General features: G+C 62.4%; 109 protein-coding genes and 6 pseudogenes (2 of these 115 only partly in view). 54 read left to right on the top strand and 61 right to left on the bottom strand.

Going from position 1 to position 112485, the window contains the following annotated elements; translation table 11 throughout:
- From ACVWY3_RS37865 to ACVWY3_RS37830, 8 genes are all read left to right on the top strand, one after another.
- Positions 1 to 833: the 3' end of a peptide ABC transporter substrate-binding protein gene (locus tag ACVWY3_RS37865; RefSeq protein WP_456842999.1), read on the top strand. Its footprint begins 955 nt before the window's first position; the window shows 833 of its 1788 coding nt (coding positions 956-1788); the start codon falls outside the window, past its left edge; its stop codon occupies positions 831 to 833.
- A gap of 351 nt (positions 834 to 1184) precedes the next feature.
- Complete coding sequence (locus ACVWY3_RS37860; RefSeq protein WP_456842998.1) at positions 1185 to 1742, top strand: c-type cytochrome; 558 nt, start codon at positions 1185 to 1187, stop codon at positions 1740 to 1742.
- The gene (gene coxB, locus ACVWY3_RS37855) at positions 1739 to 2746 is read left to right on the top strand and encodes a cytochrome c oxidase subunit II (protein WP_456842997.1); all 1008 of its coding nucleotides are present in this window, start codon (positions 1739 to 1741) and stop codon (positions 2744 to 2746) included. The genes ACVWY3_RS37860 and coxB (ACVWY3_RS37855) overlap by 4 nt, the downstream gene beginning before the upstream one ends.
- On the top strand, positions 2743 to 4656 hold the full coding sequence (ctaD, locus tag ACVWY3_RS37850; RefSeq protein ID WP_456842996.1) for a cytochrome c oxidase subunit I: 1914 nt from the start codon (positions 2743 to 2745) through the stop codon (positions 4654 to 4656). The genes coxB (ACVWY3_RS37855) and ctaD (ACVWY3_RS37850) overlap by 4 nt, the downstream gene beginning before the upstream one ends.
- On the top strand, positions 4653 to 5255 hold the full coding sequence (locus ACVWY3_RS37845) for a cytochrome c oxidase subunit 3 (protein WP_456842995.1): 603 nt from the start codon (positions 4653 to 4655) through the stop codon (positions 5253 to 5255). Before ctaD (ACVWY3_RS37850) ends, ACVWY3_RS37845 begins: the two co-directional genes overlap by 4 nt.
- On the top strand, positions 5237 to 5596 hold the full coding sequence (locus tag ACVWY3_RS37840) for a hypothetical protein (RefSeq protein WP_456842994.1): 360 nt from the start codon (positions 5237 to 5239) through the stop codon (positions 5594 to 5596). Before ACVWY3_RS37845 ends, ACVWY3_RS37840 begins: the two co-directional genes overlap by 19 nt.
- A gap of 20 nt (positions 5597 to 5616) precedes the next feature.
- A complete protein-coding gene (locus ACVWY3_RS37835) occupies positions 5617 to 6480 on the top strand; it encodes a cytochrome c oxidase assembly protein (protein WP_456842993.1) in 864 nt (287 codons plus the stop codon).
- The gene (locus ACVWY3_RS37830; protein ID WP_456842992.1) at positions 6470 to 6871 is read left to right on the top strand and encodes a c-type cytochrome; all 402 of its coding nucleotides are present in this window, start codon (positions 6470 to 6472) and stop codon (positions 6869 to 6871) included. Before ACVWY3_RS37835 ends, ACVWY3_RS37830 begins: the two co-directional genes overlap by 11 nt.
- A gap of 11 nt (positions 6872 to 6882) precedes the next feature.
- Here ACVWY3_RS37830 and ACVWY3_RS37825 read toward each other — a convergent pair whose 3' ends face one another.
- From ACVWY3_RS37825 to ACVWY3_RS37810, 4 genes are all read right to left on the bottom strand, one after another.
- The gene (locus ACVWY3_RS37825; protein WP_456842991.1) at positions 6883 to 7797 is read right to left on the bottom strand and encodes a c-type cytochrome; all 915 of its coding nucleotides are present in this window, start codon (positions 7795 to 7797) and stop codon (positions 6883 to 6885) included.
- A gap of 162 nt (positions 7798 to 7959) precedes the next feature.
- A complete protein-coding gene (locus tag ACVWY3_RS37820) occupies positions 7960 to 8991 on the bottom strand; it encodes a hypothetical protein (protein ID WP_456842990.1) in 1032 nt (343 codons plus the stop codon).
- A 14-nt stretch (positions 8992 to 9005) separates the two neighbouring features.
- Positions 9006 to 9299, bottom strand: a complete 294-nt coding sequence (locus tag ACVWY3_RS37815; RefSeq protein WP_456842989.1) for a hypothetical protein — start codon at positions 9297 to 9299, stop codon at positions 9006 to 9008.
- Entirely contained in the window at positions 9271 to 9456 is a 186-nt protein-coding gene (locus tag ACVWY3_RS37810; protein ID WP_456842988.1) for a hypothetical protein, read from the bottom strand. The genes ACVWY3_RS37815 and ACVWY3_RS37810 overlap by 29 nt, the downstream gene beginning before the upstream one ends.
- Before the next feature lie 176 nt (positions 9457 to 9632).
- On the opposite strand from ACVWY3_RS37810, the gene ACVWY3_RS37805 reads away from it, so the two are divergent.
- From ACVWY3_RS37805 to ACVWY3_RS37725, 17 genes are all read left to right on the top strand, one after another.
- Positions 9633 to 10727 carry an inositol-3-phosphate synthase gene (locus ACVWY3_RS37805; protein WP_456842987.1) on the top strand — a complete coding sequence of 365 codons (1095 nt, stop codon included), beginning with the start codon at positions 9633 to 9635 and terminating at the stop codon, positions 10725 to 10727.
- A 6-nt stretch (positions 10728 to 10733) separates the two neighbouring features.
- Positions 10734 to 11330: a histidine phosphatase family protein gene (locus ACVWY3_RS37800; protein ID WP_456842986.1), complete on the top strand. Its 597-nt coding sequence runs from the start codon at positions 10734 to 10736 to the stop codon at positions 11328 to 11330.
- The gene (locus tag ACVWY3_RS37795; RefSeq protein WP_456842985.1) at positions 11327 to 12430 is read left to right on the top strand and encodes a CgeB family protein; all 1104 of its coding nucleotides are present in this window, start codon (positions 11327 to 11329) and stop codon (positions 12428 to 12430) included. Before ACVWY3_RS37800 ends, ACVWY3_RS37795 begins: the two co-directional genes overlap by 4 nt.
- 1 nt (position 12431) lies before the next feature.
- Positions 12432 to 13238, top strand: a complete 807-nt coding sequence (locus ACVWY3_RS37790) for a sugar phosphate nucleotidyltransferase (RefSeq protein WP_456842984.1) — start codon at positions 12432 to 12434, stop codon at positions 13236 to 13238.
- Positions 13235 to 14002: a TIGR04290 family methyltransferase gene (locus ACVWY3_RS37785; RefSeq protein ID WP_456842983.1), complete on the top strand. Its 768-nt coding sequence runs from the start codon at positions 13235 to 13237 to the stop codon at positions 14000 to 14002. The genes ACVWY3_RS37790 and ACVWY3_RS37785 overlap by 4 nt, the downstream gene beginning before the upstream one ends.
- Positions 13999 to 14952 carry a beta-xylosidase gene (locus tag ACVWY3_RS37780; RefSeq protein ID WP_456842982.1) on the top strand — a complete coding sequence of 318 codons (954 nt, stop codon included), beginning with the start codon at positions 13999 to 14001 and terminating at the stop codon, positions 14950 to 14952. The genes ACVWY3_RS37785 and ACVWY3_RS37780 overlap by 4 nt, the downstream gene beginning before the upstream one ends.
- Positions 14940 to 16145, top strand: a complete 1206-nt coding sequence (locus ACVWY3_RS37775) for a phosphopentomutase (RefSeq protein ID WP_456842981.1) — start codon at positions 14940 to 14942, stop codon at positions 16143 to 16145. Before ACVWY3_RS37780 ends, ACVWY3_RS37775 begins: the two co-directional genes overlap by 13 nt.
- A gap of 222 nt (positions 16146 to 16367) precedes the next feature.
- Positions 16368 to 17480, top strand: coding sequence for an NAD-dependent epimerase/dehydratase family protein (locus ACVWY3_RS37770; RefSeq protein WP_456842980.1), 1113 nt, complete (start codon positions 16368 to 16370; stop codon positions 17478 to 17480).
- Positions 17477 to 18544: an NAD-dependent epimerase/dehydratase family protein gene (locus ACVWY3_RS37765; protein ID WP_456842979.1), complete on the top strand. Its 1068-nt coding sequence runs from the start codon at positions 17477 to 17479 to the stop codon at positions 18542 to 18544. Before ACVWY3_RS37770 ends, ACVWY3_RS37765 begins: the two co-directional genes overlap by 4 nt.
- The gene (locus ACVWY3_RS37760) at positions 18541 to 19827 is read left to right on the top strand and encodes a TIGR04295 family B12-binding domain-containing radical SAM protein (protein WP_456842978.1); all 1287 of its coding nucleotides are present in this window, start codon (positions 18541 to 18543) and stop codon (positions 19825 to 19827) included. Before ACVWY3_RS37765 ends, ACVWY3_RS37760 begins: the two co-directional genes overlap by 4 nt.
- Positions 19824 to 20867 carry a glycosyltransferase family 4 protein gene (locus ACVWY3_RS37755; protein ID WP_456842977.1) on the top strand — a complete coding sequence of 348 codons (1044 nt, stop codon included), beginning with the start codon at positions 19824 to 19826 and terminating at the stop codon, positions 20865 to 20867. Before ACVWY3_RS37760 ends, ACVWY3_RS37755 begins: the two co-directional genes overlap by 4 nt.
- Before the next feature lie 66 nt (positions 20868 to 20933).
- Positions 20934 to 22064: a CgeB family protein gene (locus ACVWY3_RS37750; RefSeq protein WP_456842976.1), complete on the top strand. Its 1131-nt coding sequence runs from the start codon at positions 20934 to 20936 to the stop codon at positions 22062 to 22064.
- Positions 22061 to 23149 (top strand): CgeB family protein, encoded by a 1089-nt coding sequence (locus ACVWY3_RS37745; protein ID WP_456842975.1) that lies wholly within the window; start codon positions 22061 to 22063, stop codon positions 23147 to 23149. The genes ACVWY3_RS37750 and ACVWY3_RS37745 overlap by 4 nt, the downstream gene beginning before the upstream one ends.
- The gene (locus tag ACVWY3_RS37740) at positions 23146 to 24270 is read left to right on the top strand and encodes a CgeB family protein (RefSeq protein ID WP_456842974.1); all 1125 of its coding nucleotides are present in this window, start codon (positions 23146 to 23148) and stop codon (positions 24268 to 24270) included. Before ACVWY3_RS37745 ends, ACVWY3_RS37740 begins: the two co-directional genes overlap by 4 nt.
- 11 nt (positions 24271 to 24281) lie before the next feature.
- Entirely contained in the window at positions 24282 to 25334 is a 1053-nt protein-coding gene (locus ACVWY3_RS37735; RefSeq protein ID WP_456842973.1) for a UDP-glucuronic acid decarboxylase family protein, read from the top strand.
- Between the two features lie 35 nt (positions 25335 to 25369).
- Positions 25370 to 25546: an NUDIX domain-containing protein gene (locus ACVWY3_RS37730; protein ID WP_456842972.1), complete on the top strand. Its 177-nt coding sequence runs from the start codon at positions 25370 to 25372 to the stop codon at positions 25544 to 25546.
- Positions 25547 to 25569: 23 nt separating this feature from the next.
- Positions 25570 to 26850 carry an NRAMP family divalent metal transporter gene (locus tag ACVWY3_RS37725; RefSeq protein WP_456842971.1) on the top strand — a complete coding sequence of 427 codons (1281 nt, stop codon included), beginning with the start codon at positions 25570 to 25572 and terminating at the stop codon, positions 26848 to 26850.
- A 184-nt stretch (positions 26851 to 27034) separates the two neighbouring features.
- Here the strand turns inward: ACVWY3_RS37725 and ACVWY3_RS37720 are convergent, their stop codons facing one another.
- The 12 genes from ACVWY3_RS37720 to ACVWY3_RS37665 all read right to left on the bottom strand — a co-directional run bounded on the left by ACVWY3_RS37720 (position 27035) and on the right by ACVWY3_RS37665 (position 36852).
- Positions 27035 to 28348 carry an alpha-amylase family protein gene (locus ACVWY3_RS37720; protein WP_456842970.1) on the bottom strand — a complete coding sequence of 438 codons (1314 nt, stop codon included), beginning with the start codon at positions 28346 to 28348 and terminating at the stop codon, positions 27035 to 27037.
- A gap of 222 nt (positions 28349 to 28570) precedes the next feature.
- Complete coding sequence (gene aroQ, locus ACVWY3_RS37715) at positions 28571 to 29020, bottom strand: type II 3-dehydroquinate dehydratase (protein WP_456842969.1); 450 nt, start codon at positions 29018 to 29020, stop codon at positions 28571 to 28573.
- Between the two features lie 13 nt (positions 29021 to 29033).
- A complete protein-coding gene (locus ACVWY3_RS37710) occupies positions 29034 to 29780 on the bottom strand; it encodes an amino acid ABC transporter ATP-binding protein (RefSeq protein ID WP_456842968.1) in 747 nt (248 codons plus the stop codon).
- A gap of 62 nt (positions 29781 to 29842) precedes the next feature.
- Complete coding sequence (locus ACVWY3_RS37705) at positions 29843 to 30670, bottom strand: transporter substrate-binding domain-containing protein (protein ID WP_456842967.1); 828 nt, start codon at positions 30668 to 30670, stop codon at positions 29843 to 29845.
- A 51-nt stretch (positions 30671 to 30721) separates the two neighbouring features.
- Positions 30722 to 31378 (bottom strand): amino acid ABC transporter permease, encoded by a 657-nt coding sequence (locus ACVWY3_RS37700; protein WP_456842966.1) that lies wholly within the window; start codon positions 31376 to 31378, stop codon positions 30722 to 30724.
- A 9-nt stretch (positions 31379 to 31387) separates the two neighbouring features.
- On the bottom strand, positions 31388 to 32056 hold the full coding sequence (locus ACVWY3_RS37695) for an amino acid ABC transporter permease (protein ID WP_456842965.1): 669 nt from the start codon (positions 32054 to 32056) through the stop codon (positions 31388 to 31390).
- A 51-nt stretch (positions 32057 to 32107) separates the two neighbouring features.
- Positions 32108 to 32962, bottom strand: coding sequence for a shikimate dehydrogenase (locus tag ACVWY3_RS37690; RefSeq protein ID WP_456842964.1), 855 nt, complete (start codon positions 32960 to 32962; stop codon positions 32108 to 32110).
- Between the two features lie 15 nt (positions 32963 to 32977).
- Positions 32978 to 33805, bottom strand: a complete 828-nt coding sequence (gene aroE, locus ACVWY3_RS37685) for a shikimate dehydrogenase (protein ID WP_456842963.1) — start codon at positions 33803 to 33805, stop codon at positions 32978 to 32980.
- Between the two features lie 3 nt (positions 33806 to 33808).
- Positions 33809 to 35035: a CaiB/BaiF CoA transferase family protein gene (locus ACVWY3_RS37680; protein WP_456842962.1), complete on the bottom strand. Its 1227-nt coding sequence runs from the start codon at positions 35033 to 35035 to the stop codon at positions 33809 to 33811.
- A complete protein-coding gene (locus ACVWY3_RS37675; RefSeq protein ID WP_456842961.1) occupies positions 35032 to 35502 on the bottom strand; it encodes a MaoC family dehydratase in 471 nt (156 codons plus the stop codon). The genes ACVWY3_RS37680 and ACVWY3_RS37675 overlap by 4 nt, the downstream gene beginning before the upstream one ends.
- 14 nt (positions 35503 to 35516) lie before the next feature.
- Positions 35517 to 35903 carry a VOC family protein gene (locus ACVWY3_RS37670; RefSeq protein ID WP_456843555.1) on the bottom strand — a complete coding sequence of 129 codons (387 nt, stop codon included), beginning with the start codon at positions 35901 to 35903 and terminating at the stop codon, positions 35517 to 35519.
- Between the two features lie 4 nt (positions 35904 to 35907).
- Positions 35908 to 36852 (bottom strand): ketopantoate reductase family protein, encoded by a 945-nt coding sequence (locus tag ACVWY3_RS37665; RefSeq protein WP_456842960.1) that lies wholly within the window; start codon positions 36850 to 36852, stop codon positions 35908 to 35910.
- 102 nt (positions 36853 to 36954) lie between these two features.
- On the opposite strand from ACVWY3_RS37665, the gene ACVWY3_RS37660 reads away from it, so the two are divergent.
- Positions 36955 to 37935 carry a LysR family transcriptional regulator gene (locus ACVWY3_RS37660; RefSeq protein WP_456842959.1) on the top strand — a complete coding sequence of 327 codons (981 nt, stop codon included), beginning with the start codon at positions 36955 to 36957 and terminating at the stop codon, positions 37933 to 37935.
- A 220-nt stretch (positions 37936 to 38155) separates the two neighbouring features.
- On the opposite strand, the gene ACVWY3_RS37655 is transcribed toward ACVWY3_RS37660, so the two are convergent.
- Complete coding sequence (locus ACVWY3_RS37655) at positions 38156 to 39106, bottom strand: sigma-70 family RNA polymerase sigma factor (RefSeq protein WP_456842958.1); 951 nt, start codon at positions 39104 to 39106, stop codon at positions 38156 to 38158.
- Positions 39107 to 39126: 20 nt separating this feature from the next.
- The gene (locus ACVWY3_RS37650) at positions 39127 to 39435 is read right to left on the bottom strand and encodes a hypothetical protein (protein WP_456843554.1); all 309 of its coding nucleotides are present in this window, start codon (positions 39433 to 39435) and stop codon (positions 39127 to 39129) included.
- Between the two features lie 265 nt (positions 39436 to 39700).
- Here ACVWY3_RS37650 and ACVWY3_RS37645 point away from each other — a divergent pair, with 265 nt between their 5' ends.
- Positions 39701 to 39904 carry a hypothetical protein gene (locus ACVWY3_RS37645; RefSeq protein ID WP_456842957.1) on the top strand — a complete coding sequence of 68 codons (204 nt, stop codon included), beginning with the start codon at positions 39701 to 39703 and terminating at the stop codon, positions 39902 to 39904.
- Positions 39905 to 40092: 188 nt separating this feature from the next.
- Here the strand turns inward: ACVWY3_RS37645 and ACVWY3_RS37640 are convergent, their stop codons facing one another.
- Both ACVWY3_RS37640 and ACVWY3_RS37635 read right to left on the bottom strand, forming a co-directional pair.
- On the bottom strand, positions 40093 to 40929 hold the full coding sequence (locus tag ACVWY3_RS37640) for a c-type cytochrome (protein ID WP_456842956.1): 837 nt from the start codon (positions 40927 to 40929) through the stop codon (positions 40093 to 40095).
- A gap of 508 nt (positions 40930 to 41437) precedes the next feature.
- A complete protein-coding gene (locus ACVWY3_RS37635) occupies positions 41438 to 42025 on the bottom strand; it encodes a class I SAM-dependent methyltransferase (protein ID WP_456843553.1) in 588 nt (195 codons plus the stop codon).
- Here ACVWY3_RS37635 and ACVWY3_RS37630 point away from each other — a divergent pair.
- A pseudogene (locus ACVWY3_RS37630) lies at positions 42001 to 42465 on the top strand (ATP-binding protein); the annotation flags it as partial. The gene ACVWY3_RS37635 and the pseudogene ACVWY3_RS37630 sit on opposite strands and share 25 nt — an antisense overlap.
- Here ACVWY3_RS37630 and ACVWY3_RS37625 read toward each other — a convergent pair.
- The 6 genes and pseudogenes from ACVWY3_RS37625 to ACVWY3_RS37600 form a co-directional block, all read right to left on the bottom strand.
- Positions 42431 to 43036, bottom strand: a complete 606-nt coding sequence (locus tag ACVWY3_RS37625; RefSeq protein WP_456842955.1) for a phenylacetaldoxime dehydratase family protein — start codon at positions 43034 to 43036, stop codon at positions 42431 to 42433. The pseudogene ACVWY3_RS37630 and the gene ACVWY3_RS37625 overlap by 35 nt on opposite strands.
- A 798-nt stretch (positions 43037 to 43834) precedes the next feature.
- Positions 43835 to 43999, bottom strand: a complete 165-nt coding sequence (locus tag ACVWY3_RS37620; RefSeq protein WP_456842954.1) for a hypothetical protein — start codon at positions 43997 to 43999, stop codon at positions 43835 to 43837.
- Between the two features lie 68 nt (positions 44000 to 44067).
- A complete protein-coding gene (locus ACVWY3_RS37615) occupies positions 44068 to 44898 on the bottom strand; it encodes an alpha/beta fold hydrolase (protein WP_456842953.1) in 831 nt (276 codons plus the stop codon).
- A gap of 45 nt (positions 44899 to 44943) precedes the next feature.
- A pseudogene (gene nuoB / locus ACVWY3_RS37610) lies at positions 44944 to 45339 on the bottom strand (NADH-quinone oxidoreductase subunit NuoB); the annotation flags it as partial.
- A 299-nt stretch (positions 45340 to 45638) separates the two neighbouring features.
- Positions 45639 to 45911, bottom strand: a complete 273-nt coding sequence (locus tag ACVWY3_RS37605; protein ID WP_456842952.1) for a DUF2267 domain-containing protein — start codon at positions 45909 to 45911, stop codon at positions 45639 to 45641.
- The gene (locus ACVWY3_RS37600) at positions 45912 to 46289 is read right to left on the bottom strand and encodes a hypothetical protein (protein WP_456842951.1); all 378 of its coding nucleotides are present in this window, start codon (positions 46287 to 46289) and stop codon (positions 45912 to 45914) included.
- 35 nt (positions 46290 to 46324) lie between these two features.
- Between ACVWY3_RS37600 and ACVWY3_RS37595 the strand changes: the two genes are divergently transcribed.
- Positions 46325 to 47128 (top strand): TetR/AcrR family transcriptional regulator, encoded by an 804-nt coding sequence (locus ACVWY3_RS37595; protein ID WP_456842950.1) that lies wholly within the window; start codon positions 46325 to 46327, stop codon positions 47126 to 47128.
- A 48-nt stretch (positions 47129 to 47176) separates the two neighbouring features.
- On the opposite strand, the gene ACVWY3_RS37590 is transcribed toward ACVWY3_RS37595, so the two are convergent.
- The 3 genes from ACVWY3_RS37590 to ACVWY3_RS37580 form a co-directional block, all read right to left on the bottom strand.
- Positions 47177 to 47827 (bottom strand): TetR/AcrR family transcriptional regulator, encoded by a 651-nt coding sequence (locus ACVWY3_RS37590; protein WP_456842949.1) that lies wholly within the window; start codon positions 47825 to 47827, stop codon positions 47177 to 47179.
- Between the two features lie 4 nt (positions 47828 to 47831).
- Complete coding sequence (locus ACVWY3_RS37585) at positions 47832 to 48269, bottom strand: hypothetical protein (protein WP_456842948.1); 438 nt, start codon at positions 48267 to 48269, stop codon at positions 47832 to 47834.
- A gap of 71 nt (positions 48270 to 48340) precedes the next feature.
- Complete coding sequence (locus tag ACVWY3_RS37580) at positions 48341 to 48595, bottom strand: hypothetical protein (RefSeq protein ID WP_456842947.1); 255 nt, start codon at positions 48593 to 48595, stop codon at positions 48341 to 48343.
- 171 nt (positions 48596 to 48766) lie between these two features.
- Here ACVWY3_RS37580 and ACVWY3_RS37575 point away from each other — a divergent pair, with 171 nt between their 5' ends.
- Both ACVWY3_RS37575 and ACVWY3_RS37570 read left to right on the top strand, forming a co-directional pair.
- Entirely contained in the window at positions 48767 to 49303 is a 537-nt protein-coding gene (locus tag ACVWY3_RS37575) for a hypothetical protein (protein ID WP_456842946.1), read from the top strand.
- Between the two features lie 28 nt (positions 49304 to 49331).
- Positions 49332 to 50525: a hypothetical protein gene (locus ACVWY3_RS37570; protein ID WP_456842945.1), complete on the top strand. Its 1194-nt coding sequence runs from the start codon at positions 49332 to 49334 to the stop codon at positions 50523 to 50525.
- 766 nt (positions 50526 to 51291) lie between these two features.
- On the opposite strand, the gene ACVWY3_RS37565 is transcribed toward ACVWY3_RS37570, so the two are convergent.
- On the bottom strand, positions 51292 to 51417 hold the full coding sequence (locus ACVWY3_RS37565) for a hypothetical protein (protein ID WP_456842944.1): 126 nt from the start codon (positions 51415 to 51417) through the stop codon (positions 51292 to 51294).
- 133 nt (positions 51418 to 51550) lie between these two features.
- On the opposite strand from ACVWY3_RS37565, the gene ACVWY3_RS37560 reads away from it, so the two are divergent.
- The 13 genes and pseudogenes from ACVWY3_RS37560 to ACVWY3_RS37500 all read left to right on the top strand — a co-directional run bounded on the left by ACVWY3_RS37560 (position 51551) and on the right by ACVWY3_RS37500 (position 64139).
- Positions 51551 to 51673, top strand: a complete 123-nt coding sequence (locus ACVWY3_RS37560; RefSeq protein WP_283809901.1) for a hypothetical protein — start codon at positions 51551 to 51553, stop codon at positions 51671 to 51673.
- 9 nt (positions 51674 to 51682) lie between these two features.
- Positions 51683 to 52237, top strand: a complete 555-nt coding sequence (locus ACVWY3_RS37555; RefSeq protein ID WP_456842943.1) for a DUF421 domain-containing protein — start codon at positions 51683 to 51685, stop codon at positions 52235 to 52237.
- Between the two features lie 62 nt (positions 52238 to 52299).
- Positions 52300 to 53310, top strand: a complete 1011-nt coding sequence (gene coxB, locus ACVWY3_RS37550; RefSeq protein WP_456842942.1) for a cytochrome c oxidase subunit II — start codon at positions 52300 to 52302, stop codon at positions 53308 to 53310.
- On the top strand, positions 53307 to 55220 hold the full coding sequence (ctaD, locus tag ACVWY3_RS37545) for a cytochrome c oxidase subunit I (protein ID WP_456842941.1): 1914 nt from the start codon (positions 53307 to 53309) through the stop codon (positions 55218 to 55220). The genes coxB (ACVWY3_RS37550) and ctaD (ACVWY3_RS37545) overlap by 4 nt, the downstream gene beginning before the upstream one ends.
- Complete coding sequence (locus ACVWY3_RS37540; protein ID WP_122404652.1) at positions 55217 to 55816, top strand: cytochrome c oxidase subunit 3; 600 nt, start codon at positions 55217 to 55219, stop codon at positions 55814 to 55816. The genes ctaD (ACVWY3_RS37545) and ACVWY3_RS37540 overlap by 4 nt, the downstream gene beginning before the upstream one ends.
- Positions 55813 to 56166: a hypothetical protein gene (locus ACVWY3_RS37535; RefSeq protein WP_456842940.1), complete on the top strand. Its 354-nt coding sequence runs from the start codon at positions 55813 to 55815 to the stop codon at positions 56164 to 56166. Before ACVWY3_RS37540 ends, ACVWY3_RS37535 begins: the two co-directional genes overlap by 4 nt.
- Positions 56154 to 57077, top strand: coding sequence for a cytochrome c oxidase assembly protein (locus ACVWY3_RS37530; RefSeq protein ID WP_456842939.1), 924 nt, complete (start codon positions 56154 to 56156; stop codon positions 57075 to 57077). Before ACVWY3_RS37535 ends, ACVWY3_RS37530 begins: the two co-directional genes overlap by 13 nt.
- A gap of 70 nt (positions 57078 to 57147) precedes the next feature.
- Positions 57148 to 57936, top strand: coding sequence for a heme-binding protein (locus tag ACVWY3_RS37525; RefSeq protein ID WP_456842938.1), 789 nt, complete (start codon positions 57148 to 57150; stop codon positions 57934 to 57936).
- A 104-nt stretch (positions 57937 to 58040) separates the two neighbouring features.
- A pseudogene (locus ACVWY3_RS37520) lies at positions 58041 to 59877 on the top strand (methanol/ethanol family PQQ-dependent dehydrogenase).
- A complete protein-coding gene (locus ACVWY3_RS37515) occupies positions 59846 to 60694 on the top strand; it encodes a substrate-binding domain-containing protein (RefSeq protein WP_456842937.1) in 849 nt (282 codons plus the stop codon). The pseudogene ACVWY3_RS37520 and the gene ACVWY3_RS37515 overlap by 32 nt, the downstream one beginning before the upstream one ends.
- A pseudogene (locus ACVWY3_RS37510) lies at positions 60694 to 61116 on the top strand (c-type cytochrome); the annotation flags it as partial. The gene ACVWY3_RS37515 and the pseudogene ACVWY3_RS37510, both read left to right, overlap by 1 nt.
- 226 nt (positions 61117 to 61342) lie before the next feature.
- Positions 61343 to 61723: a c-type cytochrome gene (locus ACVWY3_RS37505; protein ID WP_122404658.1), complete on the top strand. Its 381-nt coding sequence runs from the start codon at positions 61343 to 61345 to the stop codon at positions 61721 to 61723.
- Positions 61724 to 61727: 4 nt separating this feature from the next.
- A complete protein-coding gene (locus tag ACVWY3_RS37500) occupies positions 61728 to 64139 on the top strand; it encodes a glucose/quinate/shikimate family membrane-bound PQQ-dependent dehydrogenase (RefSeq protein WP_456842936.1) in 2412 nt (803 codons plus the stop codon).
- 1014 nt (positions 64140 to 65153) lie between these two features.
- On the opposite strand, the gene ACVWY3_RS37495 is transcribed toward ACVWY3_RS37500, so the two are convergent.
- The 13 genes from ACVWY3_RS37495 to ACVWY3_RS37435 all read right to left on the bottom strand — a co-directional run bounded on the left by ACVWY3_RS37495 (position 65154) and on the right by ACVWY3_RS37435 (position 81909).
- The gene (locus ACVWY3_RS37495; RefSeq protein ID WP_456842935.1) at positions 65154 to 66476 is read right to left on the bottom strand and encodes an NAD(P)/FAD-dependent oxidoreductase; all 1323 of its coding nucleotides are present in this window, start codon (positions 66474 to 66476) and stop codon (positions 65154 to 65156) included.
- 227 nt (positions 66477 to 66703) lie between these two features.
- Complete coding sequence (locus tag ACVWY3_RS37490) at positions 66704 to 68167, bottom strand: aldehyde dehydrogenase family protein (RefSeq protein ID WP_456842934.1); 1464 nt, start codon at positions 68165 to 68167, stop codon at positions 66704 to 66706.
- A gap of 18 nt (positions 68168 to 68185) precedes the next feature.
- A complete protein-coding gene (locus tag ACVWY3_RS37485) occupies positions 68186 to 69364 on the bottom strand; it encodes an alanine racemase (protein ID WP_456843552.1) in 1179 nt (392 codons plus the stop codon).
- Between the two features lie 26 nt (positions 69365 to 69390).
- A complete protein-coding gene (locus tag ACVWY3_RS37480) occupies positions 69391 to 70464 on the bottom strand; it encodes a GNAT family N-acetyltransferase (protein WP_456842933.1) in 1074 nt (357 codons plus the stop codon).
- A gap of 31 nt (positions 70465 to 70495) precedes the next feature.
- Positions 70496 to 71524, bottom strand: coding sequence for an L-threonine 3-dehydrogenase (gene tdh, locus ACVWY3_RS37475; RefSeq protein ID WP_456842932.1), 1029 nt, complete (start codon positions 71522 to 71524; stop codon positions 70496 to 70498).
- Positions 71525 to 71543: 19 nt separating this feature from the next.
- Positions 71544 to 72746 carry a glycine C-acetyltransferase gene (locus tag ACVWY3_RS37470; RefSeq protein WP_456842931.1) on the bottom strand — a complete coding sequence of 401 codons (1203 nt, stop codon included), beginning with the start codon at positions 72744 to 72746 and terminating at the stop codon, positions 71544 to 71546.
- Between the two features lie 31 nt (positions 72747 to 72777).
- Positions 72778 to 73731 (bottom strand): homoserine kinase, encoded by a 954-nt coding sequence (locus ACVWY3_RS37465; RefSeq protein ID WP_456842930.1) that lies wholly within the window; start codon positions 73729 to 73731, stop codon positions 72778 to 72780.
- Positions 73732 to 73763: 32 nt separating this feature from the next.
- On the bottom strand, positions 73764 to 75185 hold the full coding sequence (thrC, locus tag ACVWY3_RS37460; RefSeq protein ID WP_456842929.1) for a threonine synthase: 1422 nt from the start codon (positions 75183 to 75185) through the stop codon (positions 73764 to 73766).
- A gap of 56 nt (positions 75186 to 75241) precedes the next feature.
- Positions 75242 to 76552: an NAD(P)/FAD-dependent oxidoreductase gene (locus tag ACVWY3_RS37455; protein ID WP_456842928.1), complete on the bottom strand. Its 1311-nt coding sequence runs from the start codon at positions 76550 to 76552 to the stop codon at positions 75242 to 75244.
- Positions 76553 to 76606: 54 nt separating this feature from the next.
- Complete coding sequence (locus ACVWY3_RS37450; protein ID WP_456842927.1) at positions 76607 to 77485, bottom strand: ABC transporter permease; 879 nt, start codon at positions 77483 to 77485, stop codon at positions 76607 to 76609.
- A gap of 36 nt (positions 77486 to 77521) precedes the next feature.
- A complete protein-coding gene (locus ACVWY3_RS37445; protein WP_456842926.1) occupies positions 77522 to 78472 on the bottom strand; it encodes an ABC transporter permease in 951 nt (316 codons plus the stop codon).
- A 74-nt stretch (positions 78473 to 78546) separates the two neighbouring features.
- Entirely contained in the window at positions 78547 to 80211 is a 1665-nt protein-coding gene (locus ACVWY3_RS37440; protein ID WP_456842925.1) for a peptide ABC transporter substrate-binding protein, read from the bottom strand.
- Positions 80212 to 80220: 9 nt separating this feature from the next.
- Entirely contained in the window at positions 80221 to 81909 is a 1689-nt protein-coding gene (locus ACVWY3_RS37435; protein WP_456842924.1) for an ABC transporter ATP-binding protein, read from the bottom strand.
- Between the two features lie 683 nt (positions 81910 to 82592).
- Here ACVWY3_RS37435 and ACVWY3_RS37430 point away from each other — a divergent pair.
- Both ACVWY3_RS37430 and ACVWY3_RS37425 read left to right on the top strand, forming a co-directional pair.
- Positions 82593 to 83918, top strand: coding sequence for an NAD(P)/FAD-dependent oxidoreductase (locus ACVWY3_RS37430; RefSeq protein ID WP_456842923.1), 1326 nt, complete (start codon positions 82593 to 82595; stop codon positions 83916 to 83918).
- A 111-nt stretch (positions 83919 to 84029) separates the two neighbouring features.
- Positions 84030 to 84506, top strand: coding sequence for an Lrp/AsnC family transcriptional regulator (locus ACVWY3_RS37425; protein ID WP_027544593.1), 477 nt, complete (start codon positions 84030 to 84032; stop codon positions 84504 to 84506).
- A 117-nt stretch (positions 84507 to 84623) separates the two neighbouring features.
- Here ACVWY3_RS37425 and ACVWY3_RS37420 read toward each other — a convergent pair whose 3' ends face one another.
- The gene (locus tag ACVWY3_RS37420; RefSeq protein WP_456843551.1) at positions 84624 to 86000 is read right to left on the bottom strand and encodes an aminotransferase class III-fold pyridoxal phosphate-dependent enzyme; all 1377 of its coding nucleotides are present in this window, start codon (positions 85998 to 86000) and stop codon (positions 84624 to 84626) included.
- Between the two features lie 345 nt (positions 86001 to 86345).
- On the opposite strand from ACVWY3_RS37420, the gene ACVWY3_RS37415 reads away from it, so the two are divergent.
- On the top strand, positions 86346 to 87035 hold the full coding sequence (locus tag ACVWY3_RS37415; protein ID WP_456842922.1) for a haloacid dehalogenase type II: 690 nt from the start codon (positions 86346 to 86348) through the stop codon (positions 87033 to 87035).
- Positions 87036 to 87170: 135 nt separating this feature from the next.
- On the opposite strand, the gene ACVWY3_RS37410 is transcribed toward ACVWY3_RS37415, so the two are convergent.
- The 3 genes from ACVWY3_RS37410 to ACVWY3_RS37400 all read right to left on the bottom strand — a co-directional run bounded on the left by ACVWY3_RS37410 (position 87171) and on the right by ACVWY3_RS37400 (position 90130).
- Positions 87171 to 88628, bottom strand: coding sequence for an NAD-dependent succinate-semialdehyde dehydrogenase (locus tag ACVWY3_RS37410; RefSeq protein WP_456842921.1), 1458 nt, complete (start codon positions 88626 to 88628; stop codon positions 87171 to 87173).
- A gap of 208 nt (positions 88629 to 88836) precedes the next feature.
- Complete coding sequence (locus ACVWY3_RS37405; RefSeq protein ID WP_456842920.1) at positions 88837 to 89193, bottom strand: cupin domain-containing protein; 357 nt, start codon at positions 89191 to 89193, stop codon at positions 88837 to 88839.
- Positions 89194 to 89206: 13 nt separating this feature from the next.
- Positions 89207 to 90130 (bottom strand): 2-hydroxyacid dehydrogenase, encoded by a 924-nt coding sequence (locus tag ACVWY3_RS37400; protein WP_456842919.1) that lies wholly within the window; start codon positions 90128 to 90130, stop codon positions 89207 to 89209.
- A gap of 349 nt (positions 90131 to 90479) precedes the next feature.
- Here ACVWY3_RS37400 and ACVWY3_RS37395 point away from each other — a divergent pair.
- Both ACVWY3_RS37395 and ACVWY3_RS37390 read left to right on the top strand, forming a co-directional pair.
- Positions 90480 to 91360: pseudogene (locus ACVWY3_RS37395) on the top strand (GNAT family N-acetyltransferase).
- 404 nt (positions 91361 to 91764) lie between these two features.
- On the top strand, positions 91765 to 91911 hold the full coding sequence (locus ACVWY3_RS37390) for a hypothetical protein (protein WP_456842918.1): 147 nt from the start codon (positions 91765 to 91767) through the stop codon (positions 91909 to 91911).
- A gap of 45 nt (positions 91912 to 91956) precedes the next feature.
- On the opposite strand, the gene ACVWY3_RS37385 is transcribed toward ACVWY3_RS37390, so the two are convergent.
- The 5 genes from ACVWY3_RS37385 to ACVWY3_RS37365 all read right to left on the bottom strand — a co-directional run bounded on the left by ACVWY3_RS37385 (position 91957) and on the right by ACVWY3_RS37365 (position 97672).
- Positions 91957 to 93819, bottom strand: coding sequence for a TRAP transporter large permease (locus ACVWY3_RS37385; protein ID WP_456842917.1), 1863 nt, complete (start codon positions 93817 to 93819; stop codon positions 91957 to 91959).
- Positions 93820 to 93846: 27 nt separating this feature from the next.
- Positions 93847 to 94872 (bottom strand): TRAP transporter substrate-binding protein, encoded by a 1026-nt coding sequence (locus tag ACVWY3_RS37380; protein WP_456842916.1) that lies wholly within the window; start codon positions 94870 to 94872, stop codon positions 93847 to 93849.
- Between the two features lie 179 nt (positions 94873 to 95051).
- Positions 95052 to 96062, bottom strand: a complete 1011-nt coding sequence (locus ACVWY3_RS37375; RefSeq protein ID WP_456842915.1) for a transketolase family protein — start codon at positions 96060 to 96062, stop codon at positions 95052 to 95054.
- On the bottom strand, positions 96059 to 96898 hold the full coding sequence (locus ACVWY3_RS37370; RefSeq protein ID WP_456842914.1) for a transketolase: 840 nt from the start codon (positions 96896 to 96898) through the stop codon (positions 96059 to 96061). The genes ACVWY3_RS37375 and ACVWY3_RS37370 overlap by 4 nt, the downstream gene beginning before the upstream one ends.
- 24 nt (positions 96899 to 96922) lie before the next feature.
- Positions 96923 to 97672, bottom strand: a complete 750-nt coding sequence (locus ACVWY3_RS37365) for an SDR family NAD(P)-dependent oxidoreductase (RefSeq protein WP_456843550.1) — start codon at positions 97670 to 97672, stop codon at positions 96923 to 96925.
- A gap of 110 nt (positions 97673 to 97782) precedes the next feature.
- Between ACVWY3_RS37365 and ACVWY3_RS37360 the strand changes: the two genes are divergently transcribed.
- The 3 genes from ACVWY3_RS37360 to ACVWY3_RS37350 all read left to right on the top strand — a co-directional run bounded on the left by ACVWY3_RS37360 (position 97783) and on the right by ACVWY3_RS37350 (position 103035).
- A complete protein-coding gene (locus ACVWY3_RS37360) occupies positions 97783 to 98679 on the top strand; it encodes a LysR substrate-binding domain-containing protein (RefSeq protein ID WP_456842913.1) in 897 nt (298 codons plus the stop codon).
- A gap of 2472 nt (positions 98680 to 101151) precedes the next feature.
- Positions 101152 to 101637 (top strand): S1/P1 nuclease, encoded by a 486-nt coding sequence (locus tag ACVWY3_RS37355; protein ID WP_456842912.1) that lies wholly within the window; start codon positions 101152 to 101154, stop codon positions 101635 to 101637.
- A 588-nt stretch (positions 101638 to 102225) separates the two neighbouring features.
- Positions 102226 to 103035, top strand: a complete 810-nt coding sequence (locus ACVWY3_RS37350) for an effector protein NopP (RefSeq protein ID WP_456842911.1) — start codon at positions 102226 to 102228, stop codon at positions 103033 to 103035.
- 147 nt (positions 103036 to 103182) lie between these two features.
- On the opposite strand, the gene ACVWY3_RS37345 is transcribed toward ACVWY3_RS37350, so the two are convergent.
- A complete protein-coding gene (locus ACVWY3_RS37345; protein ID WP_456842910.1) occupies positions 103183 to 103611 on the bottom strand; it encodes a hypothetical protein in 429 nt (142 codons plus the stop codon).
- Positions 103612 to 103930: 319 nt separating this feature from the next.
- Here ACVWY3_RS37345 and ACVWY3_RS37340 point away from each other — a divergent pair, with 319 nt between their 5' ends.
- Both ACVWY3_RS37340 and ACVWY3_RS37335 read left to right on the top strand, forming a co-directional pair.
- Positions 103931 to 104254: an AAA family ATPase gene (locus tag ACVWY3_RS37340; protein ID WP_456842909.1), complete on the top strand. Its 324-nt coding sequence runs from the start codon at positions 103931 to 103933 to the stop codon at positions 104252 to 104254.
- Positions 104255 to 104278: 24 nt separating this feature from the next.
- A complete protein-coding gene (locus ACVWY3_RS37335) occupies positions 104279 to 104458 on the top strand; it encodes a hypothetical protein (RefSeq protein ID WP_271604433.1) in 180 nt (59 codons plus the stop codon).
- Positions 104459 to 104717: 259 nt separating this feature from the next.
- Here ACVWY3_RS37335 and ACVWY3_RS37330 read toward each other — a convergent pair.
- The 8 genes and pseudogenes from ACVWY3_RS37330 to ACVWY3_RS37295 all read right to left on the bottom strand — a co-directional run.
- Positions 104718 to 105485: pseudogene (locus ACVWY3_RS37330) on the bottom strand (integrase); the annotation flags it as partial.
- A gap of 50 nt (positions 105486 to 105535) precedes the next feature.
- Complete coding sequence (locus ACVWY3_RS37325; RefSeq protein WP_456842908.1) at positions 105536 to 106438, bottom strand: terpene synthase family protein; 903 nt, start codon at positions 106436 to 106438, stop codon at positions 105536 to 105538.
- On the bottom strand, positions 106435 to 107985 hold the full coding sequence (locus tag ACVWY3_RS37320; protein ID WP_456842907.1) for a hypothetical protein: 1551 nt from the start codon (positions 107983 to 107985) through the stop codon (positions 106435 to 106437). The genes ACVWY3_RS37325 and ACVWY3_RS37320 overlap by 4 nt, the downstream gene beginning before the upstream one ends.
- A gap of 287 nt (positions 107986 to 108272) precedes the next feature.
- Positions 108273 to 109271, bottom strand: coding sequence for a polyprenyl synthetase family protein (locus ACVWY3_RS37315; protein ID WP_456843549.1), 999 nt, complete (start codon positions 109269 to 109271; stop codon positions 108273 to 108275).
- A gap of 132 nt (positions 109272 to 109403) precedes the next feature.
- Positions 109404 to 110747: a cytochrome P450 gene (locus tag ACVWY3_RS37310; RefSeq protein ID WP_456842906.1), complete on the bottom strand. Its 1344-nt coding sequence runs from the start codon at positions 110745 to 110747 to the stop codon at positions 109404 to 109406.
- Positions 110747 to 111592 (bottom strand): SDR family oxidoreductase, encoded by an 846-nt coding sequence (locus ACVWY3_RS37305; protein WP_456842905.1) that lies wholly within the window; start codon positions 111590 to 111592, stop codon positions 110747 to 110749. Before ACVWY3_RS37305 ends, ACVWY3_RS37310 begins: the two co-directional genes overlap by 1 nt.
- Positions 111579 to 111887, bottom strand: a complete 309-nt coding sequence (locus ACVWY3_RS37300) for a ferredoxin (protein ID WP_456842904.1) — start codon at positions 111885 to 111887, stop codon at positions 111579 to 111581. The genes ACVWY3_RS37305 and ACVWY3_RS37300 overlap by 14 nt, the downstream gene beginning before the upstream one ends.
- On the bottom strand, positions 111875 to 112485 hold the 3' end of the coding sequence (locus tag ACVWY3_RS37295) for a cytochrome P450 (protein ID WP_456842903.1). 691 nt of this gene lie beyond the right edge of the window; only the last 611 of its 1302 coding nucleotides appear in the window; its start codon lies beyond the right edge, outside the window; it ends in the stop codon at positions 111875 to 111877. Before ACVWY3_RS37295 ends, ACVWY3_RS37300 begins: the two co-directional genes overlap by 13 nt.

The raw sequence follows: 112485 nt of genomic DNA, 5'->3' as shown, positions 1-112485 counted from the left end.
AGTTTATCATCCTCAACACGACGGACCCGTGGACCGAGATCGACGGCGAGCGGTCGAGCGTCAAGAGCAAGCACCCGACGCTGTCGGATCCCGCGGTCCGCCGCGCGATCAACCTCTTGATCGACCGCGAGTCGATCCAGAAGTTCATCTACGGACGCGGCGCCGTTGCAACCGCGAGCTTCGTCAACGCGCCCAAGCAGTTCAAGTCTCCCAAGCTGAAGTACGAATTCGACGTCGACAAGGCGAACAAGATCCTCGACGAGGCCGGCTGGACCAGGGGCGCGGACGGCATCCGCGAGAAGCACGGCAAGAAGCTCAAATTCGTCTTCCAGACCTCGACCAACGCGCCGCGCCAGAAGACGCAGGCCATCATCAAGCAGGCCTGCCAGAAGGCCGGCATCGACATCGAGCTCAAATCGGTCACCGCCTCGGTGTTCTTCTCCTCGGACGTCGGCAATCCCGACACCTACTCGAAATTCTATGCCGACATGGAGATGTACAACACGACGCAGCCGCAGCCCGATCCGGAGCGCTTCCTGAACCAGTGTGTGTCCTGGGAGATCGCGACCAAGGACAACAAATGGCTCGGCCGCAACATCTCGCGCTGGTCCGATCCCGAAGTCGACAAAGCCTACAAGGCTGCGCAGAAGGAGCTCGACCCGGTCAAGCGCGCCGCGCTGCTGATCAAGATCGACGAGACCTTCTGCGAGGCCAACGTGTTCCTGCCGCTGCTCTCGCGCCACATCGTCGGCGCCGGCGTCAACAGCCTGATGGCCGACATCTCCGGCTGGGACGTCACGACGTGGAATCTGGCGGCGTGGTATCGGGTCTGAGCGAGTACGCGGGGGGCCCTTCGAGGCTGCTCTGCAGCGCGTTGCGCAGCAGAGCGCACACCTTAGGGTGACGATCGTAGATCGATGCTCGCTGCCTCCACCTCGGAAACGGCCCCAGCCGGATGGGGGGACGCGGGCTGGGGCCTGGCGGAACAGCCTTGGACAGGAAAACCAAGGCTTGCGATTAAACCTGCCTTTGCAAGGACCGTTCCTGCAGCAAGCAGCGAAGCTTTCTGCTGGCACCGGACCCTTGCGCACAACGCAAGGCCGCAATCCAGCGTCAGGAACTTCGCCTCCACGAACTGATTGACGTTTGTAGTTCCCCGCCCCAAAGACGAGCAGATGAAGTGGATGGCCGGCGTTATCTTTGGTCTTGCGGCCGTTTTGATGGGATGCCAGCGTGAGGAGCGGCAGCTCCGGCTCGATCCTCCGGTCGCGGACGCGCTCGACAAGATCGCACTGATGCCCAATCGCATCAGCGGCGCGCCGCCCGACGTCTATTTCGCACTTGGCCGGCCGTACGAGGTGAATGCCTACAATCTCAGTCAGGGCAAGCGGCTGTATTCCTGGTTCGGCTGCAAGAGCTGCCATGGCGACGGCCAGGGCGGCAGCGGCCCGGGATTCCTCGATGGCTGGTGGTACTACGGGCCGGAGATGGTCTCGATCTTCGCCTCGATCCGCGACGGCCGGCCGCACGGGATGCCAGCCTTCCGCAATAAGATGACGACGGAACAGATCTGGCAGCTCGCAGGCTATGTGCAGGCCATCGGATCCTATGAGGGCAAGACAGCAGCGCCGAGCCGCAACGACGAGGTGCAGACGCGGCCTGCCGAGAATCGCGCGCCGGCAAGGCTGCTGTTCGATCAAGGACCGACGCCGGTTCATCCGGATCAGGGGCCTCCACCGTGATCCGGCGCAAATGGAGAGACTGGCTGCCGATCACGCTCGCGACGCCACTCGCGGGATGTGGTGGCTGGCAGTCCGCGCTCGATGTCCATGGCGCCTCGGCAATCAGTCTGAAGCACCTCATCATCCTGATCGTTGCCGCCTGCTCCGTGGTGTGGATGCTCGTGATGATCACCCTCATCGGAGCGCTCTGGCGCAACCGCCGTGCCACGCGGGCAATCCCCGGACCGCAGGGTGAACGCGGCATGACCCTCGCGGTCACCGGCGCGGTGGTCGCGACCGTGCTGATCATCTCCACCTTCACCGTCTTGAGCTTCTTCGCGACGCATTCGCTCAGCGTAGCGGGCCAGGACGATCTGACGATCCGGACGCGTGGCCTGCAATGGTGGTGGGGCGTGGAATATGTCGGTCCCGATCCTGCGCAGCGGTTCGAGACCGCCAACGAGATTCACATTCCCGTAGGACGCAATGTGCGTCTGAAGCTCGAAGGTCTCGACGTCATCCATTCGTTCTGGGTGCCGAGTCTCGCGGGCAAGCAGGATCTCGTTCCCGGCCGACTGAACGAATTGACCATTCGTGCCGAGCGGCCCGGTATCTACCGGGGTCAATGCGCCGAGTTCTGCGGTCTGCAGCACGCGCATATGGCGCTGCTCGTCATCGCGGAGACACCGGACGAATTCGACAAATGGGCCGCCCGGCAGCGGCAGGCTGCGATCCAGCCGGCGGAAGAAGAGATCGCTGCCGGCCTGCAGACATTCCTCGCAAAGCCCTGCGCAAGCTGCCACACCATCCGGGGCACCGCGGCAGCCGGGACCACGGGACCCGACCTGACCCATGTCGGCGGCCGGCATACGATTGCGGCCGGGCTGTTCGAGACCACGCGCGGCTCGCTCGCCGCATGGATCGCCGATCCCCAGACCATCAAGCCAGGCAACAACATGCCGATGGTGCCGTTGACGCCGGAGGAACTGCGTGCCGTCTCGGCTTATCTGGCGAGCCTGAAATGAGCAGCCCCGCCGCGGCGCCTGGTACGCGCGATATCGACGTGCAACGCACGCGCCTGACCAGCGCGCTCGCCGAGACATGGAAGACGCCTGCCGGCTTCTGGGGCATGCTCGCCACCGTCGACCACAAGATCATCGGGCGGCGCTACATCTTCACGGCGTTCGTTTTCCTCGCACTCGGCGGCGTGCTGGCAGCGCTGATCCGAATCCAGCTCGCGCAGCCCGAAGCGCGCCTGCTCGGGCCGGATCGATACAACCAGATCTTCACCATGCATGGCGCGAACATGATGTTCCTGTTCGCCGTACCCGTGATGGAAGCCGTGGCCGTCTACCTGGTGCCTTTGATGGTCGGCACACGCAACATCGCCTTTCCACGGCTCAATGCCTTCTCCTACTGGATCTATCTCGCCGGCGGAATCCTGCTGTGGACCGCTTTCGCACTCGATATGGGTCCCGACGTCGGCTGGTTCGCCTACGTGCCGTTATCGGGCCCGCAATATGGCGCCGGCAAGCGTGCCGACATCTGGGCGCAGATGATCACCTTCACCGAGCTGTCGGCGCTCGCCGTCGCCGTGGAACTGGTGGTCACGATCTTCAAGCAGCGCGCGCCGGGAATGACGCTCGACCGCATTCCGGTGTTCGTGTGGGCGATGCTGGTGACGTCGTTTCTTGTCATCATGGCTATGCCGGCCATCATGGTTGCGAGCAGCAGCCTGATCCTCGATCGCCTCGTCGGCACTCATTTCTACAATCCTGCCGAAGGTGGCGACGTGCTGCTCTGGCAACATCTGTTCTGGTTCTTCGGCCATCCGGAAGTCTACATCATCTTCCTTCCCGCCGCCGGCATGGTCTCGACCATGATCGAGCCCTTCGCGCGAAGGCCCGCCTTCGGCTATCTCGCCCTGGTGATGGCGCTGATTGCGACCGGCATTCTCGCCTTCGGTCTTTGGGTTCACCACATGTTCGTCGCCGGACTGCCGCGGCTCGGCGACAGCTTCTTCACGGCCTCCAGCATGGCGATAGCCATCCCGGCCGGCATCCAGATATTCTGCTGGCTGGCCACGCTGTGGGATGGCAGGCCGGTCTTCAAGACGCCGCTGCTCTTCATCATCGGGTTCGTCGTCACGTTCGTGATCGGCGGGCTTACCGGCGTGATGGTTGCTTCCGTGCCGTTCGACACCCAGGTGCATGACACCTACTTCGTCGTCGCTCATTTCCACTATGTGCTGATCGGCGGCGCCGTGTTCCCGCTGCTCGGCGCGATTCACTACTGGTTTCCGAAGATCACCGGGAAGATGATGAGCGAGGAGCTTGGACGGTGGTCGTTCTGGCTGATCTTCGTTGGCTTCAACCTGACCTTCTTCCCGATGCACATCCTCGGTCTCGATGGCATGCCGCGCCGGATCTATACCTATCAGCCCGATCTGCCCTGGCATGGTCTGAACCTGTTCGTCAGCCTGAGCGCGGTCATCCTGACGGCCGGATTCCTGGTGTTCTTCTTCAATGCGATCCGCGGCATAAGCGCTGGCGAAGTCGCGCTGGACAATCCCTGGGACGCGCCGACGCTCGAATGGGCTAGTACGTCGCCGCCTCCGAGTTACAACTTTGCGATGATCCCGGTCGTCAGCAGCCTGCATCCGCTCTGGGAGAACTCGGAGATGCTTCCCGTTGCCGACGGCCTGCGCACCGATCGGCGCGAGCTTGTGGTGACCTCGCTCGCAACGGCCGAGCCACAGGCGCGCGAATCCTCGCCAGAGCATTCGATCTGGCCACTCTGGTCCGCACTCGCCACCACGGTGATGCTGATTTGGTCGATCTTCTCGCCCTGGGCCGTGGTGTGGGGCTCGATCCCCATCGCCATTACTCTGATCGGCTGGTTCTGGCCAAAAGGCACGCCGGAGGACGAGGCATGAGGGAACGGATCGTGCTCGATCTTGGCCGGCTGCCGCTCCATGGCCTGGGGACAGCCAGCGTCACCTGGTGGGGCACCTTTGCCTTCATGCTGATCGAAGGCACGGGCTTCGCGCTCGTGATCGCCGTCTATCTGTATCTGATGAGTATCGCGCCGAACTGGCCGATCGATGCGTCGCCACCGGACCTGCTTCCGGGAACACTGCTGACGCTGATCCTGCTGGCCAGCCTGGTCCCCAATATCCTGATTTCGCGCTGGGCCGCGCGGCAGGATCTGCGCAAGGTGAGAATCGGCATCGTGGTGATGTCGATCTTCGGCATCGCGCCGCTGATCGTCCGCGTCTTCGAGTTTCCGGCGCTCCACATCTGGTGGGACACCAACGCCTACGGCTCGGTCGTATGGACGCTGCTCGGTCTCCATACCACGCACATCATCACCGATCTCGTCGATACCCTGGTGCTCGCCGCGCTGATGTTTACGCGGCACGGCCGCAATCCGAGACGGTTCGGCGACATCCAAGACAACGCGATGTATTGGAACTTTGTCGTCGCGACCTGGCTTCCGATCTATGGCTGCATCTATTGGCTGGCACGGCTATGAGCATATCCGGACCGCTCGCAAACCTGCTGCTCTGGGCCGGGCTTTGGCTCGCGCCGCTCATCTGGGCGGCAAACATGCAGCTGGGACAAATCCTGCCTTATGCCGATTGCCGCACGCAGGTCCCCATAGCCGCGATTTCGTCGTTTCTCGGCGCCGGCGTGACGATCCTGGCGGGCGTGGTGTCGTGGCGGAGCGCGGCGCGTCAGCCGGCAGAAGCCGGCTCCCGCGCAACTGCATCGGCTTTCGGCGGCAGGCTAAGCGCCCTCTCCGCCGCCATCTTCACCTTTGCGCTCCTGATGCAGGGAATTGCTTCGATGGTGTTGAGCGGATGCGAAAAGTAGCGCCAGCGATCATCCTGCTCATGGCGAGCCCTGCGCACGCGCATGGACCCGCGCGAGAGCTGACGGGCGCGAGCTGGACGTTCGATCCATGGATTGTCGTCCCCCTCCTCGCCTTCGGCCTGATGTACGGCGTGGGCACGTTCGTGCTGATGAGCCGGCACACACCAACCGCTGCCACGCAGATCATGCACGTTGCCTCCTGCTGGACTGGCTGGCTCTCGCTGACGGCCGCGCTGGTATCGCCGCTGCATTGGCTTGGGGAGCGGATGCTCAGCTTTCACATGATCGAACACGAGATCCTGATGGCGGTGTCCGCACCGCTGATCGTGATCGCCCGACCGGTCGGAACGCTGCTCTGGTCCCTGCCCCGCGGTGGTCGGGTGCTGATCGGACGCGGCATGCGGCATCCCGCCGTCGACGCGGTCTGGTCCTTTTGCAGCACCGGACGCAACGCCACGCTGCTGCACGGGATCGCGATCTGGGCCTGGCATGCGCCGCCGCTGTTCGACGCCGCGGTCGCCGGCGCCATCGTTCATCGGGCGCAGCATCTGAGCTTCTTCCTGATGGCAATTCTGTTCTGGTGGTCCGTGTTTCGGCGCAGTGAAACCGGCGCCGCCGCCTGGCACGTGTTCGTGACGATGCTCCACACCAGCATCCTCGGGGCCCTGATGGCGCTTTCGCCGCGCCTGCTCTACCAGGAGCAGACTGATGCTGCGGCCGCATGGGGCCTGACGCCGCTCGAGGACCAGCAACTCGCCGGCATCATCATGTGGGTGCCGGCGGGAACGATCTATGCCGGTGCCGCCCTGGCTCTGATTGCGTTCTGGATCAGGCGGACTGGCCGACAACAGCGAGAGCAGGCCGATGCGCTTCATGCTGTCTAGGCTGCACGGCTCCGCGCTTGCGGCAGTGGGGCTCCTCATCGCGGCGGCGATCGCGTCGGGGTTTGTCTGGAACTCGCGGCGGCAGACCGAAGGCGTCGCCCGCGCCATCACCGGTGGTGATCCATCACGCGCGCCGGCTTTGATGCGCCGGTATGGCTGCGCCGGCTGTCACACCATCCCCGGTCTTCCCGGCGGTGACGGTCAGGTCGGCGGCTCGCTCGCCGATCTCAGGCAGCGCGTCTATATTGCAGGCGTTGCGCCGAACTCGCCCGACAATCTCGTGCGATGGATCGTCGCGCCGCAGACCTTCTCGCCGCGAACGGCGATGCCTGCGACCGGCATCAGCGCCTCCGAGGCGCGCGACATCGCAGCCTATCTCTATGCACAATAACGCGGGCGCACTCAGGGCTTGGCCGTCGGCCGGGATGGCAGCGACTTGACGAAGTTCGCGATCGCCTGCCGATCGCTGTCCGGCAGCATGGCAAGGTTGGTAATGACATCGGACATCGAGGCGCCGACGCGACCGTGGTTCGGCGTGGCTCCGGTTTTCAGCAAGTCGGCCAGTTGCTGCTCCGACCAATCACCGAGGCGCTCGGGTGTGATGTTGGGGTAGAAGCCGGCGCCTTCCGGATCCTGCCCACCGGCATAGCGCGTGCCCGACTTGATGCCGCCGAACATGTCGCGGGATGAGTGGCACTCTGCGCAATGGGCCAGCGCTTCCGCAAGATAACGCCCGCGATTCCATCTCTCATCATGTGCGGGATCCGGAGCCATTGGACCCGGCCTGAAATAGAGAAGCTTCCAAAAACCGACAAAGCGTCGGATGCCGAACAAGAGATTGAGTTCGTGCCCGGGGGGGCGCCCGCTGACAGCGGGCAGCGTGCGCAAATAGGCCATGAGATCCTGCACATCTTCGACGCGCATTTGCGTGAAGCTCGCATATGGAAATACCGGATAATAGTGGCTTCCGACCGGAGAGACGCCGTTCAGGAGCGCGTTGGCGAGATCTCTCGCGGTCCACTTGCCGATACCATCGATCGGGTCCATCGAGATGTTTGGGGCGCGGAACGTCCCGTACCGCGAGGCGAGCGCCAATCCACCACCGAGATGCAGGCGGTCCGGCTGTCCGGGCGAGGCGTGGCAGGACGCGCAGTCGCCGGCAGCGAAGACAAGCCTGCCTCTTTCGGGGTCGCCCTGCTCCGAGATGCGGCTCAGATCAGCGGTTGCAAAGAGCGCGGGCGCGGTGATCAGCCAGCTTGCGGCAGCGACCAACACCGCCACCACGATGCCTATCATCGACCAGACCCAAACGCGCATTTGGTGGTATTTCCATCGGGAGCCACTTGGTCAGAGCCAACGGACGGCGTTCGTTGCTGTTCCTCAGGCCTACAGCTATGCTGTCAGGAACATCGGATCGGCTTGCGCGTCGAGTCGGGTCAATGCAGCGATCGGCAGACATCACTGTCCGACTATCACACATCAGAGTCGCAAACCTCCAGCACTGCCGAAGGGGGCCTCATCGTCCTGTGCACGGCAGCATCGGCTTCCTTGGGCCGGTCCCTCCTGTTGATGTTGCTCGATGACGGCGGTCTCGTGATCCTGCCGGGCCCTGGCGCGCGCCCGAAGTGCAGACCGCACATCGTCAATGACGCCAGCCCAATCGCCGCTGGTCTTTTGATGGAACAATCGAAGGCTCGGATACCAGAATGATCGGTCGCCCGTCGCCGGCCAGCGCCAGTCGCAGTCGGATGGGAGAAGCACCCAGGCCTCACAGCCAAGTGCGCCGACCAGATGCGCGACCATGGTGTCGACGCAGATGACAAGATCGAGCGCCTGGACCAGGCGCCCCAAGGCAGCAATGTCCGGCGTACTGACATCTCGCGCGCCGATCATACCACACTGCACGGAGCCCGGCCCACGCTGCAGCGAGTACAGTCCAACGCCGTCGCCGCCAAGGCACTTCAACAGATGCGCCGGAATTGCGCGGTCCCTGGCCCAATTGCCGACCTCCCACACCAGGCCGACGCATAGCCTGTCGCGCGCATCAGGCAGCTCCACAGGGCGGGAGGGCGGCAGTTCGAGATACGGCTCTCGCATCTCGACCGTCCCGCGCTCCGCCCGGATGGCGTGCGGCACCTCCATGATCTCGATATCCACGTCGAAACCCACATCCGGGGTGCCATCGTGGAGCGGCACAGCGCGGTCGACGCCCTTGATGCGTTCGGCGAGAGTGATGAGCTCCGGCTGACACCAGACCGTCACCCGGCGGGCGATCGCGCGCAGGGCGGGCATGAAACGAAGAAACTGGATAGTATCGCCGAGCCCGTGGTAGCAGCGCACCAACACATGCCTGCCGGTCAGGTCTTCCCCCCGCCAGATCCGCTGGAAGTGTCGCGGACCGGTGTGCTTGGCCGGAGCGGAGTGCTTCGCGAGATATTCATCCGTGATCGCCCATGCGCGCTGAAACTCGCCGGCGCGCATCGCCTCGGTCCATCCGTCGGCCCCGCTCATTGGCGGCGGCCCGTCTAGCGTCGGACGAACTTGTGGAACCGGCTCAGCTTCCCGTCCTTGGTGCGATCCTGGTGAAGGAAGGCGATCCCCGTCTCGTCGAACTTCTCGAAGAACTCGTCCCAGCCGATCCGATCGAGGCCCTCATCCTCGGGGCCGAAATCGATGCGCAGGATGCCGGCGTGCCCGTCCTCCTCCGTCGCCGTGACAGTCGCGGGCTTTCCGCCGCGCTCTTCCGCCCATTTGCGAATGACGTCGTGATCGGTCGTCGTTTGCGCTTCGCTATCGCTTCTCTTGGTGCTTGCAGACATTGGCTCCTCGCTTCCTGCCCGATCCTGCCCGACCAAAAACGGCAGCCGCCATCAGGTCAGGCTCCGCCATAAACACCGGCAAGCGGGATTGGTTCTTAGGAATCCTGCGCGAGGGGGCGCGCGTGAAGACAGCAAGGATCATCTTCTTCATCTTCATCCTGGAAGCTCTTTGTTCCTGGAGAACGCCGGCCGATTCTATCCTGGGATAATCTACTCTGATTTTGTCGGCCTGAATCGCTGGATGCCGCGCGCCAGGGCCTTTGACGCTGGAACGAACATACCTTCCGCACGTTCGCCGAGCTACTTACGCTGCTTCGCGGAGGATCACTTTCAATGCATTCACGTCTTCAGGACAGACGACGCGTGCGCGTCGGCTTGGTTGGAGTTGGCAACTGCGCGAGCTCGCTTGTTCAGGGCCTCACATATTACCGCGAGGCCCGCTCGAACGAGCCGGTCCCGGGTCTGATGAATGCCGACCTCGGCGGCTATCACATCAGTGACATCCAGATCGCCTCGGCCTTCGACGTCAATGCGAACAAGGTCGGCCGCGATGTTGCGGACGCAATCTGGGCCGCTCCCAACAATACGCATCGATTTTCCGACGTCGACAGGACCGGCGTCATCGTGCAGCGTGGCCCAGTCCTTGACGGCGTCGGACGCTATCTCGAACAGGACATCCCGATCGCCGACGTGCCCGAGGCCGACGTATCCGAGATCCTTGCCACGTCACGAACCGATGTCCTCGTGTCCTACCTTCCGGTCGGCTCGCAGCAGGCAAGCGAATGGTACGCCTCGCGCGCGCTCGAGGCCGGCTGCGGATACGTCAATTGCATCCCGGTCTTCATCGCGTCGAATCCCGCCTGGTGCCAGCGCTTCGAGGATGCGGGCCTTCCAATCATCGGGGACGACATCAAGAGCCAGGTCGGCGCCACCATCCTGCACCGCGTGCTCGCCAACCTGTTCCGCGACCGCGGCGTGCGGCTCGATCGCACCTACCAGCTGAACGTCGGCGGCAATACCGACTTCAAGAACATGCTGGAGCGCGAGCGGCTCACCTCCAAGAAGATTTCGAAGACGCAGGCCGTCACCAGCCAGTTCGACGTGCCGATGGAGCCCGACAACATCCACGTCGGCCCGAGCGATCACGTGCCATGGCTCACCGATCGCAAGCTCGCATTCATCCGTCTGGAAGGCACGACGTTCGGTGGAGTGCCGCTCAGTGCCGAAGTGAAGCTCGAGGTATGGGATTCCCCCAACTCGGCCGGCGTCGTCATCGACGCGGTGCGCTGCGCCAAGCTCGCGATGGATCGCGGCCTTGCCGGCGCGCTGACCGGACCGTCGAGCTATTTCATGAAATCGCCCCCCCAGCAGTTCACCGATGAGGAGGCTCGTCGCCGGACGCGCGCCTTCATTGAGGACAAGGCTTGAGGCGCGATGTCGAAAATCATTCACCTCATCCGGCACGGCCACCACGCGCTGCTCGGCCACGTCTTGTGCGGCCGGATGGCCGGCGTGGAGCTCGACGAGGTCGGGTGCATCCAGATGTCAAGCACTGCGGAGCAGCTGCGCCCCCGGCCCGCCATCATCCAGTCGAGCCCGCAGCGGCGGGCCCTGCAATCGGCGAGCATCCTGGCCGCTCATCTCGGGCAAGCCGTCGAAATCGTGCCAGCGCTGGATGAACTCGACTACGGAGCATGGACGGGTCGGACTTTTGCGGAGCTCGACGGCGACGCGCACTGGTCACTCTGGAATAGCGCGCGTGCAACGAGCCATCCGCCCGGCGGCGAATCCATGCAGGCCTTGCAGCAACGCGTGGTCGGTCATATCGAGCATCTCTTTGGCGATCCCTGCTCCGATATCGTCGCGGTCGTAAGCCATGCCGAAACGATCCGCGCCGCCCTGCTGCACTATGCCGGCATCGCACTCGACGACTTCCTCGCCATCGAGATCGATCCTGCCAGCATCAGCACACTTTCGATCAAAGGCACGAAACTGCAGATCGTGGCGATCAATCAACAGGTGCCAGCGTGAAGATCGTAATCTTTGGCCTGACAGTATCAAGCTCGTGGGGTAACGGCCACGCGACCCTGTGGCGCGGCCTCTGCAAGAACCTCGTGCGATTGGGGCATAGCATCGTGTTCTTCGAACGCGACGTGCCCTGGTATGCCGGCACGCGCGACTTGCATGAACTGCTGGGCGGCCGGCTCGAGCTGTTCTCGTCCTGGGACGACATCAGCGCCAAGGCACGCGCCGACGTATCCGAGGCCGATGTCGCGATCGTAACATCCTATTGTCCGGATGCACTGGCCGCGACCGCGCTGATTCTCGATGTGCGTCGTGCCGCTCCCGTATTTTACGACCTCGACACGCCAGTCACGCTGGCGAAGCTCCGTGCGGGTGACGCCGTGCCCTATGTCGGCCCCCGGGGGTTTGCAGACTTCGCACTGGTGCTGAGCTTTACGGGCGGCCCGCTCATCTCGGATGAATTCCGCAGCAAGCTCGCCGCTCGCCAGGTTCAGCCTCTCTATGGCCATGTCGATACCGATATCCACCGGCCCGTCCCGCCCCGACCACATTATCGCGCGGCGCTGTCCTATCTCGGCACCTATTCAGAAGACCGTCAACGCGCGCTCGAAACCCTCTTCGTCGAGCCTGCCCGCGAGCGTCAGGATCTCCGCTTTCTGATCGGCGGAGCGCAGTACCCCGCGGATTTTCCGTGGTCGCCGAACATCTACTTCGTCCGGCATCTGCCTCCTGACGAACATGCGCCATTCTTCGCCTCGTCCCGGCTCACGCTCAACGTGACGCGACGGGCGATGGCGGAGATGGGCTGGTGTCCCTCGGGCCGGCTGTTCGAGGCCGCCGCCTGCGGCACTCCACTGCTCAGCGATGACTGGCCGGGCATCGGCGAGTTCTTTGCGCCCGGCGAGGAGATCCTGCTGGCGCACGATGGCGGCGAGGTGCTGGCCGCCTTGGAGATGGCCGCTGACGAGTTGCAGCGCATTGCGAAGCGGGCGCGCGAACGGACACTGGACCAGCACACATCCGAACATCGCGCCCGCGAATTGATCGCACTGCTGGAGGACGCGGTCCACGGCGGCCTCCCCCATCAGCACGTCGAGGAGGCCTGACATGTGGGGCATCGTTCCGGCCGCTGGCCGCGGCAGCCGTATCCAGCCGTTGGCGTTTTCCAAGGAGCTCCTGCCGGTCGGCAGCCGGCGCGACAATGGCACGGAGCGTCCCTGCGCGGTCGCCGAATATCTCCTCGAGCGCCTGATCCTGGGCGGCGCCGACAAGATCTGTTTCATCATCTCTTCCGGCAAGTCCGACATTCTCGAATATTTCGGCGATCACTATGGCGGCGCCCAGCTCGCCTATGTCGTGCAGCCCGATGCATCGGGCCTGTGCGATGCCGTCTTCAGGGCGAGCACGGTCGTCGGAGAGCACGAGGATGTCATCGTCGGTTTGCCCGACACCGTCTGGTTTCCCAAACCGGCCCTTCAGGCCTTGCCCGACGCCGACCTTTCATTCCTCCTGTTCCCGGTCGAGCACCCCGAGTTTTTCGATGCCGTCGTGCTGGATGGCGAGCGCGTGAGGGAAATCCAGGTGAAGCAGCCGGAGCCGAGTTCGCGCTGGATCTGGGGCGCCTTCAAGATGTCCGCGCATGGCTTTCGCGAGCTTCAGACGCTCTGGAACCAGCGCCTGCGCCGCGACGAATACTTTGGGACCTTGGTCAACGCCTATCTCGAAACCGGAGGAATCGGGATCGGAGTCAAAGCGGGAGAATCCTATGTCGATGTCGGCACAGTCCATGGTTATCACACCGCAATGGCGCTGCTCGCCGAGGGCGGCAGCGGCGACGGCCAATCGACCCTGCGGGCCGGCGCATCCGAGAGCGTCCAGTCGGCCGCGACGATGAACGATGGAGCTAACATATGACTCGAGGCGCCCTCTCTCGTGAGGAAATCCGCCGCCGCGTCGACGCGCTGGGCCCATGGTTTCACAATCTGGACCTGAATGGCGTGCCGACCGCGCCGTCGCACTTCCTGGGCGACTATCCCAACGTGAAATGGCGACGCTTCTCAGGGGTCATCCCGGATCGGCTCGACGGCAAAACCGTACTCGATATCGGCTGCAACGCCGGATTTTACGCGATGGAAATGAAACGGCGCGGTGCCGAGCGTGTGCTCGGTCTCGACACCGACGAGGAGTATCTGGCGCAGGCGCGGTTCGCCGCCGAGGTGAACGGTCTCCGGATCGAATTCCGCAGGATGTCGACCTATGATGTCGGCCAGCTTCACGAAAAATTCGATCTCGTGATCTTCATGGGCGTGCTCTACCATCTCCGGCATCCGCTGCTCGCGCTCGACCTGATCCACGAGCACGTAGCGGGCGATCTCATGCTGTTTCAGTCGATGCTGCGCGGCGACGGCCGCGTCGATCCCATCGACAAGGACTACGACTTCTGGACCACCGACCAGTTCGGCTCTCCCGGGTACCCGAAGCTGCATTTCATCGAGAACAGCTATGCCGGCGATCCCACCAACTGGTGGGTGCCAAACCGCGCCTGCGTCGAAGCCATGCTGCGCAGTGCCGGGTTCGCCATTGCAGCTCATCCCGAGGACGAGGTGTATCTGTGCAGGCGGACGGCACGGCCGCAGGCCGAAGGCTTCGCCGGTTCGTCAAACGGGGGCGGCCGATGATCGAAGCCGCCAAGATCTGGAACGAGCCGAACAACAAGTCGCATTGGGACATCCTGATCGATCCCGACTGGGCGATGTTTGCGTCCATGGCGATCGCCGCAGGCAAGGCGATCCACAGCGCGCACCCCGCATTGCCGCGCGTGCTCGGCGGCATGTCGCCGATCGACCCGTCATTCGTGCTGAACCTGCAGGGGCGCGGCGTGCTCGACCATGTCGATGCGGTGGCCGTTCACGGCTTTCCGCTGGACTGGAACCTATGGCAGATCGGCGAATGGCCGGCCAAGGTTGAAGAGATCAAGGCGGTCACCTCGCTTCCGGTCTGGGTAACCGAGGTCGGTGTCTCGTCCTTCGGCGCAGAGGAGGTGCAGGCCTGGGGCTTGTCGCGCACCGCAGAGCTCCTGACCGGCCGCACGCCGCGCATCCACTGGTACAGCCTCTACGATCTTCCCTCCACCTGGGAGGCCACGACGCGGCACAAGGAGGCAGAAGGCTCCTCCTATTACCGGCATTTCCATATGGGCTTGTTGCGCGAGGACGGCACGCCGAAAGCCGCACTGGAGCTGTTCGGCCAATATGCGCCTGCCATGGGTCTGTGCCAGTGGTTTCACTTCGAGGATCATCGGCTCGACGACGCCGTGCGCTGGATGCGCCGCCTTGGCGTGGTGCATCTGAGGACCGGCTTGGCCTGGGCCGACAGCTTCCGTCCCGATGCGCTCAACTGGTTCGATCGCCAGATGGATGCGCTGGCAGAGTTCCAGGTCACCGTCACCTTCTGCTTCACGCCCGAGCACCGAGGCCTCGCGCCGCATCACACGAGCCCGCCCCGCGACGTGAACGAGTTCGCGGATTTCTGTGCGCAGATGATCGACCGCTACTGTACCAGGACCGGGTTGGCGCCGTCGGCGTCGCCACCTGCCACGCTTCTCGGGGAGCCGACATGCGTGCCTTGATCCTGGTGATGGATTCCGTCGGGATCGGCGCAGCCCCCGATGCCGCCAACTATGGCGACGAGGGAGCCGACACGGTCGGACACATTGCCGACGCCTGTATGCGCGGTGAAGCCGATAGCCCCAATCGCGCGGGAGCCCTCCAGCTTCCCAATCTCGTCGCGCTCGGCCTTGGACAAGCCTGCCGGCTGGCCGCTGGACGCGCGCCGCCCGGGCTCAGCGGCCGGGCTGAGACCGCGCAATTCGGGTGTGCGAGCGAAGTTTCAAGGGGCAAGGATACACCCTCAGGTCACTGGGAGATCGCCGGCGTGCCGGTGCCGTTCGACTGGGGCTATTTTCCCAGATCCGTGCCGTGCTTCCCACCCGATCTGGTGAATCGCTTTTGCGAGCAGGCCGGCCTTCCCGGCATCCTCGGCAATTGCCATGCCTCTGGGACTGAGATCATCAGCGAGCTTGGCGAACGCCACATGCGAAGCGGCGAGCCAATCTGCTATACCTCCGCCGACAGCGTGTTCCAGATAGCAGTGCACGAGGAGACCTTCGGCCTGGAACGCCTCTACGAGGTCTGTTCGATCGCCCGAAGGTTGGTTGATCCTTTCAACATCGGCCGCGTCATTGCCCGGCCCTTCGTCGGTCATTCCAGAAAGGACTTCAGACGAACCGCGCATCGGCGGGATTTTGCCGTTCCGCCGCCCGGTCAGACCGTACTCGATCTGGCCGAGGCTGACGGACGCGACGTCGTCTCGATCGGCAAGATCGACGACATTTTTGCTCATCGCGGCACAGGGCGAAACAGGCGTGGCGACGGCAACGAAGCGCTTTTCGATGCCACGCTTGAGGGGCTGAATGGCCTGGCTGACGGCGGTCTCCTGTTCGCCAACTTCATCGACTTCGACACGATCTACGGGCACCGCCGTGACGTAGCCGGCTATGCCGCGGCTCTCGAAGCATTCGACGCTCGCCTGCCGGACTTGCTGGCCCGGCTCCGAAACGACGATCTTCTGATCATCACCGCCGATCATGGCTGCGATCCGACCTGGCGCGGCACCGATCACACGCGCGAGCAGGTGCCGATCCTCTCTTGTAACGCAAAGCCGACTGCGCCGATCGGCCGCCGCGCCAGCTTCTCGGACGTCGGCGCCACCGTCGTGAAGTACCTCCAGCTCCCGCCGCTGCGCTACGGCACGGCATTCTGAAGGAGCGCCTGTCCGGGCGAGGCTTTGCGCGATTCACTCAAGTTATTGATCCAGGTTAGAGAAATAATCGTTTGTACATTTGCGAGGAACGAACATTCCTTGCATCGCTTGTGACTCCAACGTGACCGGCGCGCGGGTCATCCGACCAACCGGCAGAGCGCGTTCCCACACTCATACAGATCGATCTCAACGGGATCGGTCAACGTTGGCACGGAGCGACGAATGACGCGAGTATTGATCACTGGAGGTGCGGGCTTCATCGGCTCCCATGCCGCCGACGTTCTGCTCGCGGCGGGTTACGAGGTCAGGGTCCTCGACAATCTGTCGCCCCAGGTTCACGGCGGCAACCGTCAGCGCCCGGCTTATCTGACCGAGGACGCGGAGCTCGTGGTCGGCGACGTGACCAATCCACTTTCAGTCGAGCAGGCCCTGCGCGGAGCCGACATGGTCCTGCATCTCGCCTCCGCGGTCGGCGTCGGTCAGAGCATGTACGACATCGAGCCCTATGTCCGGACCAATGAGCTGGGCACCGCAGTGCTGCTGCAGGCGATCTCCAGCCGTCCCGTCGAGCGGCTCGTCGTGGCGTCCTCGATGAGCATCTACGGCGAAGGTCTCTATCGAACTACCGATGGGATCGATATCGCACCGAGCGAGCGGCCGCTCGAGCAGCTTCGGAACGGCGACTGGGACCTGCGCGATGCCACGGGCGACAGCCTCGAACCGGTTGCGACACCCGAGACGAAGCGGCCGTCGCTAAGCTCGATCTACGCACTGAACAAATACGCTCAGGAACGCATGTGCCTCATCGCAGGCAAGGCCTACAACATTCCGACAGTGGCCCTGCGGTTCTTCAACGCGTTCGGTCCACGCCAGGCCTTGTCCAATCCCTATACCGGCGTACTCGCAATTTTTGCGGCGCGGCTGCTGAACGGGCGACCGCCGCTCCTGTTCGAGGATGGCCGCCAGCGGCGAGACTTCGTCCATGTCCACGACGTCGCCCGCGCGTGCCGCCTCGCGTTGGAAACGGAGCAGACCCACAACGTCTTCAACGTCGGTTCGGGGCAGAGCCGTACCATCCTGTCTGTCGCGCAGGACCTCGCCGAGATCATGGGGCGCGACTCCATCGCTCCCGAAATTACCCGAAAATACCGCGCCGGCGATATCCGTCACTGCTTCGCCGATATCGGAAAATCGCGCGATCTGCTCGGCTTCGAACCACGCATCGCATTCAAGGACGGTCTCGAGGAGCTGGCCGAATATCTGGCGGACCAGATTGCCGATGACCAGGCCGAGCGGGCCACCGCGGAGTTGCAACAGCGAGGACTGGTCGCGTGAACAGTGAACGAGACAACAAACCCGTCTTGATCACCGGAGGCTGCGGCTTCATCGGCTGCAACATCGCCGCCCGGCTGGCCGAGCGCGGCGACAGCGTGCTGGTGCTCGACAACCTCGTGCGCACCGGCGTGCATGAGAACGCGCAATGGCTCAAATCCAGGCACGGCGACCGGATCACCATCAACGTTGCCGATGTTCGCGATCCTATTCCGGTGATCGATGCCGTTCGCGATGCGCGCGCAGTGCTGCATCTGGCGGCTCAGGTCGCCGTGACCGATAGCTTGAGCGATCCCGCCGCCGATTTCGAGATCAACGCACGTGGCACCCTGAACGTGCTTGAAGCTGTCCGTCTCCACAATCCGTCAGCGCCCGTTCTCTTCGCGTCCACCAACAAGGTCTATGGTCGGCTGATCGACGATACCCAGATCGAGCGCATCGGGCGCCGCTACCGCCCGGCGAGCGGACTCCTGGGCGACGGGATATCGGAGAGTGCATCGCTCGATTTCTACAGCCCTTACGGATGTTCGAAGGGGACCGCCGATCAGTATGTCCACGACTATGCGCGGGTGTACGGCTTGCAGACCGTCGTATTGCGCATGAGCTGCATCTACGGGCCGCGCCAGTTCGGGACCGAGGATCAGGGCTGGATCGCGCATTTCCTACTCAGCGCCATGCGCAGCGATCCGCTGACGATCTATGGCGACGGGTATCAGGTTCGCGATGCACTTCACGTTTCCGACGCCGCCGCAGCCTGGCTCGCCGCGCTTGATCATATCACTCTGTCACGGGGACACGTCTTCAATCTCGGCGGCGGTCCGGCCAACTCAGTCAGCCTGCTCGAACTGATTGATCTCATCGCGGAGCTGACGGACCGCAATGTCAAATACGGCTTTGCTGATTGGCGCCCGGGAGACCAGCCCTGGTATGTCACGGATACGCGCGCCTTGTCGACGGCGCTCGGCTGGGCACCGCAGGTCGCCCTGCCGGAGGGCCTACGCTCGCTCCACACCTGGCTCGACAGCCGCTTCAATCCATCCCACGGAAGCCGCGAGGCCCTGGCATGACGCGCGTCGCCCTCATCAATCCGAACTGGGACTTCAGCGGCAGCATCTATTTCGGATGCCGCTCGCCTCACCTTCCGCTTGAGCTCGGAATTTCCGAGCACTATTTGAGGGCGGCCGGGCACCAGACGTTGCTGCTCGACGCTCATATGTTCGATCTGTCGCTTGCCCAGGTAGAGGACGAGCTGCGAGCCTTCAGGCCCGACCTGATCGCCATCACAACGGCGCCGACCTACTTGTTCTGGCGTTGCGCGCCGCCCGAGCTCCGCGTGCCGCAGGAGCTTGCTTTGTCGATCCGCGAGCTGGCGCCGGTCCTCGTTGCGGTGGGTCCGCACGGCTCGACCACACCGAGGACGACGCTGAGAAAGCTCGGCGTCGACATCGTCGTGATGGGCGAATGCGAGCAATCCCTGCTGCGTCTGGCCGAGGGTGACCGCGATTTTCCCGGGCTCTGCTTCGACGACGGACAGTCGACACGCGTCAATGGTGGCCCTCAAGCCGTCGACTTCAAGGACCAGCCAGCCCTGCGGTGGCCGGCCGAGATGATCCGCCGCCATCATCATCACCACCACCGGTTCGACGCGGAACCCATCGCGCCCGGCGCGGAGATCGAGGCCTCGCGCGGATGTCCCTACAACTGCACCTTCTGCGCCAAGGACAATTTCCGCAATGCCTACCGCAAGCGACCTCCCGCGATCATTCTCGAGGAGATCGACCGCCTGCGCGGCCAGGACATCGAGTATGTCTACTTCATCGACGAGATATTCCTGCCGAACGCCGAACTGCTGGAGGGGCTCGTCACACGCGGCCTGAAATTCGGCGTCCAGACCCGTATCGATCTCTGGAAGCCCGACATGCTCGCGCTGCTGGGCCGCGCAGGCTGCGTCTCGATCGAGGCGGGTATCGAAAGCCTGACGGCCGAAGGCCGCGCGGCGCTCGCCAAGAATTGCAGGATGAGCACCGATCAGCTCGCCGACCGGCTCGTGGAAGCGAGGCGCCACGTGCCATTCGTGCAGGCCAATCTGATCGAAATGCCCGAGGATGACGATCCGACCGTGCAGCGCTGGCGCGGGCGCATGCAGGAGGCGGGCGTCTGGGCAAACGATCCGGTGCCGCTCTATCCCTATCCGGGCTCGCCGGACTACCGCAAGCTGTGGGGCGAGCCGGACGATTTCGCCTGGGAGCGCGCGCATCAGCATTATCTCGCGCTGTACGACCGATTCAGCGACGTGCAGGAGGATCGTCCCATCCCGCTCAGTGCGCTCGAAATTCAGGTGGGATCATGAGCAGCGGCACGGACATCAGGATACTGATGACCACCGATACGGTCGGCGGTGTCTGGACCTATTCCTGCGCCCTCGCCTCCGCTCTGGCTGCCTCAGGCGCTCACATATATCTCGTGACCATCGGTCCTCTCGCACGCGCTGATCAGTCTGCCATGCTGCGCAGTGACCGCATTCTGCTGATCGAGACCGATCTTGCGCTCGAATGGCAGGATCCGGAAGGGCACGACCTTGCCAATGCGGAGCGAACCTTGGCCCGCCTCGAGGCGAGGTACACACCGGACATCGTCCACCTCAATAGCTTCCGTGAAGCGACTTTCGCGTGGCGCGCACCTGTTCTGGTCGTTGCCCACTCCTGCGTGAAATCCTGGGCTGTCGCCTGCAATGACACGGTTTGGTCGAACGAGCCCCGATGGCAGCAATACGCGTCGCGCGCCGCCGCCGGCCTCGACGCCGCGCAGGCCTGGGTGTGCCCCAGCCACGCCTTCAAGGAGGTCGTCTCCGAGATGTACAGGCCCCGGTTCGCCGGCGCCGTGATCCGAAATGGCATCGCGCCTCAGCGACTCCACGGCACCAAGCAAAGCTTCATCCTTGCGGCCGGACGGCTCTGGGATCGCGCGAAGAACATCGAGGCACTGACCAAGGCTGCGTCCGGCCTGGACTGGCCCGTCCTCGTTGCCGGCCCGGGTGAACCGGATGAGTCATCGGCCGTGACGTGGCTTGGCAACCTCTCCCATGCTGCCCTGCGCAGCCGTCTGCAGCGCGCCGCGATCTTCGTGAGCCCGGCGCTGTACGAGCCGTTCGGGCTCTCCGTGCTCGAGGCCGCCATGGCGGGGTGCGCATTGGTCCTGTCGGACATTCCGACGTTTCGAGAACTCTGGAATGACGCCGCGCTGTTCGTCGATCCCGCCGACAGCAACAATCTCCGCCAGGCACTTGCCGAGCTATGTGCCGACAAAGGCAAACGGTTGCGGTTGCAACACGCCGCCCCACGCGCGAGCGCTGCATTTTTCGCTCGAGCGAATGACCAAATCCTATCTTGAGCTCTATCAGAGGCTGCTCGCCCCCGACGACTATCCCGTGCCGTCTTACGAGACCGAGGTGCACGCATGAAATGCGTCCTGTTCTACCACGCATTCACCTCCTGCTGGAACAACGGCAACGCCCACTTCCTGCGCGGCTATTCCCGCGAGCTTCGTGCGCTCGGACATGAGGTGACCGTCTTTGAACCGATCGATGGCTGGAGCCGATTGAACGCCATTCACGAAGGCGGCCTACCGGCGATGGAGGACATCCATGCGCTGTTTCCCGGCGTGAAGGTTCGTCGATACGATGCTTCTCTCGACCTGGATGAAGCGCTGGACAGTGCAGACCTCGTGATCGTGCATGAATGGAATTCGCCCGTTCTGATTGCGCGGATTGCCCGCCGGCGCGTGCAGGGAGCAGCCTTCACTCTATTGTTCCACGATACCCACCATCGGGCCGTGACCGCGCCGGACGAGCTGGCGCAGTTCGAGCTCGATGGATTCGACGGCGTGCTCGCCTTCGGCGAAGTCCTCCGCCAGATCTATTTCAAGCTCGGCTGGACCGACCGCGCTTTCACTTGGCACGAAGCGGCCGATACCGCGCTTTATCACCCGTTGCCGGACGTTGAGCCGACCGAAGATGTCGTCTGGATCGGCAATTGGGGCGACGGTGAGCGTAGCGCCGAGCTCGACGAATTCCTGGTCGAACCGGTATCCGCGCTGAAACTGCGCGCGACGATCTATGGCGTCCGCTATTCGGATGCCGCACTGCAGTCAATTCGTGCAGCGGGCCTCCGCTATGGAGGGTGGCTGCCGGCTCACTGGGCGCCAACTGCCTTCGCCAATGCACGCGCGACGGTCCACGTCCCGCGAGGTCCCTATGCACGAAACCTGCCCGGCATTCCGACAATCCGCATGTTCGAAGCGCTGGCGTGCGGGATCCCGCTGGTGTCGGCGCCGTGGGCCGACACCGAGCGCCTCCTTCCGGAAGATGCGTATCTGCGCGCCTCGGACGGAGCTCAGATGAAGCGCGCGCTTCGCACCCTGCTCGATGATGCAGAAATGTCCACCGCAACGGTTCAAGCCGGCCTTCGCACGATCAGGGAACGCCATACCTGCCGGCATCGCGTGCAACAGCTTCTCGATATCGTCGAAGATATCCGCGGCACGCCTCGAAGTCTTCGACACAACTTCACCGAAGGAGCAGTGGCATGAAGATCAGCTTCTTCGGCTCCAGCCTGGTCTCGTCCTACTGGAACGGTGCTGCCACCTACTATCGCGGCATCCTGAAGGAAATCGCGGCGCTTGGGCATCAGATCACGTTTTTCGAACCGGACGCATTCGAGCGCCAGGCACATCGCGATATAGCCGATCCCGACTGGGCGCGCGTGATCGTTTATCCGGCGACACCGGACGGCTGGCAAAGTGCTCTCGAAATGGCGGCAGGATCCGCCGATCTGCTGATCAAGGCGAGCGGCGTCGGGGTCTTCGATCTCGAACTGGAGAATGCCGTCATCGACGCGCCATCGCAGGCGATGCGCCTCTACTGGGACGTCGACGCGCCGGCAACGCTCGATGCGATGTCGAGCGATCCCGACCACCATCTGCGGCTCGCGATTCCGCGCTATGACCTGGTACTCACCTATGGCGGCGGTGACGCAGTGGTCCATGCCTACCGGGATATGGGCGCCCGAGATTGCGTCCCCATCTACAACGCGCTCGACCCCGCCGCTCATTTCCCGGCGCCGGCTACGCCCGAATTAGACTGCGATCTGAGCCTGCTGGCCAACCGCCTTCCGGATCGCGAGCAGCGCGTCGACTGCTTCTTTCTGGACGCGGCGCGCCATCTTCCCCAAAAGAGATTCCTGCTGGGCGGCTCCGGCTGGGACGACAAGGATACCCCTGCCAACGTACGCAAGTGCGGTCATGTCGGTACCTGCGACCACAACGCCTTCTTCGGCTCCGGTCTCGCGACAATGAACGTCAATCGCGACAGCATGGCTCGCTACGGTTTCTCACCGCCAACGCGCGTGTTCGAGGCGATCGGGGCCGGCGCCTGCCTGATTACCGACGAATGGAAAGGTGTGGACCACTTCCTGGAGCCGGGCCGCGAGGTGCTCGTGGCCTCGAGCGGCGCTGAAGTCGCGGAGCATCTCGGCTCGCTGACTCCCGATCGGGCACGTGCGATCGCCCGTCGCGCCCGCGCCCGCATCCTCCACCACCACACCTACAAGCACCGCGCACGGCAATTCAACGATCTTCTTGCGGGACCAAGTTCGCGAATCGAGGCAGCAGAATGAAGCTCAACATCGTCGTCATCGGCCTTTCGGTCACTTCGTCCTGGGGCAATGGTCACGCCACGACCTACCGCGCCCTGATCGAGGCCCTGGCGCAGCGAGACCATCGCGTCACCTTCCTCGAGCGCGACCTGCCCTGGTACCGCAGCCATCGTGATCTCGGCAAGCCTTCGGCCTGGAAGGTTGAACTCTATCAGGGGATCAGCGAAATCCCGCGCCGGTTCGGAACTCTCATCTGCGGCGCCGATCTGGTCCTCATTGGCTCCTTTGTACCGGACGGGATCGCGATAGCCGAGTGGGTTACAGCGCATGCGCGCGGCATCACCGCATTCTACGACATCGATACTCCGGTGACGCTCGCCGGCGTCGGCCGTGGCCTCGACTATCTCTCCGTAGCGATGATTCCGCGGTTCGATCTGTACTTGTCCTTCTCCGGCGGGCCGGTGCCTGACATGATCGAGGCGAGCTACGGCAGTCCGATGGCGCGCGTGCTGTACTGCAGCGCCGACACCCAACTGTACCGCCCGGAACGGCAGCACCCGAGATGGTCGCTCGGCTATCTTGGAACCTACAGCAAAGATCGGCAACCCACGCTCGAACAATTGCTGCTGGCGCCCGCCCGCGCACTCTCCTCCGAGCGGTTCGTCGTTGCCGGGTCGCAGTACCCGGAACACATCGACTGGCCTGACAATGTCACGCGGATCGATCACGTCGCGCCGGATCAGCACCGAACGTTCTATGCGCAGCAGCGGTTCGCGCTGAATGCCACGCGCGAGGACATGCGAGCGCTGGGATTTTCGCCGAGCGTCCGGCTGTTCGAGGCCGCTGCGTGCGCAACGCCCGTCATTTCGGATCGTTGGCCCGGCATCGAAACGATCTTCGAGCCGTCGCGGGAAATCCTGCTCGCTTCCACCACACAGGAGGTGGTCGAAATCATACGTGATATGCCGGAGGAGCGCCGCCGTGTGATTGGCGAAAACGCGCGCAAACGCGTCTTGGCCGACCATACCCCGGACCACCGCGCCCGCCAACTCGAGGCCTACCACGCCGAGGCCTTGGCGCGTCGCAGCCGCAAGCCAATACGCATATCCGCAACCCGGCCGATGCAGCTCGCCGGGCTCTGAAAGGAGGTACCATGACATTCCAGACACGCATGCAGGCCCCGAAACATACGCGCACCGTTTTGATCACCGGCGGAGCGGGCTTCATCGGATCTCATCTCTGCGATTCGCTCCTGCAGCGGGGCAACCGGGTAATCTGCCTGGACAATCTGTTCACGGGAACGGTGGAGAACATCCGACCTCTGCTGAACCATCCAAACTTTCGCTTCATCGAGCAAGATGTCCGCGAGCCCATCGACATCGAGGACCACGTCGATCGAATCTACAGCCTCGCCTGCCCGGCGTCGCCACGGCATTATCAGAGGGATCCGATCGGCACCATGAAGACCTGCATCCTCGGCAGCATCAACGTGCTCGAGTTCGCGCGGCGCAATTCAGCTCGCGTGCTGCAGGCCTCTACCAGTGAGGTATATGGCGATCCCGAGGTCCATCCGCAGCCGGAATCCTATCTCGGCAATGTCAATCCGATCGGTCCACGGGCCTGCTATGACGAGGGCAAACGAGCGGCTGAAACGCTGATGTTCGACTATCAGCGACTGCACGGAGTCGAGATCAAAGTGGCTCGCATTTTCAATACTTACGGCCCCCGCATGCTCGAGAATGACGGGCGGGTCGTTTCCAACTTCATCGTCCAGGCGCTACGGGGCCAGCCGATCACCATCTATGGCGTCGGCTCTCAAACCAGAAGCTTTTGTTTCATCGACGATCTTGTCCAGGGACTCCAACTCCTGATGGAAAGCCCGGCGTCCATCACCGGACCGTGCAACCTGGGCAATCCGGATGAAGTCACGATTGAAACGATTGCGCGCGAGGTGCTCGCTCATACGGCCTCAACCTCTCCGCTCAAGTTTGATGCATTGCCAAAGGACGATCCAAAACGCCGCAAGCCTGTGATCGATCTCGCAGAGCTCTCCCTGGGCTGGCGTCCGCGTGTCGCGCTGAGGGATGGCCTTCGCGCAACCATCGACTATTTTGCGCTTCGCATCGCTTCTGACCCGGAGCTTGCACCGGCGCCGGCATCGCGCAAGACAACGCGCGGGCGGTTGAAGATCGCCGACCCGCGGTGAGGAGCCATCGGTCGAAAGGGATAACAACGTGAGAGGTGACGGCCCAGCGACGGAGCCCACCTGGCGAGGCGCGCGGGGTGATGGTCGAGATGCCGGCTGGCAGTGTCAATTCAGGCGAGACCATCGAACAGGCAGCCCGGCAAGAATGCCTGAAAGCCTTGCAGTGGCTTGAACTCCACAAGCATATGCTCCGATCGCTCTTTGGTGAATAGCTTCTCACGGTCGAAAGCCACCGATGGCATCGGAGAGCACGTCCAGTCCGCAGAAAACGAAAGGCCTTAGCCGCGCCTTCGGGCTCGGGCTCGTCACCGGGGCGGCGGACGACGACTGTTCTGCGATCGGAACCTATGCCAGTGCGGGCGCCCAGTTCGGCTATGCGCTGCTGTGGATGGCGCCGGCTACGTTCCCGATGATGTTTGCGGTCGTCTATCTCTCCGCCAAGCTTGGCCGCGTAACGGGCAAAGGCTTGTTTGCGGCTCTGCGCGACCAATTCACGCCGTGGCTGATGTGGCCCGCGTTGATTGGCGTCCTGATCGGAAACGTCGTCGAAGCCGGCGCAAATATCGGCGCCATGGCCGCGACGATCAATCTCTTCGTGCCCGTGCCCCAAGGGATTCTCGTCCCCCTCATTGCAGGTGTGATCCTCGCGTTGCAGATTTGGGGTTCCTACACGCTGATCCGGAACATCTTCCGATGGTTGGCACTCTCACTGTTCGCCTATGTCGGATCGGCATTTCTTGCGAGCCCCGATCCATGGCAGGTGTTGCGCGGGACCTTCGTGCCACAAGTCCAGTTCACCCGGGAATTCCTGTCGATCCTGGTCGCGGTGATCGGCACGACGCTTTCGGCCTATCTCTACACCTGGCAATCCAATGTTGAAGTCGAGGAGATGATCGCGGCCGGCCGCCTCAACAGACGTTCGCGCCTGTCATCGGTCGATGCGGAGGTCACCGAGTCGCGCCGCGACATCCTGATCGGAATGGCGTTCTCGAACATCATCACCTACTTTATCATTCTTGCAGCCGGGGCCACCCTGCACCAGGCCGGCCAGACTGACGTCGACAGTGCCGCTCAGGCCGCGGAGGCCCTGCGACCGCTGGCCGGCGATGCAGCCGCGACTCTCTTCAGCGTCGGCATCATCGCGGTCGGCTTCCTCGCCGTTCCCGTCATGACCACCGGCGCCGCCTACGATCTCTGCCAGACGCTCGGCTGGAAGAGTTCGCTCAGCGTCAGGCCTGCTGAGGCCAAGCAGTTTTATGTGGCCATTGCCGGGTTCACCGCCGTGGCCGTCGCGATCAACTTTGCCGGCTTCAATCCGATGAAAGCGTTGGTCTATGCCGGCATCGTGCAGGGTTTTTCGACGCCTCCACTATTGCTGTTGATTCTGCTGATGACGAACGACCGGAGGCTGATGGGACATGAGGCCAACACCGGCTGGATGAAGGTCCTCGGGTGGGTCACAGTCGGAGCCACTTCTGCGGCGACCATCGGCCTCGTCGCAAGCTGGGCCCTCTAAAGCGCGATGAGATTGGGATGAATCATCATCGCACTTTAGGTTGTTGTTTGCGCATAATCTTTTCGGAAAACCGCTTCGCACTTTTCGGGATCATGCTTTAGTGCAAGAGCCCATCCGTCTTTCGCGAATGTTTGTTCGCGATAGCCGCCCAGCTTTGGCGCCCGCAACGCTGAGCAAATTGCCGCTAGCCCAGGACAGCCCACCCATACGGCGGCAGCGTGAGCTCTGTCTTTGCTCCTGCCCTGCGCACCATAGCGGATCCTGCAAGCGTCTCGGTGGCGACATCTAGGGTGCGCACGACCGCTGCGCCAGCGATGTTCAGGGCGACCCATAGCCGATTGCCTTCGTCGAAGGCTTCGAAGACCAGGTCGGTATTGCGAAGCTCGACGATCCGGGACTTCGCCCGGAACAGCCATGGATGTCTTCGCCGCAGTCCGATCAGTTCCTGATGTAGTCGGTAGATTGGCCAGCCAAATGGCGCCAGCTCGGCTGGCGTCGCCGGAAAGGCCGGACGGATCGCGTCATCGCCTCCGGCACGGTGCTCCTTGATCCCGCGGAACGCCTGTTCGTCCCCGGCATAGATCGAGGGCGTGCCGCCACAGGTCATGAGAATGACCAGCGCGTGCGGAATATGCCGTTCATCCACAAGCTGACTCGCGATCCGCGTGACGTCGTGGTTGCCGATGAAAGTCTGCGGCACGAACCGGTCGATCATCGCATTGTGCCGCCCGAGCGCCCATGCGAGCTCATGGAAGTTGCGATTGTTCAGGGCGCTCCAGATCGCCTTCCAAAGCTCGTACTGCGTGACGGCATCGACACCGGTCTCGTCGACGAAGCCGGCATAGTCGCCGTGGATGACCTCGCCGAAGATGTAGGCGTCGGCATGCTGCGCACGAACCGCGGGCAGGACACGCTGCCAGAATTGCCGCGGCACAGCGTAGGCCGCGTCGAGCCGCCAGCCATCGGCACCGCGGTCAAGCCAGTAACTCATCACGCGGCTGACATAGTCGACGACCGCGGGCTCGTCATGGTTGAACGTCACAAGCTGGTGGTGACCTTCGAAGGTCGCGCAATCAGGTTCTGTTCCGTCCCGCCGCCACGTCAAGCGGAACCATGCAGCATCCGGCGATTGCGGGCCGGCGGCGACGGCGCGCTGAAAGCGTGGCGATTCACGCCCCACGTGGTTGAACACGCCATCCAGAATGATGCGCAGGCCGCGGCGACGGGCTGCTGCGATGAATGCGTCGAAGTCCGCATCATCCCCAAGCCGCCTGTCGATCCGGAAGTGATCAATCGTGTCATACCCGTGGGTCGAGGAGGCAAAGATCGGGCCCAGCAGGATACCGGATACGCCGAGCTCCACGGCGTAATCGAGCCACTGAGCAAGGCGGTCGAGGCGATGCACGACGTCGGCACACGCATCGGCCTCCCGTTCGGCCCCGACGAAGCCGAGCGGATACACATGCCACCAGACGGCGTGCTCGATCCAGTTGCTCATGCGCCCACCTTCACTCCTCAAGCCGGTCGCCGCCCTGACGAAGGTCCTGCCGATCGCGCCGAGGGTCAACAGCACGGCGATCCGGGCTAGACCAACAGCGTGGAACTGAAAGCGCGCGCTCAGGACAGTGCCGTCTCCGGCCGCGCGAGAATGTGCTCGATGTGTCCCCTGCCGATGACACCCGTCCCATCACCACAAGGCGGCGGGTACACTTATCCGATGCTACCCCTTCTTCTCGTCAAGCAGCTTGGCCACACGACGCAGGCCGAGCAGATAACCCTGAGTGCCGAACCCTGCGATGACCCCATCGGCCCGTTTGGATACGAACGAGTGGTGGCGGAATTCCTCGCGCTTGTGCACGTTGGAAATATGCACCTCGATCACCGTCCCCTCGAACGTGTTCAAGGCATCCAGAATGGCGACGGACGTATGGGTGAAAGCGGCGGGATTCATCACGATACCGGCAGCAGTGTCGCGCGCCTCGTGGATCCAGTCAATCAGCTCGTATTCCCTGTTCGACTGATGAAAGCGAATCTCAAGGCCGAGCTCCCCGGCCAGCGCCCGGCAATCCCGCTCCACATCCGCGAGCGTCTCGTGTCCGTAGATGTGGGGCTGGCGCTTGCCGAGCAAGTTGAGATTTGGCCCGTTGAGAACATAGACAAGACGCTTCATCGAAGTACTCCGTTCAGTGATGGGCGAGGATCTCGCCAAGGAACTGCTTGGTTCGGGCATGTTGGGGATTGCGAAAGAAAGCATCGGGCGCGCCTTCTTCGATGATCTTGCCCTCAGCCATGAAGATGATGCGGTCGGCAACCTGGCGGGCAAAACCCATCTCATGGGTGACGCAGATCATGGTCATACCGTCGTTGGCGAGGCCTATCATGGTATCGAGCACCTCCTTGACCATCTCGGGGTCGAGCGCCGAGGTCGGTTCGTCAAACAGCATTACCTTGGGCTGCATGCAGAGCGCGCGCGCAATCGCGACGCGCTGTTGCTGGCCTCCCGAAAGCTGAGCCGGATACTTATCAGCCTGATCGCCGATGCGCACGCGCTCGAGATATTTCCGCGCAATCGCTTCCGCCTCGGTCTTGCCGATGCGGCGCGCGCGGATGGGCGCGAGCATGCAGTTCTGCAAGACCGTCATATGCGGAAAGAGATTGAAGCTCTGAAAGACCATGCCGACGTCCTGACGTACGACGTCGATAGCCTTGATACTGTCGTCGAGCCGATGACCGTTTACCGCAATACTGCCCTGCTGGATTGGCTCCAGGCGGTTGATGCAGCGGATCAGGGTCGACTTGCCTGAGCCGGACGGACCGCAGAGCACGATCTTTTCACTTTTGCGCACAGTGAGATCAACGTTGCGGAGAGCTTGGTACCCGCCGTACCACTTCTGCACGCCCTTCATTTCGATCAGGATCTGGTCCTGCATGCTGGTCTCCGCCGTTGGGCGGCGGCCAACGCAGATCGCGCCGGCCGCTCGCAGTGGCTAGGCTAGTGGACGGTGAAGGGAACGCCGGGGACGGAGTCCGGGAAGACAGGGACGGGGACCTTCATCCATTTGGCGTAGAAACTGGCCAACTTGCCGTTCGACTTGATCTCGTCGATGAACTTGTTGGCCGTCTCGTTCCACTCCTTCTCCCCCAGCCGTGTGCAAGCGCCATTGTAAAGGGCGGTGAAGTGAAGCTTGGGCTCAAACCCGAGTTCCGGCTTTGCGGCGTTGAGACGCTGCGGATAAAACAGGTTCGCGCCGACGGCCTGCACCTGACCGGAGAGCAGCGCCTGGATCGTGGCAGCGTCATCGTCGAATCTGCGGATCTCGGTCCCGGACGGGGCGTTGTTGGTCACCTGCGTATCTTGCGTGGAGGACCGCGGAACGCCAATTACGTACTTGCCCATATCGGCATTGCTGTTGATCGGCGTTGCCTGGGCGGCAACAAGCGTGATCTCATTAGCAACATACGGCTTGGAATACTGCACCGCCTTTGCGCGCTCGGGCAGCATGGCCATCGTTGCGAACAAGATATCTACCCGGCCTGTGGTCAGCGCCGGAATACGATTGGCCACCGCCAGCGGGACGAACTCGGCTTTCACGCCGAGATATTCAGCGAAGGCGCGCCCCATGTCGGCATCGATGCCATCCTGCTTTCCCGAGCTATCGACATAGCCCCATGGAGGATTGTCGCCCTGAATGCCGATGACCACGACGCCCTTCTTCTTCACGTCTTCCAGAGTGCCCGCCTGCGATTCGCCTGCAATACAGATAGCCGCCAATGCCATTAGCGCGAGCCCGAGCTGGCGGCGATGGGGTGAACACAACATGAGTATCTCCTCCTGGTGATGGCTGTTTGTGATTGAGTAGGTGCGCCGTTCCTACCTTTGACCGGCCAGGGCGAGCCTGGCTTCCATCCGGCTGCCCCACCATGACAGCGGCCAGCAGAGGATGAAATACATTGCGCCGACCACGCCGAAGACGAGCAACGGCTGAAAGGTCTGGTTCGATACGATTTGCCCGGCGCGGGCGAGTTCGATGAAGCCGACGATGGCGGCTAGCGAAGTGCCCTTGATCAGCTGCACGAGATAGCCGATGGTCGCCGGCAGCGAGATGCGGATTGCCTGTGGCAGCACGATATCGCGCATGCGGGACGAATAGTGCAGTCCAAGCGCCATCGCCGCCTCGGTCTGCCCGCGCGGCACGGCCTGTATCGCTCCGCGCCAAATCTCTCCAAGGAAGGCGGAGGCGTTCACGGTGAAACCGATCGCCACCGCGACGAATGCGTCGAGCTTCAGCCCGGTGAGCGCCAATCCGTAGTACACCACGAAAAGCTGCAGCAGCAGCGGAGTGCCCTGGAATATCCCGATGTAGATGCGGGTGATCCATTCCACGCCCTTATGACCACAGGTGCGGAGCAATGCGACGGCCAGCCCCGCCGTGCAGCCGCCCGCAAACGCGACCAGCGTCAGCAGCACGGTCCATTGCAGACCGCGCAGCAGGAAGCCGAACTCCGGAAGGCCAAAATGCGGTGCCATGATCTCCCCTCAGCGTGTCGGATATGAGAAGAAGCGGTGAGAGATGACCGCAAAGCCCAGCATCAGCAGCCAGGAAATCGCGAGATAGAGGAAGGTGACGGAGAAATAGACCTCGAAGCTGCGGAACGTGTCGCTTTCGATGCGCTGCGCAACCGACGTCAATTCGTAGGCCGATACCGCCGAACAGATCGAGGAGGTCAGCGTCAGCATGATGAACTGCCCGGTCAGCGAGGGGTAGATCGCGCGAAGCGCGGGCTTGAGCACGATGAAACGGAAGACCTGCCCCTTGTGCAGGCCGAGCGCGTAGCCGGCCTCTATTTGTCCCTTGTGAATGGACTGCACTCCGCCACGGATGATCTCGATGGCATAGGCGCCACCATTGACACCGAGCGCGATGACAGCGGTGGCTGTCGGATTGAGCTTCAAGCCGATCAGCGGCAGGGCGAAGAACAGAAAGAAGATCTGCACCAGGAAAGGCGTATTGCGGACGATCTCGACGAATCCGATCACGAGAGCACGCAACCAGGCCACCTTCGAATCGCGTGCCGCGACGCCGGCGACACCGATCATCATCGCGAGCGTCATTCCGGCAAGCGCCAGGCCCAACGTACCCACGCACCCCCACAGCAGCGCGGGCATCGCATGCCAAACCACCGAGAAATCGAGCGTGTAGCCCATCTTGCGTTTCCTCACGGGCGTTGTGCGTGCCGCTCGCCCATCGGCCGGGTGTCACCCTCCCAGGGATGCAAAGGTGGCGAAGAAGACGTCCGTATCGGGTGAGATGCCCGTGAACAGGCGGAATGCTTCGGTGCCCTGGAAGACTGCCATGCCGCCGCCATCGACCGTGCGGCAGCCCAGGGCACGCGCCGCCCGGAGCAGTGCGGTTTCGAGCGGGAAGTAGACGATCTCAGCGACCCACAGATCAGGGCGCAGCGAGGCCGTCGGCAGTGGCGTGCCCGGATATTTATCCATGCCGATTGGCGTCGCGTTGACAATTCCGTCTGCGGCGGCCACGGCCGCTGCAACATCCTTGCCGGCTCGCAAGCATCGTTCTGCAAATCGAGGGGACAAGCCGTCAACCACACTTTGCGCCTTGGCCAAGTCGATGTCGATAATTGTCAGTTCCTGCACTCCGAGCTTCATGAGTGCGAAGGCAACCGCCGCACCTGCGCCGCCCGCTCCGAATTGAACCACGCGTCCAAGTGATGCACCTTGCATGTTGCGGCGAAAATTCTCGGCGAAGCCGAACCAATCGGTGTTGTGGCCGGTCATTCGACCGTTCCTGATGACCACGGTGTTCACGGCGCCCAGCGCCTCCGCGTCAGGCGAAAGCTCGTCCAAGAGTGGAAGGATCGCTTGCTTGCAGGGATGGGTGACATTTAACCCGTCAAAGCCCATATGCCTTGCTGCCGCGAGCAGTTCCGGCAGTGCCTCCACGCCCAGCTTCAACTCGGCGAGATCGATCTTCTTGTAGAGATAGCGGATGCCCGCGGCGTCAGCGGCCGCTTCATGCATAGGCGGAATGCGTGACGCCGCGATGCCGCTGCCGATCAGGCCGACGAGAAAGCTGGAGTTCTGATGCATGCTCGGCATCGCCCGTCAGCTCAAAGGGACGGTCAGTTCGGCGATGACCTGAGCCGTGCTTGGTCGCACGCCGCGCCACCAGGAAAAAGCTTCGGCCGCCTGCTCGACCAGCATGCCGACGCCGTCGGCCAGCTTGGCTACGCCTTCGGCGTGGGCCGCTTGCAGAAAGGGAGTCAATCCCTTGCCATAGGCAAGTTCGTACGCCAACTTCGCACGGCGGAAGACATTGCCGGGAAGTGGCGGCATCTCACCACGCAGGCTGGCCGATGTCGCGTTGACCACGACGTCATAGCCCTCGGCAAGATCGGCCAGTTCAGCATAGCCGCTGACGATCAGGGGACCACAACCGGCAAACTCTTCGGCCAGTGCCACAGCCTTCGACAAGGTTCGATTGACGAGAACCAGCTCGGACGGCTCCTGGCGCAGGAACGGCAGCAGCGCGCCACGCGCTGCGCCCCCGGCACCGAGCATCAGGACGCGCTGGCCGGCCATTTTGATGCCTAGATTGACGGTGATGTCGCGCACGAGACCGATCCCGTCGAAATTCTCGCCAATGATCCGATCGCCGTCGAACTTCAGGCAGTTTACGGCGCCAGCTCGGTCGGCGCTCTCTGAAAGCTCCTTTGCGTAGCCGAACGCATCGAGCTTGAACGGGGCAGTGATGTTCAGCCCTTTCGCGCCTTCTTTCCGGAATTGATCAACCCGTTCGCTGAAGCCATTGAGGGGACCCTCGATCGCCTCATAGACAAGGTCCTGTCCCGTCATTCTGGCGAACGTGCCATGGATGAGGGGAGATTTGCTGAAACCGATCGGATTGCCGATCACCGCATATCGGTCGCTCATCGATCACTCCTGCACTGCGGCTTCGTTGTAGAGGACCCCGTCACGCACCATCGCCTCGACGAGCTCGGCCGAAAGTCCCAGCGACTCTGCAATGCGGCGATTATCCTGGCCAAGCAGCGGCGCCGGAGTTCGCACCGTGGTGTCGCAATCGGAGAACCGGAACGGCAGGTTCGGCAGCGTCACCTTGCCGAGCACAGGATGCTCCTGCTCGACCAGCATGCCACGCGCATGAATCTGCGGATCCTTCACGACCTCTTCGATGGTCTGCACGGGAGCGGACGGCACACTTGCTTCGTCGAGTGCCGCGAGGCAAGCATCGCGAGACGGCTGCGACAGTGTCCAGTTGCGCACAATCTCCATCGCTTCGCCATAATGGGCGTTGCGCGCGGCAGGCGTGGTGAAGCGTTGGTCGGATGCCAAATTGTCTCCCCCGATCAGGCTCGCCAATCGTCGCCAGGCATCATCGACTTGCGCAGCGATGACGAGATTGCCGTCCCTGGCCGGAAAGACGCCGTAGACAGTAGAATCCGGCTGTCCGCTGCCGGTCTGCTTCGGCAGGTCGGTCCCGCCGGAGAGGAAGTAGCGCTGCACCGCATAGTCGTGCATCGAGACCATGCAATCGTACAGCGCCAGATCGATATGTTGGCCGCGCCCGGACGACGCGCGGCCGACCAGCGCTGCATTGATGGCCGCCACGCCGTGAATGCCGGTGTACATGTCGGCCAATGGCATCCGCAGCAGCGGCGGCGCCTCGCCGGGATTGCCCAGTTGCGCCAGGGCGCCAGACATCGCCTCTGCGATCAGACCGAAGCCTGGACGGTCGGCATAGGGACCGGTGTGACCATAGGCGGAGACCGAACAGTAGATCAGTCCGGGATTCCGCGCCGAGAGCACCTTGTAGCCGAGCCCGAGGCGTTCGAGTGCGCCGGGGCGATAGTTCTCGATGAAGACATCGGCTGTGTCGACCAGCTTCATCATCAGGTCAAGGCCACGCCTGTCGCGGAGATCGATACACAGGCCCTGCTTGCCCATGTTCTGCTGCAGGAAGTAGCCGGATTGTCCGTCCTTGAAATAGCCATGGGCGCGGCCCGCATCGCCTGCCTTCGGACGCTCCACCTTGATGACGTCCGCGCCCATCGCGGCGAGGCAGCGGCCCATGAACGGGCCCGCCAGGAAATGGCTGTAGTCGATGACGCGAATGCCTTTGAGCGGCAGATCTTGTGCGGTCATGCCTGCCCTCCCGCGACGCCGGCCTTCGGGCGCATCGGAATCATCAGCCGGTGCTCGCCGAGCTGCACCACTTCGCCGCGCTGATTGATCAACTCCGAGGGGAGCACCACGATGCCCCACCCATCACGCTTGGTGGCGCGCATCGAGCCGACGCGGAACTTCACGTGCACGGTATCGCCGAGCTTGATCGGCAGCTTGAAATCCCAGGTCCAGCCCAGCGACATTCCCGGAAGGAAGCGGTAGTCGGCACGGGTCTTCAAACCATCGGCCAGCGACAGACCAAACAGCCCGTGCGCGACGCGCGTGCCGAATGGTGTGGTCTTGGCGTATTCCTCGTCGACATGGACCGGCGTGAAATCGCCCGTCAGTTCGGCATAGGCATTCACCATCGCTTCGGTGACCGTCACCGCAGGGGTGATGCATTCGTCGCCGACTTTGGCGTCGTCCCAGTAGCGCTCATCGGTCATGTCGCGTCTTTCCTCTAGGCACGGGGATTGATCGCCAGGGCGGCTTCCACGGCGCCTGCGCTGGCTTGCAAGATCTCGATGTTCAGGCCGCCCGGCAGCTCGAGCCAGTTCGGGCCGGCAGGCAATGCCCTGGCGCCCCAAGCGGCGGCGCGGGCGAGGACGCCTTCGTAGTCGTCGACCATGATGCCGAGATGGGCGAGACGCCCCTCCGGCCCGACAAAGTGCGGATCCTCGATGAGTTGCACGCTTCCCAGTGTCCATACCTGACGCGGCCGCGGGCCGTCGGCGGGTTGCTCGTCGCGAATGCCAAGGCCGAGCACCTCACGAAAGAAGTCGATGTGACGATCGACATCCGGCACTCGGATCGCGACGTGTTCGACATAGGCGCGAGGCAACGACATCATCTCAGGCCTTTCCCGGATAATCGCTGCGGGCGTATTCGAGCCCTTTGACCAACGCGACGAGGGTGGAGTTGACGGGCGTAGGGACGTTGAGCTTGGCGCCCCAGCGCACGACCGAGCCGTGAATGTAATCGACCTCGGTCAGATTCCCGGATTGCAAGCTCTGCAACATCGACGTCTTGAACTCGGACGGCAGTCCGGCAGACGCCATCGTCCAGGCCCGGCGCGGATCGGCAATCGAGATCTTCACGCCGGCAGCCTGCGCGACCGCGATGCCCTCCGAGATTGCGGCCAGCGCGCAGTCTTCCAAGATCGGCAGCGAATAGAGACCGCCGTAAGTCAGCCCGGTAACGGCGGTGATTCCTCCTCCGGCGACGTTGATGAACAACTTGTCCCACATCGTGCCCAGGATGTTGTCGCTGAGCAGCGTGAGAATGCCGGCACGATTGAACGTCTCTGAAATCCGCTGTGCGCGTTCCGTCAACCGTCCGTCAAGCTCGCCGATGATGGTTTCCTTGCCGACCACTCCGGAGCGAACATGACCGGGGCCGAGCAGCACGCCGCCAACATAGGTCTTGCCTGCCAGGACCCTGTCACGACCGACTTCCTCCGAAAGGATGTCCTCGTGACCAAGACCGTTTTGAAGCGACATCACGACCGTCTGCGGCCCGATGATCGGCGCTGCCGCGCGGATCGCATCGCGCGTGTGATAGGATTTGACGAGGACGATAACAAGGTCCGCCACGATGCCGACCTGGTCCGCGGAGATACAGGCAGAGACCTTTACCACGGTCTCGGCGTCACCTTCGAGCATCCGTAGACCAGCAGCATTGATCGCCTCGACATGGGCCTGAAACGGATCGATCAACCAAACCTCGGCACCACCGCGCGCCAGCGTGCCGCCGATAGTCGAGCCCAAGGCTCCCGCTCCGACAAAGCAGATCCTCATCCGAACGCTTCTCCCTCGCCCATTTTGGCGTTGGAAGCGTGCTAGCAGGCTGCTCCATATTTGGATATGATATGATCTTTATATCCATTATTGCAGATCGCAATGAAGCATCGAGACTTCTCAGAGACCAACCTGCTCGAGCCGCGCCTGCTCCGGTTGTTTGACGCATTGTTCTCCTCGGGCAGCGTCACCAAGGCGGCCGAGAAGCTCGGTCAAAGCCAGCCGACCATTTCGATCTGGCTGGCGCGCCTGCGAAAGGAGCTGGATGATCCGCTCTTCATCCGCTCTGCGGAGGGAATGCTGCCGACGCCGCGCGCGGAGGCTCTCATCGGCACGGCCCGACAGGCGTTGGAGATGCTGCGCCGTCTGGCGGAGCTTCGCCCTGAGTTTGATCCGGCGACCGCAAAGCGCCGCTTCGTCATCTGCATGACGGATGCGAGCCACATCACGCTGCTCCCGGCCATCCTCGCCTACGTTCGTCGTGTTGCTCCGGGCATCCGCATCGAGGCGGCGCAGATCGGCAGCGATACGCCACGAATGCTGCAGTCCGGCGAGGCCGACCTGGCGCTCGGCTACATCTCGGACCTCGACGCCGGGCACTTCCAACAGGCACTCTTTCCGCAGGATTGGGTCTGCCTGGCAAACGCAAAACATGCCCGGATCCACGACCGCATCACGGCAGAGGATTTCAGGCGTGAGGCGCACGTCCTCATTCGCTCCGGCACCGGACATCAATTGCTCGCGGACGCGCTACAGGAGCAGCGGATAGTCCTTGACGTTGCGCTTGAGCTACCGGGCTTTTTGGGGTTGCCCGCAATCGTCGGGACGACTGACCTGATCGCCACCCTCCCAAGGCACATCGGCGAAACGCTGGCTCACTACTACGGACTGCGCGTGCTCGACTGCCCGCTGGCGATCGCCGGCTTCACGGTGAAACAATATTGGCACGCCCGCTTCCACCACGACCCCGCAAGCCAGTGGTTGCGTGACGTGTGCGGGGAGCTTTTTCAACAGCAGGAAGTGCGCGGTCTTCACCGTTCCGGTCGACCAAGGAAACGAAAGCCACGCAATTTGACGACGTAGCGGACGCATGCTTCATGATCACGCCGGACTTTTTCTCAGCCATTCGGCGAGCCGCGAGGGCACCCAGGCGCGGTGGGCGGCGCCGCGGGGGATACGGCGTCTTGATAATCCGCCAAAAGCCGCCGTTCGTGCGCGATCCCTCTCCGGTTGAGAGTTGGCCCCGAGCGGGTTAGAATCGCGGCGGTCCCCGCGTCGCCCATAACCTCCCATTTGTCGCCGACTACGTTGCGGTGGACGACCTCGTCGATGCTCGAGAGGATGACGGCGCCTCGCTACGTACACCCATCCGGTCCACCACGCACTCGGCGCCGTCGATAACGTACGCTGCGTGACGAAAATCCCTGATGGTGGCGAGCTTGTCGTCGGACCAGTTCAACAGCATGAAATATTTCGGCCGCCCGTCCGGTTCATTCGGATCGAACACCAGGATCGCGGGACGTCCCTCCACCTGCCCCGTCACCAGGTGCCAGTCGCTGATCTTCGAATAATTGCCGAAGTAATTCGACACGTCGGCCTTGCCTTTCAGCCTGGTGCGGTTGACGAGCTCAAGCCTGACGTCATCGGCGATCATGGCGCGGATCGCGTCGAAGTCGCGCGCATTGAAATGGCCGACATAGGCGTTGAGCCGCGTGCGGTCGGCTTCCGACAGGCCCGGCTGCGGCACGTCGTCCGGCTCCTCGGCGAACTCACGCAGCTGCGTGCGCCCACGATGCAGCGCGGCCTTCACCGCCGGCAGACTGAAATCCATGATATCGCAGACCTCGGCAAGCGAGCAGCCAAGCACGTCCATGAGGATCACGCTGGACCGCTGCGCCACCGGCAGCCGCATGAAGGTGCGCAGGCTGGTCGCAGCAATCTGGCGGCTTTCCACGTCATCGAGCCGGTCGGCAATCATCTCCACCTCCTCAGCCGAATGCAGCGCCTCCTGCCGGTTGCGGCGGCGCAGGAAATCCAGCGCGGTGTTGTGCGCGATGCGGAACAGCCACCCCTCCGGATTGGCGACGGGCCCGACCGATTGCAGCGCCTCCATCCCCTTGATCAGTGCATCTTGCAGCACATCCTCACCGTCGATGACCGAGCCGACCATGCGCGCGCAGTAGCGATGCAGTTTCGGGCGCATCGCCGCCAGCAGGGTCTCGATTTCGGTGATGGCCCGTGGATCTGGCGCCATTGCTCCTCCGCCTCACTTGTTCAGGACTCGTCCAGCATACGGTAGTTGCCCACGATCCTCACATCACGAACCAGCGGCGGCTCGACGCAGCGGTCGCGGATGCCGTCCTGGAACGCCTGAAACGCCTCGAGTTTCGGGATCGGGCTCGAGCCGTCCCCAGCAGCGGCCTCGACAAAGTGGATGAAGGTGTCGTCCTCCGGCCGCAGCGTCAGATAGCGCACGCCGTCCGGCCTGGCCGCCTTCAATTCAGCAAACACCGCCGAAACCAGCTCGGCATTCCTGTCGGCCAACTCCGGCTTCGCCTTGTATCTGATCAGGGTCCTTCTCATCGCGTGCTCCTTGTTCATGTCGCGACCTCGATCGCGTTATCGCGGGCCGTCTCTCTACCGGAGCGTGATCTTCTCGGAAAACCGGTGCTCACTTTTCCAGTGCAAGCTCAAGTAAAACGGCCGCGTCAGCCCTTAGGACGTTTGCCGGCCGCCGAAGGATGCGGCCGGCGAAAAATTATTTCCGAGCGCTTCCTATGCCCCTCCGGCCTCGTCTAGCCCGCAGAACGCGCCGCGACAGGGTGGCGCGCCACACGGAGAGAGGGCGATGCAGACCCCGACCAATCGCGCCGAGCAGAACTGGGGGCTTGGCGTCACCGCGCTGGCATCTTTCACCCAATCAGCCGCTCTTCGGGCGGCGGCACGCCGGACCTTCAAGGGCCGCGACCATACCCTTGTAACCGGCAAGATCGCGGATCACGGCGCAGAGCTCAACGCGCTTGTTCGTGAAGATTTTTGCCAATTCGACTGAGTGTCATCTGATCGGACAGCGGCAATAGCCAAGGGCAGTTACTATGAGGCGCAGGCCTGGTCGCGCCGCTCCTTGCGTCGGGGCGTCGATCCACGGTCAAGCGGATTGCTGAAATTGACAAGCGTGGCGGCAGCGCAATTCTAAACACGTCCACCACTTGGGACCCAAAAAAACTCCTGGCGGAAGCCTCAGGGGCTCAGAGTGCCGAGGTAAGCGGCGACGGCAATCATGTCTTCTGTAGCCAACCTCTGCACGACAGGGGCCATCATAGCCACGGCGGGCCCGGAACGGGCGCCCGTTTTCATATCGTTGAGCTGGCGGAAGACATAGAGCAAAGGCCGTCCCGCGATGCCGGGTACGTTCCCGGAACCTCTCAGTCCAGGTCCGTGGCAACTGGCACAGGGAACTGTTCTGCCGCCGCCGGTCGTCGCGAGGACGCGCCCCCGCTCTATGCTGCCGACAGGCACATAGTCGATGAAGGTGGCGCGGGAATCCCGCAGATGCATGAGCGGCTCGTTCTCGGGCAAAGAGATGATACGGTTGCCCATCGCCTCTGTGCCGCCGACGGGATCCGCAACGCGCAGGGCGTGTCCATAGATGATGCTTCTCGGCACTGTATCGACCTCGACCACCCTGGAAACGGAGCGGGGCTTTAGAGATGCGAAATACCCGCTCGCAGCCTTTATGTCATCATCAGACATGCCATCCACGATGACCTTCATCACATTTGCAAGCGAGTGCCCGGCTCGTCGTCCAGACTTGAACTCCAGGAGTTGTTGCTGAAGATACTGGAACGGAAGGCCTGAAAGACCTGCCGATTGCGGGTGGCCGTTACCTGTCGGAGAGTGGCACCGGGCACATGCAAATGTCCTTGGTCTCACGCCTTCCGCAACGACCTTCGGCATAATGGGATGCTCATCCGGAAACCAGTCAGCAACCTCGAACAACCCATCGATCTGAGCTTGGGTATATGTCCTGCTGCTGCCTGGAACCTGCCTTTGTTCTATGTTGTCGACGTCGCTCACCGGATTCGCGGGAGGGTACGCCCAAGACACGTCGTCACCAGCTCGCGGAGAATCAATACCGCAAATGAGCAGCATCGCCGCGATTATAGCGACGGAATTTATCGAAAATACTTTCGATGGCATCTCGTTCCCGCTTTCTTAGCATGCCCAAGGAAGGTCTCGCCCACGGATACAGAGAGCTGTTCCTCTGCAACGTACTGAGGCAAAGCGTCCGCAATGCAGGAGGAGAACACTTGAGCCGAAGCTGCGCAATTCGCATTACAGAAAGCCGCGCGGTCGGCAGTTGAAGTTATTGCAGATGATGCAGTTTATCGCCTAAGACGCTCCTGCGAGCTCGCACGTCGTCGCCCGTTCGATGTGGTTGCTCGCATTTTTCGAGAGACGAATAGGTCAAGCAGCGTGTAGAGCGTCCCATCATCATGTCCCCTGCCGCTACTGTGAGGCGGGGTTGAACGGGGCAACCTGCCGTTATCTTCAGGCCCATATTGCAAGGGTTTGTTAGCTGCGGCTACGCCTTGTAGCCGACCCACCCTCTGAAAGTGAATCCTGCATAGAAGAGGGCCACATCGGCGAACCCGGCGTCGCGCAAGATGCCTTCGTCCTGTTCTGGCGACAAGAGAGGCAACCGTTCATACATAGCTTGAATGGCGCTTTCGGCGTTCGCCACTGGTACTCCGGACGCGATGGCGAACGCAGCATAGCGAGAGAGCCATTTTGTCTTCTCTCCATCATTTTGCGGAAAGCTGTGATGAGCAACGACGAAGGGGGCACCTGGCCTCAACCGCTGATGTACCTGCACGACCGTCCTTCGGCGCTCCTCCTCCGATAGAAAGTGCAAGGTCAAAAGACAGGTCGCTCCATCGAAGGGACCCGTGGGCGCGCCGTCAATGTAGCCTTCGTAGAAGTCGACTCGCGACGTGAGCGCGCCGAGCGTGCGGTCGGCCAATCTCAGCATCTCAGCAGACGGATCGACGCCGCAGAAGCGCCAAGCCGGCTGCGCCTCGGCAAAGGTCTTTAATTCCAATCCGCCCCCGGCGCCGAGAACCAGCACGTGGCCGTCGTCTCGCACCCGTTCAGCAAGGAGTATCGCGCTCATTCGTTGCAAGGCGTGGAAACCTGGAACTTGGCGCACGGGCCCCTCGACATAGCGCGCCAGACGAGAAACTTCTCGCGCTGTCGAAGCCAAAGCTGCTCATCGTCGACGAACTCGGCTACCTGCCTCTGGAACCTGACGCGGCCCATCTGTTCTTCCAACTAGTCAGCCGGCGATACGAAACCGGCGCGATGCTGATCACGTCGAACCGCAGCGTTGCCGAATGGGGTACGGTGTTCGCCGATCCCGTGGTCGCCACCGCGATCCTTGACCGGCTCCTGCATCACAGCCACGTGCTGACGATCCGCGGCGACAGCTACCGGCTCCGCGCCAAGCGCAAAAGCGGCCTTATCAAGACGCCGACCGCCGGTGACGGCCCTCCGGTCGGCTCCGCCTCCCTCCGGCCCGTCACCGGCGGAAACAACCTTCAACCGAGATCATAATCCCGATGGTGGGGGCAGTTCTTCGTGACGCAAAGGGGGCAGTTCCGGATGGCGTTTGACATCCCCAATAGGCGTGCTCCTGGATCTCTCCGCTAATCCCTCCGGCAAGGACTGCCACCCCCTCGGGCCTGTCCGTCGAAGAGGCGAGCGTTTCGTAGCCCTCAACGGAGGGTGATAGTACTTCGATGAATCGGCCAGGTGTTTGCAGAAAGTGACGCTCGGCAGTCCATTCGGCACGCGCCGGCGCGAACCATCGATCAAACCTGGCATGATCGTCCCAATAGCCTGCCGACACGATATTGGTATAGCCGGCCTCGTCGACGTAGCAGGCCCTGTCCCAGTGCATCGCTCCGTCTTCCGCGGCAAAGGCAGCGCTGATCCAATCGAGCGCGCTCTGGGTCGACGCCGGCGGATCACCCAAAAACTGAATTCCGAAATAGGCCATGATAACCCGCTTTACGGTCGGCTTGAAACGAGCGACGTATGCCGGCACAGGTGGTTGATAGTCATCCGGAATGCGGCGTGTCCTCGTACGACGGGTGCGCAGATGCTCCGGGATCGCTGATTCCATAGTCATTCTCCTTGCCGATCGATCGTCGGGTGCTTGATCAGTTGAACGATTGCGGTCCTGGTCGGGTAAGCAATTCAAGCTCCGGCGCTGTGTCCCGCCCCATCTCAATACTCAGCGCCAGACTGAACAGCTTCGCATCTCTGCTCGGACCATTTCGGCGTCTTCTAGCCAGCGAGGACGCCGTCAAGCCGATTGAACACCAGCATGATAATCATGAAGTTCAGCATGCCATGGAAGTTCGCATCGTTACGAACTCCTCCGCCGCGGTAGGATCAATGCCAACGGTGCTATCTAACGCGCTACATCAGCTGATATCTTTTTCGCGCCTGACCCTGAAAACAATTCCCACGGCTGCAACGCGACTGATACGGCAAGGCCCTGCTCAAGAGTTGATAGAGCCGGAGCTGCCGCGTAGCACCAGCCGCACAGCGGGTCAAAAATGTAGCGAAGAGCCGGCCGAGAAGCGTAGAGCATTGTCGTCACTCTTACTGGATGCACCACAGATAGCGGCTTCGCGTCTCTTCAGAAAGATCGCGATTTTATTACTCATTGTCCACCGAAAGAGGCCCAATCGACTTTTGCGCTGGCCCGCCTCCCGATCCAAAGGATCTTGCGGCCTGAAAAACGGAAGGAGCGGCTCCCCATCGGGGCCCGGTCTTGGAACGCTCAATTCCGCGCCATTCCCATCGGAAGGGTGATGCTTCCTGAACAGCGGCAACTCAGAGACCGGGACATCGGCTCCGCGGCTAACACAATGACATGCACCGTTGTGGCCGGGCTCTCGAACGTCGAAGCCCATTAGAACTTCACTGTGACGCCGGAATAGAGCGATGACTCGGCGCAGCTTCGATTGCTGGGCGCTGCAATACAGGGAGTTGGTGGCGGGGGGAAGTCGAACCACGGCAGCAGTATCGGCTTCTGGAAGACGATCCCGATGTCGTCGCGCGGCTCGGTGACGGCCATACCGAAGATTTCGAGCCCACCCGAGGTCGGCTTGCGGCCGCTGCCACGCCGAATTCAACGATTGCGGATCACGTCGCCTCCAGCCTCCGCCAAAATTCGAGAACGGCCGCGACAATCGCCTCGGGGGCATCTTCCTGGACGAGATGCTTGGCGTCCGCGATCACCGTGAACGACGCCCCCGAGATGCGGCGCGCAAGCTCCTCACCGTCCTTTAGCGGGATGAATTCGTCTTCGGCGCCCCACAGGATCGAGACGGGGCACCGGATTTCTCCATATCGCCCTTGCACCTCTTCGGAGTATTTGTCGTCCATCTGCGCGATCTGCCGCCAGAAACCCTTGCGTCCGTCTTGATCCAGCCACGGCTCGAGGTAAGGCCGCATGTCTTCTTCGCGCAGACTGTGCTTCATCGCGGCGCCAATGTAGGCGCGCAGGATCGCCTCGTGAATATAGAGGGGCAAGCCGGCCAACACTTCGGGGTGCGCCTTCGCCGCCTGGACCAACGCCGAACCTTGCGGGCTGATTGCGACTGGATCGATCAGCACGAGGCTTCGGTAATCGACTCTGTCCAAGAGGTGTGCACGCAGAGCGGCCGAACCACCGAAATCATGGGCGACGATGTCGGGCCGGTCGATGCTCCAGTGGTCCAGGAGCGCAGAGAACAACCTGTTCTGGGCACCATGCAAGACGTCGGCGTCCGGCTTGGCCGACTGGCCGTAGCCCAAGAGATCATAGTAGAACACGCGCCTGCGCATAGCGAGCCAAGGCGCGATCCGCCGCCATTCACGCGAGGAGAACGGCGAGCCATGCATCACGACGGCCGGCGGTCCTGCACCGATCGCTCCCCAGGCGATCGCGTGTCCCTCGAACGAGAACCGCTCCGGTAGAACCCATTGCGCCATCATTGCTCCTCCGGATCAATAAGTACTCATGTGGCTGCGGCCAGGGATGCGGTCGCATCCGCGAACCACCGAGTACGAGTAATGGTAGTACCCGCCGCCATTGGCGCAGGACCCCCATCGAAATGACGTATCGCGGCTCCGGCATCTGATCGTAGACTCTGCGAAATGCAGGCGCCATCTTGTTGCAGAGCGTTCCCGAAACGATCATACAATCCGACTGCCTTGGAGAGGCGCGAGGGGCGCATCCGACGCGTTCGACATTGTAACGAGGCATGGAAACCTGCATCTGCTCGATGGCACAACATGCCAGCCGAACGTGATCCACATCAGGGATCCGGAGCGCCCCCCCGTGACGAGATCGTCGAGCGGCGCGACGAAGTAGCCGCGGTCATCGAGCGTCTCGTTGACGATGTTCCAGGATGTGGCGCTTGCCTCTATCATCCGAATCTCCGATTCAAAGGACGATGCCGCTCAACAAGCGCGTGCAGGAGCGGTTGCTATTTTTCTGCCGATATTCATTGGAATCCAGCGTACGGGGCCGGGCAGCCAGAGACCTCACAGGCAAGACCTAGTGAGCCGAGACAACCAACAAAGCAGCCAAGAGAACAGCTCCAATCAGCCCGGCCAGGAAGATTGCCCGTCTTGTCCGGGTGCGCAAAATGATCTCACCACCTCTCGCCTTTTCCGCCGGATACGGTTGCTTGGGAGGAGCTGGCTCGGCTGGGCCTTCGCGAACCATATCAGGCGCGGCCGGCGGGCGCCGGATCGTCCCAAAGTGCACGCACCTCTTCAGGCAGCGCTTCTCTGACGTTGGCGGCCTGCCCGGAGGTTAGGTGCCGAGACAGGACGTGAAACACTGCCCGAAGGGCATCCCTCAAATCGACAGTCTTGGTGAACCGCATTTCGGGTTCGATCGTCTTCAGGAACTCGTCGAGTGTGCGGGCGCGCCCTGGCAGTTCCGATGGATGAAACTGGTCGGAGCTCTGGCACGATTTGCGCTGGCGCCCGTTCAACTAATGACGGGCTGGGCCCCGGAGCGCTGGTCTCGTGCGCAGCGCCGATCGCGAGCGCAATGGCGGGCTGACCGTTGTATCTGAACAGCGTTGAGGGTGAACCGCGCGGCGCATGCCACAGCCCAGGTTGCGAATGGAGGTCGCGGCATGGGTCAGCGTGTCGCCCGCGGGCATGGCCAGCGCACGATGCACGTCAGCGTAGCCATGCAGCAGCTCGACGACATCACTGAGAGCGCCCTTGGCTTCCGTCCGCTCGACCCGGATGGCCGCGGCGGAGACCAGGTTGATGGCGAAGGCGATACCGTAGGTGGCCCTGTGATGCAGTTCGCGCAGCAGCACGCCATGCAAGCCTGACGACTCTGGGTTGGAAATAGTCACAACATTCTCCTCATTCGGCTCCGACGATCGGGGTCGTGCGCGCCCGCCTTTACGCCCCGATCATTCAAGAGCACTGGCGATCTCAATTAATGTACTATACCGTATATTTTCTTTTCCTTGCCTTTCTTAGCCGACCATGTCAAGGGGGAAAGCGACGCGCACAAACTCGTGATTTCGGAGGACCAATAATGAAGAAGACGAAGCGAGGCAGACCGCCCAAGGATTTCGCCGGCGACGCGCAGGCGCGCATTCTCGATGCGGCCCAGCAGCTGTTTCTGGAGAAGGGCTTTCGCAGCGCCAGCATCGACGACATTTCCGAGCTCGCTCCCGCGAGCAAGCCGACGATCTATGCCCACTTCCCTGGCAAGGAAGCGCTGTTCGCCGCGGTGGTGGCCCGCACCATCGACGGCTTGACCGACTTCGAGGGTTTCTCGCCCGAGGGCCGCACCATCGAGGGCAAGTTGATGAGCCTCGGGACAGCCATCGTCGAGAGAGTGATCGAGGAATCGCTCGGCATGGTGCGCGCCACGATCGCGGAATCGCAGCGGTTTCCCGAATTGAGCCGCAACGTTCACGACGCTGCGCGTGATCGCTCCCTGAATGCGGTGTCGCAGCTGCTGGACGAAGCCACGCAAAAGCTGGCCCGCACCGCGAAGGGGCCTTTCAGCCCCAAACGAAGCCGCGCCACCGCGCAAATTTTCCTCGACCTGATCCTGCTACCGATGCTGTTCCGCTCGCTTGTCGGCGAGATGCCGAAGGACCTGAAGAAGGAGCTTCCCGGCTTCGTGCGCGAGCGCGTCGGCTTTTTCCTGGCGGCGTGCGAGACGGACTGGTCGTAGGCGCATGGCGACCCGTCCGCTTTGGGCTGATGGCTGGAGGCGTCAGCGTCAGCCGGCGACCTTCAAATGCAGCAGCGATGTCATCTCGACCGGCTGCCGCGATGGCATGCGGCTCAGGGCGCCCGCGCAAAATCTCAACATCTCCTCGAACCTTGGCCGAAGCGTCGCAGCACCCATTCGCGAGGGATTGAGATGGACGTCCATGGCTTCGAGCAGGCAGCAGGTCAGCGCCATCGGACTGCCGCCACGCAGTTCGCCGCGTGCTTGCCCGGCACCGATCATTGGCCGCACCAATCCCCTGATCCTGTCGCTGTAGATGAGAACGACCGGCCAGTTCTGACGGACGGCCAGGGCCACCAGATCCTGAAGCTTTCGATGCTTCGCCGGCCTCGATTCATTGCAGTCGGCTATCGCTTCGAGCACTGCAGCAAGGCGCCGCAGCGCCGGTCCATCGCCGCGCGCCGCATCGGCGGCCGCCCCGACCATTTCATCGAGCACGCGTTCGACGACGGCCTCCTCGATCGCTCGCTTTGACGGAACGAAGCGATAGATATTGGCCGAAGACATCGACAGGCGCCGCGCGACATCCGCGACGGTGGTCTTGTTGTGACCGAGTTCGCAATAAAGGTCGACCGCGGCCTGGATGATCCTGTTCCGGACATCGTGCCTGCCGAGGTGATCATCATGTTCTCGTTTCATGTGATCACCGCGCCGGAAGGTTCAGCAACTCGCTCCGGCAGGCTTCGCCGAAATCGCGCAGAGGATCCATTTCGTCGATAAAGTTGGGCAGGTCGACGAACGCCCGGTTTGGCGACACATAGGTTTCGATGATCAGGCGACTGGTCCGCTCGGCGGCGTGAACGACGTCGTCACTGGACAGGATCCGCATACGGCCGACAAGCGTATAGAGGCCGACAAGCTGGGGGATTTCCGCCCTGTCGCTGACGAGCGCGTCGGCATACAGCCGGGAAGCCTCCTCGATAAAGTTCTTGTACAACCGTTCGCGTTTTTCGAACGAGCGAGCGTGATCACGATCTCGGAGCCTTCGGCGTCGGCTGAACCATGCGCTCATGATTGTCGAGATCGCTCCGAAGGCGGAGCCGCCGAAGGCGGCGAGGGCCGGGATATACATCGTGGTCATCGATCGTTCCGTTTGGTGCGGACGCATCAAGGCGGATTCCCACAAGCGTCGCCGGCCGCGATGTCGCGCCCTTATCGGCTCCGCGCCGTTCCCGTGCTTGCCTGCTCGAACACTGCCTTGCACGCTTCGCTCAGGTTCGATTTCCTCTGCCTCAGGCAGGCTTCGACACCCGACGGGTCCGGAATGTAGGCGCTGCACAGACGAAAGGCGTCGGGCGTACAGGCCGCCCTCTGCTCCGCCGTGCCCTGGTTCTCCTGGGCCGATGCTGATGTGCCGCCAAGCGCGATCACGACCGCTGCGAGCAACACCTTCGTCAATTTCGTCACGTCAGATCCCTTCTTTACCTGGGCTTCTGGTTGGACGGAGCCTCACCCGCCTTGATCCTGCACACGCGCTTGTGAGCCACCCGGCTTGACACCAATCGCAGCGAAGATTTATATGAACTATACGGTATATTTTATTAATGAGGTGCGGAATGTCAAGTCTGCTGTTCGCCTTTGTTGCGCGAAAATCCGCTACCCGGGCTCGCCGTCGCATCGCTCAATGTCATCGTCGCCGTGTGCCTCGTGGCGCTGAGCCTGCTGCTTGGCATCACGATTGCGATGATGGGCGAAGAAGATATCCGCCAACATTTCCTGGTCCAGTTGAACGGTCAGTTCGAGGGTGCGGCTTCAGGCGAGACCTTTAACTTCACCGGCAAGACCGACATCCTCATCCGAGTTGAGGGGCGCAACATCTTCATCGCCGAATGTAAGTTTTGGAGCGGTCCGAAGGCGTTCACAGAGACGATCGACCAACTGCTTGGGTATTTGAGCTGGCGGGATACTAAGGCCGCCGTAATTATCTTCAGCCGCAATAAGGACTTTTCCAGCGTGCTGAAGAGCATTCAAGAAACAACAGACACTCATCCTCACAAGAAACGCGGGCCCACCAAAGATGGTGACATTCGCCTAAGATACATTTTCGGCAATCCCGCGGACCATAATCGCGAGGTATTTTTGACAATCTTGGCATTCAATGTCCCGAGCACCTAAAGTCAAGGAGCCGCCGCTCTGGTGGCCGATGTTCAGCCTGCCGAACGTCCAGGTCAAATTCCCGATCGAAGTTGAGGGATTTGCGCTGGTGCCCACCGATGACTTACGCATCGAGGCCATCAAGAAGAAGCACCCCCGCCTGGGCAGCTTCCTAAAGCGGTTCAAGACTGAATTCGGCGACGCCGTCGAGCCGAGCACCATCATCTGGCGCAAGGACAAACCCGACACCTACCGCTCCATTAGCGCCATATCCGGCTTTCGCGACCTCGTATCGATGTCGGTCATTCCCCTGAGCTGGGCGAATATGCATAGGTTCGGGCACAGCCAGGGCCCGATGTATTCCGACACCTTCGCTGTTTATCCTTGGATGGTGGACAACCGAGGAGAAGGTCTCGTCACGCAGACACCATCGCTTCTCGGATACCACGATGTGAAGCTGCTCCGCGGCCAGACAATGGCCGCCCTTTCCTTTCATCAGCTCGACTGTCGCGACGTCGATTTGCTGCTACTGAATGAGCTATTGAAGCGCTGGGAGCGGTGCTTCTCGACCGACAGCCCCGCTGTCGAGGATGAGCGGCTGTTTCGCTCGCTCAACATGGCAAACGCCGCCGCCAAGCTCCCGGCTGGCGCAGATACTAACCTCTACGACGTCGTCCGATCAGCTGCGTTGTGGGCGAGCGCTTTTGAAATCCTCTATCCGGCGAAGAACCAGGCCTTTAAGGGCGTCTATGCCGCGCTCGAAAGCATCACATGGAATCTCTCAGCCTGCTCGGTCAAGAAGTACCAGGTGTTCGGCGACAAGAACGGTCAGCGCCGCAGCCTACCGGTTTGGCTGTTCGGCGAAATTAACTCGCTGCGGAATGACGCCCTGCACGGAAATCCGATTCCGCCAGGCCGTTTGACCGTGGCTCCTGCGAAGCAGCCACTCCACATGTTTGCGGCGCCCCTATACCGGATGATATTGACCGCCTATCTGGATTTAAACTTGGCGCCTATGAGGCCGGGAGGAGGACGGACGCCTTACGAGAGTTTCAGGCTCGACCACTTCGAGTCCGGCGAATACCAGCGGAATATCGAGGCCGGGCTCTCTACCATCATGTACACGCCAGAGGAATACCGGGCGAGGCGCCAGGGTGATGCCAGCGATGCTTGGGCACGTAGCCAGGCAATCAAGAAGGCCATCGAGGAAGTCGAGGCCAAGGGCAAAGGCGACGCCGGATAGGTCCCTCGAAGAACATCCGGTTCATCAGCGCTTGGCCTTTCCTGGTCTCTACCGACAAGGTCGTTGACGTCGGAGAAATAGATTGTGTGCCTAGGGCTGCAGCGAGACCGCCGGGGTCTCTCGTCGAACCGCTTTGTCTCGCCGATCACATTGTCGGGAGTAAGCGTCCGAGAGGATCCAAAATACACCGTTTGAAAAACCGTTTTAGTTCGGTCGTCTCAAACGGTCTCTCTCGCTAAGGTCTTGATTTATTTGGTGGGCGCACCAGGGCTCGAACCTGGGACCCGCTGATTAAGAGGCGTATGATTTCCTAGTAAAATCAATGGCTATTCCGACAAACTCATCTCAAGACCTGCATTGAACCCTCAATAGGTTTTCCCCTTGTCGGAATGGTGCAGTAGCAGACTCTCGGCGGAGAGTGCTCATTTTGGATGAGTTTTTGGAGTTGTCGGGCGTTCGAGTCACTGGTGCGCTACCGCCTTTACCCACCAACCAAACCTACGATTTCTCATACAATCTTGCACATAGGGCATTTCGTGAGGCTTGGGCGAGCGGAGCTTTACGCTCGCACATGGGTATGTTGAAAGACTCGCGCTACAGGTCGAGCGAAAGCGACTTCTGTCGCAGAAAATTGAAAGCGAGCGCAATTATTCGGTGCCGCCGTCCCGGGTTGAGGGCCATGTCCGTGGTCAGAAGCTGCCCAACCCATGCCGTTTTGTTGCTTCGCGTCACGATTGGCGGGCTTTTCATTGCTCGGGACGCTCCTTCAGCAGGCAAGCGAGACCTCGTCCCCGACATCCACGTCTTCGATATCCTCAGGCAATTCAGCGCCTCCTTCGTCGGCAAAGGTCCTGGAATACACCAGATCGAAATGATAGCGCGGCACGTCCATTCCTCAAGTTTCTGCTTGGGAACGCGCGGTTGAGAAGCTTCGTTCCGTTGCGCGGAGGTCGCTCGGCCCGCCATGCAGGAACATCCCGTTGGCGGAAACATTGCAGGCATAAGTGTTCATCTCGGAGCCAGACATGCACGAAGACCTGCGTGCGATTGCCCAGCCCGGAGCGATCGTGGCCGTCCTCATCGTCCTGCTGCTGATGGCTGCCGGGGATGTCGCGATCCTGATCGCCACCAAGGGCTGGCCGTTCTAGTCGCCGTCCATGGTCGACGTCGGACATATCATCTTCCAGGGTTGGGCGCCGCTGCTCCGCACCGCCATCGGCACCACCATCAACTATCTCGCGCTGGTCGTCCTGCTCCGCCTCGCAGGTCCTCGAACCCTCGCAAAGTGGTACGCCTTCGACCTGATCGTCACCGTCGCCCTCGGCTCGACCTTCGCCAACAGCGTCCTGTCGGGCGACATCAGCGTGGCACAGTCCCTGGTGGGCTTCGTGATCCTGATCGGGCTACAATTCATCATCGCCTTTGCCGTGGCGCACTGGAGCCCGCTCCGCGTCATCGTCAATCCGCAGCCGACGCTGTTGGTTCATCAGGGCAAACTCGTTCGCGACGCGATGCGCAGCCAGAGGGTCGCCGAGGCGGATGTCCGCGCCGCCGTGCGCCAGCACGGTATCGATCATCTGGAGGATGTCGGCGCCGTGGTCCTCGAGGCCGACGGTACCTTCAGCGTCATCAGGCAGCTTGGATCCGAGGCTTCGGCGCTCGCCGACATCCCGGAGCTTGGCGGATCGAACGCGGCCAACCGCTCCGATTAGCGGATAGGAACCTTTGTAGAATTGGCCGGTTCCGCCTTTGAAGGGGAGCACGGCGAAGCGTCATGCCAGTCTGGGTTCGAAGAGTTCTGGTGCTGTGCACGAGCTGGCTGTTGACCGCGTGCGCCGGCCGTCAATCGGTGCTCGATCCGCAGGGCCTTCAGTCCGAGCAGATCCGCTGGACGCTGTTCGTCTTCCTCGCTGTCGCCGCGATCGTCTGGATCGCCGTCGTCCTCGTGCTCGGCATCGGAATGTTGCGCTCAAAACGCGCGGCCGACCGGCCGCTCGACCTGCATGACGGGTTCGAAGACCGCAGCGGGCGCGTCATCCTCATCCTGGGCATCGCGACCACGATCATCGTGCTCGGGCTCTCCTTCGTCAGCTATGCCGGACAGCGCACCGTCTTCGCCAAGGACGAGCACGCCCTCACGCTGAAGATCATCGGACATCAATGGTGGTGGGAGGTGCATTATGAGGCGGACAGCCCCGACCAGAGCTTCGTGACGGCGAACGAGATCCGCATTCCGACCGGCCAGCCGGTGAAGCTCGAGCTGGAATCCGCCGATGTGATCCACAGCTTCTGGGTGCCGAGCCTGACCGGCAAGATGGACCTCATCACCGGACAGAAGAACGAGCTGCAATTCACGGCGAAGAATGCCGGGATCTATCGCGGGCAGTGCGCCGAGTTCTGCGGGCTCCAGCACGCCCACATGGCCTTCGCGGTAATCGCGCTGGCGCCGGACGAATTCGGCCGCTGGCGCGACCATGAAAACCAGAGCGCAGCGAGCCCGACCGATCCGCTCGGCAAGCAAGGCGAGGCGCTGTTCCGCTCGCGCGGCTGCGCCCTGTGCCACAACATCAGCGGCACACTCGCCGGCGGACAGCTCGGCCCGGATCTGACCCATATCGGCAGCCGCACCATGATCGCGGCCGGAACGTTGCCGAACACACCGGCAACGCTAGGCGCCTGGATCTCCGATCCCCAGCACATCAAGCCCGGCAATCTGATGCCGAAGATGCCGCTGCAATCGGACGAGATGATCGCGATCCTTCATTACCTGGAGCAGCTCAAGTGAGCCTGGCCGCGGAACAGCGCGAATTGCGCGACGACGTCCTCAATGGCTTTCAGCTGTCCAGGCACCTTGAGAGCGTCTGGCGCACACCCTCCGGTTTCCTCGGCGCGCTGATGTCGGTCGACCACAAGATCATCGGCCGCCGTTACATCATCACCGCATTCGCCTTCCTGCTGCTCGGCGGCGTTCTTGCGGTGCTGATGCGCATTCAGCTTGCGCAGCCCGAGAGCACGTTCCTCTCGGCAGACAAGTACAACCAGATCTTCACGATGCACGGCTCGACCATGATGTTCCTGTTCGCCGTGCCGGTGATGGAGGCGTTCGCGGTCTACCTCGTGCCGCTCATGGTCGGCACGCGCAACATCGCCTTCCCGCGCCTGAACGCCTTCAGCTATTGGATGTTTCTGTTCGGCGGCTGCTTCCTCTGGATCTCATTCGCCGTCAATGTGGGACCTGACGTCGGCTGGTTCGCCTATGTGCCGCTGTCCTCGCTGCAATACACGCCGACCAAACGCCCCGATGTCTGGGCGCAGATGATCACCTTCACCGAGGTCGCCGCCCTCGCCGTATCGGTGGAGGTCGTCGTGACCGTGTTCAAGTTGCGCGCGCCGGGCATGACGCTCGATCGCATTCCGCTGTTCGTCTGGGCGATGCTGGTCACGAGCTTCCTCGTCATGTTCGCGATGCCCTCGATCATGGTGGCCTCGACCTCGCTGATCCTGGACCGGCTCGTCAACACGCGCTTCTACGACCCGTCGTCGGGCGGACATCCCCTGCTCTGGCAGCACCTGTTCTGGTTCTTCGGCCATCCCGAGGTCTACATCATCTTCATTCCCGGCACCGGCATGGTCTCGGCGATCCTCGGCACGTTCGCGCGGCGGCCGGTGATCGGCTATCCCATCGTCATCCTCTCGCTGATCGCGACGGGGCTGCTGTCGTTCGGCCTCTGGGTCCACCACATGTTCGTCACCGGCCTGCCGCAGCTCGGCGCCGGCCTGTTCACGGCCTCCAGCATGCTGATCGCGGTGCCGAGCGGACTGCAGATCTTCTGCTGGATCGCGACGCTGTGGGACGGGCGGCCGGTGTACCGCACGCCGCTGTTGTTCGTGATCGGCTTCATCGTGATCTTCGTGATCGGCGGCCTCTCCGGCGTCATGGTGGCCTCGGTGCCGATCGACACCCAGGTGCACGACACCTATTTCGTCGTCGCGCACTTCCACTACGTGCTGATCGGCGGCGCGGTTTTCCCGCTGATCGGCGCCGTCTATTACTGGTTTCCCAAGATCACGGGGCGCATGCTGAGCGAACAGCTGGGGCGCTGGAATTTCTGGCTCGCCTTCATCGGCTTCAACGTCGCGTTCTTCCCGATGCATATCCTCGGGCTGATCGGCATGCCGCGGCGGGTCTACACCTACACTGCCGACATGGACTGGGCGCATCTGAATCTGCTGTCCAGCGCCGGCGCGCTGGTGTTCGCGCTCAGCTTCGCGCTGCTCCTGGTCAATGTGATCTATAGCCTGCGCAAGGGCGCACTCGCCGGGGACAATCCCTGGGACGCCTCGACGCTGGAATGGGCGACCACTTCTCCGCCGCCGCCGCAGAACTTCGACCGTATTCCCGTCGTCAAGCACCGCGATCCGCTGTGGGCCGACAACGAGAGCCTGCCCGTCGTCGGCGGCCTCAGCGCTGACAAGCGCGAGGTGCTGCTGACCTCGCTGGCCGAGGCCGAGCCGCAAATCCGCGAGGCTTCGCCCGAGCCTAGCCTCTGGCCGCTGCTCACCGCGATCGCGACCACAATCTTCTTCATCGGCTCGATCTTTACGCCCTGGGCGGTGCTCTGGGGCACGCCGCCGATGGCAGTGACCCTGATCGGCTGGTTCTGGCCCTCCGGCGCCAAGGAGGACGAAGAGTGAGACAGACCATCGTCCGCGACGTCTCGGACCTGCCGACCTACGGCTATGGTCCGCGCAGCGGCCCCTGGTGGGGCGCCATGGGATTCATGGCGCTGGAAGGCATGGGCTTTGCCATCGCCATCGGCGCCTATCTCTATCTCTATGCCGTCAACCCGACCTGGCCGATCAGCGCAGCGCCGCCCGATCTCTGGCCCGGCACGGTCGAGACCGTGCTCTATCTGCTCAGCGTCATCCCGAATGAATATACAAGCCGCGTGGCGCACCGGCAGGACCTCCGGAAGACCCGCCTCATGCTGATCGTAATGGCGTTGATCGGCATCGCTCTGTTGATCTTGCGCGGCTTCGAGTTCGCTCATCTCAACACGCGCTGGGACAATTCCGCCTACGGCTCGATCGTATGGCTGATCCTCGGGCTCCACACCACCCACCTTGCCACCGATGTCGGCGACACCGTCGTGCTGGCGGTGTTGATGTTCACGCGCCATGCCAAGCCGCGGCGTTTCAGCGACGTCACCGACAACGTGTTCTATTGGAATTTCGTCGTGCTGGCCTGGCTGCCGCTCTATGTCCTGCTCGATTGGGTGCCACGGCTATGACCGAAGCTGCCGAACGTTCACGACTCCTGTATTGGGCCGGTGTCGCGCTCGGTCCAATCGCGTGGGGCCTCAATTTGCAAGGCGTGTACGTGCTCGCGCATTTCTCCTGCGAAGGGACCAGGATGAGCGGGGCTATCCTGAGCGGCGTCCTGGCAATCGTCGCCCTCGTCGGCACCTTCATCTCGGCGCGCGCGGTGCGGCGCAGCGCCGGGGCGGAATGGAGCGACGCCCGAGGCGGCGGGCCCCGCTCCTTCATGGCCTGGATAGGCGTCGGCATGGGCGTGCTGTTCGCGCTCGTGATCGCCAACCAGCTTGCCGCCTCGCTGTTAATCAGCCCATGCCTGCGCTGAGCTTCGCAGCGCTTCTCCTTGCGCTGCTGACGCAGCCTGCCTTCGCGCACGGGCTTTCCGATGTCGATGCCGGATCGCTCTGGAGCTACGATCCCTGGCTGCTGACCCCGCTCTATCTCGTCGGTATCGGCTTCTATATCGGCACACAGCGGCTGTGGCGGCACGCCGGCGGTGGCCGCGGCGTCAGCTTCGGCCAGGTCGCGGCGTTCTGGACCGGCTGGCTGATCACGGCGCTGGCGGTGACATCGCCGCTGCACTGGCTCGGCGAGCGGCTGTTCACCGCGCATATGACCGAGCACGAGCTGCTGATGGTGGTCGCCGCGCCACTGATGGCCTATGCGCGGATCAACGGTCCGCTGCTGTGGAGCCTGCCGGCGTCGCTGCGCCCGGCGGCCGGACGCTTGCTCAATCTGCCGCCGGTGGCGGGCGCCTGGGGCTTCATCAGCCATCCCGTGAGCGCGACCGCGCTGCATGGCGCAGCGCTCTGGGCCTGGCACGCGCCGCCGCTCTATGCATGGGCGCTGGCGAACCCTGCGGTGCACCGGCTCCAGCACATCAGCTTCTTCGCGACCGCCCTTTTGTTCTGGTGGGTGCTGCTGCATGGCCGCGGACAGGGCCGCAGCAGCCGCGTGCGCGACGGCATTGCCATTGCGTGCCTGTTCCTCACGATCCTGCATTCCGGCGTGCTCGGCGCGCTGCTGACGATATCGCTGCGGCTTTGGATTCCCGGCCAGGGCGCGCTCGCAGGCGAGTTCGGCCTCACTCCGCTCGAAGACCAGCAGCTCGCGGGCATCTTGATGTGGGTGCCTATGGGCATCCTCTATACCGGCGCGGCGCTGGTCTTCGCGCATCGTTGGCTGACCGTGAACGAAAGCGAGGCGCCGCTCGCGCCGGTCAGTCATCCGGGATGAGCGCCTCGCATAGGAACTGCAACTTCCGTTCGAACGTTCGCCTGCAGGCGCGAGACCGAAGGGAGATCACATGGGCGAGCGAATTGTCATCGTGACAGCTGCGATCCTGGCTGCACTGTCAATGCCTCAGGCGCTGAACGCGCAGGACCAGCCGCGTCCCGCGATGTCATGTCCGGTCGACCATGATCAGCTTGCCGATATCCTGAAGAAGAGCGTCAAGCCGGGCGGCGGCCCGAGCAATGGCGGGCTCGACAACAATGAATGGGCCGCCGTCGTGAACCGACAAGGCGTCGTCTGCGCCGTCGCCTACAGCGGCAGCAAGGCAGACGATCAATGGCCGGGCAGCCGGGCGATCGCGGCGGAGAAGGCCAACACCGCGAACGCGTTCAGTCTGAAGGACAAGGCGATAGCGTCAGCCAATCTCTACGCGGGCGCGCAGCCCGGCGGATTCCTGTTCGGCGCGGCGCTCAGCAATCCGCCCTCGCCCGAAACGCTCTACGCCGGCAACCCCGACGATTTCGGCACGTCTCATGATCCGATGGTCGGCAAGCCCGTCGGCGGCGTGATCGTGTTCGGCGGCGGACTGGCGCTCTACGATGGCAACGGCATTGCGGGTGCGCTCGGCGTCAGCGGCGACAGCTCCTGCGCCGATCACAATGTTGCCTGGCGCGTGCGCCACCAGCTCGGGCTCGATCGCGTGCCCGCCGGCGTCAGCCCCAACATGAAGGACGCGATCATCTACGACATCGGTCCCGACGGCAAAAGCCCGTCCGGTTTCGGCCATCCCAAGTGCAACGGCAAGGAGAACCAGATCGCGGTCGATCTCGGCGCCGGCGTGTCCGGGAACGTCGTGAGATAGCTCGGCAATCGGTTTTGGAACCAAGCCGAAGCGCAAGGTTTGTACGTGCACGTTCCGGCCTGCAACGCGGCACGGCCTCGTCATCGCCGTGGAGATCTTGATCTATGTTAGTGCGTGGTTTCACGCTGGTAGCGAGCGTGCTTTGTGCGGTCGTTGCGCCGCTCGCAACCGCTTCGGCACAGATCGATCTCGCCAGCCGCATGAAGGACCCCGGCCAATGGCCGATGGCAGCGCGCGATTACGCCAACACGCGCTATAGCGAGCTCGACCAGATCAACGCCGGCAATGCCTCGCGCCTGCAGCTGGCATGGACGTTCTCGATCGGCGCCGATCGCGGCCAGGAGGCGGCGCCGCTGGTGGTAGACGGCACCATGTATGTGGTCGGTCCCTATGCCGGCCCCTACCCCAACCGCGTGTTCGCGCTCGATGCGACCAGCGGCGAACTGAAATGGTCCTATGCGCCAAAGCCGGAGCCGGCGGCCGCCGGCGTCGCCTGCTGCGACGTCGTCAACCGCGGCCTCGCCTTCGACAACGGCAAGGTCTTCCTCAACACGCTCGACAATCACACCGTCGCGCTCGATGCCAAGACCGGCAAGGAGCTCTGGCACACAAAGCTCGGCGAGATCAACAAGGGCGAGACCATCACCATGGCGCCCGTCGTGGTGAAGGGCAAGATTTTGGTCGGCAACAGCGGCGGCGAGATGGGCGTGCGCGGATGGGTCACGGCGCTGGATGAAAAAACCGGCGCGATCGCGTGGCGCGCTTATTCGACCGGGCCCGACAAGGACGTCTTGATCGGCGACGACTTCAACCCGTTCTACGACAATCTCAAAGGCAAGGATCTCGGCGTGAAGACCTGGCCGGCGGACCGCTGGCAGATCGGCGGCGCCACCATGTGGGGGTGGATCTCCTATGATCCGGAGCTCAACCTGATCTATTACGGCACCGCCAATCCAAGTCCCTGGAATGCGAACCAGCGCAGCGGCGACAATCTCTGGAGCACCACGATCTTCGCCCGCGACCCCGACACCGGCCGCGCCAAATGGGCCTATCCGATCAATCCGCACGACCTGTTCGACCATGACGAGATCAACGAGAACGTGCTGGTCGATCTCGAACTCAATGGTCAGACGCGCAAGGTGCTGATCCATCCCGGGCGCAACGGCTACATGTATGTGATGGACCGGGCCACCGGCGAGGTGATCTCGGCGGACGCCTATGACTTCGTGAACAGCTACAAGGGCGTCGACCTCAAGACCGGCAAGATCATCCCGAACGAGGAGAAGACGCCGCTGGTCGGCAAGACCGTGGAGAATATCTGCCCGAGCGCGCCCGGCGCCAAGGACTGGCAACCGAGCGCGTGGTCACCGCGCACCCAAGCTGCTCTACGTACCGCATCAGCATCTCTGCATGGACTTCAAGGCCTCGCAGGTCGGCTATGTCGCGGGCACGCCTTACGTCGGCGCCGATGTCGATATGTATGCCGGCCCCGGTGGCTATCGCGGCGAGTTCATGGCATGGGACCCGGTGGCCCGCAAGAAGGTCTGGGAGATTCACGAGAAGCTGCCGGTCTGGAGCGGCGCGCTGGTCACTGCCGGCGACGTGGCGTTCTACGGCACCATGGATCGCCTGTTCAAGGCGGTCGACGCCAAGGACGGGCGCGTGCTTTGGCAATTCCGCGCAGGCTCCGGCTTTATCGGCCAGCCGGTCTCGTATCGCGGCGCCGATGGACAGCAATACATCGCGATCCTCTCCGGCGTCGGCGGCTGGCCCGGCGTGGTTGCCAATGCCGAGGTCGATCAACGCGTACGCAATGCCGCGCTCGGCTTCACCGGCGCGACGCAGGATCTGCCGTTCTATACCGCGGGCGGAAGCGAGCTGCTGGTGTTCAAGCTCGGCGGGGCCAATCGTGAGGACACCAGCCATGCGCCTTCGAAATAGCGCAATCGCGGTTGCCCTCGTGATCGGGCTCGCGTCCACCGCAGCGGCGGCATCGGACGGCGCGCTGCGCGTCTGCGCCGATCCAAACAACCTGCCGTTCTCGAACAGCGCCGAAGCCGGATTCGAGAACAGGCTCGCCGCCATGGTCGCCGAGCATTTCGGCGAGACCATCGCCTACACCTGGTGGGCGCAGCGCCGCGGCTTCATCCGGAGCACGCTGAAAGCAGGCCAATGCGAAGTGGTGATGGGCGTGCCCAAAGGCTATGATCTCGTCGAGACCACAAAGCCCTATTACCGCTCGACCTACGTTTTCGTCAGCCGGCAGGACCGCAAGCTCGATTTGTCGTCGCTGCGCGATCCGCGCCTGCATCATCTTGCGATCGGCGTGCATCTGATCGGCGATGACGGCAACAATCCGCCGCCGGCCCAGGCGCTTGGCGAGGAGGGCATCGTCGACAACGTCCGTGGCTATTCGATCTACGGTGATTATCGCCAGGCCAATCCACCGGCCCGCCTGATCGAGGCGGTCGCGAGCGGCGAGATCGACGTTGCCGCCGCGTGGGGACCGCTGGCCGGCTATTTCGCCCAGCGCTCGGCGGTGCCGCTGACGGTCACGTCGATCACGGACACCGAGGCCTTCGCGCCCCAGCAATTCCAATTCGCCGTCGCGATGGGCGTGCGCAAGGGTGACCACGCCTTGCGCGACCGGCTGAACGCGTTCATCGACGGGCATCGATCCGAAATAGGGTCACTGCTGCGCAGCTATGGCGTGCCGCTGGTCGAGCAGCCCGTCACCGCATCGGGAGGACATGAGTGATGTCAGCTCCAATATCGCGCGCGAGCGCCCTATCATTGCTACTGGCGATAGCGCCGCAAAGTGCCGTGCTTGCCCAGCAGAGCCTGCCGCAATCGCAGGAGGCACAGATGCCGACGCTGTCGCCGCGGCCGAATTTCGGCGGCAGCGTCGGCAACGGCCGGCCCGGCGTGTTCATGCAGGTTCCAGTCAGTCCTCTGCACCCGGGCGCGCAGCCCGACCCGCCGCAGATCAAGAACCCCGTGCAGGGCGATCCCAACGCGGAGCAGCGGGGGATGACGTATTACGTCAATTTCAACTGCGTCGGCTGTCACGCGCCGAATGGTGGCGGCGGCATGGGACCGGCGCTGAGCAACAGCACCTTCATCTACGGCTCGCAGCCCGAGAACATCTTCCTCTCGATCTACCAGGGACGGCCGAACGGCATGCCGGCCTGGGGCGGCGTGCTGCCCGACAGCGTGATCTGGGACCTCGTCACCTATATCGGCAAGATCAGCAACGAGCCGAGCCACCAATGGGGCCGCACCTTCTCGGCGAACCCGCTGTCGCCGGAGATCGAGCAGGTCCCGACCGAGCAAGTGTCGACCACCGATCCGTGGTCGGCGACCAAGAAATTCAATTTTTGGCCAGAAGCCTTGAGCGGAGCGGCGAATGGACGCCCATCCTGCCGCACGGTTGCTGATCGCCTCGTTGTTGGGGTTGGCTGTGATTGGCTGCAGCGACGCAAACGCTGCGGGCCCCGACAATTTCAACGGCGACGCCACGCGGGGCGCCGACCTCGTCAAAAACTACCATTGCGGCGGCTGTCACGACATTCCCGGCATCGCCGGCGCCGAAGGCAATGTCGGTCCGCCCCTGCATCGGATCGGCACGCGCACCTACATCGCCGGCTACATCCAAAATTCGCCCGACAATATGGCGGCGTGGATCGAAGATCCACAGAAGGCGTTACCGGGTAACGCCATGCCCACAATAGGCATCCCGCAGAAGGACGCGCGCGACATCGCGGCGTTTCTCTATACGCTGAAGTAATCCCATGAGACCGATATCTAGCCTGGGGACCTTGTTCCGCGCCGCGCCGCTGCTGGTCATCACCATCCTGATTGTTGCCATCATGGGATTGGGCCTCACCGCCGGAGGCATCTGGCTCGCTGTGCTCGGCGGGTCCTTCTATTACCTGATTTCCGGCCTCGCGCTGCTGCTCACCAGCTGGCTCCTGGCACGACGCCGCGCCGAGGCACTGTGGGTCTACGCTGCGCTGCTGCTCGGCACGATGATTTGGGCGGTCTGGGAAGTCGGGCTCGATTTCTGGTCGCTGGCGCCGCGCGGCGACGTGCTCGTTCCGCTGGGCGTCTGGCTGTTGCTGCCGTTCATCGCATCGCGCCTCGTGCCGGGCTTGCGGGCCGCACGATGGGCGCTGGGGCTCGTGCTTGCCATCGCCGCCGGCGTGCTCGCCGTCTCGCTGTCGCGCGATCGCCACGACCTCGCCGGCACGCTGCCGGAGAGCGGGACGACGGGCGCCGCCGCGGCTGCCGCATCGATGGTGCCTGGGGCCGGAGAGGACTGGACCGCGTATGGCGGCAGCGGCTTCGGCACGCGCTATTCCTCGCTCAACCAGATCACCCCGGACAATGTGAAGGATCTCAAGCTCGCGTGGGAATTCCGCACGGGCGACCACAAGGGCCCTGACGATCCCGACGAGATCACCAACCAGGCGACGCCGCTCAAGGTCGGCGACCTGCTCTACACCTGTTCGCAGCACCAGATCGTGTTCGCGCTGGAGGCCCCAACGGGTAAACTGCGCTGGAAATTCGACCCGCAGGTCCAGCACAACAAGAACTTCCAGCACATGACCTGCCGCGGCGTAGCCTATCACGTCACCAAGCCTGGTGGCGTGACCGCCGACGGCGCGCGCGCTCCCGCTGAGTGTCCGGCACGCGTCTTCATCCCGACCAATGACGGACGCATGTTTGCGCTGGATGCGCAGAGCGGCACCCCCTGCGAAGGCTTTGGCGATCACGGCCAGATCGACCTCAAGCAAGGCAGCGAGATCCAAACGCCCGGTTTCTACGAGGGCACCTCGCCGCCGGTCGTGACCGGGAAGATCCTGATCGTTGGCGGCGCGGTGATCGACAATTACTCCGATCGCGTGCCCTCGGGCGTGATCCGCGGCTTCGACATCTACTCCGGCAAATTGATCTGGGCGTTCGATGCCGGCAATCCCGATCCGAACGAGATGCCCTCGGCCTCGCATCATTTCACTGCGGGCTCGCCCAATTCCTGGAGCATCTCCGCGGTCGACGAGAATCTCGGGCTCGTCTATGTCCCGCTCGGATCGAGCTCTCCCGATATCTGGGGCGGTGGCCGCTCGTCCGAGAAGGAGCGCTACGATTCCGCGCTGGTCGCGCTCGACATCAACACCGGGAAGCTGCGCTGGTCCTTCCAGAACGTGCATCACGACCTCTGGGACATGGACATGCCCTCGCAGTCCAGCCTTGTCGACCTGCGCACGAATGACGGCGTAACGCCGGCGATCTACATCCCCGCCAAAACCGGCGACATCTTCGTGCTCGACCGCCGCGACGGGCATCAGCTGGTGCCCGCGCCGGAGAAGCCGGTGCCGCAAGGGCCTGCGCCCGGCGACCGCCTCTCCGCGACCCAGCCCTTCTCGCAACTGAGCTTCCGGCCGCCGGGCATGCTGACGGGTGCGCAGATGTGGGGCAGCACGATGTTCGACCAGCTCGCCTGCCGCATCAAGTTCAAGCGCCTGCGCTATGAGGGGCCGTTCACGCCGCCTTCGGAACAGGGCACGCTGGTGTTTCCCGGCGATTTCGGCATGTTTGAGTGGGGCGGCATCGCCGTCGATCCTAAGCGCCAGATCGCGATTGCGAATCCGCAATCGATTCCGTTCGTCTCGCGCCTGGTGCCGCGCGGCAAGGACAATCCGGCAGCGCCGAACGCGGCGCATCCGCCCGGCACCGAGCTCGGCGTGCAGCCGATGTACGGCGCCCCCTACGGCGTCGATCTCGGCATTTTCCTGTCGCCGCTCGGCATTCCCTGCCTGGCCCCACCCTGGGGCAACATCGCAGCGATTGATCTCAAGTCTCACAAGATTGTCTGGCAGCATCGCATCGGCACGATCCGCGACGAGGCCCCGATCCCGCTGCCGTTCAAGCTGGGCGTGCCCATGCTGGGCGGACCGATCGTCACGGCAGGCGGCGTCGCCTTCATTACGGGAACGATGGATTATTACATCAGGGCTTTCGACGTGCGCGACGGCAAAGAGCTCTGGCAGGACCGGCTTCCGGCTGGCGGTCAATCGACACCAATGACCTATGAGGTCGGAGGCAAGCAATTTGTGGTCACGGTCGACGGCGGCCACGGCTCGTTCGGCACCAAGCTCGGCGACTACGTCCGCGCCTACGCCCTGCCGGAGCGGCGGTCGTAGCGTAGCCGGCGCGCAGGCGGTCGTGATGCGCCGGCGGTGGAGACGACGAGCGCCACACAAGTCGCGATGCCGAGCAGCCCCTGCTGGTCAGGCCGGCCGACGGAGCATCTACTCGTCCTGCCGACCGAACCAGTTGAGGACGCGCGGTGGGGCGAAGCAGCTTTCAAAAAGCCGAACAGCACCTTGCGCCGGCTCGGGGTCTCTCGCCTGGTCCTTTGAGCCTGCCTGCATGGTCCGCCAACAACATCAGCACCAGGGCACGCGACAGCTCAAACGAAGCGGCGCATAAGTCCTCAAGGAATGCAAGCGCGCCTTCGAACGGGTCGCGGTGGATTTCGAAGGATTTTTCGCTCCCAAAGATAGGTGGCGGAGAGAGTGGGAGTCGAACCCACGATTTACGATCTCCTTCCCATCACGCGGGCATCGAGCATCGCGCCGCGTGAACCATAGCGGCTATTTTGTTGTAACAGCCGCTGACTCGGCTTGTCGGAATGAAGAATTAACAATCTTCTATAAGTGCTTGATTTCGCAATGGTGGGCGCACCAGGGCTCGAACCTGGGACCCGCTGATTAAGAGTCAGCTGCTCTATTCTAGGACGCAGCCTCACCCGTCCGTCCTAGACACGGAGCACTCGACTATCGCCTGCTCCGTGACGCGCTCCAAACGGGGAAGTCCCCAACCAAGCCGGCGCCGCGCTGTGTTCAATGCTTTTTGCTGGAACAGACGCGACGGTCGCGCTGCTATCCGCACGTGCGGTTAGTACGGCAGATATCGATCTGAAACTGTGGTGCGAGACGTGGTGCGAAAAATTCGTCTAAGATGGAATTGGCCGCAACTTATTGATTTGTCTGGTAGCGGGGGAGCGCTACCGCTTTTCCCCACACCAACCAAACCTACGATATTTGATCCAATCTTACGCTTCGGCAGTTCGTGGGCCTTGAGCGGAGCTTCAAAGCATTTTCGCCTTTGTCGGACCAATATCTACCGTCCGAGCTACGGATCCGGGTCGATCTTCAGATGGCCGCGATGTCCAGCTTCGAGCCGTCGGTCAGACGCGACAGCCGGAACGGTGTGGGATCGACGCAAGGCGTGTCGTTGACGACGAGCTCTGCGGCCAGATAGCCGAGCCCCGGGCCCAAACCGAAGCCGTGACCCGAGCAGCCCGCTGCGAGGACGAGACCTTTCACCCCGTCCACCTGCGACACCACAGGCACCGCGTCGGGCGTGCAATCGACGAAGCCGCCCCAGGCGCTATCGATCTTTATTTCGCCGAGTTGGGGGAAGGTTTTCCGGACGCTCTCCACCACTTGGCCCACCAACCATTTCAACGGCGGAGGATCCAGCACGCGATTCCATTCGAAGATCCGATCGTCATTGGCCAGCAGCGCCGCCATTGAATCCGGCCCCGAAACGAACGATTGGCCGACGCCAAACCTGACGTTCTTCAGGCGGCGCAAGAACTGCGGCAAGAATTCCCGGCTGTACCTGACAGCCTGGGGGGTGATTTCGAGGTTCGCCTTGCCGCTGATCGCAAGCGTGTAGCTGCCGTCCAGTCGGCGCGTGATCGTGCAGTAGGGTGTCGAGACCGCCTCGCCGATGTTGATCGTCGGGGTGGAACGCAGCGCGGTCTGCCGGATGCTCGCCTGGGGGAAACTGATCCCGAGCGGCCGAAGGAAGCGCGAGGACCAGGCGCCGGCAGCGCACAGCACCGCGCTGGTTCTGATATAGCCCTTTTCCGTGTGCACGCCCACGATCTTGCCATTGGCCAAGTCGAGCGCACGCGCCGCGCATCCCTGGTGGATCGTGGCGCCGAGAGTTCTGGCCCCCTCCGCGATAGCCGGCGCGGCGAGCGCAGGTTCGGCCTTGCCGTCCCGTGCCGAATAGGTCCCGCCGACCCATTTGTCGCGCGCTTCGGGGACAAGCTCGGCCACCTCCGCCCGGCTCAGCACGCGGGTGTCGACGTCGTACTCCCTGGCGATCTCGCGCCACTTTTCCCAGCCGGCGAGCACAGACTCGTCGTGGGTCGCATAGACGAGACCGCAGCGCCGAAATCCGAGGTCCCGATTGATATCGCGCGTGAGTTCGTCCCATAGCCGCATGGAGAGCACCGAGAGCGGCAATTCGCGCCGGTCGCGGTTCTGCTGGCGGCACCAGCCCCAGTTTCGGCTCGATTGTTCACAGGCGACGTGGCCCTTCTCTAGGAGCGCCACGGAGAGGCCGCGCTTTGCCAGGAAATAGGCGGCCGTAGAGCCGAGGATTCCGCCGCCGATGATGACGATTTCGGCCTCGGCCGGGAGACGCTCATCGCTTTCAATGCGTTCGACGCGGGGCGACATATTCCAACAACCTCGGCTGAAGAATGCGGCAGCAAAGTTCCGATCAAGCCTTCATCGCACGGTGCGCCCGATAGAATGTGCTGAAATCATCCAGGACTTCGCAAGATGTTCGGGCTTTTGACCGCTTGAGTGATACGAGCTGCTCAGGCCCGACCTAGCATGGTGCAAGAACAGGCAAGAGTTTCATTTAAAGCGCGATGCCGCAGCTTTTCGGAGCCGACATTGAGCTATCGGTAGAACCCGAGAACGGCCTTGGTCTCGAGATACTCCTCCATGCCCTCGAGGCCGTATTCGCGACCGTTGCCGGAACGCTTGTATCCGCCAAAGGGAGCGTTGACGTCCCAGTCGGGATAGTTGAGATGGACTTGACCCGACTGTATCTGCCCGGCGACAGTCCGCACCCTCTCCATATCAGTGCCCTGCACATGGGCGCCGAGACCGTAGACGGTGTCGTTGGCGATCACGATCGCCTCGTCCACGGTGTCGTAGGGAATGATCGACAGCACCGGGCCGAAGATCTCCTCCTGCGCGATCCGCATGTCGCGGCGGACGTTGGAGAAGATGGTCGGTCGCGCATAGAAGCCAATCTGAAGGCCGCCGGGCCGACCTCGCCCGCCGATGACAAGTTTGGCGCCTTCCTCCAGGCCGACGCCGATCATGGTCTGCACGCGCTCGAACTGCGGCCGGTTGGCGATCGGGCCATGCGTCGTGGTTTCCGCAAAGGGATCGCCGACCACCAGTTCTGAGGCGGTCGCTGCCGCCAAAGTCTCGACCTCTTCGATGTGTGAGCGAGGCACGAGCATGCGCGTCGGCGCGCTGCAAGATTGGCCGAGATTGCGAAAGGCAGCGCCGACGCCAAGCGGAACAGCACGGCTCAGATCGGCGTCCGGCAAGATGATATTCGGCGACTTGCCGCCGAGCTCCTGGGCGACGCGTTTGACGGTGGGCGCGGCCGCTTGCGCGACGAGAATGCCGGCGCGCGTCGAGCCGGTGATCGAGATCATGTCCACGTTCGGATGCGAGGCCAGAGCGGCGCCCACGATTGGACCGGTGCCGTTGACGAGATTAAAGACGCCGGGCGGGCAAGCGGCGTCGTTCATCACCTCGGCGAACAGCAAGGCGCTCAGCGGCGATAATTCGCTCGGCTTCAACACTACCGTGCAGCCGGCTGCGAGCGCCGGTCCGACCTTGGCGGTGATCTGATAGAGGGGCCAATTCCAGGGCGTGATGAGGCCGCAGACACCGATCGCCTCGCGCATGATCGCGGTGCTGCCGCGCGCGGCGACGAATGGATAATTCGCAAGATTATCCCGGGCGACACGGATATGTTCAGCGGCCAACGGCACCTGAGCGCGACGTGCGTAGGTGATCGCAGCTCCCATTTCACACGTAAGCGCCTGCGCGAACAGCTCCAGCCGCTCCAGGAGCAAGGCGTGAATCCGGTCGAGCAGCGCCGCCCGGTGGGCGGGCGGTGTCATGGACCAGCCGGCGAAGGCTCGTCTGGCGGCTGCGATGGCGCAATCCACGTCATCATCATCGCCGAGCACGACGTCCGCGATCGGCTGCTCCGTCGCCGGATTGACGACGGTTGCTGCTGCTGTGACTGATCCGATCGGCTTCCGCCATTCTCCGTCGATGTAGAATTTTCCGAGGAAGCCTGCTTCCGTCAGGCGTCGAAGGGGCGAGGTCATTGCAAGCGATCCCTTTGCCTACCAGCCGCGCATCCGGGGCCATCGCGCTTCGATCGTGTCGCTGTCGGCGGAGACGACGTTGTACGTCTCGTGTTGCGACGCCGTGGCGCAGGCGTGATTGGGGAGGATCCTGACCTTCGCGCCGATCGGAAGGTCGGGCAAAGCGCGCGCCGACCCGGGCCTGATGGCGAGAATGCCGTGCTCCTGGCTCGCTTGCGAAACGATCAGGTCGGGAAAGACCGTGCCGGCGACATCGCAGACCAGACCGTAGCCCTGGTCGACTCGCTGCGCCGCGGTGCCGCGGTCGCGCGACAGCGCCATCCAGCCCGCATCGACCAAAATCCAGCCCTTCTCGGGCTTCGTGCCGATCACAGTGGCGAGCACCGAGATGGCGATGTCGTCGGTCGTGCAGACACCGACGCCGTGCATGACCAGATCGAAGAACATGTAGACACCGGCGCGCATTTCCGTGACGCCGGTCAGGTCTTCGGCGAAATGCGCGGTTGGCGTCGAGCCGACGCTGACGACGGGACATTCATGGCCGGCCGTGCGCAATGTCGTTGCGGCGGCGACGGCCACGGAGCGTTCGTTCTCCGCGGCTGCGACAAGGGCCGCGGGCGTGAAGAGGCTGTAGGATTCGCCGGCATGGGTGAGAACACCGGCAAGCTTGACGCCGGCCTCGGCCATGGCGGCAGCAACGACCACGAGTTTCGGATCATCAGCGGTCAGCCCACCGCGATGACCATCGCAGTCGATCTCGATGAGGGCGGACGGTGTCACACCGGCGACACGTCCGGCCGCGCCAAGCATGGTGGCCTGCGCAGGCGAATCCAGCAGCACCTTGATATCGATGCCTGCGTTCTGCAGGCGCATCGCTCTCTCGGCGGTATGCGGCGCCACACCCACGGCATAGGTCATGTCCCGGAATCCACGCCGTGCGAAATACTCCGCTTCCGCCAGGGTGGAGACGGTGATAGGTCCCGCCCCCACTGGATGAGCGCGTCGCGCCACGTCGATGGATTTCGCCGTCTTCATGTGAGGACGCAGCACGACGCCTTGCCCGGCCATGCGAGAAGACAGGCGCGCGAGATTGCGATCCAGCCGGTCCCTGTCGAGCAGGAGAGCCGGTGTTGCCAGCGCGCCGATCGTTGCGACTGCCCCGTCCGCACCCGCGTTCGGGGAATCCGTTCTGTCCATCTCCACCCGCAGCATCCCGATGTTCCCTAGCCGAATGACTGGTTGGCGAGCCCGAATATGCGCGCCGGCCCTGTCCATGGAGGTGGCGTTCCCAGCACCATGGTGGTGGCATCGCTGACGCGCGGCAGGCCGATGCTTTCGAGCCATTCCCCGAGTTGCGAGGAGGCAGGAATATCGATCCGGATGAAGACAGGTCCAAGCCGCGCGATCGCAAATTCAATCAGCGCGCGCGCATCGGTCGGGCTCTCGGCCACCACGGGGCCGATGACATGTCCGCGGCCGAAAAGGCGAGAGATGGCGTAGCCGCGAGGTATGCCGTCACGCAGCAGGACATACCCGTCACCACTGTCAAACAGCCGGTTCAGCATCTGCCGCCGCTCCACCCCCGTCGCCGCGCGGTCGAGCCGCGCGATCGCCTCGAACTCAGATGCGACCATTGGTCTGAGGTCTGATCGCGGCGTGCCAAGACCGTGGCGTGGAATTCCGTGATGCTGGTGGATGATCCCGATCGGCACGAAGCCGCGGCGGCGATACAGCGTCATGCCTTCTGGCGTCGAATTCAGCGCGATGGTCCGCGGGCGCGCGGACGTCAGCAACGCATCCATGAGCCGGGCCCCGTAGCCACGGCCCTGAGCGGCCTTTGCGACGATGATCATGCCCGCGGAAGCGTGAGTCTCGCCGTACGGCCACCAGGCTGCGGTCCCGATCACCGTCCCGGCGCGCTCCAGAACAAAGCCTTTGCCCAACTGCAGTGCGACATCCCAATCCTCGAGCCGATAGGGCCAGGACATCTCTTGCGAGAGCCTCAGGGCGCCTTCCAGATGTGATCTGGCGAAAGGGACGAGGATCGCGTCTTCAGTGACACGATCTCCGGCCTGATAAGCTGCTGATGTCATAATGGGTCGACGTCTCTTGCTCGGGTTGCCGGATTGATCGCCAAGTGCCTGACAGGACGAGGACCAAGTGAGGATCCTCGCATTGCCATCAGCGTAACCTGAAGCCCGCAGCATTCCGCAATCGGACGGAAGCAAAGTTCGGCATAGAATTTCATTGAGGACGCCGGAAAGTCGCCAATCTGCTGTTAAGCGTGGACGTGCCACAAAGGCGAACGGGCTGTCAGAGCAGCCGCATTTAAGCTCCCCAGTCCAGAACGATTTTGCCGCAATTGCCCGCCTGCATAATCTCGAAGCCGGTCCTGAACTCTCCGACTGGCAGCCGGTGCGTTATGATCTTTCGGATATCGAAACCGCTTTCGAGCATCGCCAGCATCTTGTGCCATGTCTCGAACATCTCCCGCCCGTAGATTCCCTTGACGGTGAGCATCTTGAAGACAAGCTTGGTCCAGTCGACGGTCGCAGGCCGAGCGGGGATGCCGAGCATGGCAATCTTGCCACCCATCACCAGATTTTCGACCATTTGGTCAAACGCGACCGGAGATCCACTCATCTCGAGCCCGACATCGAACCCTTCCTTCATGCCCAGGCGCTGCATCACGGACCGAAGATCTTCCTTGGCCACGTCGACGGGAACAACGTCAGCGACATCCGATGCCAATGCCAAGCGGTGCGCATTGACGTCGGTGATCACGACGTGCCTCGCGCCCACGCGCCGGGCAACTGCGGCGCTCATGATGCCAATCGGACCTGCTCCGGTAATGAGCACATCTTCACCCACGAGGTCGAACGACAGCGCAGTGTGGACGGCGTTCCCCAGCGGATCGAGAATAGCCCCGATCTCGTCATCGATGGAGTCAGGCAGCGGCACGACATTGAACGCGGGCAAGCGCAGATATTCCGCAAAGGCTCCGGGAATGTTGACCCCGATCCCCTTGGTCTCGGGATCGAGATGAAACCGCCCTCCCCGCGCAGCCCGGCTGCTCATGCCGACAACATGACCCTCACCTGACACGCGCTGCCCAACCACGAGATTCTTGACGTTCGCACCGACGTCAGCAATCTCGCCCGCATACTCGTGGCCGACGACCATCGGGACAGGGACGGTGCGCTGCGCCCATTCGTCCCAGGCGTAGATGTGAATATCGGTGCCGCAAATCCCGGTCTTGTTGACCTTGATCAGAACATCATCCGGCCCGATCTGCGGGATCACCCGTTCACCAAGCCAGAGACCCGGCTCGGCGGCTGCTTTGACAAGAGCTTTCATGAGAGTACCTCCGTAGTCATCAAATCACGCCAAGCGCTTTGCCGGCATCGGTGAAGGCACCGACCGCCAGCTCAACGTCCTTCTCGGTCAGGGCGGCTGACATCTGTGTCCGTATCCGCGCTGTTCCCTCGGGGACAACGGGATAGAAGAACGCGGCGACGTAGATGCCGCGTTGATCCAGCGCGGCGGCCATATCCTGCGCCAGGCGCGCGTCCTGCAGCATGACCGGAATGATTGGGGTCTCTCCCGCAAGTAGCTGGAATCCAGCCCTTTCTAAGCCCGAGCGAAAGCGCCTCGTATGTACAGCAAGAAGCTGCCGGCGGTCGTCGGCTGATTCCGCGATCTGGATCGCCTTGATCGATCCCGCTGCCACTGACGGCGCCAGGCTGTTGGAGAAGAGATAGGGACGCGCTCGCTGCCGAAGCAGATCGACGATGGGTTGCGACGCCGCGACAAAGCCTCCCATCGCACCGCCGAGGCTCTTGCCTAGCGTCCCCGTGACAATCTCGACCTGCGTCCTCGTGCCCGTCAGCGTCGGCGTACCGCGGCCTGCCTCGCCGAGATGGCCGGTGGCATGGCAGTCATCGACCATCACGACAGCGCCGTAGCTCTCGGCCAGATCGCAGATCGCGGGGAGCTTGGCCACGTATCCGTCCATCGAGAACACGCCGTCCGTGGCGATCAATTTGAGCCGCGCCCCGTCCCTGTCCGCCTCCTTGAGCCGATCCTCGAGCTCGTTCATGTCGCCATTGACAAAACGGTAGCGCTTTGCCTTGCAAAGCCGCACGCCGTCGATAATGGAGGCGTGATTGAAGGAATCGGAGATGATGGCGTCATCGGAGTCCAGGAGCGGCTCGAACACGCCGCCATTGGCGTCGAAGCAGGCCGCGAACAGGATCGCGTCGTCCTTGCACAAGTAGCGGGCGATCGTTCGCTCGAGTTCACGGTGGAGGGTTTGCGTACCGCAGATAAATCGTACGGACGCCATGCCGAACCCGAACTCATCCAGGCCTTGCTTTGCGGCCGCGATCACCTCGGGATGATCGGCCAAGCCAAGGTAATTGTTGGCGCAAAGGTTGACCAGCTCGCGCTCCAAAGTCTGGGAAGTGACGCGAATCCGTCCCGCCTGCGCGCCATTGATGACTCGCTCGCGCTTGTACAAGCCCTGAGCCTCGATCTGCGAAAGACGCTCGCGAGACCGGCTTGCCAGATGTGACGTCATGATACCCATATCCTCGCGGCGGCGATTGTGATCAACATGGCGATACGATCTCTTCCCTCAGCCCGTGCAACATGCGCTCGAAGTCGCTGGGATCGTGAGGCTTTAGGAGGGCAGCCTGGCGCGGCACGTGCAAATCCCACAGTCGCGATAGCCAGAACCGAAAGGCCGCAGCGCGCTGCATTGCCGGCAGCAGAATGTGTTCGCAGGACGTCAGTCGGCGGACGCTCTCATAGCCGCCGAGGAGCGCCGCCACGCGCTCGGCATCGTACCGGCCGGCGCTTCGATCGACGCACCAGTCGTTAAGACACACGGCAATATCGAACACAAAGGCGTCACAGCCGGCAAAATAGAAATCGAAGACGCCGGACAGCCGCATCCCGTCAAACAACACGTTGTCCCGGAAGAGATCGGCATGGATCGGCCCCCGGGGGAGTTGCCCATAGCTCGAGGACGACGCGACCTGGTTCTGAAAGGCCAATTCACTCGCGAGCAGTGAACGGTGTCCGGCAGATGCATGGCGGCCGAGCACGGGCACGACCTCGTTCCACCAGTGGAGGCCGCGCGGATTGGCCTGTTGTCGCGGGTAGTCGCGCCCGGCCAGGTGCAGGCACGCCAGAAGCTCCCCAAGTGAACTGCAATGGGCGACCGAGGGCTCCATAACACTTGCACCGGGAAGCCGGTTGACCACCACGGCAGGTCTCTTCTTCAGTACGTGAAGGATTGCGCCATGTGTGTCTGCAACCGGATCCGGCACAGGCATTCCGCGCGCTGCAAGATGCTTCATGAAGTGCAGATAAAACGGCAATTCCTCGGGTGTGAGGCGCTCAAACAAAGTGACCACATAACCTTCGCCGTCCGCCTCGACGAGATAGTTCGTATTCTCAATTCCGCTGGTGATGCCGCGAACGGAACGAGGCGCGCCGAGACCCAGCGCGCGAAAGAACGTTGCAACCTCGTCGAACGTCAACTCGGTAAAGACGGCCATCGTGCAGCAGCTCCCGGTCCGGACTGGTCTGTTCAGCTGCCCTGCACGACGTCGGCGATGTAGTTCTTGACCGCCTCTGCATCTGCCGGAAGGACTCTGACCCGTTTCGGCAAATCTTCGATGCCATCGAAGCGTTGCGGGCGATCCGGATCGCGGCCTAACGCTTCCCTGATCGTCGCCGCGAATTTGATGGGAAGTGCCGTTTCGAGGACGATCATCGGCGTCTCGGGACTTGCGTGCATACGTCCGACCTTCACGCCGTCGGCAGTGTGTGGATCGATCATGGTACCGTAACGGTCCCAGGTGTCCCGGATCGTCGCGAGCCGTTCGGCATGAGTGCTCTTGCCACTGCGGAAGCCGAAGCGAATAGCCGCCTCCGCGAAACGGGGATCTCCGCCCAGATCGAACGATGCTCGCTCGCGGAGTTGATCGTCAAACAGCGATTTCGTTCGATTGGCGTCGCGACCTAGCAGATCAAAAATGAAACGCTCGAGATTGGAGGCTTTGGAAATGTCCATCGAAGGGCTGGATGTTTCCAGCGTGTCAGCCCGGCTTCGGACGCGATACACGCCCCTGCGGAAAAACTCATCGAGCACGTCGTTTTCGTTGGTTGCAAGGACGAGACGAGAGATCGGAAGTCCCATCATCCGCGCAACATGGCCGGCGCAGATATTGCCGAAGTTTCCTGAAGGAACGGCAAAGCTCACGCCTTCCGGCGCGGTTTCGGGTGCTTGCAGGTAACCGGAAAAGTAATAGACGACCTGCGCGACCAATCTCGCCCAGTTGATCGAATTGACTGCCCCGATGTTGTACCGTCGCTTGAATTCCAGTTCGCCTGACACGCGTTTGACGATGTCCTGGCAGTCGTCGAACACGCCGTCTATCGCGATGTTGTGGATGTTCTGGTCCTGAAGGCTGAACATCTGGGCTTGTTGAAAGGCGCTCATCCGCCCGCGGGGCGACAACATGAAGACCCGCACTCCCTTCTTGCCGCGCGTGGCATATTCCGCCGCGCTCCCGGTGTCGCCACTGGTCGCGCCAAGAATGTTCAAATTCTCCTGCCGGCGGTCCAATTCGTACTCAAGCAAATTACCGAGCAACTGCATGGCCATGTCCTTGAACGCCAGCGTCGGACCGTTCGACAGAGCTTGCAGGTAAAGCCCTGGCTCCAGCTTTCGCAGCGGCGCGATATCAGGACTTCCGAAGACCTCCTCGGTGTAGGTCTTCTCACAGATTGCCTTCAGGTCGGCAGGCGGGACGTCGCTGACATAGAGCAACAGGATTTCGAAGGCCAGGCGAGAGTACGGCAGGTGACGCCACGCCTTCAGCGTAGCGCTGTCCACGCGCGGGTAAATCTCAGGAACGTAGAGCCCGCCATCCGGCGCGAGCCCCTCGAGCAATATCTCGCAGAACTGTTTGCGGCCCGAATGGCCGCGTGTGGAGACGTAGTGCATCTATCTCTTCTTTCGAGATGCGGTCGTGCCGCTAATTGGATACCCGGAGCCAGCCATCAGCGGCTGGCACGCCACAACGCGATCCGATCACGCATGCGATAGGTCTGGATGAAGGCCGGCATGAACCAGGGATTGCCTCGATAGAACGGGATGAAGGCCGGCGGCCGGAAGTCAAACGCCGTGCGCGCCTGCGCGTCATGTCCCATGAGCTTGTGCGCCGCATGCATGCCGATCCATGGCGCCCAGACCACGCCCGAACCGCAGAAGCCGGTGGCATAGACGATGCCGTCCTTGTCGAAGATGCGGGGAATCATGTCGCGGTTCATGGCCACATTGCCGAACCAGCTGTGCGAGAGGCGAACGGCCTGCAGCTCAGGGAATAGATTGATTAGGCCCTTGCGAAGCGCCAGCTTGGGGGCGACTGGATCGCCGACGCGGGAGCTGTCGCGGCCGCCGAGCAGAATGCGTCTGCCGTCCGGCGAAGGCCGGTAATAGAAGCCGACCTGCCGATTCTCGGTGATCATCATGCGTTTCGGCATCAGCCGCGCCATGACCTCAGGCGCGAGCTCCTCGGTCGCAATGATCCGGCTGCGAACGGGCACCAGCCTGCGACGCAAAAAAGGGACGACGCTATCGGTGTAACCATTCGTGCAGACCAGCACCTGACGCGCCTGCACCGAGCCGGCCGCGGTGACGACGCGGAATCCGGCACCATCTCTGTCGATCGAGACGACGGGCGTCCGGGCGTGGACTGTCAATCCGGACGCGAGCGCGACACGCAGCAGTTCGGCGTGGAATTTCGCCGGATGCAGTCCGCCGATGTCCATTCGAACCGTGCCGCCGCGATAGACATCCGTGCCGATGTACTTTCGCTGCTCGGCATAGGGCACTGCGTAAGCCTCGATGCCCAACCTCGTCGAGAGCCTCTCGGCGGTACGCGCCATGGCTTCGTATTGTTCATATCCGAACGCGCCTTTGAACTGTCCCACCGGCTGGAAGTCGCACGCGATCCCTTCTGTCTTGATGAATTCGTACAGGAACTCGCGGGCGGCCTTGCCTTCTGCCTCGATCGCCAGCGCCCTCTCTCCACCAAACCTCCGCGTGAGTGTCGCGTAATCCGGACGGATGCTTCCACTGGTGATCCCACCATTGCGCGTGGAAGCCCCTTCCCCGGGCTGCATTGCATCGAAAGCTGCAACTGAGCGTCCCTCGCGCGCCAATACCAGACCGGCCGAGAGTCCGGCGTAGCCCGCACCCACAATCAATACGTCGAGTTTCTTGGGCAACGGCTGCTGAGACAGCGGCTTCAGCGGGGCCGCTTCCCACCAATAGGGCGTCGCCTTCTCGGCAATTCTGGGCGCGTGCATGGCTTGTGCTTCTCTTACATCTTTTAAGTTTGGCCGCGGCCGGGCTCACATCGATCAAAAGCTGTCGTTTCGAACATCGAGGGCGTCCCGCAAGCCGTCGCCGATGAAGTTGAAGCTCGTCACGGCGATCGTGATCGCGGCACCGGGAATGATGGCGAGCCATGGAGCGCTGGCCAGATATTGCTGCGCGCCGTTCAGCATATTGCCCCAGCTCGGCAGCGGCGGCTGGATCCCGTAGCCGAGGAAGCTGATATAGGCTTCCAGAAGGATCGCGCGGGCAACTGCCAGGCTTGCGGCGACGATGATCGGACCCATCGCATTGGGCAAGACTTCGCGGAACATGATATGAGCGCGGCTTAGCCCCGCCATGCGCGCCGCCTGGACGAATTCGCGCTCGCGCAGCGAGCGGACCTCGGCCTCAACAATGCGCGCGGTCTCCATCCAGCTCGTGACGGCAATGATCACGGTGATCATCGCCGGGCTCGGCCGCAGCGTTGCGGCCAGCGCCAGCACCAGGAAGATCGAGGGATAGGACAGGAAGCCGTCCACCATGCGCATCAGCGCCGCCGCGACCCAGCCGCCGCGATAGCCGGCCGTCACGCCGACGAGCGTTCCGATCAGCGTTGACAATAGCATCGCCGAGAATCCCACCAGCAGCGAAACCCGTCCGGCCAGCAACAGTCGCACGGCCAGATCGCGCCCCAACGGATCCGTACCGAGGTAATGCTGACCGGTGAAAGGCGGAGCAAAGCGGGCGCGCAAATCGATCTGCAGCGAGTCGTACGGCAGAGCATAGGGCCCAATGGCGCACGCCAGCACGAGCAAGCTGATCATTGCGATGCCAACCAGCGCCAGATGATGACGCGTGAAGCGGCGTATCACGCGGCTGTGCCACCACCGAACGGGAGCGGCATGGGCGACGATGGCGGTCATATCTGCTGCCTCCTGCTACAGGGGTTAGCCGCGGGCTCAGCCCAGGCGAATTCGCGGGTCGACCGTGGCGATGACGATGTCTGCGATCAGGTTGCCGAGCACGACCAGAATGGCCGAGAAGATCAACAACCCCATCACCACCGGATAGTCGCTGTAACCAAGGCTGTCGAGGAACAGCCGCCCCATTCCCGGCCAGGTGAAGACGGTCTCGGTGACCAGCGCCCCGGTGAGAATGCTGGGCAGCTGCATCCCTGCCAGCGTGATCATCGGCAGCAGCGCATTGCCGACGACATGCTTCAGCAGGATGCGGCGTTCGCTCACGCCCTTGGCGCGGGCCGTCTTGACGAAATCCTGACTCAGCGCATCGAGAGTCGCCGTGCGCATATAACGGCTCCAGATCGCAACATGAACCAGCGAGAGCACCAGGCTCGGCAGGATCAGGTGATGCAGATAATCCTGCACCGAGCCGTCACCGACCGTGTACATGTTGCCTGCGGGCACCCAGCCGAGCTTCAGGGTGAAGATGTAGATTCCGATCAGGCCGAACCAGAAAGTCGGAACCGACAGCGCAACCATGGCTCCGATCGTCGCGCAGTAGTCGAACAGGGAATAGCGGTGCGTGGCACCACGGATTCCGATCCAGGTGCCGGCCGCAATCGCCAGAGCGGTGGACGTGCCCATCAGCAGCAGGGTCGCCAGAAGATGTCGGCCGATCACCGCCAGCACCGACGAGCCATCGCGGAAGGAGTGTCCCCAGTCGCCCTGAATCAGCCGCCAGGCCCAATCGAGATACTGGATCCAGAGCGGCCGGTTCAGCCCGAGCTGAGCGGCGAGCCGCTCGAGGTCCTTCTGCGTCATGCCGGGATCGAGGCCGAACTGAGCGAGAGGCCCCCCCGGCATGAAGTTGAGAACGGTGAAACCGATGACCGAGACGATCACCAGCAGCACGATGCTCTGCGCGAAGCGATTGAGCAGAAAGGCGGACATTCGAGTCTCCGTTGACCTTCGGGCCGTCGACCGAGCGGCGTCCTCAGCCCATGCGGGGTTCCGGCGGCGCTACATCAGCTCGCCCAATACCAGGCCAGGGCGTTCCACGACTCGGTCCGCGTATTTCCATTCGGCACGAATCCGTTGATCCCCTTCTTGAGCCCTTCGACCGAGTTGCTCTGATACAGCGGCAGGAAAGGCAGGTCACGACGCACGAGTTCCTGGACCCGGAAGTAGATCGCGCGCCGTGCTTCCGGATCGAAGGTGCGTGCGCCCTTGTCCAGCAAGGCATCGACCTCCGGATTCACATACTGCGCATTGTTCGAGCCGCGACCGCCCTTCGCTGCGATCGAGCGCGAGTGCAGGCGGTTGGTCACGTCGGGGTCTGCACCGATCAGGTAGGTGCTGCCGACGATAACGGAGTCGAATTTTGACTGCCCCCAGAACTCGCCCCACATCACGGCGGCGGGCAGGTTCGATATCTTCATCTCGACGCCGAGCTGCGCAAACGTCTGCTCCAGATACTGCTGCACCTGTTCGCGGAGGGGATCGCCGGACGTGGTCGAATTGGTAAAGGACAGGCGAACGCCGTTCTTGGCACGAATGCCGTCCGCGTCCTTTGCCCAGCCGGCCTGATCGAGGATCTTGCCTGCGCGATTCACGTCAAATTGGTGCAGGGGCAGATTGGCGTTGAAGTAGAAGGACTGCCGCGGCATGAACGTCTCGGTCGGGGTGGGCACCCCGTAATAGAGACCCTGAATGATCGCCTCCTTGTCGATCGCCGCATAGAGCGCCTCGCGAACGGCAAGCTCCTTAAATTGGGGGCGATCGAGGTTCAGGTAAAACGACTCGAACGAGGTTCTTGGGACGAGCGTCACCACACGGTTCGGCAGCGTCTTGGCTTCACCGTAGTGATCGGGCGTGATGTAGGGCTGCCCCACGAGATCAATGTCGCCGCTCTTGAACTGGGTGTAGAGGACGGTGAGATCTGGAATGTATTTGAAGACCAGCTTCTCGATGTGAGGGCCTTCGCCGAAATACTCGGTGTTGGCGACGAGTTCGAGATGATCGCCGGCGACCCGCTGGCCCCACTTGAACGGACCGGTGCCAATTGGCGCCTGGTTGAAGGCAGCGTTGTTCGGATTGGCCTCCTTCGAGAGGATGTGCTTGGGGACGATGAAGGTTTCGGTCAGGAACGACAGATAGGGCGCAAAAGCCTCTTCCATTCGCCACGAGATCTCCGTCGGCGAGATCACTGTGATATCGCGCACGAGCGCATGGCCGGCTGTACGCCAGCTACGGAAGTTCGGATTCATGATCAGTTCGAGCGTGAACTTCACGTCCTCGGCGCTGAATGGCGTGCCGTCGTGCCACCGCGCGTCATCCCGTAGACGAATACGCCAGTTGAGACCGTCAGCCGAAATGCCGCCGTTCTTCTGGTCCGGCACTTCCACGGCAAGGTTGGGCTGAATGACGCCTTGAGGATCGATCCTGAACAGAGCATCGAAGATCGAGAAGTGCACGCCATCATCGACTTCGATGTGGGCCATCAGCGGATTGAAGACGGTCGGCTCCTGCCCAAGCCCGACGATCACGCGGCCGGTTGGTTTCGCCGGAGAGGTGCGCGCGAAGGCGGGTTCGTCCAGCAGATTTGATCCGGCAAGGCCGGCAGCGCCGGCGATCATCAACTGGAGTGCGCTACGCCGCGAATAGATCGATGCAGTCTTTGCTTCAGTCATGACCCCTCCTCATATGTGGCTATGTCCGGCCAATGTCGAATGGCTTGCAACGGCGCGGGCGCTGCTCTGCTGCTCGCCGGGAATGGCAGCAACCAGTTCTCGCGTATAGGCGGATTTCGGGTTCAGGAAGATCTGCGATGGCGGTCCGTGCTCGACGATCTGTCCTCGATGCATGACCGCGATTTCATCGCAGATCTGGCTGGCCACGCGCAGATCGTGCGTGATGAAGATCATCGATACGCCGGTCTCCCGCTGGATCTGGTCCAGCAACTTCAGGATCTGCGCCTGGATCGATACGTCGAGCGCGGAAACCGCTTCGTCAGCGATCAGCAGCTTCGGCTTGAACATCAGAGCCCGCGCGATTCCGATGCGCTGACGCTGGCCACCCGAGAACTCATGGGGATAACGATCGAAGGTTCCCGCATCCAGGCCGACATGAGCCAGGAGCTCTCGTGCCTGCTCACATGCCTCCTTGCGAGGCACTCCATGCGCGATCGGACCAACCGTCAGTATTTGCCCGACCGTTGATCGCGGATTGAGCGAGGCAAATGGATCCTGGAAAATCATCTGGATCTTTGGCCGAAGCGGCCGAAATTCGGCCTCGGACAGCCGGGCGACGTCGCGTCCCTCGAACAGGATAGAGCCGCTGTCGCTGTCGAGGAGCTTGATCAACAATCGCCCGAGGGATGATTTGCCGGAGCCGCTTTCTCCAACGACGCCCAGGGTGCGTCCCGGAGAAAGCTCCAACGACACGCCATTGACCGCGGGTACGATCCGCTGCCTGCCGAACAGCGCACTGCCGCTGCGGTAGGTCTTGACCAGACATTCGACTTTCAGAATGGAGGACGTGGCCGCAGCTTCCGCCGGGACGCGATCCTTGCCGGTCAGATGCGGCACGGCCGCGATCAGGCGGCGCGTGTAGAGATGGCTCGGGGACTTCAACACCTGCTCGGCGCTCCCCTGCTCCACGCAGTGGCCCTTCTCCATCACCACAACGGAATCGGCAATCTCAGCCACAACTCCGAAGTCATGGGTAATGAACATCACGCTCATTCCCTTGCGGCGTTGAATGTCGCGGATCAGTTGCAGAATCTGCGCCTGGGTCGTCACGTCGAGTGCGGTGGTCGGCTCGTCCGCGATCAGGATCGCGGGCTCCAGAGCCAGAGCGATGGCGATCATCACCCGCTGTCGCTGCCCGCCCGACAGCCGGAACGGATATTGGTGATACATCAGCGGCGGATCCGGAAGGCCTACCTCCGTCAGCAATTCTATGGCGCGGCTACGGCGGGATTTCGCCGTTCCCGCACCGTGCGCCGCCATCACCTCCTCGATCTGCGCGCCCACTGTCATGAGCGGATTGAGCGCGGAGAGCGGGTCTTGGAAGATCATCGAGACCACACGGCCACGGAGGTCTCGCAGACTCTCCGGCGAGAGCCCTACGAGGTCCATGCCTTGCAGACGGATTGTTCCCGAAGACACGCGGATCGACTTGGGCAAGAGCCCCATGATCGCATTGGCCGTGACTGACTTGCCAGAACCGGATTCTCCAATGATGCAGAGGATCTGGCCGCGCTTCAGTTCAAAGGAGACGTTCTCGACCGCGTGCTCCCGCTCCATGCCGGCCGGCAAGCTCACGGTCAGGTCGCGGACCGCGAGTGCCACATCTTCCGAGGCTGAAGGCTGCGGGGCAGAGATCATCTGAACATTCTCCCCTTTCACGCGCGTCCCATGATTCCGTTGCGGATCGGCTCTTCGGCCCTTTTTGCCGCCGCTGCGCTCAGACAGGTCAACAACTCGTCGGTCATTCTGCCATTCTCCGCGCGGTGAATACGACATGATTCAGAGCTGGCTGCTCTACAGACAAAGGCGTCGCTGAGCGCGGACGATCAGTCGAATGGATCGCTCGAACCATGAATCAAGGCCCGGGAGGCTGCCAGTGGCGCCCAGCGCGATCGCTTCGGCAGAGGTCTCCTCCCAGACAAGGCACATCGCACGTCACCTTTTGAATTCTGCCCATTGATCGACATTGATCCGGTACTCACAAGTCTGGCCGCTTCAACCATCCTGGAGTCGCCGAAACGCGACGGATAGGCAGCATGAAGTTCTAAAAACGAAGCCCGATTTGGCATTTCGGTCTGCGGCCGCTCGCGCGCTTGTTCGGCTGGGGTTCGCCTGCGGGCCGCGAAAAGGCAGATCTCATTGCAGAGACCAGCCGTCAGTCTTCACGCCCACGAGATGGCGTACAATCGAAGTATCTTTGCAATAACTGTCCGCACGATAAGCCGTAAACCGCAGGAAATTCCGCCCAACCACGAAAGTCCGAAGTGCGTCTGCCGCAACTGCCCGGATACGATTCGGCAAGCATCGGAGTCCCTGCCCCCATGAACCCGCCACTCTTGCACATCGAATCCAGCCCTTCCCTGCCGCGAGAGGCAGACGTCGTCGTCATTGGCGGCGGGGTGATCGGCGTGTTCACGAGCTATTACCTGGCGCGTCGAGGCCTCAAGGTCGCGCTGCTTGAGAAAGGCCGCGTCGCCGCCGAGCAATCCAGTCGCAACTGGGGATGGTGCCGTCAACAGAACCGCGATGCGCGCGAGTTGCCGATCGCAACCAAGAGCCTCGATCTCTGGGAGAAGGTTGCCCATGAGACCGGTGAAGACACCGGCTTCCGCCGCTGCGGCCTGTTGTATCTGTCGAACGACGAGAACGAGCTGGCGGGCTGGGCGAAGTGGCGAGACTTCGCGAGGACCGTCGGCGTCACGACGCACATGTTGAGTGCGGAAGAAGCCAACGAGCGAGGTAAGGCGACGGGACGCAAGTGGAAAGGTGGCGTCTTCTCTCCAACCGACGGGACGGCAGATACCTCAAAGGCGGTGCCCATCGCCGCGCGCGCGATCATGGCGGCGGGTGGCACCGTGCACCAGCAATGCGCAGCGCGCGGCCTGGAGCTCAGTGGCGGCCGGGTCAGCGGAGTGGTGACCGAAGCCGGCACGATCCGGACGAAAACGGCCGTCATGGCAGGAGGCGCGTGGGCGTCTTCGTTCTGCAACCAACTCGGTATTCGCTTTCCGCAGGCATCCGTGCGCTCTTCCATTCTCGCCTTGGCCCCCGGCGCGGCCGGGCTGCCTGATGCCCTCTACGCTGGGCTCGTCTCGCTCACCCGGCGCGGCAATGGTGGATACACCCTGGCTATCAGCGGACGCGCGAGACTGGATCCGACGCCGCAGCAGTTCAGGTTCGGCCGCGAATTCCTGCCGATGTTCGCTCGCCGATGGCGAAGCCTTAGCCCGGGCGCGTTCGAGGGCTTGCGGCAAGGCCACGAATCCCTGGTGAAATGGAGGCTCGATGAGGTGACTCCGATGGAGCTGAACCGGACGCTCGATCCCCGCCCCGACATGAGGCAGATTCGGCTGACACATCGACGAGCTTGCGAGCTCGTGCCTGAAATCCGGGGCGTCGCAATCTCAAACGTTTGGGCCGGCTACATCGACAGCACGCCGGACGGCATTCCCGCAATCGGTGAAGTTGAGTCTATCCCGGGGTTCATCCTTGCGGCGGGATTCAGCGGCCACGGCTTCGGGATTGGGCCCGGCACTGGACACATGATCGCCGACATCATCACCGGTCGTGCGCCGATCGTCGACCCGCGTCCCTACAGGCCGGAGCGGCTGAAAGGGAGCGCCTGGGGCAAGGTCAGCGAGTTCTAGATCCGGTCTCCCCGGTTGGGAAAAGATGCTGGTTGATGTTATGACAGTGCGCATGACGCTGACGCCTCGGACCCTTGACGCCGTTGTCTCACCCCATCTCGTGGCATTGCTATGAAGCTCGATAAGATCGACATCAGGATTTTATGCGAACTGCAGAAGAACGGGCGGATCTCCAACGTCGAGCTCGCGGAACTGATAAACCTTTCCCCGAGCCCCTGCCTGATGCGCGTCAAGAGGCTGCAGACGGAAGGCTTCATTACCGGCTATTCCGCCCAGATCGACGTTGCCAAGCTCGGACAGACCCTGACGGTCTTCGCTGAAATCACCCTCAAGAATCATCGGCAGATCGATTTCGCGCGCTTTCTCACGACGATCGAGAAGATCGATTCCGTGGTCGAATGCCATTTGGTCTCGGGCGGGTACGACTATCTCGTCAAGTTCATCACCGCGGGGATCAGCGAATATCAGGCGGTCATGGAGCGCCTAGTCGAGATGGACATCGGCATCGACAAATACTTCAGCTTCGTCGTGCTGAAGTCACCGATCGTGAAATCTCATCTGCCGCTCGAAAGCATATTCAACGGCTAAAGCGCGATGAGATTGCGATGAATCGTCATCGCGCTCTAGCTCTTTGTTCGAGCATGATCTTTTCGGAAAACCGCTTCGCACTTTTCCGGATCATGCTTTAGAGGACAGGCTCGGTCCTCATCCTTTCATGGCCGCGCGGACGTCCTTGTCTTCGAGCGTGTGGTCGAGCGTCTTCCTGGTCCGTTCGATGATACCGTCGATGTCCGCTTCCGTGCAGCACAGCGGCGGCGCATATCCCAGCACGCCTTGTGCAAAGGCGCGGATGACGAGACCGTTGTCCCATGCGCGGTCGAAAATACGGCGCGCCGCGTCGGCTTCCGCCGGCAGCGGCGTCTTGCGCTCCTTATCGGTGACGAGCTCTATGGCAGCCAGCATGCCCCGACCCCTGACATCGCCGACAAGCGGATGATCCGCCAACTCGCGAAGACCTTCCATCAGGCGGTGCCCGGCCTTGCGGCCGTTCTCCAGCAGGCCGTTTTCGTAGAGGTCAAGGCACGCCAGTCCCACTGCTGCGCTGACGGGATGGGCGGAATAGGTGTAGCCATGGCCGACGGCCGCCTTGCCGGCGCCGTCGGCAATGGTGTTGTAGACGCGGTCGGACATCAGAACGGCACCCATCGGCACATAGCCCGAGGTCAGTCCCTTTGCCGTGGTCATGAGATCCGGCACAACGTCATCCTCTTCACAGGCGAACAGCGGGCCGGTTCGGCCAAAGCCGGTAATGACCTCATCGGCGACGAACAGAATGTCGTGCTCCTTGCAGACGGCATGCATGGCCTTCAGCCAGCTCGGCGGCGGAACGAGGACGCCCCCTGAGCCCTGTATTGGCTCGACATAGAAGGCGGCAACGCGTTCGGCGCCGAGCTCGGCGATCTTGGCCCGCAGAGCGGCGACCGACGCCGCAATGATCGCCTGAGGATGCGAACCAACGGGATTGCGATAGGCGTAGTGCGACGGGATTTTGTGCTGCCAGTCGTAAGGTACTCCGAAGCCCGCATGAAAGGCCGGCAGCGCGGTCAAGCCGGCCCCTGCCGTCGACGATCCATGGTAGCCAGACTCGAGGGAAATGAACTGATCCTTCTGTGGCGTACGCTTGGCATGATAATAGTACCGAATGAATCGGATCGTGCTGTCGACGGCATCGGAGCCGCCCAAAGTGAAATAGACATGGTTCAGATCACCAGGTGCCAATTCGGCCAGCCTGGCGGCCAGCCGGATAGCCGGCTCTGAGCCCAATCCGAAATAGCCCGTCGCATAAGGCAATTCGCGCAGCTGCCTCAAAGCCGCTTCAACAATGCTGTCCTGTCCGTAACCGGCATTGACACACCACAAACCCGCGAAGCCATCGAGCAATTGACGCCCCGAGATATCGGTCAGCGTCGCGCCCTTCGCCGACTTCAGCACGCGGACGCCCGTGGCCTCGTGGCCGCGATAGGATGAGACCGGGTGAATCAGATGCGCGCGATCGAGTTCAATCAGCGAGTTGCTCAACATGTCGTTCTCCAGATTTAGCCGCAATGCTTGTGGGGGCCACCCCGATGTCTTCGGGCGTAACGTAAGATGACCACGACAGCAGTTGCTCGCAGCCAGGACGGCGACGAGGGGCGTTTCGACTTTCATTGGCGACCGACGCGGCATCTTATGCCGGCACTAGGCGGCGCTCGGCATCGGGGGCGCAGCGCGGAGATCCCTGTTCCCGCAACTCTCTGCCACATCTTCGATCCGATACGACACAATCTGCTCTCGACCGCCGCGACATCGGCGCATTGTCTTGTCCGCTGCTCGCTATGATGCTTGTCGTACCGGCAAGCGGTGCGTGAGATCGCAAGGATTGGAGCCATGGCGACGTTCAGACCCAAATACATCACCTTCGACTGCTACGGCACGCTGACCAATTTCGACATGGCCGGCGCGGCGACGCGCGTCTATGGCTGGGAGCTGTCGTCCGTAGCGATGGCAAAGCTGATCAAGGATTTTTCGGCCTATCGCCTGGACGAGGTTCTCGGCGCCTGGAAACCCTATCTCGACGTCGTACACAATGCGCTGGAGCGCGCCTGCAAGCGCAACGGCATCGCATTCCGCCCGGAGCATGCCGAGCGCATCTATGACGAGGTGCCGACATGGGGCCCCCATCCCGACGTTCCGGCGGGCTTGGCTCGGGTGGCGAAGGAAATCCCGCTGGTCATCCTGTCGAATTCGATGAAGAATCTCATCATGTCGAACGTCGAAAAGCTCGGCGCTCCCTTCCACACGGTCATCACGGCGGAGGAAACCGGCGCCTACAAGCCGCACATGAAGGGCTTCGAATATATGCTGGACAAGCTGGGCTGCGGCCCGGAAGACATTACGCACGTTTCCTCCTCCTTCCGCTACGACCTGATGACGGCATACGACTTGGGCATCAAGAGCAAGGTGTGGGTGAACCGCGGTCACGAGCCGGCCAATCCCTTCTATGAATACACCGAGGTCGCTGGCATCGATGGGCTTGCTGCGGCAGTCGGCCTGGAGCCCCTGCGCAAAAGCGCCTGAGCGTATTGTTTTTGGGGTCTCTCGCGGCGCTTCACTTCTTCGAAAGCTTCAATAGAGATCGGTGCGCTGAAGGAAAAAGGGGGCGGTTTGACCGCCCCCTTTTTCTCGTTTCAGCTACTGATCAGATGGGCCGTTTCAGTCCAGCCCACCGACATGGAGCGCCTTGGTCTCGAGATATTCTTCTATCCCGAGCTGAGATCCCTCGCGGCCGAGGCCCGACTGCTTGACACCGCCGAACGGCGCAACCTCCGTCGAGATCAGGCCGGTGTTCAGGCCGATCATGCCGAACTCCAGCGCTTCGGCAACACGCCAGGAACGCTTCAGGTTTTCCGTGTAGAAATAGGCGGCAAGGCCGAAAGGCGTACCGTTGGCGATCGCAATCGCCTCGTCCTCGGTCTCGAAGCGGAAAAGCGGAGCGACCGGCCCGAACGTCTCCTCCGAAGCGAGCAGCATCTCAGTCGTCGCGCCGCCGAGCACGAGAGGGCGCGCATATTGCCGACCTTCCGGCACCGTCTCACTCTCCGCGATGATCTTTGCGCCCTTATCGAGCGCGTCCACCACGTGCCGCTTGATCTTCTCGATCGCCGCGCTGTTGATCATCGGCCCGATTGCGACCCCCTCTTCGGTACCGGCACCGACCTTCATTTTCGCGACCCGGCTGGCGAGCTTCTCGGCGAAGGCGTCGTAAACGCCGGATTGCACCAGAATGCGATTGCAGCAGACACAGGTCTGTCCGCCATTGCGGAACTTCGAAGCAATCGCGCCCTCGACGGCCCGGTCGAGATCGGCATCGTCGAAGACGATGAAAGGCGCGTTGCCGCCGAGCTCGAGGCTGAGCCGCTTGATGTTGTCGGCGGCTCCTTTCATCAGCAGCGCGCCGATGCGAGTCGATCCCGTGAAGGAGATTTTGCGGACGGTTTCATTGGCCATCAGTTCCTGGCCGATCTCCGCGGGCATGCCCGTCACGATGTTGATCACGCCAGGTGGAATTCCGGCCCGCTCGGCCAGAACAGCGATAGCGAGAGCTGAGAACGGCGTGAATTCAGAGGGCTTGATGACAACGGTGCAGCCCGCCGCGAGTGCTGGTGCGACCTTGCGCGTGATCATCGCGTTGGGGAAATTCCAGGGCGTGATGATCCCGCAGATGCCGACCGGCTGCTTCAGCACCAGAATACGGCGATCGACGGTAGGTGACGGGATAGTCGATCCGTTGATCCGCCGTGCCTCTTCCGCAAACCATTTGACGAAGGATGCCCCGTAACGGATTTCTCCGAGCGCTTCAGCAAGTGGCTTGCCCTGTTCCAGCGTCAGCAGGAGCGCCAAATCCTGCTCATGGCGTCGCATCAGCTCATACCAGCGCTCCAGCAGCGCGGCACGCTCTGCATGAGCCTTGGTCTTCCAATGCTTGAATGCAGCGGCCGCTGCGTCGATAGCTGTCCTTGTTTCGTCTCGGCCCATGTCGGGGATGGTGCCAAGCACTTTCAGGCTCGCAGGATCGATGACATCAACGGTGGCTTTCGCGCTCGCATCCCGCCAATTGCCGCCGATCAGCGCTTGCTGGCGAAACAGATCCTTGTCCTTTAACGCAATCATGGGCTTGCTCCTCGTTTTCTGGGCCTGTCCCGCCATCACTGCACTGGATGTGCGATTGGCGAGACGAAGCCGTCTCATGCGAGCAGTACAGGACCGCACGCCGCATTTTTCATTGAGAATGAAGTGACTGGCCGCGTTGAATCCGGTCCGACGCGGCCTCGCAAGTCGAAAATGCCGAGGACTGCTAACAGCGGTCCTCGGCATCGTCTCAGTCATAATGGCAGACGTAGATCTTCCGCACCGTTTCGATCGTGCGCCAAACCCCGACGAAACCGGGTTTCATCACGAAGCTGTCGCCGGCGCGGTACGTCCTGGTCTCACCACCCTTTTCCTCGATCTCGATCAGCCCCGAGAGGATGTGGCAGAACTCGAAGGTGGTACCCTTGATGGAATGGGTCTCGCCTGGCGTTGCTTCCCAGACGCCGGTCAGCACCTTCTCGCCTTTCGAGGCGTCCTGCGCCCAGGTCTTGAAGGACGGATTGCCAGAAATGAGCCGTTCCGGAGCAGGCACGGCGTTCTTCGGTGCGAAATCCGGATTGGTGTCGATGGTGACCAGAAGCGACATGGCGTTTTTCCCGTTAGTAGCCGAGTGTTCGATCGACGAGGCCGATCAGTTTTTGTCCAGCGCGGTGGCGCCGGATGTTCTCTATGACCGATTGCGCTGCCGTAAGCGGTTGCGTCACGGAGGCGATATGCGGCGTGATGATCACCTTCGGGTGCGCCCAGAGGGGATGGCTCTCCGGCAGTGGCTCGGGATCGGTGACATCGAGCATGGCCGCTACCAGGTGGCCGTTGTCCAGCGCCTCGATGAGCGCGCCCTGGTCAAGCTGCGGGCCGCGGCCGACATGCAGCAGCCTCGCTCCCTCCGGCAAGAGAGAGAAGAGCCTTGCGTTCAGGATGCCTCGCGTTTGCTCCGTCAGGGGAAGAAGACAAACGAGGATATCCGTTCCTTGCAGGAAACTGCCAAGCTGGTCCTCGCCATGGAAACAGGTGACACCCTCCACCACCTTTTTGCTGCGGCTCCACGCGGCGAGAGGAAATCGAAACGGCTTCAGGCGATCGATCGCAGCTTGCGCCAGCATCCCAAGCCCCAGGAAGCCGACGCGCCGGTCGTCCGACTGAACGCTTGCAAGGGCTTGCCATAGGCGCCTTCCCTGCTGCTCCCGATAGGCCAGCATCTCGCGATGGAGCGTGAGCACGCCGAGCACGACATATTCCTGCATCATACGTATGATGCCGTCTTCAACCATGCGCACGAGTTTCACGTGGTCGGGTATGGTCTCCGGCTTGAATTGATCGACCCCCGCACCGATGGAAAAGAGCACTTCCAGGTTTCGAAACCGCGCGACATCATTCGGTACGTTCCAGGTCAACAGGTAGCGTACCTTTGCCGGATCAACGCATTCGCCGGAATGATAGAATTCGAGATCAGGGAGCTCGCGCGCAAAAGCTTGCCGGAAAATTGCCCCCCGAGCAGCATCGGAATTTAAAAGGAACGCCATCGACGTGGTCCTCTCAGGTCCTCGCCTGGGATGCTGGGCGTCGAGACCGGCCTGGCCGACCACTGAGGGCTGGAAAGGCGGCGAGCCCTCCAGCGAAGCCTTCAATATTCACTGGGGCTCACCCTGCCTGCTGTTGCCGGCTATCGATAGACCCCGACCAGAAGCTTTCCCTGCTGAATCAAGTTGCGCTTGCGGCGAAACATTCCGAATACCGCCTGCCAAACAGGCGAAACCTGCTGGCCTTCCGGGCTAAGCTGCTGCAAAACAGGGCTGGTGCGGCACGCAGCAGAAGGCCGGCGAGGGCGATGGGCCGGAAGCTTTGGGTGCCGCGAAGGAACGGATGAGCTGAATGGGACGAACGGTACGCGTGAAGTCCTTTGAACTGGCCGCGAAAGACATCAACGACGTTGATGTGACGCTGCTCCACGCGCTCTCGACCGGGGTTGGCTGGCCGCATCGCCCCAAGGATTGGGATTTCTTACGCCGCGCAGGTCATGGCATCGTAGCCGTTGATGGCATAGGACGCGTGTTCGGCAGCGCGATGTGGTTCCCACATGGGCACGATTTCGCGACGATTGGCCTGGTGATCACATCGCCCCGAACCCAGGCACAAGGGACTGGCCGCTGGCTCATGGAGCAGGTTTTCGAGCGGTGTGGCGATCGGAATCTGACCCTCAACTCAACACCCATGCCGCCTATCATCTGTATCTGTCGCTGGGATTCACGAAGGAAGCCACCGTGTATCAGTGGCAAGGAGAAATCGTCTCACCGCCTCCGCCGGTGCCGGCTCTGGCCGGCGAATTGAGCTCGCTGTCCACTGCGAACATTGGTGAGATCGCAGCACTGGACGAACGCGCGTTCGGAACCAACCGGCAGAAGCTGCTCGCATTGCTTTCTGAAGGTGCCTCGATCTCCGTCTTGCGCCGCGGCGGAGAGACCGTGGGTTTTTCCATGAAGCGCGAATTCGGGCGCGGTCATGTGATCGGCCCGATCATCGCCAGCAATGATTGTGACGCGATCCATCTCACGGCCGTGCATCTCAAGGATCTCGCGGGACAATTCGTCCGCGTCGATACGCGGGAGCAGACGGGTCTGTTTGCCGACTTCCTTCAACAGAGCCGCCTCGGAATGACCGATACTGTCACAACGATGTCTAAGGGCCGGCGATTCCTGAATCGCAAGGAAAATGAACCGTGGGTGTACGGGCTAGCGGGTCACGCGTTGAGCTAAGCTACGCACCTGCCTTGATTTAGGCGCCGGAGGGTCGTGCAAAATCGTAGTTTGGCGTGCAAAATCGCAGGATTGGTAGCGGGGGAGCGCTACCGCCTTTCCCCACACCAACCAAACTTACGATATCTCATCCATTCCTTAGCATGAGGCAGTTCTCGAGCCCGAGGTAAGCGCAGTTCTAAGCTGGTATGAAGCTATGTTGTAGGAGGTCTTGCCGGCGGTAGCGTCGAAGCGACCCTTTTCGCGAGAAATCGAAGGTGCGCTATTTCGACTTCACTGCCGGCTACGACTGGGACGCCATAGCGAACACCGGTTACCAAATACAGTGACGAAGGGCGGCCTAGGAGCGGGATCGGCTTTTCGCGGTTGCGGAGATTTGTGCGGTTGCGGCGAGGAGGACTTCGTTGGTCCTGGACGGACCCCAGCCGACCAATTGTGCCTCTGCGCTCGTAGGCAGGAAGCTACGCGTCACTGAGGCCGGCAAGGGCCAGGTCGAGGAGATTGACATGACCTGCGATGGCCTGCCGCTGCATCTGCCGAAATTCGCCTGACGGGATGCCCGCGCGATGTTTCCCGCGAGGGCGCCTCGCCGGTTATCAAAGGAAGCCGATCGATACCCAGGGCACGGCGGCAACGATCAGCGTGCCGATCAGGAGCGCGATCATATAGCCCACGATCGGCTTCATGCCTTCGTCCGGATTGATGCGGCTGATGGCGCAGGCCGCGTAGTAGCCGACGCCGAACGGCGGCGCGAACAGGCCGATGCCCATGGCGAGGACGACCACCATCGCATAGTGGACATCGTGCACCCCGACCTGCCGCGCGATCGGGAACAGCAGCGGACCGAACAGGACGATGGCCGGAATTCCCTCCAGCACGCTGCCCAGGATCACGAAGGTCACGATCGTCACCGCCAGAAAGACGGCGACCCCACCCGGAAGGCTGGTCATGAACTTTGCCAGTGAGGCAGAAAATCCCGATTGGGTCAGCGCCCACGCCATGCCTGTCGCCGCGCCGATGATGAGCAGAATCGCGCCTGACAGCGAGGCTGTCTCGACCAGCATCGGATAGATGCGACGCCAGTCGAACTGGCGATAGACGAAGAGACCCGCGCAGGCCGAATAAAGAATGCCGATGGTCGAGACCTCCGTTGCGGTCGCGACACCTTCGACGACGGCGGTCCGGATCACGAATGGCAGCGCGATGGCCGGTATCGCGATGACGAAGGCGCGGCCAATCTCCCGGGCCCTCGCCCTTTTGACGTGAGACAGGTCCTCGCGGCGATATCGCCACCACACCACGGCCGCGAGCATGACCGCGAGCACCACGCCGGGAAGCAAGCCGCCGGTGAACAGCGCCGAGATCGACACGCCCGTGACCGAGCCGATCGTGATCAGGACCAGCGAGGGGGGGATCGTCTCGGTCTGGGCGCCGGTCGCCGCGAGAAGCGCAACGAGGTCTCCCGGTTTAGCCCCGCGCTGCCGCATCTCGGGAAACAGGACAGGAGCCACCGCAGCCATGTCCGCTGCCTTGGAGCCGGAAATGCCCGAGACCAGATACATCGCTCCGACCAGCACGTAGTGCAATCCGCCGCGCACGTGGCCCAGGAGGCTCGCCAGGAAACTGACCATGGCGCGCGCCATGCCCGTCATCTCGATCAGGAGGCCGAGAAAGACGAAGAGCGGCACGGCGAGCAGGATCAGGTGGCTCATGCCCTCGTCCATCCGTCCGATCATCACCACGTCGGGCGTGCTGGTCGTCAAGGCGAGATAGCCGACCGTCGCAAGACCAAATGCGAATGCGATCGGCACGGCCGCAAAGACCATCGCGCCTACGACGAAAACGAAGAAAATCAGGAGATTCAGATTACCTAGCGGCTTCAAAAAGGGAGCGAGCAGAACGAAGGTCGCGATGATGCCTGCGACCATCGCGACCGAAGCCAGTAAGCTGCGCAGGCTCGCAATGCGGATCAGTCGGAGGACCGCTGCGATCAGCATCAGTCCCACTCCGGTCGGCAACGCTGCCGCACGCCAACTGTTGGCGATCTCGAGCGCGGGCGTCGTGACGAATACCTCATCGGCGGCGAATTCGTAGGCCGGCCGGACGACAAGTACGAGAAAGGCCAGCGATGCTGCGGCCGCCACGACGTCCAGGAATGCGCGAACTTCCGCACTGAGAACGCCGACGATGGCGGTCATCCGCATATGCTCGCCGCGCTGAAACGCAATCACGGATCCGAGCATGGCGAGCCAGAGGAAGAGAATGCCGGCAAGCTCGTCAGACCAGACGATCGGCGAGCGGAACACATATCTGCCCACAATGCCCGCGGACAGCACTGCGATTTCCGCCAGCACGAGCAGTGCTGTAGGTACAGCGACGATATGGCCAAGCACAGTGTTCGCTGTCACGACCCAACTGCGCCGGCCCGCCTGCGACGCGCCGGCCGCCACACCGGCCATCCAAGTGCGGCGTATGGCTCACGCTGGTCATGATAGCTGGCCCGCGGCTTTCTCGAGCTGCGACCATGCCTCCTCGCCAAATTTGGCTTTCCAGTCAGCGTAGAAGCTGGTTTTCGACAAGGCCTGGCGGAAGGCGGCGCGATCGACGTCGATGAATTTGAGACCCTTGGCCGAAAGATCGGCGCGAAGTGACTGGCTAAGCTTCGCGATGTCGGCGCGCTGATCGACCGCGGAGCGGTCGAGCTCGCGCGTCACGATCTCCTGCACGTCCTTCGGCAGGCGCTCGAAGGCGCGCTTGTTGCCGAGGATCCAGTAGCCGTCCCAGACGTGCCCTGTCAGGCTGCACGTGCTCTGCACTTCATAGAGCCGGGCGGTCGCGATGATTGGCAACGGATTCTCCTGCCCGTCAACGACCTTGGTCTGCAACGCGGAATAGACCTCGTTGAAGTTGATCGGCGTCGGCCCGGCGCCGAGCGCCTTGAAGAGCGAAGTGAGCAGCGGCGCGGGCGGAACGCGGATCTGGAAATTCTTCAGATCATCCGGCGTCCGCACCTCGCGGCCGGACGAGGTCACCTGGCGGAATCCGTTGTCCCAGGCCTTCGACACCGCCATGATCGGCCTCTTGGCGATCTGCGCCCGGATGTAGGTGCCGAGGTCGCCGTCCATCGCCTTCCATACGCTGTCGTAGTCGGTGAATGCGAAGCCGGTGTTCACGATGCCGGCGCTCGGCACCAGGGTGGCAAGGATCGAGGACGATTGGTTGAAGAACTCGACGCCGCCGCTGCGAACTTGGGTCAGGAGCTCCGTGTCGGAGCCGAGCTGATTGGCCGGGAACAGCCTGATCTCCAGCCGGCCGCTGGTCGCTTCGCGGATGCGATCGATCGCCTCTTGCGCCCGGAGGTTCACCGGATGGGTCGGGTCCTGTCCGGTTGCGAACTTATAGACGAACTCGGCGGCAGACGCCGGACGGGTCAGAATCGCGCAGAGAGGTACGGCACTCGCCGCCATCAATAGCGAACGGCGGCTGATGCGTCCGGGCTTCGAGACAGTCATGTTTTCCTCCTGATCCTGTATTGACGTTGTGCCGGCTGCATGAGCCGGCGCTGCTTTTCAGCTGTCCGGGCTCTTCGACCGCCCGCATTCGGGCAACAGCCATCGCTCGCCCGCCGCAACATGCAGCGGGTGGAACTCTTCACTCGGATTCGGCCTGACTGGCGCTTAGTGCCGGTGCGCTAAAGCCACTGCTTGATCTGCCTTGCGACCTCGGCGGTGGAAATGCCATAGCGGTCGTGCAGCGTCGGAAGTGCACCGGCGTCAAGAAACTCGTCCGGCAATGCAATCTGGCGGAACGGCGGATGGACGCCTGAACGCATCAGGAGTGCGGCGACCGCCTCGCCGAGACCGCCAATCGTCGTGTGGTTTTCGGCAACGACGACCAGGCGGCCTGACTTGCGGGCTTCTCGCAGTATCGTCTCGGCGTCGAGCGGCTTGATGGTCGGAACGTGGAGCACCGCAGCATCGACACGGTCGTTCTTCAGAGTTTGCAACGCCTCGAGCGCACGCATGGTCATGATGCCGGATGAGATGATCAGAAGGTCCTTCCCGTCACGGATCAGCTTGGCTTTGCCGAGTTCGAACTTATAGTCGTATTCGTCGAGCACGACCGGCACCTGGCCGCGCAGCAGGCGCATGTAGACCGGCCCTTGATGCGCCGCGATCGCAGGCACCAGCTGCTCGATTTCATGCGCGTCGCAGGGATCGATGACCGTCATGTTCGGCATGGCGCGGAAGAGCGCGAGATCCTCCGCGGCCTGGTGGCTCGGGCCATAGCCGGAGGTCAGCCCGGGCAATGCACAAACGATCTTCACGTTGCGGTCTTCCTCCGCAATCGTCTGATGTATGAAATCGTAGGCACGGCGGGATGCGAACACGGCGTAAGTGGTCGCGAACGGCATGAAACCTTCGGCAGCAAGGCCTGAGGCGGCGCCGAACAGAAGCTGCTCGGCCATGCCCATCTGGTAGTAGCGGTCCGGAAATTCCTTGGCGAAGATGTGTAGGTCGGTGTATTTGCCGAGATCGGCCGTCATGCCGACCAGATCGGAACGGCTGCGCGCGAGCTCGACCAGCGCATGGCCAAACGGCGCCGGCTTCGTCTTCTGTCCCTCGGCCGCGATCGAAGCGATCATGGCTGAGGTGGTCAGGCGCGGCTTGCCCTGCTGTGGTGCTGATCTGACGGTCTTCATTCCTGCCTCCCGACTTCCAGCGCGGCCAGCGCGAGCTGCCATTCGTGCTGCTCGACGCGGATGAAATGGTTCTTCTCGCGCTGCTCCAGGAAGGGAACGCCCTTGCCCATCAGCGTGTCGGCAACGATCATCCGCGGCTTGGGCGCAGGATGAGACTTGGCGACATCGAACGCGGCAACCACGGCATCGAGATCATTGCCGTCGATCCGCTGCACGAACCAGCCGAAAGCCTGAAGCTTCTCGACCAGCGGCTCGAACGCCATCACCTGCGTCGGAGGACCGTCCGCCTGCTGATTGTTGACGTCGACGATGCCGATCAGATTGTCTAGCTTGTAATGGCCCGCCGACTGGACGGCTTCCCAGACCGAGCCTTCATCGAGCTCGCCGTCGGAGAACAACGTGTACACCCGTGCGTCCGATTTCTTGCGCTTCAGTCCCAGGCCCATCCCGACGGCGATGCTGAGCCCAAGCCCGAGCGATCCGCCCGACATTTCCATTCCGGGCGTGTAGGAGGCCATGCCCGACATCGGCAGGCGGCTCTCGTCGCTGCCATAGGTTTCGAGCTCTTCCTCGGGGACGATCCCCGCCTCGATTAAAGCCGCATAGAGCGCGATGGCGTAGTGCCCATTTGAGAGCAGGAAGCGGTCGCGTTCGTCCCAGGACGGATCTTCCGGCCGGTAGCGCATCGCGTGAAAATAGGCCACGGCGAGGACGTCGGAGATGTCCAGCGCCTGTGCGATATAGCCCTGGCCCTGGACCTCGCCCATGCGCAGCGCATTGCGGCGAATGTTGTAGGCGCGGTCGGCCAGCTTGGGCGTGTTGGTCAGCGTTTCCATCGATCTAGGTCCTGTCTCGCCTGCTCAGTGGATGAGCATGCCGCCGTTGACGTCGATCACGGCACCAGTCACGTAGGCGGAGAGATCCGAAGCTAGGAAGGTGTAGATGCCAGCGACGTCGTCCGCTGTGCCGAGGCGATTGAGCGGAATGCCTTCCAGGATCTTCGTCCTCATCTCATCGCTCAGCTTTCCGGCGGTGATATCGGTGCCGATCAGGCCCGGCGTCACGCAGTTGACGCGGATGCCGTCCGCGCCGAACTCACGGGCCATCGCCTTGGCGAGACCCAGCACGCCGGCCTTCGCCGCCGAATAATGCGGTCCGCCAAAAATTCCGCCGCCGCGCTGGGCCGAAACTGAGGACATGCAGGCGATCGATCCAGACTTCCGTGCACGCATATGCGGGATCACGGCCTGGGAGAGGAACAGAACCCCTTTCAGATTGACATCCTGGATGCGATCCCAGTCGGCCGCCGAAATCTCCAGAAACTTGACGGGCTGGGTGATGCCGGCATTGTTGATCAAGATATCGATGCCGCCGAATGCTTCCACTACGCGAGTGACCGCCCGGTCGCATGATGACTTGTCGGCGACGTCGCACGACACCCCGATATGCTCTGTACCAAGAGTGCTCGCTGCACCCGCTGCAGCTGCGGCATCGACATCGAGAATGGCAACCCGCGCGCCCTCGGTAGCGAGCCGGCGTGCCGTGGCCAGCCCGATGCCGCGCGGCGAGGCCGCGCCCGAAATGATGGCTGTCTTACCGCTGAGCAGCATCAGTTCCTCCCGCAAATTGTTTTTCCTTGGCAAGGCTAGGAATGCCTCGCGGACGCGCAACAGACAAACGCACAGTTGTCACGGATCGATGAATCTGGTTCACTTATGGAATGCTGTCAAACGTCCCGATATCGGCAATTCGCGCCTTTGAAGCCGCCGCCCGCACCGGATCGTTTCGCGATGCGGCGAATGAGCTTCACCTGACGCCGAGCGCCGTCAGTCATGCCATCCGCAAGCTGGAGGACACGCTTCGGACCGTTTTGTTTGAGCGCAGCGCGCGATCCGTGCGGCTCACGCCAGCCGGCGAAAACCTGATGCGCCACACCGGAGCGGCGTTCGATCAGCTCCGCCGCGGTCTCGAGGAAGTCGCCGCGCGCGGGCCGCAATTGGTGCGCGTTCATTCCGCGCCGAGCTTTGCCGCGCAATGGCTTGCCCCGCGACTTGCACAGTTTCTCGCCGCTTATCCGAAGCTCGAAGTTCGGCTGGCTGCCAGCACGGATTATGCGCGCTTCAGCAACGACGATTTCGATATCGACATCGTCTACGGCCCGCCCCGAGCGGAAGGTGTCGAAATTGTTCCTCTCCCGGAGGAGACCGTCACGCCGCTCTGCTCCCCTGCACTCGCAAAATCGATCAGGAAGCCTGCCGACCTTCTTGATCAGACGCTGATCCGTTCCGATGTAAAACAGGTTCAGTGGCACCAATGGTTCACTGCCAACGGATTGGAAGCCCCTGCACTTCACGGCATGAGATTCGATCGCAGCTTTCTTGCAATCGCGACGGCTGCGGAGGGATTGGGAGTAGCGTTGGAATCAACGCTCCTGGCCGAACGCGAACTGGCGAGCGGGCGACTAGTTGCGCCGCTAGCAGGGCGCGCCAATGATATCCGCTACGTCGGCCATCGCCTGATCTACCCGCGCGCCAGTCGACAGAGATCTGCGGTACGAGCCTTCGCGGATTGGCTCGTGGCGCAACTCGCTGGCGAGACCCTGGGTTCCTCGCACTAATATCGAAGTCAAGCCGAGCAGCCCGCAACCAACCAAGCGTGCGGCTGTTTTGCGTCTCGAGCTCCGATGGTCGCGTCTTCAGCACATCGAAGTCGGCGCCCAAGCAAACGGGCCTCCATAAATCCTCACAATCGTATCATTCGTGCCCATTATCCGAGGCGCCGCCATCGGGGTGGCGGAAGATCGTAGATTGGCGTGCAAAATCGTACGATTGTTAGCGAGCGCCGCGAGGGCACTTGCTCTGAGACGTCGTTTCAAAGCATCGCGGAGCAGCTCAATGCGGCAGGTATCGAATAGCTGGATCGATGTGTGGAGGATTGAGGCTGAGCGAGCGCTGTTCGTCGGATATAACCGGGCGCTGACGAACTACTGTGCGCGTGCTGAAGGAGGAGCGGGGACCATCTGCCGAAACAGGAATTGGGAATGGACAAGGTCGTCTGTATTGAGGGCGCGTTTCACAACGGCGGGCTCCCGAGCTTTTGGAGTAAGCCCAGCGAGCGCACTCCGATGACGAAGGCGCGAGCGGGAGCACGGCGCGGTGCTCTGCCAAAGGCCCAACGGCCTCGGAAATCGCAGCACCGGGTCGAGGCCCATCGGGCGACGATCATGGCTGTGCTCGAGGCCTCGCCCCGATAGCACTATCGATGAACTGCGGCACAGCTTGAGCAAAGAGGGCCTACGCTTTGGCTATGGCACGAACCGCCGCTTCTTCGAGCGTCACAAGATCACGCGCAAAAAGAGACTCCCATGACGCAGAGCAAGACCGTCCGGACGCTTCGAAGGGCGACGAGGCTCGCGCGAGAGCCAGGACAAGGTCGACCGGGATCGTCTCGTTTTCATGTGTGAGACCTGGGCATCGACCAAAATGGCGCGAACACATGGTCGCTTCAGGCGCGGCGAACGCCTGCGGGCACCATGCCTCATGACCACTGGAAAACGTGTCGTAGCCGATCTCGCCAGATATGGCATCATCGGTCCTTGGGTGCTCGATGGCGGCAGGAGTCCCATCGGCGTCCAAAAGGGCCTCCTTTGATCAGCGTGCTCTGCTGGGTAGCGCGGTAGAGCTGCATCACCATGGAACGTGGTATTACTCGTGCGAGATCGACCTGGGCTTTTGTGGGGCGGTCCGCGCTGCTGCGACGATCGTTGCCGACGATCCCATCTGGGAAGGTTTGTCACGGCGGCATCATGGAGACGTTCGCTAACAGGCTGCGTATCTGGCCATGGCGTGCGGCGACGGCTCAACGTGCGGCTCCAGTCTCTCCGATTGGACTTGGTGCTGCTCGACGCCCGACTCCGGGCGGATCGACCGATCATTCTGAATTTGGGGGAGGGGTGGATCAGCCTTACGCCTGAGCCCTTTGCCCCATCTGCATCGGGAGTGACGGTCGAATTGCGGTACAATGACGGGAGGAAGCGCAAGGAAGTCGTCGACATCACGGACAGGCAGATCGTCGTCCGCTTGCCTGGGGCGCGCTTACCGCGGGTTCAGGTTCGCTAGATGTTTAGCCCCTGCCTTTGATGGTGCATCCTATCGCACCATTGCAAGGAAGCGCCATGGGACATGATCTGAGACCGGAAAACTGGACCATTTATGACCAGAGTATTCGAAACTCTTGCGTCATGACGCTTTGCAACGATTACTTCGCGTGGCCGGCCGAAATAGGGACTTCGTCTCACGCATGCTTCAGGACGTCGCGGGAATACGATCCTTTAGGAGCACTATATAGTGGACCAAAGGCAGCCGGCCCAGGAGCACAGAGGCAATCCCCGAAGGTTGGAAAAAACGCTGTGGAAGCGCCGTCAAAAATGCTTGCGCTATCACCGTCAGTCAAAGGTCGTTCAAGCACGAAATTCGCTGGAGCCGGTCCCCAGCACGTCCTCCAAAACAGGCGGCACAAAACTTACGACGGGAGATCGGTAACAGTCGATGGTGTCATACCGCTGAAGGAACAGACCGTGCAGGATATGAAAAAACGTCGGCTATTCACGCGGCAGAGGGCCGCTTCGTCCGGGAGGTATCAATGCGTTCGCCTGCTGCGTCAGTCGCCTTCACATGCTTCTCATTTTCGCCTGCCGCGGCTTGGTGGGACGAAGGGCATATGCAGATCGCCTATCTCGCTTACAAGCAACTTGTCCGGTGGTCAAAGAACACGCCGACATACTCCTGAAACTACCGGATTACGCAAACTGGATCGCAGGCGCGGCCCAGGGCGCGGAAGAGCTGTACGCCTTGGTGCATGCCGCTACACGGGCCGATGATATCAAAACGAAAGATGACGACTACGATGATCAAGTTAAAGATTCCACGGCAAAACAGATCGTCCCATATGGCCACCTCAAGCATGCCTATTGGCATTTCAAAGACGCTCTGTACACGCCGGACGGTACGTCCCTCCCGCAGCCGGATCCGGTTGATGCTGTCACGCAGCTCAAGGCTCTATTCGCTAAGCTGCCAGCCTCAGAGAGTGCTTGGGATGCTATGCGTTCCTACAGTCTCGCTGGACACTTCATCTGGTTGGCGATCTACACCAGCCGGATCATGCAATTGCCCGTTACACTGCGCAACTGCCCGATAATGGTGGCGACCGCGGCGGTAACGCAGAAAAAGTCATACCAGCCACGGGCGAGACGATCCTGCTTCATGCTTATTGGGATAGCTTGTTCGGCGGCTATTCGCCAGTGTTCGGAGCGATCACCGACGCCGAGGACAAATTCAACGGCCTCAAAAATGTCGTGCCAGATTCCGCGAAGGCTCAGATTCTCGATCCTGCCACCTGGGCCCAAGAAAGCTTCGAGCTGGCCAGGCAGAATGCTTATGCAGCTCCCATCCCGAATGACACGACACCGGTTCAACTAACTCGAGATCATGAGACCAACGCTCGCAACGTAGCTCGCAATCAGGCTGCGCTTGCTGCGGCACGATTGGCCAATCTGCTGAACCAGATGTTGAAATGAATTCGAGCGTCACACGCTGCGCTGCCAGGCGTTCGCCAAAGGAAAGCGGCGAGGCGGGTAGTCGCGCTGAGTGTTCGGCGCATATCGCCTTGGCCGCAAGTGTTCCTGGTATTGCGAAACGTTGAAGAATACCCCTCCTCCCCAAGCACGAGGCCGTGGCGGTTTGCATGCTGATCTCCTATCGAGCTGATTAGACTCCATAGGAAAGACCGAAACTATGCGCAGTTCGCCAGCCGCACGTGGTCCGAGAATCCCATAGATGCAGGCTCCTGTTCCTGCGAGCTGCACAATCACGGGGGTGTGCCTAATCCCGCTTATGTCGAGATTTACATAAGCGCGACGACCAGACCTTCGCCGGGTTCCCGCCGCCGGCAGCGGTGACGCCTCGAGCGACCCACGAAGCGAGCATCCCCAGATGCGTCGGGCGGTCTTCGCCGGCGTCCTGCAAGCCGGTTGCTACAAAGCCGATCAGAGAATTTTGCTTTCCGTTTATTGTCGGCGTCAGCTTACGGACAGCTAAGCTGCTTATCGGCGGCGTCAGGTCAAATGACCTGAACACAATGCAACAACCATAGGAGTGTGGTCGCCATGGGCGGTCGAATTAACAATTGGTCGAATGCTCCATCCGCTGATGAGTATCATTACGCGAGCTCCCCGGAGCACAGGAATGCTGACTATTTCGCGGACGCGTTCGGTAGAATGGGATTGCAGGATTCGGGTGCCAGCTCATCCTCGCAGCCGAGTTATTACCTCACTTCAAGATCTCCCGTTGTTGAGATCGACCAAGCCGAATTCCGGGAACGGGTGAGGAGTTTTCATGGTGACGAGATCAATCATATCGCCAACAATCCGCAGGAATACTCAGAATTTGTATCCGAAAGAGCCAGGCGCACCGCGGATGTCGCTAGCAGTTACGCGATACGAAGGGATTCTGATGCCGCGCGATATTACAGCTACCAACTGGGAAATAGGAGCGTCGGCCTCCAACGAACGGAAGCCGGATTTCCTATGGCGACTGAGTTCACCAGCCAACGGTGGCGAGAACAGTTCCCCGGACGAACTGACGTCACATCAATCGTGGATTTTCAGGTTGCTCATCCGCTCGTCGGCAACGCCGGCGATATTCTGCTTGAGCACCAACTACAGCAAGACGGCGAACGGCCGCTGGTGAACTGGCGTCCTGCTAATGATGAAGCGAGAGCCCGTGCAGAACAAATGGGCTTCGTTCATGTAGATCACGATGATATGGTACTCGATCCCACCCAGTCCAGACAGTGGAGATACAGGGATGGTGAATGGCAACGTGCAACCAATTCTCCGATGTATCTCTCCAAAATCAAAACGCCGAGTGATGATGAACCTTCGCCAGAGTCCGATTCGGATGGAGACTTTATGTGACGTGAGATCTCCACCAATCGATTGAGGTGGAGCAGGAGCGCAGACCAACCGACACCTGCGGCTTACGATCGAGCGTTGGACGGAACGAAGCCGAAGTCAAATTCGGCTCAATCCGGAGGTGCGCTGTGCTGACCGCACCGCCGCGGTTTAGGAGAGTTGGTGCCTGTAACAGCAAAAAAGAAAATCCCGGCTACCAACCGGGGTTTTCGACTTTGACCCGGGCGGGAGAAGCGGATTGCCTATGGCATGCGCGAGCGTCATTGCGTCCGCGCCATCAGAATCATCAGGCAGCTCCCATTCCCGCAGGCCGGCGACGTATCTGGTCAGAGCGATCACGCCCGCGATCGTGGCTGGCTTCGAACGGATGAGCACATTTGCATGCTCCCTGAGAGCCAGGTTCGTTTGGCCGGTGACTTCGTCGGCGGCAGCAAGTTCGGCACCATCCTCGAGCTTATCCGAAAGCGACGCCGCCGCATCGTAGTGCGCGGACAGCTCGCGGTGGCGCTCGATTACTACGAAGATCAGATCCCGATCGGCTGCAGCAACCGACGGCGTGTAAATTTCTTGCGATGACAATGTTGGCCCCGAGCAAATATGAGGCGCCCTAGCCCTTACCGGGGAAGGCTATGAATGTTTGACCGTCCGCAGGCACTACACGTAACTTCAGATCGAGCGTGAGGGCCGCCATGCCAATCCTTTGAACGGGAAAATTGAAGGCGCCCGAAATCGTCCAAGAATCCAAACAGGCTAAATCTCACCAAAGCCGTCGGTCGTGTTGCAGACACTCATACGGAGTCAACCGACGCAGCCGCGACGTTAGCAGCGCTGTCATAACTAAAGTCGGCGCACATTACTCGGTGTGCGCTGGTTTTCTGCGCAGCCAAGCGCTGTCAGTGTGATCGTCGTCGATCCGATCTCGGCGTATATGGGCGGCAGCGATGGCAACGGCAACGTCGAGACCCGGGAAGTCCTGGAGCCGTTGGCCGTCACGGCTAACCGCCTGGGCATCGCCGTAGTCGCCGTGACGCACCTCAACAAAGGTGGAGGTGGGAGCAAACAGAGCGCCCTGAACCGGTTCGCCAGGTCGGTCGCGTTCGTGGCTGCAGCTCGAGCTGCGTTTGCCGTGATCGAAGATCTCGATGACGACGAGCGGCGGTTTCTTGCTTCAGGCCAAGGACAACCTGGGGAGAAGTGCAAGGGGCTGACCTTTCGGCTCTAGCAGCGCCTGGTCGGCGACGACGTCATGTCATCGAACGTCATGTTCGAGGGCGACCACGTCAGCAAGTCGATCGACGAGGCGCTGTCTGCCTCGGAGAACCGCGGAGCCAAGAAGGGCCGCGATCATTTTTTATCAATCGAGCCCGTCTGCAGGCGCTGTCTGCTCTTTACCCGAGTGTCCCGCTGGGGCATTTTCCGCGTGTAGTACGCGCGGGAGAGAACGCGCTGGGGCATCTCGAACTCCCGGGCGGTGCGAATTGTCGGATCACCATGAGATGGTTTCGGTCGGAGTTGGTGCGAGACACTCCGGAATCGATAATTGCCCACCTTTTTTGTCTGCCCAAATTGCAGGCGCGCTCAGCGGACCGATACAACCACGCCGGTTCCGTTTCGCCGTACAAAAATGGGCGCCCTCGTTTCCGTGTGATCGAAAGAGGACTGTAAGGTCGCCGCCTTAGCCGTCTATCGGCCTCGGTCCACATCAGAGCGATCACCTCGCTCCTCCGGCAGCCGGTTATCTGGCGGATGATGTCGGCCGTCGTGACGTACTTCTCGTCCTTCTTGCTGCTATTTCGCAGCATCTCGCCAATTATCCGATATTTCGGCTTCTCTGAGCCGGCGGCTCCGCACGTTGTCCGGCTCTCTCAGACCAGGGATTGATGGCGATGATTCCCGCCTCGACGGCGTACGTGAGAATGCCGCCAAGAAGCCCGACCGTCCGCGTTGCCACTGCGAACAATGACTTTCCCGCGTAGCTTTTTGTCTTGACCGAGGCTCGCGTCTTGCCGGCCATGATATCCTTCAGTACCTTTGATGTCGGCCTTGGTTTGTCCTTCACGCGCCGCCTGCTGAGAAGCGGGATGATATAGCGCTCGAATGCGGCGGGTATCGGAGATGATGGTACTGGGCTTCTTCGGCCGTCCACCCTTTCCTAGGATAGGGCCGGCGTTCAGATCGTTGAGGTAAAGAGCGCAGAGCTCCTTAACGGTGATCGCCTTGCGATCGAGCTGGCGTTCCTCCGCGGGATTGTCGCTCTGTGCGACACGCCCCAATTGGACCTTCGCCTCCTGCCTCGCCTTTTGGGCGGTCCAGACGCCATGCAAGCTAATGGTGTAGCGGCGCGAGCGGCCGTCGTGTCGCGTATCCAACACGATCTCCAGATCGTCGTCCTTGCGCCGGCTCAGAGCGGTGTTGCTCATGCTCGCTCCATCCGTCGCATCGGACCACGGCATTGCGTCGGGCCGGACCGCGGCAGCGCGCGCACGCCGCGCCTCCTGCGACTTCAGGCCGGCGAACGCTGGTCTCGCCCCTGAGGGTCGCTTCGGTAGCGGGTGGCCGAGGTCTGGTAGTAATGCGTGGACATGGCCGCCATGGCCTCGATTAACGATCCCCACGGCGCCGGAAAGCACTCTTCCGCCGTCACCCGGTACAGCATCCGCGTATAGCCGGCCAGCTCGTCGTTGAGGAACTCCACCGCAGGCATAGCTGGATAGCGCTGAAGCAGCAGGATCGCCGCGTTGTCGGCCTCGCCGGCCAACTTGTCCTTGTCGCGTCCGTGCAGATCGTTCTGCAGGCGCCCTATCACAGAGATGAGTCGCAGGACCTGGCGAAACGCCGGACGCGCGCGCAAGGTCGCCATGTCCAGCCCCCACAGCAACGACAGGCAACAGAACACGTTGGCGTAGGCTATCGAATCGATGCCGTTATGCAGGTACTCGGCGTAGGACCAGCGTTCCGGCCCCGCCGCCTGCGCGTGTCCGGCGCGGAGCGCCGCGCAGTAGCGCCTGGTATCGGCGAGAAGCTGAGCATAGTCGCGATGATCGTAGGCTAGCGCGGCCAGCGAAGCGCGCAGCACAGCGCAGCCCTCGAATCCGGGGAGCGCGCACGGCTCGCCCTGCCCCAGCGCCAGCTCCACCGCGGTGAGCTGCTCCGGCACGATCAGGCCAAGGTCGTTGCAATCGTCGAGCCAGAACAGCAGCGCCAGTTCACGATAGAACGCCACGATAAGTGTTTCGTCCTGCGGATCGCGACCGGTGCGGGCGCTGATGTCACGCAGGCTCGAGCGGATACGCTGCAGAATGTACTGGCCGCCGCTGACCGCTTCTACGGCATGCTCGTCAGCGAACCCGGGCAGGGAACGCCCCCACTCCAGCACCTGATGCAGCGCGCGTTCTGCCAGGATCATGGGGTCGCTCCTGCTCTCTCGGTCAGGACGGGCCGCCCCCAACGAAGCGCCAGCCACAAGCCGGCAAGTTCGGCCACGCGCACGACCCGAGTGGGGCAATACAGTTCCTTGCCGATCCACAATGGTGTTTTCGGCAATGCATGCGCCGCATGGCGGGCGAGCATCCATTCTAGCGCACGCGCCACCACCTGTGCGATGCGCCGGCGCCCTGTGGCTTTTTCTCTCTCGTCCATCACGCGTAATGCGAACAACGCATAGGCGGTTTCCTCGAATGTGGACGCGCGACCGGCGCCCCAGCCGCCGTCGCCGCGCTGCGCCTGCAGCAGCGCCGCCAGCGCGCGCTCGTCCCGCCACTGGGGCTTGCCTTGCGCCAGCGCAGCGACCGCATGCGCGGTGGGATACAGCCACGAAACGTGCCATTTTTCGTTGTCCCAGAGACCGTGCGGGTTGCGATTGGCCTCGACGTAGGCGCTGCTGCCGACGGCGGACTTTCCCAAGAGTCGCAACGCATGCAGGGCGTGGATGTTGGTCGACAGCGATGCATTGCGCTCGCCGGGGAAGGTGACGAACAGCTCGCCGATTTCAAAATGGCGCAACGCATCGACCGCCGCGTCGCGGCCTGCAAGGTGCAAGACGCATAACGCAACGGCCGTGTCGTCCGCATCAGCCGCGAAATGCAAGGCCGGGCCCAGACCGCGCACGCTCAGGCGGGCGTCGAGCTGTGCGACAATCACGCGGACCGGCTCGGCGAGCGCGGGATGCGCGAACAGCCCGGCCAGATGAAGGGTGTACAGCGACCAGCATGGCTCGAACACATTGATCGGCCACACGTTCGGAACGACGCCTTCAATGCCGCTGCGCGTCGCCCGCGATGCCCTCTGGAGATACGCATCGGCGCGCCCGACCTGCGGCGTGCTTCCCCGCGTCACGGCGTACGTACGCCACGCGGCGGTGGCCGCCGGACTGATGCCGATGCTGCCCTCGTCATCCGGGTATGCGGTGGTCGGCGACGTCCCCCAGGCTTCCCAGGAGTGCAGCAACGGATGACCGCTCGGCAACATCGCCAACGCCCGCAGCTTGTCCAGAGACGCTTGTCGCAACGGCAACAGCGCTGGATGGCGCGGAAACGCCGCGTCACCCAGCAAGGATGCGGCCTCACCGCAAAACTGCGGCAGGATCAACTCCGCGCCGATCGGCGCGTCTTCCGGCACCGCATGCGCGTAGGGATCGGGTTGGACCTGGAGGAACCGGATTGCAGCTTGGACAGCGTCGGCAGCACCGGGAAGAGGATCGGCACGCTGCAATGCCAGTAACGCTGCCCAGGTGGGCGCATGCCGAAACAACGGGAAGTCCGCGCTTCCCCATCCGCCGTCGGCCTGTTGCTGCGCGATGAGCCACGCGTATGCGTCCTGCCTACCGGTGACGTTGCCGTGGAAGCGCAGGGCCCGCGCCGTGTCGTAGACAGACGGACCGACGCTACCGCCATCGCTCATTTCGCTCAGCAGGCCGCGCAATTCGGAAAGGATCTGTTCGGACAGCGCGTTCACGCGGATGTTCCTTATGCAGACGGTCGAAGAGAACCGGGATCGGGCAGACGCAGCCCATGTCGCCGCATGCTCGTCGCATAGGCAGCGCCGGACGGCCGCCCTGCTCCGGCGCGGCGAGGCCCCCGATGCTGGCGCCGGTCCGCCGCGTAGGCTTGCGCGCGGGCGCCGCGTGCGCCGCGGCGGGCAACCGCTGCGATCGGCACCGCGACTCGCACAAAGTGCAGCATGTATTTCTGTCGCCGGTCGATAGCAGCGGCACGGGGGCGTCTCCATCCGGACGGGCGCGCTCATGCGCATGGCGCGTGCTTGAAGAGATACGCGTTGGCCCGCTCGAGGAGTTGCGCCAACCGTTCCGCACGAGGCCCCAGCGGCGCGATGGCCTCCCCGGCCTCGCGCAACAGATCCAGCGCGAACTGGCGGGCCGCCTGCAGTCCCATGATCGACGCGCAGGTCGGCTTCTGCGCTGCCGCGTCCTTGCCGGGGGTCTTGCCCAGCGTCGCGGTATCCGCTGTCACGTCGAGAATGTCGTCGATCACCTGCAACGCCAGGCCGAAAGAGGCGCTGTAGTGATCGAGCGCACAGTACAGCGCGCCGTGCGCGGCATTCTCCGCGAGAGCGCATAGGGCGCCCATGCGAACGGACGCGCGCACTAGCGCTCCGCTCTTCATCCGGTGCATCGCCACGATCCTGTCCAGCTCGACGTGCTTTCCCACGAGAGACAGATCCATGGCCTGCCCGCCTGCGGCACCCTCGGCTGACACCGCGCGCGCCAGTTCGCGCACGAGTGCGATACGGTTATCTCCCGGCGCGTCCAGGCTCGCCAGGGTCAGGAAGGCGTGCGCCTGCAGCGCATCGCCGACCAGTATCGCAGTAGCTTCGCCGAACTTGACGTGCACGGTCGGAAGGCCGCGGCGAAGCACGTCGTCGTCCATCGCGGGCAGATCGTCGTGGACCAGGGTGCAGGCGTGCATCATCTCGATGGCGGCGCCGACGTCATCGAGCATGTGCGCCGGGGCGTCGGCCAGTGTGCCGGCAGCCAGACAGAGCAAGGCGCGGGTGCGCTTCCCGCCATGCAAGGTGGCGTAGCGCATCGCCGCCATCAGCTCGGTCTCACCGTCATGTTCGGCGCAGAGAAGACGCGCCAGCACCTGTTCGACCCGGTTTGCGCCCTCATGCACCCAGATCTCGGGCAGCAGCCGGCCGGATGCGCCCCGCGCCTGCGCGCCCGATCCGCCGAGCGCGGAATCACCAGTTCTGTCATCCTGTGGCGTAGAACCGGTTTGCATGTTGTTCATGTCCTTGTCCCTGACAGGCGAGCCGCCGCGGTGTTATCTGCGTCGCACCGTGCGCGCGCCGAGTGCAGCAAATGCCGCGCGTGGCCGGCGCCGCTGCCTCGCCACAGGGCATGTGATGCCAGCTCATGAGAATCCGATGCGGGTAGTCATGGACGGATGTGCGGTCGGGTAATAGCGCAGGCCTTTTTCGACGCCGCTCAGCAACCACGGCCGCGCCCCGCCCTCGTGCATGGTGAGCGCCAAGGCGATGCAGAACTGCACCAGTTCCAGACATGCCAGGTGATAGCCGATGCAGACGTGTGGGCCGGTACCGAACTGCAGCATGTCCACCGGCCGGATCGGCTCGGTGCGTTCCAGCCACCGCGCCACGCGAAACTGATGAGGCGCCTCGTGCAGCAGCGCCGAAGTCGAGAAATGCAGCACCGGGATGCATAGATCGGTGCCCGCGGGAATGCGCCGTTGGCCGAGTCGCAATTCACGCACTGAGCGACGCACCAGGAGCGGCGTCGGCGGATGCATGCGCAGCGTCTCGCGGAACAGCGCTTCGGCGACCGGACACTGCGCCAAGTCCGCGTGCCGGGTCGGCACCGCGCCCACGCGTTGCGCCTCCTCGACCAGAGCGTCCCACAGCCCAGGCTGCCGCGCCAGCTCGATTACTATCCAGGCCATAGTCGACGCCGTGGTGTCGTGACCACCGAGCAGCAGCAAGCGGATATTGGCGACTAGGACCTCATCGGAGAGCGCATCGTCGCTCCGGTCGAAGGCGCTCACCATGTCGTTGATCAACCCGGTGGGCGCGGCATGTTCGCGCGCGTCGCGAACGAACTCGCGCAACCGCGCATCGATCCAGTCTCGGGCGGCCCGACCGCGCCGCAAGGGCAGTCCGGGCAGGTCGACCGGGGGCGCGACGATCAACTGCAGCAGTTGCCGGTACTTGCGACGCCATTCCGGCAGGTCCTGCGCGGGGATTCCCATGAGGCTGAAGATGAGTTTGAGCATTAGATCGCCGGTTTCGCGCAGGATGGTTACCTCGCCCCGGTCGCGCCACCTCTGCACCCGCGCCCGGATGACGGGCGCGAACAGCTCGCCGATGCCCGCCTGGGTCAGCGCCGTGGGCAGGAACGCCGCCTGGATCGCGCCGCGCGCCTGCCGGTGCGCGCCGCCGTCCTGGGCGACCAACGTTCCACCGAACAATTCGGGCGCGATATCTTCGATCAGCGCCGAGGACACATCCTTGTGGCGGAGCAGTGCGATCGCATCCGGATCCAGACAGGTCACCATGTGTCCGGCAGGGCCGAAGTCCAGCCAGAAGTGGCTGCCCAGCGTCCGTTCCGCACGCCGCAGCAGGCGCGGCAGGTCGCAAACGATAGCGGGAAGGTGCCCGACCAAGGGGAAAGCGCCGGGCACGACCGGGATGTCGTGCCGCAGCCGATCTCGACGGTTCAGCGGGTTGAGCAGCATGTCCATCACCAGCGCGGCGACGCAGCCGCTTCGGCGGTCTCGCCGGAAGGCGGCGCGGCGCGGCTGTTTCCACCGTCGGCGTACGTCGGCACATGCGCCAGCATGCCGCCGTCGATGCACACCACTTGGCCGGTGATGAACGCAGCATCGTCAGAGAGTAGGAACGCCACCAGTGCGGCCACGTCCTCGGGGCGGCCGACGCGCGGCAGGAGCTGGTGCCGGCGCAGATGCCGTTGCATGCACTCGTCCAGCTTGGCCAGGAGACGCTCGGTCATGATGAGACCCGGCGCAACCGCGTTGCAGCGGATCTTCGCATGACCGTACTGGGTGGCGAGCGAGGCCGATAGCATGTTCATCGCCGCCTTCGATGCGGCGTAGGACGTCAGCGTGGTGTCACCGCTGAGCCCCTGGCACGACGACATGTTGACAATCGCGCCACCGCCGCGGGCGATCATCCCAGGGATGGCCCGCCGGCAGCAGAGCAATGTGCCGCGCAGATTGGTTGCCATGGTCTCATCCCAGACCGCCAGGTCCAGGTCGAGGATCGCGCCGTCGCGCGGAGTCAGATGCATGGCGCCCGCATTGTTCACCAGGAGATCGACGGCACTGAAGTGCCGCTCGGCCGCATCGAACAGCGCTGCCACAGCCTGCGCCTCGGCGATGTTGATGGCCAGAGCCAGCGCGTGGCCCGCCTCGGCCGCGATTTGGGCGGAACAAGCCGTCGCCGCCGAACCATCGATGTCGGCGACCACCACTTTGCCGCCCTCGCGCGCGATTGCGAGGGCGCATGCCTTGCCGATTCCGGCGCCGGCGCCGGTCACCACGGCCACCTTGCCTTCAAACCGTCCCATGGTGTCCTCTTGGATTGCGTTGGTCTCTAGCGGCATGCCGCTCCGCGTCCGCTGGAGAAGGCGCACTGTCGGCGCTGGCGCGCTCGTCACGGCTAGCTTCGCTTCTGATGACCCGAATGGCGGCGACCGGGCACTGGCTGGCTGCGAGACGCACGGCCGCGTGCAGCGCCTGCGGAACTGTCGCCCCGCACACTTCGACCACGCCGTCCGATTCGCGCTGGCGAAAAATACCCGGTAGCGTCAGCGCGCACTGTCCGCTGGTTCCGCACAGATCCTGGTCGACTAAGACTCGCATCGCAGCCCCTGCGCATGCAGCCGCACCGGCAGCGCGCGGAACGTCCTAAGGAATGCGGAGGGCTCCCGGGTCGGCAGCTCGGCCAATGCCAGCGTGGGGAAGCGCGCCTGAATCCGCGGCAAACTTTCGGCCAACTGCACCCGGGCCAGTTGCGCACCGAGGCAGAAGTGGATGCCGTGACCGAAGCTCAGCATGATCTTCCCGTCGGTCGACATGCCGGGACTGGTGCCGTAGAACCGGGAAGGATCGAAGCGGTCGGGATCGGCGAAGGCGTCGGGATCGCGATTCCCAGACGCGATCAGCACGCGCACGTCCGCGTTCTTCGGGATCACCACCCCGCCTAATTCGATGTCGTGCTGGGCGATACGCGGAATGGAGCTGAACATGGCGGGCGCGTCGCAACGCAGGACCTCTTCGACGAATGCCTTCACCCGCATGGCGTCTCCCTGCAGCCAGTGCCGCTGTTCGGGATAGGCCAGCATCGCCAGGACCGCATGGTCGATGGTCGCAGCAGTGGTGACGAAGCCACCCAGCAGCATGCCCCACAACATGCTGATCAACTCCGCGTCTGAAAGCGTGTCGGCATCATCGTCGTGTG

The sequence above is a fragment of the Bradyrhizobium sp. USDA 4486 genome, from assembly GCF_054057995.1.
The sequence above is the reverse complement of the archived record's forward strand: the minus strand, read 5'-3'. Positions and strand labels throughout refer to the sequence as shown.

What these genes read in the sequence shown, in the direction of transcription:
- ACVWY3_RS37860 (WP_456842998.1), top strand. Translation starts at nt 1,185, where the DNA reads ATGGCCGGCGTTATCTTTGGTCTTGCGGCCGTTTTGATGGGATGCCAG.
- ACVWY3_RS37825 (WP_456842991.1), bottom strand. Translation starts at nt 7,797, where the DNA reads ATGCGCGTTTGGGTCTGGTCGATGATAGGCATCGTGGTGGCGGTGTTG.
- coxB (WP_456842942.1), top strand. Translation starts at nt 52,300, where the DNA reads ATGCCAGTCTGGGTTCGAAGAGTTCTGGTGCTGTGCACGAGCTGGCTG.
- ACVWY3_RS37790 (WP_456842984.1), top strand. Translation starts at nt 12,432, where the DNA reads ATGTGGGGCATCGTTCCGGCCGCTGGCCGCGGCAGCCGTATCCAGCCG.
- ACVWY3_RS37445 (WP_456842926.1), bottom strand. Translation starts at nt 78,472, where the DNA reads ATGTCCGCCTTTCTGCTCAATCGCTTCGCGCAGAGCATCGTGCTGCTG.
- ACVWY3_RS37365 (WP_456843550.1), bottom strand. Translation starts at nt 97,672, where the DNA reads ATGCTGCTCAGCGGTAAGACAGCCATCATTTCGGGCGCGGCCTCGCCG.
- ACVWY3_RS37465 (WP_456842930.1), bottom strand. Translation starts at nt 73,731, where the DNA reads ATGGCCGTCTTTACCGAGTTGACGTTCGACGAGGTTGCAACGTTCTTT.
- ACVWY3_RS37495 (WP_456842935.1), bottom strand. Translation starts at nt 66,476, where the DNA reads ATGTCGCCCCGCGTCGAACGCATTGAAAGCGATGAGCGTCTCCCGGCC.
- ACVWY3_RS37570 (WP_456842945.1), top strand. Translation starts at nt 49,332, where the DNA reads ATGTTCAGCCTGCCGAACGTCCAGGTCAAATTCCCGATCGAAGTTGAG.
- ACVWY3_RS37500 (WP_456842936.1), top strand. Translation starts at nt 61,728, where the DNA reads ATGAGACCGATATCTAGCCTGGGGACCTTGTTCCGCGCCGCGCCGCTG.
- ACVWY3_RS37555 (WP_456842943.1), top strand. Translation starts at nt 51,683, where the DNA reads ATGGTCGACGTCGGACATATCATCTTCCAGGGTTGGGCGCCGCTGCTC.
- ACVWY3_RS37655 (WP_456842958.1), bottom strand. Translation starts at nt 39,106, where the DNA reads ATGGCGCCAGATCCACGGGCCATCACCGAAATCGAGACCCTGCTGGCG.
- aroE (WP_456842963.1), bottom strand. Translation starts at nt 33,805, where the DNA reads ATGAGCGACCGATATGCGGTGATCGGCAATCCGATCGGTTTCAGCAAA.
- ACVWY3_RS37450 (WP_456842927.1), bottom strand. Translation starts at nt 77,485, where the DNA reads ATGACCGCCATCGTCGCCCATGCCGCTCCCGTTCGGTGGTGGCACAGC.
- ACVWY3_RS37560 (WP_283809901.1), top strand. Translation starts at nt 51,551, where the DNA reads ATGCACGAAGACCTGCGTGCGATTGCCCAGCCCGGAGCGATCGTGGCC.
- ACVWY3_RS37585 (WP_456842948.1), bottom strand. Translation starts at nt 48,269, where the DNA reads ATGACCACGATGTATATCCCGGCCCTCGCCGCCTTCGGCGGCTCCGCC.
- ACVWY3_RS37470 (WP_456842931.1), bottom strand. Translation starts at nt 72,746, where the DNA reads ATGACGTCACATCTGGCAAGCCGGTCTCGCGAGCGTCTTTCGCAGATC.
- ACVWY3_RS37410 (WP_456842921.1), bottom strand. Translation starts at nt 88,628, where the DNA reads ATGATTGCGTTAAAGGACAAGGATCTGTTTCGCCAGCAAGCGCTGATC.
- ACVWY3_RS37835 (WP_456842993.1), top strand. Translation starts at nt 5,617, where the DNA reads ATGGCGAGCCCTGCGCACGCGCATGGACCCGCGCGAGAGCTGACGGGC.
- ACVWY3_RS37800 (WP_456842986.1), top strand. Translation starts at nt 10,734, where the DNA reads ATGTCGAAAATCATTCACCTCATCCGGCACGGCCACCACGCGCTGCTC.
- ACVWY3_RS37315 (WP_456843549.1), bottom strand. Translation starts at nt 109,271, where the DNA reads ATGCAAACCGGTTCTACGCCACAGGATGACAGAACTGGTGATTCCGCG.
- ACVWY3_RS37400 (WP_456842919.1), bottom strand. Translation starts at nt 90,130, where the DNA reads ATGGCGTTCCTTTTAAATTCCGATGCTGCTCGGGGGGCAATTTTCCGG.
- ACVWY3_RS37650 (WP_456843554.1), bottom strand. Translation starts at nt 39,435, where the DNA reads ATGAGAAGGACCCTGATCAGATACAAGGCGAAGCCGGAGTTGGCCGAC.
- ACVWY3_RS37305 (WP_456842905.1), bottom strand. Translation starts at nt 111,592, where the DNA reads ATGGGACGGTTTGAAGGCAAGGTGGCCGTGGTGACCGGCGCCGGCGCC.
- ACVWY3_RS37665 (WP_456842960.1), bottom strand. Translation starts at nt 36,852, where the DNA reads ATGAGGATCTGCTTTGTCGGAGCGGGAGCCTTGGGCTCGACTATCGGC.
- ACVWY3_RS37350 (WP_456842911.1), top strand. Translation starts at nt 102,226, where the DNA reads ATGGGCGGTCGAATTAACAATTGGTCGAATGCTCCATCCGCTGATGAG.
- ACVWY3_RS37435 (WP_456842924.1), bottom strand. Translation starts at nt 81,909, where the DNA reads ATGATCTCTGCCCCGCAGCCTTCAGCCTCGGAAGATGTGGCACTCGCG.
- ACVWY3_RS37430 (WP_456842923.1), top strand. Translation starts at nt 82,593, where the DNA reads ATGAACCCGCCACTCTTGCACATCGAATCCAGCCCTTCCCTGCCGCGA.
- ACVWY3_RS37485 (WP_456843552.1), bottom strand. Translation starts at nt 69,364, where the DNA reads ATGGACAGAACGGATTCCCCGAACGCGGGTGCGGACGGGGCAGTCGCA.
- ACVWY3_RS37830 (WP_456842992.1), top strand. Translation starts at nt 6,470, where the DNA reads ATGCTGTCTAGGCTGCACGGCTCCGCGCTTGCGGCAGTGGGGCTCCTC.
- ACVWY3_RS37810 (WP_456842988.1), bottom strand. Translation starts at nt 9,456, where the DNA reads ATGAAGATGAAGAAGATGATCCTTGCTGTCTTCACGCGCGCCCCCTCG.
- ACVWY3_RS37705 (WP_456842967.1), bottom strand. Translation starts at nt 30,670, where the DNA reads ATGTTGTGTTCACCCCATCGCCGCCAGCTCGGGCTCGCGCTAATGGCA.
- ACVWY3_RS37635 (WP_456843553.1), bottom strand. Translation starts at nt 42,025, where the DNA reads ATGAGCGCGATACTCCTTGCTGAACGGGTGCGAGACGACGGCCACGTG.
- ACVWY3_RS37740 (WP_456842974.1), top strand. Translation starts at nt 23,146, where the DNA reads ATGAAGCTCAACATCGTCGTCATCGGCCTTTCGGTCACTTCGTCCTGG.
- ACVWY3_RS37785 (WP_456842983.1), top strand. Translation starts at nt 13,235, where the DNA reads ATGACTCGAGGCGCCCTCTCTCGTGAGGAAATCCGCCGCCGCGTCGAC.
- ctaD (WP_456842996.1), top strand. Translation starts at nt 2,743, where the DNA reads ATGAGCAGCCCCGCCGCGGCGCCTGGTACGCGCGATATCGACGTGCAA.
- ACVWY3_RS37370 (WP_456842914.1), bottom strand. Translation starts at nt 96,898, where the DNA reads ATGGAAACGCTGACCAACACGCCCAAGCTGGCCGACCGCGCCTACAAC.
- ACVWY3_RS37645 (WP_456842957.1), top strand. Translation starts at nt 39,701, where the DNA reads ATGCAGACCCCGACCAATCGCGCCGAGCAGAACTGGGGGCTTGGCGTC.
- ACVWY3_RS37775 (WP_456842981.1), top strand. Translation starts at nt 14,940, where the DNA reads ATGCGTGCCTTGATCCTGGTGATGGATTCCGTCGGGATCGGCGCAGCC.
- ACVWY3_RS37680 (WP_456842962.1), bottom strand. Translation starts at nt 35,035, where the DNA reads ATGACCGCACAAGATCTGCCGCTCAAAGGCATTCGCGTCATCGACTAC.
- ACVWY3_RS37425 (WP_027544593.1), top strand. Translation starts at nt 84,030, where the DNA reads ATGAAGCTCGATAAGATCGACATCAGGATTTTATGCGAACTGCAGAAG.
- ACVWY3_RS37380 (WP_456842916.1), bottom strand. Translation starts at nt 94,872, where the DNA reads ATGACTGTCTCGAAGCCCGGACGCATCAGCCGCCGTTCGCTATTGATG.
- ACVWY3_RS37675 (WP_456842961.1), bottom strand. Translation starts at nt 35,502, where the DNA reads ATGACCGATGAGCGCTACTGGGACGACGCCAAAGTCGGCGACGAATGC.
- ACVWY3_RS37590 (WP_456842949.1), bottom strand. Translation starts at nt 47,827, where the DNA reads ATGAAACGAGAACATGATGATCACCTCGGCAGGCACGATGTCCGGAAC.
- aroQ (WP_456842969.1), bottom strand. Translation starts at nt 29,020, where the DNA reads ATGAAGCGTCTTGTCTATGTTCTCAACGGGCCAAATCTCAACTTGCTC.
- ACVWY3_RS37375 (WP_456842915.1), bottom strand. Translation starts at nt 96,062, where the DNA reads ATGAAGACCGTCAGATCAGCACCACAGCAGGGCAAGCCGCGCCTGACC.
- ACVWY3_RS37420 (WP_456843551.1), bottom strand. Translation starts at nt 86,000, where the DNA reads ATGTTGAGCAACTCGCTGATTGAACTCGATCGCGCGCATCTGATTCAC.
- ACVWY3_RS37300 (WP_456842904.1), bottom strand. Translation starts at nt 111,887, where the DNA reads ATGCGAGTCTTAGTCGACCAGGATCTGTGCGGAACCAGCGGACAGTGC.
- ACVWY3_RS37750 (WP_456842976.1), top strand. Translation starts at nt 20,934, where the DNA reads ATGAAATGCGTCCTGTTCTACCACGCATTCACCTCCTGCTGGAACAAC.
- ACVWY3_RS37310 (WP_456842906.1), bottom strand. Translation starts at nt 110,747, where the DNA reads ATGGACATGCTGCTCAACCCGCTGAACCGTCGAGATCGGCTGCGGCAC.
- ACVWY3_RS37745 (WP_456842975.1), top strand. Translation starts at nt 22,061, where the DNA reads ATGAAGATCAGCTTCTTCGGCTCCAGCCTGGTCTCGTCCTACTGGAAC.
- ACVWY3_RS37415 (WP_456842922.1), top strand. Translation starts at nt 86,346, where the DNA reads ATGGCGACGTTCAGACCCAAATACATCACCTTCGACTGCTACGGCACG.
- ACVWY3_RS37535 (WP_456842940.1), top strand. Translation starts at nt 55,813, where the DNA reads ATGACCGAAGCTGCCGAACGTTCACGACTCCTGTATTGGGCCGGTGTC.
- ACVWY3_RS37770 (WP_456842980.1), top strand. Translation starts at nt 16,368, where the DNA reads ATGACGCGAGTATTGATCACTGGAGGTGCGGGCTTCATCGGCTCCCAT.
- ACVWY3_RS37815 (WP_456842989.1), bottom strand. Translation starts at nt 9,299, where the DNA reads ATGTCTGCAAGCACCAAGAGAAGCGATAGCGAAGCGCAAACGACGACC.
- ACVWY3_RS37360 (WP_456842913.1), top strand. Translation starts at nt 97,783, where the DNA reads ATGCTGTCAAACGTCCCGATATCGGCAATTCGCGCCTTTGAAGCCGCC.
- ACVWY3_RS37565 (WP_456842944.1), bottom strand. Translation starts at nt 51,417, where the DNA reads ATGGACGTGCCGCGCTATCATTTCGATCTGGTGTATTCCAGGACCTTT.
- ACVWY3_RS37695 (WP_456842965.1), bottom strand. Translation starts at nt 32,056, where the DNA reads ATGGGCTACACGCTCGATTTCTCGGTGGTTTGGCATGCGATGCCCGCG.
- ACVWY3_RS37690 (WP_456842964.1), bottom strand. Translation starts at nt 32,962, where the DNA reads ATGCATCAGAACTCCAGCTTTCTCGTCGGCCTGATCGGCAGCGGCATC.
- ACVWY3_RS37700 (WP_456842966.1), bottom strand. Translation starts at nt 31,378, where the DNA reads ATGGCACCGCATTTTGGCCTTCCGGAGTTCGGCTTCCTGCTGCGCGGT.
- ACVWY3_RS37670 (WP_456843555.1), bottom strand. Translation starts at nt 35,903, where the DNA reads ATGTCGTTGCCTCGCGCCTATGTCGAACACGTCGCGATCCGAGTGCCG.
- ACVWY3_RS37660 (WP_456842959.1), top strand. Translation starts at nt 36,955, where the DNA reads ATGAAGCATCGAGACTTCTCAGAGACCAACCTGCTCGAGCCGCGCCTG.
- ACVWY3_RS37760 (WP_456842978.1), top strand. Translation starts at nt 18,541, where the DNA reads ATGACGCGCGTCGCCCTCATCAATCCGAACTGGGACTTCAGCGGCAGC.
- ACVWY3_RS37385 (WP_456842917.1), bottom strand. Translation starts at nt 93,819, where the DNA reads ATGGCCGGTGTGGCGGCCGGCGCGTCGCAGGCGGGCCGGCGCAGTTGG.
- ACVWY3_RS37735 (WP_456842973.1), top strand. Translation starts at nt 24,282, where the DNA reads ATGACATTCCAGACACGCATGCAGGCCCCGAAACATACGCGCACCGTT.
- ACVWY3_RS37405 (WP_456842920.1), bottom strand. Translation starts at nt 89,193, where the DNA reads ATGTCGCTTCTGGTCACCATCGACACCAATCCGGATTTCGCACCGAAG.
- ACVWY3_RS37335 (WP_271604433.1), top strand. Translation starts at nt 104,279, where the DNA reads ATGTCATCGAACGTCATGTTCGAGGGCGACCACGTCAGCAAGTCGATC.
- ACVWY3_RS37710 (WP_456842968.1), bottom strand. Translation starts at nt 29,780, where the DNA reads ATGCAGGACCAGATCCTGATCGAAATGAAGGGCGTGCAGAAGTGGTAC.
- ACVWY3_RS37720 (WP_456842970.1), bottom strand. Translation starts at nt 28,348, where the DNA reads ATGAGCAACTGGATCGAGCACGCCGTCTGGTGGCATGTGTATCCGCTC.
- thrC (WP_456842929.1), bottom strand. Translation starts at nt 75,185, where the DNA reads ATGCACTACGTCTCCACACGCGGCCATTCGGGCCGCAAACAGTTCTGC.
- ACVWY3_RS37845 (WP_456842995.1), top strand. Translation starts at nt 4,653, where the DNA reads ATGAGGGAACGGATCGTGCTCGATCTTGGCCGGCTGCCGCTCCATGGC.
- ACVWY3_RS37755 (WP_456842977.1), top strand. Translation starts at nt 19,824, where the DNA reads ATGAGCAGCGGCACGGACATCAGGATACTGATGACCACCGATACGGTC.
- ACVWY3_RS37455 (WP_456842928.1), bottom strand. Translation starts at nt 76,552, where the DNA reads ATGCACGCGCCCAGAATTGCCGAGAAGGCGACGCCCTATTGGTGGGAA.
- ACVWY3_RS37490 (WP_456842934.1), bottom strand. Translation starts at nt 68,167, where the DNA reads ATGACCTCGCCCCTTCGACGCCTGACGGAAGCAGGCTTCCTCGGAAAA.
- ACVWY3_RS37620 (WP_456842954.1), bottom strand. Translation starts at nt 43,999, where the DNA reads ATGGCCGTCACCGAGCCGCGCGACGACATCGGGATCGTCTTCCAGAAG.
- ACVWY3_RS37325 (WP_456842908.1), bottom strand. Translation starts at nt 106,438, where the DNA reads ATGATCCTGGCAGAACGCGCGCTGCATCAGGTGCTGGAGTGGGGGCGT.
- ACVWY3_RS37440 (WP_456842925.1), bottom strand. Translation starts at nt 80,211, where the DNA reads ATGACTGAAGCAAAGACTGCATCGATCTATTCGCGGCGTAGCGCACTC.
- ACVWY3_RS37525 (WP_456842938.1), top strand. Translation starts at nt 57,148, where the DNA reads ATGGGCGAGCGAATTGTCATCGTGACAGCTGCGATCCTGGCTGCACTG.
- ACVWY3_RS37780 (WP_456842982.1), top strand. Translation starts at nt 13,999, where the DNA reads ATGATCGAAGCCGCCAAGATCTGGAACGAGCCGAACAACAAGTCGCAT.
- tdh (WP_456842932.1), bottom strand. Translation starts at nt 71,524, where the DNA reads ATGAAAGCTCTTGTCAAAGCAGCCGCCGAGCCGGGTCTCTGGCTTGGT.
- ACVWY3_RS37530 (WP_456842939.1), top strand. Translation starts at nt 56,154, where the DNA reads ATGCCTGCGCTGAGCTTCGCAGCGCTTCTCCTTGCGCTGCTGACGCAG.
- ACVWY3_RS37625 (WP_456842955.1), bottom strand. Translation starts at nt 43,036, where the DNA reads ATGGAATCAGCGATCCCGGAGCATCTGCGCACCCGTCGTACGAGGACA.
- ACVWY3_RS37505 (WP_122404658.1), top strand. Translation starts at nt 61,343, where the DNA reads ATGGACGCCCATCCTGCCGCACGGTTGCTGATCGCCTCGTTGTTGGGG.
- ACVWY3_RS37725 (WP_456842971.1), top strand. Translation starts at nt 25,570, where the DNA reads ATGGCATCGGAGAGCACGTCCAGTCCGCAGAAAACGAAAGGCCTTAGC.
- ACVWY3_RS37615 (WP_456842953.1), bottom strand. Translation starts at nt 44,898, where the DNA reads ATGGCGCAATGGGTTCTACCGGAGCGGTTCTCGTTCGAGGGACACGCG.
- ACVWY3_RS37820 (WP_456842990.1), bottom strand. Translation starts at nt 8,991, where the DNA reads ATGAGCGGGGCCGACGGATGGACCGAGGCGATGCGCGCCGGCGAGTTT.
- ACVWY3_RS37805 (WP_456842987.1), top strand. Translation starts at nt 9,633, where the DNA reads ATGCATTCACGTCTTCAGGACAGACGACGCGTGCGCGTCGGCTTGGTT.